Source organism: Shinella zoogloeoides (assembly GCF_030733845.1).
In the GTDB taxonomy this organism is placed as follows: domain Bacteria; phylum Pseudomonadota; class Alphaproteobacteria; order Rhizobiales; family Rhizobiaceae; genus Shinella; species Shinella zoogloeoides_C.
Map to the genome: position 1 here is coordinate 1,945,696 of NZ_CP132311.1, position 111,190 is coordinate 2,056,885.

At 65.1% G+C, this 111,190-nt stretch carries 108 protein-coding genes, 1 tRNA gene, 1 other RNA gene and 1 riboswitch (2 of these 111 running past the window's edge); of the genes, 46 read left to right on the plus strand and 64 right to left on the minus strand.

The genetic code is table 11. The features are described 5' to 3' along the window. From cobN to Q9316_RS10770, 7 genes are all read right to left on the minus strand, one after another. Nucleotides 1-2,840: the 5' portion of a cobaltochelatase subunit CobN gene (cobN, locus tag Q9316_RS10740; RefSeq protein ID WP_306035150.1), read on the minus strand. It extends 1,237 nt beyond the left edge of the window; only the first 2,840 of its 4,077 coding nucleotides appear in the window; its start codon is at nt 2,838-2,840; the stop codon falls past the left edge of the window. Nucleotides 2,841-3,077: 237 nt separating this feature from the next. Further along, the gene (cobW, locus tag Q9316_RS10745; RefSeq protein ID WP_306035151.1) at nt 3,078-4,127 is read right to left on the minus strand and encodes a cobalamin biosynthesis protein CobW; all 1,050 of its coding nucleotides are present in this window, start codon (nt 4,125-4,127) and stop codon (nt 3,078-3,080) included. Nucleotides 4,128-4,131: 4 nt separating this feature from the next. Then, on the minus strand, nt 4,132-4,656 hold the full coding sequence (cobU, locus tag Q9316_RS10750; RefSeq protein ID WP_306035152.1) for a bifunctional adenosylcobinamide kinase/adenosylcobinamide-phosphate guanylyltransferase: 525 nt from the start codon (nt 4,654-4,656) through the stop codon (nt 4,132-4,134). Nucleotide 4,657: 1 nt separating this feature from the next. Beyond that, on the minus strand, nt 4,658-5,443 hold the full coding sequence (locus Q9316_RS10755; protein ID WP_306035153.1) for a CbtA family protein: 786 nt from the start codon (nt 5,441-5,443) through the stop codon (nt 4,658-4,660). Nucleotides 5,444-5,454: 11 nt separating this feature from the next. Beyond that, the gene (locus Q9316_RS10760) at nt 5,455-5,631 is read right to left on the minus strand and encodes a CbtB domain-containing protein (protein WP_050743285.1); all 177 of its coding nucleotides are present in this window, start codon (nt 5,629-5,631) and stop codon (nt 5,455-5,457) included. 47 nt (nt 5,632-5,678) lie between these two features. Then, nucleotides 5,679-6,044: riboswitch (cobalamin riboswitch) on the minus strand. A 78-nt stretch (nt 6,045-6,122) separates the two neighbouring features. After that, complete coding sequence (locus tag Q9316_RS10765; protein WP_306035154.1) at nt 6,123-7,874, minus strand: peptidoglycan-binding domain-containing protein; 1,752 nt, start codon at nt 7,872-7,874, stop codon at nt 6,123-6,125. 146 nt (nt 7,875-8,020) lie between these two features. Beyond that, nucleotides 8,021-9,484 carry a cobyric acid synthase gene (locus tag Q9316_RS10770; RefSeq protein WP_306035155.1) on the minus strand — a complete coding sequence of 488 codons (1,464 nt, stop codon included), beginning with the start codon at nt 9,482-9,484 and terminating at the stop codon, nt 8,021-8,023. A 244-nt stretch (nt 9,485-9,728) separates the two neighbouring features. On the opposite strand from Q9316_RS10770, the gene Q9316_RS10775 reads away from it, so the two are divergent. The 6 genes from Q9316_RS10775 (at nt 9,729) to Q9316_RS10800 (ending at nt 15,831) form a co-directional block, all read left to right on the plus strand. Continuing rightward, nucleotides 9,729-9,872 (plus strand): hypothetical protein, encoded by a 144-nt coding sequence (locus Q9316_RS10775; protein WP_226918706.1) that lies wholly within the window; start codon nt 9,729-9,731, stop codon nt 9,870-9,872. Nucleotides 9,873-10,640: 768 nt separating this feature from the next. After that, on the plus strand, nt 10,641-11,639 hold the full coding sequence (locus tag Q9316_RS10780) for an ABC transporter substrate-binding protein (protein ID WP_306035156.1): 999 nt from the start codon (nt 10,641-10,643) through the stop codon (nt 11,637-11,639). A gap of 261 nt (nt 11,640-11,900) precedes the next feature. Next, nucleotides 11,901-12,812 carry an ABC transporter permease gene (locus Q9316_RS10785; protein ID WP_306035157.1) on the plus strand — a complete coding sequence of 304 codons (912 nt, stop codon included), beginning with the start codon at nt 11,901-11,903 and terminating at the stop codon, nt 12,810-12,812. Continuing rightward, the gene (locus Q9316_RS10790) at nt 12,805-13,848 is read left to right on the plus strand and encodes a quaternary amine ABC transporter ATP-binding protein (protein WP_306035158.1); all 1,044 of its coding nucleotides are present in this window, start codon (nt 12,805-12,807) and stop codon (nt 13,846-13,848) included. Before Q9316_RS10785 ends, Q9316_RS10790 begins: the two co-directional genes overlap by 8 nt. 289 nt (nt 13,849-14,137) lie before the next feature. Continuing rightward, nucleotides 14,138-15,154, plus strand: coding sequence for a betaine--homocysteine S-methyltransferase (gene bmt / locus Q9316_RS10795; RefSeq protein ID WP_306035159.1), 1,017 nt, complete (start codon nt 14,138-14,140; stop codon nt 15,152-15,154). 32 nt (nt 15,155-15,186) lie between these two features. After that, on the plus strand, nt 15,187-15,831 hold the full coding sequence (locus Q9316_RS10800; RefSeq protein ID WP_306035160.1) for an HAD family hydrolase: 645 nt from the start codon (nt 15,187-15,189) through the stop codon (nt 15,829-15,831). A gap of 4 nt (nt 15,832-15,835) precedes the next feature. Here the strand turns inward: Q9316_RS10800 and Q9316_RS10805 are convergent, their stop codons facing one another. Next, nucleotides 15,836-16,975 (minus strand): aminotransferase class I/II-fold pyridoxal phosphate-dependent enzyme, encoded by a 1,140-nt coding sequence (locus tag Q9316_RS10805; protein WP_306035161.1) that lies wholly within the window; start codon nt 16,973-16,975, stop codon nt 15,836-15,838. Next, nucleotides 16,972-17,619, minus strand: a complete 648-nt coding sequence (locus Q9316_RS10810) for a helix-turn-helix transcriptional regulator (protein ID WP_306035162.1) — start codon at nt 17,617-17,619, stop codon at nt 16,972-16,974. Before Q9316_RS10810 ends, Q9316_RS10805 begins: the two co-directional genes overlap by 4 nt. A 126-nt stretch (nt 17,620-17,745) precedes the next feature. On the opposite strand from Q9316_RS10810, the gene Q9316_RS10815 reads away from it, so the two are divergent. Then, nucleotides 17,746-18,093 carry a hypothetical protein gene (locus Q9316_RS10815; RefSeq protein WP_306035163.1) on the plus strand — a complete coding sequence of 116 codons (348 nt, stop codon included), beginning with the start codon at nt 17,746-17,748 and terminating at the stop codon, nt 18,091-18,093. Here Q9316_RS10815 and Q9316_RS10820 read toward each other — a convergent pair. Further along, nucleotides 18,078-18,962, minus strand: a complete 885-nt coding sequence (locus tag Q9316_RS10820; RefSeq protein WP_306035164.1) for a LysR family transcriptional regulator — start codon at nt 18,960-18,962, stop codon at nt 18,078-18,080. The genes Q9316_RS10815 and Q9316_RS10820 overlap by 16 nt on opposite strands. A gap of 93 nt (nt 18,963-19,055) precedes the next feature. Between Q9316_RS10820 and Q9316_RS10825 the strand changes: the two genes are divergently transcribed. Continuing rightward, entirely contained in the window at nt 19,056-19,415 is a 360-nt protein-coding gene (locus tag Q9316_RS10825) for a hypothetical protein (RefSeq protein WP_306035165.1), read from the plus strand. A 13-nt stretch (nt 19,416-19,428) separates the two neighbouring features. Here the strand turns inward: Q9316_RS10825 and Q9316_RS10830 are convergent, their stop codons facing one another. From Q9316_RS10830 to Q9316_RS10860, 7 genes are all read right to left on the minus strand, one after another. Further along, nucleotides 19,429-21,528, minus strand: a complete 2,100-nt coding sequence (locus Q9316_RS10830) for a vWA domain-containing protein (protein WP_306035166.1) — start codon at nt 21,526-21,528, stop codon at nt 19,429-19,431. Nucleotides 21,529-21,543: 15 nt separating this feature from the next. Then, a complete protein-coding gene (locus Q9316_RS10835) occupies nt 21,544-22,065 on the minus strand; it encodes an RNA polymerase sigma factor (protein WP_306035167.1) in 522 nt (173 codons plus the stop codon). A 79-nt stretch (nt 22,066-22,144) separates the two neighbouring features. Beyond that, nucleotides 22,145-22,837 (minus strand): phosphodiester glycosidase family protein, encoded by a 693-nt coding sequence (locus tag Q9316_RS10840; protein ID WP_306035168.1) that lies wholly within the window; start codon nt 22,835-22,837, stop codon nt 22,145-22,147. A gap of 70 nt (nt 22,838-22,907) precedes the next feature. Beyond that, complete coding sequence (locus Q9316_RS10845) at nt 22,908-23,237, minus strand: type II toxin-antitoxin system PemK/MazF family toxin (protein WP_306035169.1); 330 nt, start codon at nt 23,235-23,237, stop codon at nt 22,908-22,910. Next, complete coding sequence (locus Q9316_RS10850) at nt 23,234-23,452, minus strand: antitoxin MazE-like protein (RefSeq protein ID WP_306035170.1); 219 nt, start codon at nt 23,450-23,452, stop codon at nt 23,234-23,236. The genes Q9316_RS10845 and Q9316_RS10850 overlap by 4 nt, the downstream gene beginning before the upstream one ends. A 51-nt stretch (nt 23,453-23,503) precedes the next feature. Then, nucleotides 23,504-24,196: a ferredoxin gene (locus tag Q9316_RS10855; protein ID WP_306035171.1), complete on the minus strand. Its 693-nt coding sequence runs from the start codon at nt 24,194-24,196 to the stop codon at nt 23,504-23,506. A gap of 107 nt (nt 24,197-24,303) precedes the next feature. Continuing rightward, the gene (locus tag Q9316_RS10860) at nt 24,304-25,875 is read right to left on the minus strand and encodes a trimethylamine methyltransferase family protein (protein WP_306035172.1); all 1,572 of its coding nucleotides are present in this window, start codon (nt 25,873-25,875) and stop codon (nt 24,304-24,306) included. 367 nt (nt 25,876-26,242) lie between these two features. Between Q9316_RS10860 and Q9316_RS10865 the strand changes: the two genes are divergently transcribed. Next, nucleotides 26,243-26,938, plus strand: coding sequence for a corrinoid protein (locus tag Q9316_RS10865; RefSeq protein WP_023514481.1), 696 nt, complete (start codon nt 26,243-26,245; stop codon nt 26,936-26,938). A gap of 53 nt (nt 26,939-26,991) precedes the next feature. Here Q9316_RS10865 and Q9316_RS10870 read toward each other — a convergent pair whose 3' ends face one another. Then, on the minus strand, nt 26,992-27,150 hold the full coding sequence (locus tag Q9316_RS10870) for an entericidin (protein WP_306035173.1): 159 nt from the start codon (nt 27,148-27,150) through the stop codon (nt 26,992-26,994). A gap of 17 nt (nt 27,151-27,167) precedes the next feature. Between Q9316_RS10870 and Q9316_RS10875 the strand changes: the two genes are divergently transcribed. The 8 genes from Q9316_RS10875 (at nt 27,168) to Q9316_RS10910 (ending at nt 34,355) form a co-directional block, all read left to right on the plus strand. Beyond that, on the plus strand, nt 27,168-27,809 hold the full coding sequence (locus tag Q9316_RS10875; protein WP_306035174.1) for a DUF1638 domain-containing protein: 642 nt from the start codon (nt 27,168-27,170) through the stop codon (nt 27,807-27,809). Between the two features lie 100 nt (nt 27,810-27,909). Further along, on the plus strand, nt 27,910-28,692 hold the full coding sequence (locus Q9316_RS10880) for a formyl transferase (protein WP_371877985.1): 783 nt from the start codon (nt 27,910-27,912) through the stop codon (nt 28,690-28,692). A 198-nt stretch (nt 28,693-28,890) separates the two neighbouring features. Further along, nucleotides 28,891-29,193: a virulence factor gene (locus tag Q9316_RS10885; RefSeq protein WP_306035175.1), complete on the plus strand. Its 303-nt coding sequence runs from the start codon at nt 28,891-28,893 to the stop codon at nt 29,191-29,193. Next, nucleotides 29,186-29,767 carry a methylenetetrahydrofolate reductase C-terminal domain-containing protein gene (locus Q9316_RS10890; protein ID WP_306035176.1) on the plus strand — a complete coding sequence of 194 codons (582 nt, stop codon included), beginning with the start codon at nt 29,186-29,188 and terminating at the stop codon, nt 29,765-29,767. Before Q9316_RS10885 ends, Q9316_RS10890 begins: the two co-directional genes overlap by 8 nt. Nucleotides 29,768-29,770: 3 nt before the next feature. Next, nucleotides 29,771-30,865, plus strand: a complete 1,095-nt coding sequence (locus tag Q9316_RS10895) for a methylenetetrahydrofolate reductase (protein WP_306035177.1) — start codon at nt 29,771-29,773, stop codon at nt 30,863-30,865. A 92-nt stretch (nt 30,866-30,957) separates the two neighbouring features. Beyond that, the gene (locus tag Q9316_RS10900) at nt 30,958-31,923 is read left to right on the plus strand and encodes a methyltetrahydrofolate cobalamin methyltransferase (RefSeq protein WP_306035178.1); all 966 of its coding nucleotides are present in this window, start codon (nt 30,958-30,960) and stop codon (nt 31,921-31,923) included. Between the two features lies 1 nt (nt 31,924). Continuing rightward, nucleotides 31,925-32,248, plus strand: a complete 324-nt coding sequence (locus Q9316_RS10905) for a hypothetical protein (protein WP_306035179.1) — start codon at nt 31,925-31,927, stop codon at nt 32,246-32,248. Nucleotides 32,249-32,282: 34 nt separating this feature from the next. Continuing rightward, nucleotides 32,283-34,355 (plus strand): ASKHA domain-containing protein, encoded by a 2,073-nt coding sequence (locus Q9316_RS10910; RefSeq protein ID WP_306035180.1) that lies wholly within the window; start codon nt 32,283-32,285, stop codon nt 34,353-34,355. A 31-nt stretch (nt 34,356-34,386) separates the two neighbouring features. Here Q9316_RS10910 and Q9316_RS10915 read toward each other — a convergent pair whose 3' ends face one another. Continuing rightward, on the minus strand, nt 34,387-35,304 hold the full coding sequence (locus Q9316_RS10915; RefSeq protein ID WP_306035181.1) for a LysR family transcriptional regulator: 918 nt from the start codon (nt 35,302-35,304) through the stop codon (nt 34,387-34,389). A gap of 117 nt (nt 35,305-35,421) precedes the next feature. On the opposite strand from Q9316_RS10915, the gene Q9316_RS10920 reads away from it, so the two are divergent. Together Q9316_RS10920 and Q9316_RS10925 are read left to right on the plus strand one after the other, a co-directional pair. Beyond that, on the plus strand, nt 35,422-35,640 hold the full coding sequence (locus Q9316_RS10920; RefSeq protein ID WP_306035182.1) for a hypothetical protein: 219 nt from the start codon (nt 35,422-35,424) through the stop codon (nt 35,638-35,640). 106 nt (nt 35,641-35,746) lie between these two features. After that, a complete protein-coding gene (locus Q9316_RS10925) occupies nt 35,747-35,950 on the plus strand; it encodes a hypothetical protein (RefSeq protein WP_306035183.1) in 204 nt (67 codons plus the stop codon). 89 nt (nt 35,951-36,039) lie between these two features. On the opposite strand, the gene Q9316_RS10930 is transcribed toward Q9316_RS10925, so the two are convergent. Continuing rightward, the gene (locus Q9316_RS10930; RefSeq protein ID WP_306035184.1) at nt 36,040-36,648 is read right to left on the minus strand and encodes a GNAT family N-acetyltransferase; all 609 of its coding nucleotides are present in this window, start codon (nt 36,646-36,648) and stop codon (nt 36,040-36,042) included. A 288-nt stretch (nt 36,649-36,936) separates the two neighbouring features. Between Q9316_RS10930 and Q9316_RS10935 the strand changes: the two genes are divergently transcribed. Then, the gene (locus tag Q9316_RS10935; protein ID WP_306031647.1) at nt 36,937-37,944 is read left to right on the plus strand and encodes a GlxA family transcriptional regulator; all 1,008 of its coding nucleotides are present in this window, start codon (nt 36,937-36,939) and stop codon (nt 37,942-37,944) included. 48 nt (nt 37,945-37,992) lie between these two features. Here the strand turns inward: Q9316_RS10935 and Q9316_RS10940 are convergent, their stop codons facing one another. The 8 genes from Q9316_RS10940 to Q9316_RS10975 all read right to left on the minus strand — a co-directional run bounded on the left by Q9316_RS10940 (nt 37,993) and on the right by Q9316_RS10975 (nt 47,559). Further along, nucleotides 37,993-39,237, minus strand: a complete 1,245-nt coding sequence (locus tag Q9316_RS10940; protein ID WP_306031648.1) for a GGDEF domain-containing response regulator — start codon at nt 39,235-39,237, stop codon at nt 37,993-37,995. Nucleotides 39,238-39,457: 220 nt separating this feature from the next. Then, on the minus strand, nt 39,458-40,285 hold the full coding sequence (locus Q9316_RS10945; protein WP_306031649.1) for a response regulator: 828 nt from the start codon (nt 40,283-40,285) through the stop codon (nt 39,458-39,460). Between the two features lie 187 nt (nt 40,286-40,472). Then, nucleotides 40,473-40,736 (minus strand): hypothetical protein, encoded by a 264-nt coding sequence (locus Q9316_RS10950; protein ID WP_306031650.1) that lies wholly within the window; start codon nt 40,734-40,736, stop codon nt 40,473-40,475. A 147-nt stretch (nt 40,737-40,883) separates the two neighbouring features. Continuing rightward, complete coding sequence (locus tag Q9316_RS10955) at nt 40,884-43,355, minus strand: mechanosensitive ion channel family protein (RefSeq protein ID WP_306031651.1); 2,472 nt, start codon at nt 43,353-43,355, stop codon at nt 40,884-40,886. 103 nt (nt 43,356-43,458) lie between these two features. Further along, on the minus strand, nt 43,459-44,016 hold the full coding sequence (locus tag Q9316_RS10960) for a DUF924 family protein (RefSeq protein ID WP_306031652.1): 558 nt from the start codon (nt 44,014-44,016) through the stop codon (nt 43,459-43,461). A 74-nt stretch (nt 44,017-44,090) separates the two neighbouring features. After that, a complete protein-coding gene (locus Q9316_RS10965; protein WP_306031653.1) occupies nt 44,091-44,798 on the minus strand; it encodes a sulfite exporter TauE/SafE family protein in 708 nt (235 codons plus the stop codon). Beyond that, nucleotides 44,795-46,168, minus strand: coding sequence for an amidohydrolase (locus Q9316_RS10970; protein ID WP_371878000.1), 1,374 nt, complete (start codon nt 46,166-46,168; stop codon nt 44,795-44,797). The genes Q9316_RS10965 and Q9316_RS10970 overlap by 4 nt, the downstream gene beginning before the upstream one ends. A 23-nt stretch (nt 46,169-46,191) precedes the next feature. Beyond that, nucleotides 46,192-47,559, minus strand: a complete 1,368-nt coding sequence (locus Q9316_RS10975; protein WP_306031655.1) for a uracil-xanthine permease family protein — start codon at nt 47,557-47,559, stop codon at nt 46,192-46,194. Nucleotides 47,560-47,697: 138 nt separating this feature from the next. On the opposite strand from Q9316_RS10975, the gene Q9316_RS10980 reads away from it, so the two are divergent. Further along, the gene (locus Q9316_RS10980; RefSeq protein ID WP_306031656.1) at nt 47,698-48,720 is read left to right on the plus strand and encodes a substrate-binding domain-containing protein; all 1,023 of its coding nucleotides are present in this window, start codon (nt 47,698-47,700) and stop codon (nt 48,718-48,720) included. Nucleotides 48,721-48,861: 141 nt separating this feature from the next. Here Q9316_RS10980 and Q9316_RS10985 read toward each other — a convergent pair. From Q9316_RS10985 to Q9316_RS10995, 3 genes are all read right to left on the minus strand, one after another. Continuing rightward, nucleotides 48,862-48,937 (minus strand) — tRNA-Lys (locus tag Q9316_RS10985). A 119-nt stretch (nt 48,938-49,056) separates the two neighbouring features. Next, nucleotides 49,057-49,974 (minus strand): PhzF family phenazine biosynthesis protein, encoded by a 918-nt coding sequence (locus Q9316_RS10990; RefSeq protein ID WP_306031657.1) that lies wholly within the window; start codon nt 49,972-49,974, stop codon nt 49,057-49,059. 93 nt (nt 49,975-50,067) lie between these two features. Then, nucleotides 50,068-51,174 carry an endonuclease/exonuclease/phosphatase family protein gene (locus Q9316_RS10995; protein WP_306031658.1) on the minus strand — a complete coding sequence of 369 codons (1,107 nt, stop codon included), beginning with the start codon at nt 51,172-51,174 and terminating at the stop codon, nt 50,068-50,070. 158 nt (nt 51,175-51,332) lie between these two features. Here Q9316_RS10995 and Q9316_RS11000 point away from each other — a divergent pair, with 158 nt between their 5' ends. Then, nucleotides 51,333-52,952, plus strand: a complete 1,620-nt coding sequence (locus Q9316_RS11000) for a hypothetical protein (RefSeq protein WP_306031659.1) — start codon at nt 51,333-51,335, stop codon at nt 52,950-52,952. Between the two features lie 10 nt (nt 52,953-52,962). On the opposite strand, the gene Q9316_RS11005 is transcribed toward Q9316_RS11000, so the two are convergent. After that, entirely contained in the window at nt 52,963-53,379 is a 417-nt protein-coding gene (locus Q9316_RS11005) for an Lrp/AsnC family transcriptional regulator (protein ID WP_306031660.1), read from the minus strand. Between the two features lie 143 nt (nt 53,380-53,522). Here Q9316_RS11005 and Q9316_RS11010 point away from each other — a divergent pair, with 143 nt between their 5' ends. Beyond that, entirely contained in the window at nt 53,523-55,160 is a 1,638-nt protein-coding gene (locus tag Q9316_RS11010) for a M20/M25/M40 family metallo-hydrolase (RefSeq protein WP_306031661.1), read from the plus strand. Between the two features lie 215 nt (nt 55,161-55,375). On the opposite strand, the gene Q9316_RS11015 is transcribed toward Q9316_RS11010, so the two are convergent. The 3 genes from Q9316_RS11015 to Q9316_RS11025 form a co-directional block, all read right to left on the minus strand. Further along, nucleotides 55,376-56,599: an aminotransferase-like domain-containing protein gene (locus Q9316_RS11015; protein WP_306031662.1), complete on the minus strand. Its 1,224-nt coding sequence runs from the start codon at nt 56,597-56,599 to the stop codon at nt 55,376-55,378. Nucleotides 56,600-57,061: 462 nt separating this feature from the next. Then, on the minus strand, nt 57,062-58,081 hold the full coding sequence (gene ilvC, locus Q9316_RS11020; RefSeq protein ID WP_306031663.1) for a ketol-acid reductoisomerase: 1,020 nt from the start codon (nt 58,079-58,081) through the stop codon (nt 57,062-57,064). Nucleotides 58,082-58,141: 60 nt separating this feature from the next. Further along, complete coding sequence (locus Q9316_RS11025; RefSeq protein WP_306035275.1) at nt 58,142-58,780, minus strand: TetR/AcrR family transcriptional regulator C-terminal domain-containing protein; 639 nt, start codon at nt 58,778-58,780, stop codon at nt 58,142-58,144. Nucleotides 58,781-59,190: 410 nt separating this feature from the next. Here Q9316_RS11025 and Q9316_RS11030 point away from each other — a divergent pair, with 410 nt between their 5' ends. The 4 genes from Q9316_RS11030 to Q9316_RS11045 all read left to right on the plus strand — a co-directional run bounded on the left by Q9316_RS11030 (nt 59,191) and on the right by Q9316_RS11045 (nt 60,869). Continuing rightward, nucleotides 59,191-59,571, plus strand: coding sequence for a hypothetical protein (locus Q9316_RS11030; protein WP_306031664.1), 381 nt, complete (start codon nt 59,191-59,193; stop codon nt 59,569-59,571). A 134-nt stretch (nt 59,572-59,705) separates the two neighbouring features. Next, complete coding sequence (locus tag Q9316_RS11035) at nt 59,706-60,002, plus strand: hypothetical protein (protein ID WP_306031665.1); 297 nt, start codon at nt 59,706-59,708, stop codon at nt 60,000-60,002. Nucleotides 60,003-60,121: 119 nt separating this feature from the next. Further along, on the plus strand, nt 60,122-60,418 hold the full coding sequence (locus tag Q9316_RS11040) for a hypothetical protein (RefSeq protein WP_306031666.1): 297 nt from the start codon (nt 60,122-60,124) through the stop codon (nt 60,416-60,418). Nucleotides 60,419-60,659: 241 nt separating this feature from the next. Next, on the plus strand, nt 60,660-60,869 hold the full coding sequence (locus Q9316_RS11045) for a cold-shock protein (RefSeq protein WP_306031667.1): 210 nt from the start codon (nt 60,660-60,662) through the stop codon (nt 60,867-60,869). A 93-nt stretch (nt 60,870-60,962) separates the two neighbouring features. Here the strand turns inward: Q9316_RS11045 and Q9316_RS11050 are convergent, their stop codons facing one another. Both Q9316_RS11050 and Q9316_RS11055 read right to left on the minus strand, forming a co-directional pair. Continuing rightward, nucleotides 60,963-62,207, minus strand: a complete 1,245-nt coding sequence (locus Q9316_RS11050) for an FAD-dependent oxidoreductase (protein ID WP_306031668.1) — start codon at nt 62,205-62,207, stop codon at nt 60,963-60,965. A gap of 33 nt (nt 62,208-62,240) precedes the next feature. Beyond that, entirely contained in the window at nt 62,241-62,648 is a 408-nt protein-coding gene (locus tag Q9316_RS11055; protein WP_306031669.1) for a winged helix-turn-helix transcriptional regulator, read from the minus strand. 149 nt (nt 62,649-62,797) lie between these two features. Here Q9316_RS11055 and Q9316_RS11060 point away from each other — a divergent pair, with 149 nt between their 5' ends. Then, a complete protein-coding gene (locus tag Q9316_RS11060) occupies nt 62,798-63,685 on the plus strand; it encodes an SDR family oxidoreductase (RefSeq protein ID WP_306031670.1) in 888 nt (295 codons plus the stop codon). 47 nt (nt 63,686-63,732) lie between these two features. Here the strand turns inward: Q9316_RS11060 and Q9316_RS11065 are convergent, their stop codons facing one another. Beyond that, nucleotides 63,733-64,485, minus strand: a complete 753-nt coding sequence (locus Q9316_RS11065) for a pyridoxine 5'-phosphate synthase (protein WP_306031671.1) — start codon at nt 64,483-64,485, stop codon at nt 63,733-63,735. A gap of 243 nt (nt 64,486-64,728) precedes the next feature. Here Q9316_RS11065 and Q9316_RS11070 point away from each other — a divergent pair, with 243 nt between their 5' ends. Next, a complete protein-coding gene (locus tag Q9316_RS11070) occupies nt 64,729-65,811 on the plus strand; it encodes a hypothetical protein (RefSeq protein WP_306031672.1) in 1,083 nt (360 codons plus the stop codon). 339 nt (nt 65,812-66,150) lie between these two features. Further along, entirely contained in the window at nt 66,151-66,828 is a 678-nt protein-coding gene (locus Q9316_RS11075; protein ID WP_371878001.1) for a MerR family transcriptional regulator, read from the plus strand. Nucleotides 66,829-66,901: 73 nt separating this feature from the next. Here Q9316_RS11075 and Q9316_RS11080 read toward each other — a convergent pair whose 3' ends face one another. Further along, entirely contained in the window at nt 66,902-68,029 is a 1,128-nt protein-coding gene (locus Q9316_RS11080) for an ATP-dependent DNA helicase (protein ID WP_306031674.1), read from the minus strand. A 144-nt stretch (nt 68,030-68,173) separates the two neighbouring features. Between Q9316_RS11080 and Q9316_RS11085 the strand changes: the two genes are divergently transcribed. Continuing rightward, on the plus strand, nt 68,174-69,265 hold the full coding sequence (locus Q9316_RS11085) for an AbrB family transcriptional regulator (RefSeq protein WP_306031675.1): 1,092 nt from the start codon (nt 68,174-68,176) through the stop codon (nt 69,263-69,265). On the opposite strand, the gene Q9316_RS11090 is transcribed toward Q9316_RS11085, so the two are convergent. The 4 genes from Q9316_RS11090 to Q9316_RS11105 all read right to left on the minus strand — a co-directional run bounded on the left by Q9316_RS11090 (nt 69,262) and on the right by Q9316_RS11105 (nt 71,528). Then, entirely contained in the window at nt 69,262-69,621 is a 360-nt protein-coding gene (locus Q9316_RS11090; RefSeq protein WP_306031676.1) for a nitrile hydratase accessory protein, read from the minus strand. The two genes, Q9316_RS11085 and Q9316_RS11090, sit on opposite strands and share 4 nt — an antisense overlap. Beyond that, complete coding sequence (gene nthB / locus Q9316_RS11095) at nt 69,608-70,267, minus strand: nitrile hydratase subunit beta (RefSeq protein ID WP_306031677.1); 660 nt, start codon at nt 70,265-70,267, stop codon at nt 69,608-69,610. Before nthB ends, Q9316_RS11090 begins: the two co-directional genes overlap by 14 nt. Further along, entirely contained in the window at nt 70,264-70,839 is a 576-nt protein-coding gene (gene nthA, locus Q9316_RS11100; RefSeq protein WP_306035276.1) for a nitrile hydratase subunit alpha, read from the minus strand. Before nthA ends, nthB begins: the two co-directional genes overlap by 4 nt. Nucleotides 70,840-70,934: 95 nt before the next feature. Further along, the gene (locus tag Q9316_RS11105) at nt 70,935-71,528 is read right to left on the minus strand and encodes a LysE family translocator (RefSeq protein ID WP_306031678.1); all 594 of its coding nucleotides are present in this window, start codon (nt 71,526-71,528) and stop codon (nt 70,935-70,937) included. A 124-nt stretch (nt 71,529-71,652) separates the two neighbouring features. On the opposite strand from Q9316_RS11105, the gene Q9316_RS11110 reads away from it, so the two are divergent. Then, nucleotides 71,653-72,498 carry an aldo/keto reductase gene (locus Q9316_RS11110; RefSeq protein WP_306031679.1) on the plus strand — a complete coding sequence of 282 codons (846 nt, stop codon included), beginning with the start codon at nt 71,653-71,655 and terminating at the stop codon, nt 72,496-72,498. A 65-nt stretch (nt 72,499-72,563) separates the two neighbouring features. Here the strand turns inward: Q9316_RS11110 and ilvN are convergent, their stop codons facing one another. Together ilvN and Q9316_RS11120 are read right to left on the minus strand one after the other, a co-directional pair. After that, complete coding sequence (gene ilvN, locus Q9316_RS11115; protein WP_306031680.1) at nt 72,564-73,136, minus strand: acetolactate synthase small subunit; 573 nt, start codon at nt 73,134-73,136, stop codon at nt 72,564-72,566. Nucleotides 73,137-73,153: 17 nt separating this feature from the next. Further along, on the minus strand, nt 73,154-74,932 hold the full coding sequence (locus tag Q9316_RS11120; protein WP_306031681.1) for an acetolactate synthase 3 large subunit: 1,779 nt from the start codon (nt 74,930-74,932) through the stop codon (nt 73,154-73,156). A 370-nt stretch (nt 74,933-75,302) separates the two neighbouring features. Between Q9316_RS11120 and Q9316_RS11125 the strand changes: the two genes are divergently transcribed. Further along, nucleotides 75,303-77,327, plus strand: coding sequence for an ATP-binding protein (locus Q9316_RS11125; protein WP_371878002.1), 2,025 nt, complete (start codon nt 75,303-75,305; stop codon nt 77,325-77,327). 43 nt (nt 77,328-77,370) lie between these two features. On the opposite strand, the gene miaA is transcribed toward Q9316_RS11125, so the two are convergent. Then, the gene (miaA, locus tag Q9316_RS11130; RefSeq protein WP_306031683.1) at nt 77,371-78,279 is read right to left on the minus strand and encodes a tRNA (adenosine(37)-N6)-dimethylallyltransferase MiaA; all 909 of its coding nucleotides are present in this window, start codon (nt 78,277-78,279) and stop codon (nt 77,371-77,373) included. Between miaA and serB the strand changes: the two genes are divergently transcribed. Then, the gene (gene serB / locus Q9316_RS11135) at nt 78,278-79,171 is read left to right on the plus strand and encodes a phosphoserine phosphatase SerB (RefSeq protein ID WP_306031684.1); all 894 of its coding nucleotides are present in this window, start codon (nt 78,278-78,280) and stop codon (nt 79,169-79,171) included. The two genes, miaA and serB, sit on opposite strands and share 2 nt — an antisense overlap. Further along, complete coding sequence (locus Q9316_RS11140) at nt 79,168-79,731, plus strand: GNAT family N-acetyltransferase (RefSeq protein ID WP_306031685.1); 564 nt, start codon at nt 79,168-79,170, stop codon at nt 79,729-79,731. Before serB ends, Q9316_RS11140 begins: the two co-directional genes overlap by 4 nt. A 72-nt stretch (nt 79,732-79,803) precedes the next feature. On the opposite strand, the gene Q9316_RS11145 is transcribed toward Q9316_RS11140, so the two are convergent. The 7 genes from Q9316_RS11145 to Q9316_RS11175 form a co-directional block, all read right to left on the minus strand. Beyond that, the gene (locus tag Q9316_RS11145) at nt 79,804-81,345 is read right to left on the minus strand and encodes a DegQ family serine endoprotease (protein WP_371877904.1); all 1,542 of its coding nucleotides are present in this window, start codon (nt 81,343-81,345) and stop codon (nt 79,804-79,806) included. Nucleotides 81,346-81,460: 115 nt separating this feature from the next. Further along, nucleotides 81,461-81,649: a DUF2065 domain-containing protein gene (locus tag Q9316_RS11150; RefSeq protein WP_306031686.1), complete on the minus strand. Its 189-nt coding sequence runs from the start codon at nt 81,647-81,649 to the stop codon at nt 81,461-81,463. Between the two features lie 7 nt (nt 81,650-81,656). Beyond that, entirely contained in the window at nt 81,657-82,598 is a 942-nt protein-coding gene (gene hflC, locus Q9316_RS11155) for a protease modulator HflC (RefSeq protein WP_306031687.1), read from the minus strand. Further along, a complete protein-coding gene (hflK, locus tag Q9316_RS11160; RefSeq protein ID WP_306031688.1) occupies nt 82,598-83,731 on the minus strand; it encodes an FtsH protease activity modulator HflK in 1,134 nt (377 codons plus the stop codon). Before hflK ends, hflC begins: the two co-directional genes overlap by 1 nt. 165 nt (nt 83,732-83,896) lie before the next feature. Further along, the gene (locus Q9316_RS11165; RefSeq protein WP_306031689.1) at nt 83,897-84,418 is read right to left on the minus strand and encodes a dihydrofolate reductase; all 522 of its coding nucleotides are present in this window, start codon (nt 84,416-84,418) and stop codon (nt 83,897-83,899) included. 15 nt (nt 84,419-84,433) lie between these two features. After that, complete coding sequence (locus Q9316_RS11170; RefSeq protein ID WP_306035278.1) at nt 84,434-85,228, minus strand: thymidylate synthase; 795 nt, start codon at nt 85,226-85,228, stop codon at nt 84,434-84,436. Between the two features lie 87 nt (nt 85,229-85,315). Further along, the gene (locus Q9316_RS11175) at nt 85,316-85,627 is read right to left on the minus strand and encodes a DUF2853 family protein (RefSeq protein WP_306031690.1); all 312 of its coding nucleotides are present in this window, start codon (nt 85,625-85,627) and stop codon (nt 85,316-85,318) included. 275 nt (nt 85,628-85,902) lie between these two features. Between Q9316_RS11175 and ssrA the strand changes: the two genes are divergently transcribed. The 4 genes from ssrA (at nt 85,903) to Q9316_RS11195 (ending at nt 87,400) form a co-directional block, all read left to right on the plus strand. Next, nucleotides 85,903-86,263: a transfer-messenger RNA gene (gene ssrA / locus Q9316_RS11180) on the plus strand. A gap of 110 nt (nt 86,264-86,373) precedes the next feature. After that, entirely contained in the window at nt 86,374-86,892 is a 519-nt protein-coding gene (locus Q9316_RS11185; protein ID WP_306031691.1) for an SspB family protein, read from the plus strand. Between the two features lie 9 nt (nt 86,893-86,901). Further along, nucleotides 86,902-87,099: a DUF4169 family protein gene (locus Q9316_RS11190; protein WP_306031692.1), complete on the plus strand. Its 198-nt coding sequence runs from the start codon at nt 86,902-86,904 to the stop codon at nt 87,097-87,099. A 70-nt stretch (nt 87,100-87,169) separates the two neighbouring features. Then, the gene (locus Q9316_RS11195) at nt 87,170-87,400 is read left to right on the plus strand and encodes a ribbon-helix-helix domain-containing protein (protein WP_306031693.1); all 231 of its coding nucleotides are present in this window, start codon (nt 87,170-87,172) and stop codon (nt 87,398-87,400) included. Here Q9316_RS11195 and Q9316_RS11200 read toward each other — a convergent pair. The 4 genes from Q9316_RS11200 to Q9316_RS11215 form a co-directional block, all read right to left on the minus strand. Next, a complete protein-coding gene (locus Q9316_RS11200) occupies nt 87,393-91,190 on the minus strand; it encodes an AsmA family protein (protein WP_306031694.1) in 3,798 nt (1,265 codons plus the stop codon). The genes Q9316_RS11195 and Q9316_RS11200 overlap by 8 nt on opposite strands. 43 nt (nt 91,191-91,233) lie before the next feature. After that, nucleotides 91,234-92,655 carry an FAD-binding oxidoreductase gene (locus Q9316_RS11205; protein WP_306031695.1) on the minus strand — a complete coding sequence of 474 codons (1,422 nt, stop codon included), beginning with the start codon at nt 92,653-92,655 and terminating at the stop codon, nt 91,234-91,236. Between the two features lie 106 nt (nt 92,656-92,761). After that, a complete protein-coding gene (locus Q9316_RS11210; RefSeq protein WP_306031696.1) occupies nt 92,762-95,923 on the minus strand; it encodes an efflux RND transporter permease subunit in 3,162 nt (1,053 codons plus the stop codon). After that, entirely contained in the window at nt 95,923-97,083 is a 1,161-nt protein-coding gene (locus Q9316_RS11215; RefSeq protein ID WP_306031697.1) for an efflux RND transporter periplasmic adaptor subunit, read from the minus strand. Before Q9316_RS11215 ends, Q9316_RS11210 begins: the two co-directional genes overlap by 1 nt. Before the next feature lie 300 nt (nt 97,084-97,383). Between Q9316_RS11215 and Q9316_RS11220 the strand changes: the two genes are divergently transcribed. The 3 genes from Q9316_RS11220 (at nt 97,384) to Q9316_RS11230 (ending at nt 101,242) form a co-directional block, all read left to right on the plus strand. After that, complete coding sequence (locus tag Q9316_RS11220) at nt 97,384-98,205, plus strand: cyclase family protein (protein ID WP_306031698.1); 822 nt, start codon at nt 97,384-97,386, stop codon at nt 98,203-98,205. Nucleotides 98,206-98,254: 49 nt separating this feature from the next. After that, the gene (locus Q9316_RS11225; RefSeq protein WP_306031699.1) at nt 98,255-98,668 is read left to right on the plus strand and encodes a carboxymuconolactone decarboxylase family protein; all 414 of its coding nucleotides are present in this window, start codon (nt 98,255-98,257) and stop codon (nt 98,666-98,668) included. Between the two features lie 102 nt (nt 98,669-98,770). Next, nucleotides 98,771-101,242 (plus strand): ATP-dependent helicase, encoded by a 2,472-nt coding sequence (locus tag Q9316_RS11230; protein WP_306035279.1) that lies wholly within the window; start codon nt 98,771-98,773, stop codon nt 101,240-101,242. A gap of 19 nt (nt 101,243-101,261) precedes the next feature. Here Q9316_RS11230 and Q9316_RS11235 read toward each other — a convergent pair whose 3' ends face one another. The 5 genes from Q9316_RS11235 to Q9316_RS11255 all read right to left on the minus strand — a co-directional run bounded on the left by Q9316_RS11235 (nt 101,262) and on the right by Q9316_RS11255 (nt 106,215). Beyond that, on the minus strand, nt 101,262-101,744 hold the full coding sequence (locus Q9316_RS11235) for a GNAT family N-acetyltransferase (protein ID WP_306031700.1): 483 nt from the start codon (nt 101,742-101,744) through the stop codon (nt 101,262-101,264). 72 nt (nt 101,745-101,816) lie between these two features. Then, the gene (locus Q9316_RS11240) at nt 101,817-103,016 is read right to left on the minus strand and encodes a DUF2778 domain-containing protein (protein WP_306031701.1); all 1,200 of its coding nucleotides are present in this window, start codon (nt 103,014-103,016) and stop codon (nt 101,817-101,819) included. Nucleotides 103,017-103,268: 252 nt separating this feature from the next. Beyond that, the gene (locus Q9316_RS11245) at nt 103,269-104,687 is read right to left on the minus strand and encodes an amidase (RefSeq protein WP_306031702.1); all 1,419 of its coding nucleotides are present in this window, start codon (nt 104,685-104,687) and stop codon (nt 103,269-103,271) included. Nucleotides 104,688-104,896: 209 nt separating this feature from the next. After that, a complete protein-coding gene (locus Q9316_RS11250) occupies nt 104,897-105,388 on the minus strand; it encodes an anthrone oxygenase family protein (protein WP_306031703.1) in 492 nt (163 codons plus the stop codon). Between the two features lie 2 nt (nt 105,389-105,390). Continuing rightward, nucleotides 105,391-106,215 carry an SDR family oxidoreductase gene (locus tag Q9316_RS11255; protein ID WP_306031704.1) on the minus strand — a complete coding sequence of 275 codons (825 nt, stop codon included), beginning with the start codon at nt 106,213-106,215 and terminating at the stop codon, nt 105,391-105,393. Between the two features lie 109 nt (nt 106,216-106,324). Here Q9316_RS11255 and Q9316_RS11260 point away from each other — a divergent pair, with 109 nt between their 5' ends. Then, a complete protein-coding gene (locus Q9316_RS11260; RefSeq protein ID WP_306031705.1) occupies nt 106,325-106,933 on the plus strand; it encodes a TetR/AcrR family transcriptional regulator in 609 nt (202 codons plus the stop codon). A gap of 7 nt (nt 106,934-106,940) precedes the next feature. Here Q9316_RS11260 and Q9316_RS11265 read toward each other — a convergent pair whose 3' ends face one another. Beyond that, nucleotides 106,941-108,038: a hypothetical protein gene (locus Q9316_RS11265; RefSeq protein ID WP_306031706.1), complete on the minus strand. Its 1,098-nt coding sequence runs from the start codon at nt 108,036-108,038 to the stop codon at nt 106,941-106,943. A 177-nt stretch (nt 108,039-108,215) separates the two neighbouring features. On the opposite strand from Q9316_RS11265, the gene Q9316_RS11270 reads away from it, so the two are divergent. From Q9316_RS11270 to Q9316_RS11280, 3 genes are all read left to right on the plus strand, one after another. Continuing rightward, nucleotides 108,216-109,007, plus strand: a complete 792-nt coding sequence (locus tag Q9316_RS11270) for a DUF1194 domain-containing protein (protein WP_306031707.1) — start codon at nt 108,216-108,218, stop codon at nt 109,005-109,007. A 101-nt stretch (nt 109,008-109,108) separates the two neighbouring features. Continuing rightward, nucleotides 109,109-109,345, plus strand: coding sequence for a hypothetical protein (locus Q9316_RS11275; RefSeq protein ID WP_306031708.1), 237 nt, complete (start codon nt 109,109-109,111; stop codon nt 109,343-109,345). A gap of 163 nt (nt 109,346-109,508) precedes the next feature. After that, complete coding sequence (locus Q9316_RS11280; RefSeq protein WP_306031709.1) at nt 109,509-110,702, plus strand: aromatic ring-hydroxylating oxygenase subunit alpha; 1,194 nt, start codon at nt 109,509-109,511, stop codon at nt 110,700-110,702. A 96-nt stretch (nt 110,703-110,798) separates the two neighbouring features. Here Q9316_RS11280 and Q9316_RS11285 read toward each other — a convergent pair whose 3' ends face one another. Beyond that, nucleotides 110,799-111,190 carry the end of an aminotransferase gene (locus Q9316_RS11285; protein ID WP_306031710.1) on the minus strand. It continues 1,030 nt past the right edge of the window, so only the last 392 of its 1,422 coding nucleotides appear in the window; its start codon lies off the right edge, out of view — the gene reads right to left on this strand; it ends in the stop codon at nt 110,799-110,801.

The window sequence follows — 111,190 nt, forward strand, 5'->3', positions numbered from 1 at the left end:
CCGGGCTCGATGAAGCGCCCGTCGAGACCGCGTATCAGCGCGGCGATCTCTGCCGGACCGCAGGCGGCGATGGCGGGGCGGATCGTCGTGTCGATCGTATCGAGCACGGCGCGGGTGGCGTGCCAGTCGTCCGGGCAGGCCAGCGTTCCATCCACCAGTCCGGCCGCCAGCAATTCGATGCGCTCCACCGTGTCGCCGTTGCTGCGCCAGGGGGCATCGGACTGGTTCGCGAGGATGTGCGGGCGCGGGCCGGACCATGGATCGGAGGCGACGCAGTCGAGGGGGTCAAAGGCGTGCCAGAGGTTACCCCCCTCTGGCCTGCCGGCCATCTCCCCCTCAAGGGGGGAGATCGATGCGGATGCGGTTTCCCGCCCAAGCGCAGGTTCCGAGGGTATGGAAAGCTCCGGCGTCTTGCCAATCTCCCCCCCTGAGGGGGAGATGCCCGGCAGGGCAGAGGGGGGTGCTGCCGCGAACGCATCCGCCGCAATCGCCCGCTGCAGGCTCGCTTCGCCGCCCTCGCCAAGGCCGCGCGGCACGCGGGCGAGCGCGACGGTCAGGTCGGTGAGCAGCCGTCCCTCGGGCGAGACGCCGAAGACGTGCAGGCCGTCGCGAATCTGCATTTCCTTGAGGTCGCAGAGATAGGCGTCGAGCTTTTGCAGCGCCGCCTCCTCGCCATCGGTTTTCGCGATGCCGGCGTCGCTGTCGAGGCCGATGTCGCGCACGAGGTCGAGGATCTGCTTCGAAAGCAGCTTGATCCGGCGCGGGTCGCCGCCGGAGGCCTCGTAATATTCGTCGACCAGCGCTTCGAGGTCCTTCAGCGGCCCGTAGGTTTCCGCGCGCGTCAGCGGCGGCGTCAGGTGGTCGATGATGACGGCGGCGGAGCGGCGCTTGGCCTGCGTGCCCTCGCCCGGATCGTTGACGATGAACGGGTAGAGATGTGGCACCGGTCCGAGCACGGCTTCCGGATAACAGGCTTCAGACAGCGCCAGCGCCTTGCCGGGCAGCCATTCGAGATTGCCGTGCTTGCCCATGTGCACGATGGCATGCGCGCCGTAGCGCTGCCGCAGGAAGGCGTAGAAGGCGAGGTAGCCGTGCGGCGGCACGAGATCGGGCGAGTGATAGCTATCCTTCGGATCGATATTATAGCCGCGCGCCGGCTGGATGCCGACCAGCGTCTCGCCGAAGCGGGCGAGCGGCAGGGCGAAAACCTCGCCGGCAACGAAGGGATCGTCTTCCGGCGCCCCCCAGCGGGCAACCATCTCCTCCTGAATCGACATGGGAAGCGCGGCGAAGAAGGCCTTGTATTCGCTCAGCGAAAGCGTCTCGCGGATTTCCCGTCCGTCGCTCGCCGCATTGGTCGGCCCGGCCATCAGGTGGGCGATCAGTTCGTCGCCGTCCGCCGGCAGGTCGGAGACCGCATAGCCTTCCGCCGCCATGGCGCGCAGCACTTCCATCGTGCCGGCCGGCGTATCGAGCCCGACGCCGTTGCCGAGCCGGCCGTCGCGGTTGGGATAGTTGGCCATGACGAGGGCGATGCGGCGCTCCCGCGGTGTCGCGCGCCGCAGCCGCGCCCAGCCGGCGGCGAGCTTCGCGACGAAGCGGATGCGATCCTCGACCGGATCGAGGCTGACGATGTTGGTCTCGACGCGCTCGTCGTAGCGCGCGGCGGCCTTGAAGGAGACGGCGCGGGAGAGCACGCGGCCATCGACCTCGGGGAGCGAAACGTTCATGCCTAGGTCGCGCGCCGTCAACCCCTGTCCGGACGCCTCCCAGGCCTCACGCGACGAGCCGGAGAAGATGACCTGCAGCACCGGCGAACCGGTCTCGTCGAGCACCGTCGGCTTGCGGCCGGCGCCGGGGGCGGACACGGCGAAGCTCGTGGCGTTCAGCACGATTTCCGGGCGGATGTCCGCGAAGGCGGTACGGACCGTCTCGATGGAAAAGGGATCCTTGAGGCTGGACACGAAGAGCGGCAAGGCTCGAATGCCCTCGGCGGCAAGCGCCTCGATCAGCATTTCGACAGGACGTGTTTCGCCGCTCTGGACATAAGCGCGGTAGAAGCAGATGGCGGCCGTGGGGATACCCCCCTCTGCCCTGCCGGGCATCTCCCCCTCAAGGGGGGAGATCGCTGAGGATATGGTTTCCTTCCCATCTTCGGCGAATACAGACGGTTCGAAGCTGGAAGACGATGGAGACTTGCCAATCTCCCCCCCTGAGGGGGAGATGTCCGGCAGGACAGAGGAGGGTGTCCCGGCACGCGCCAGCCTCTTCCATTCGCCGGCGTCCACGACACCGTGCCCCGGCCACCAGATGCCGGCCTTGTCGAGCGGCGTCGCGGGCTCCGGCTTGTCGCTCGCGAAGACCACGGCATCCACATAGGCGAGGAAGCGGTCCGCATTGTCCGCCCCGCCCTCGTTCAGATAGGCCCAGAGGCGCTGGCGATCCTCGTCGCCGATGCGGTTGAAGGGGATCAGTCCCTCGTCCGGCCGGTCATCGCCGGGCAGCGCGACGAGCTTGATGCCGTGGGCGACGGCCGTCGCCAGCAGCGCCTCCAGCACGTAGCGGAAATAGCTGGCGCCGCCGAGGGCGCGGATGACGATGAGTTTGGCGTGACGGGCCGTGCGCTCGATATAGGTATCGACCGACATCGGATGAGACAGCGTCGCGAGGCTGGCGAGGCGCAGGCGCGTCCCTCCGCCGCGCGCGCGATGGGCGGCGGCGATGGCGGCAAGCTCCGTGTCGGCAGCGGACAGGAAGAGGATGTCACCCGGCGTCTGGCCGAGATCGATCGCCTCCTTGCCGTCGGCGATCGTACCTTTCTGGGCTAGCAGGAGGTGCATGGGGCGCCTCCCCACTGCGGGCGACAACACGCCATCGTGATGCTCGGCAAGGCCGGCATACCCCCCTCTGGCCTGCCGGCCATCTCCCCCTCAAGGGGGGAGATTGGATGGAGCATCGTTTCGCCCCGCCTTGACGCTACCTTTTGAATGAAGCTTTTGCCTCTTGCCGATCTCCCCCCTTGAGGGGGAGATGGCCGGCAGGCCAGAGGGGGGTGCCACGATACATTCATGCCGAAATCACACCGCCGCGGCGATGGCGGCGCGGACGGCGGCTTCGTCCATGTCGTGCAGGCCGATGACGACGAGGCGGGTGCCGCGCGCTTCGCCCGGCGCCCAGGCGCGCTCGAAATAGTTGTCGATGCGGCTGCCGACGGCCTGGATGAGCAGGCGCAGCGGCTTGCCGGGCACGTCGGCAAAGCCCTTGAGGCGCAGCACGTCATGCTCGGCGATCACGCCCTTGAGTCGCTCGATGAAGGCGGCCGGATCGGCGATGGCGCCGAGCTCGACGACGAAGCTGTCGAATTCGTCGTGGTCGTGTTCCTCGCCGTTCTCGTGCTCCAGTTCGTGGTGCGACTTGCGGTTGGCGATATCGTCTTCCGAGCCGACGCCAAGACCGAGCAGAACGGCGGCGGCGACTTCACCGTTCCGCGCCTCGATCATCGACGGCTTGCGGGCGGTGCGGGAGGCGACTTCGGCACGCACGGCCTGAAGGCCGGCCGCGTCGATGAGATCCGTCTTGTTGAGCACGATGAGGTCGGCGGCGGTGAGCTGGTCCTCGAAAAGCTCTTCCAGCGGGCTTTCGTGATCGAGGTTCTCGTCTTCGACGCGCAGCGCATCGACCTTGTCGTGGTCGTCGGCAAAGCGGCCGGCGGCGACGGCGGCACTGTCGACCACAGTGATGACACCGTCGACCGTCACCTGGGTCTTGATCTCCGGCCAGTTGAAGGCGGCGACGAGCGGCTGCGGCAGGGCAAGGCCGGAGGTCTCGATGACGATATGGTCCGGACGGTTCTCGCGTTCCAGCAGCTTCGCCATGGTCGGGATGAAGTCGTCGGCGACGGTGCAGCAGATGCAGCCGTTGGTGAGCTCGATGATATCGTCCTCAGTGCAGGCTTCCGCGCCGCAGCCCTTCAGCACGTCGCCGTCGACGCCGAGATCGCCGAACTCGTTGATGATGAGCGCGATGCGCTTTCCACCGGCATTCTGCAGGAGGTTGCGGATCATCGTCGTCTTGCCCGCGCCGAGGAAGCCGGTGATGACGGTGGCGGGGATCTTCTGTTGCAGCATTGGCTCAACCCTTCATTTTCAGCGGCAGTCCGGCCGCGACGAAATAGACTTCTGGCACGAGGGCGGCCACCTGCTGGTGGAGCCGCCCGGCATGGTCGCGGAATTCGCGTGCCATGCGGTTTTCCGGCACGATGCCGAGGCCGACCTCGTTCGACACGAAGACCAGCCGGCCGGGCGCGGTTCTTATGGCCTCGAGGAGACCGGCGAATTCGGCAGCGATGTCCCGCTCCTCCAGCATCAGGTTGGTGAGCCAGAGCGTCAGGCAATCGATGAGGACCGCACGGTCCTTGCGCGTCACATCGGCAATGCGCGCGGCGAGCGCAAGCGGCTCCTCGTGCGTTTCCCAGCCTTTTCCGCGGTCTTCCCGATGCTTTGCGATGCGCGCGCGCATCTCGTCATCCCACGCGCGGCCGGTGGCGATATAATGACGCGAGAGGCCGGTCTCGGCGACCAGCCTCTCGGCAAAAGCGGATTTTCCGGAACGCGCACCGCCCAGAACCAGGACGGCTCCGGGCGATGTCACTGTCATATCAGGCCGCCTTGGCGATCTTCTCGTTGGCAAAACCCAGCGAAAGGCCGAGCACGATCCAGAAGAACAGCGTCGTTGCTAGCGCGGCGACGGCGAATTCCGCACCGAGAACGGCCGGAACGTTGCTGGAAATGTCGCCCGGCTGCGGCGCGCCGTAGACCTGCGGCGCCGCAATCAGCACGAGGCCGGCGATCTTGGCGACGATGTTCTGCTTGAGGAACAGCAGGTAGAGACCCGCCGCCGAGAGAATGACGGTCGCGATCCACCAGACCTGGCGGTCGCCGAGATCGGCTGCCGGGAAACCCGGAAGTTCCGGCGGCAGGCCGATGGCCGGCAGCATGTGCACGGCAAGCCAGCCGGCAGCGCCCCAGAGCGCACCGTTCGCGACCGTGATCGGATGGCCGGAGACGAGGCTGAAGCCTGCGAGCAGCAGCGCAAAGCCGGTACCCGTCACGAGGTTTGCCAGCAGCGTGCCGGAGAACCGGCTCATGCCGAACATGATGCCGCCCTCCTCGTGCTCCTCGCCCTCATGGGCATAGGCGACGGAAACGGGCGACAGGTAGGAGGCGACATCGAGAATGGCCGCGCCGAGCGAGGAATGCTCCTGTGTCTGGGCGGCGCCCTCGGTCGTCGGCGTGGTGCCGTCGGCGGCCGGCGCGGCTTCCTCGCCCTCGAACTCTTCGGCGTGCAGGATGAGCGGCACGACTCGCGCCTCCTGGGCGGCCGTCATGAGGACGCCGGAGAACAGCCCGGCCACCAGGGCGGCCAGGAGATAACGAACGATCATGTCAAAGCTCCTTAGTGGCAGGGAAAGCCGTAGGAGTGACGGGTATCGTGCGCCGTATCGTGCAGCACGGCCGAATTCGCAAGGCCGGCGCCGAACACGAGGAAGGCGCCGAGCAGCAGCGCGAAAACGCCGGCAACGAGGCGGTCGTTTGCGGAAAGGGTAACAGAAGACGTGGTAGAAACAGCCATGACAACCTCCGTGCAGGCGTTGGGGAAGCCCCTCCCCAGGTCGGGCGATATGCCCTCATTGTCTGGCAGGTCTCCTGGCTCGCGGCGTCCGGCGTTGTTCAACGCCTGCGGGTCACCCTCGCCTTCCCGGGCCCTAGCATCGCGAAAGACGGACGATTCGTAGAAAAAGAGGCGTCCAGCCTTGGCTTATCGCGATGCCACCCAGTGGCTTTTCCGGCCGGTCTTCGAGGCGCGGTCGCGGGCACCATTGCCTCGCTTGCACGCATGTCCTTCCGCCGGATAGGCGTCCCTCGCCACTCTACAGTCGCGGGGTCGGCCGTGATTGCAGCGCCCTGGTTGGGTCCGCCGCGTCACATTCCCATTTACTCCCCGATCCGTTTCCGGATCCGGGAACCATCCAATATCCCGATGATTATGCTTCCGGCCCTGACAAGTCAATTGACCGGCAGCGGCATCACCTGTGCTGAAACCGCCGTCCGGCCGTCGCAATTTCAATAGCCGGGAATGATCACCACGCCGCCGCGGTCGTTGTAATAGCCGTCGTCGCCGTAATACGGCTCGTCGTAATAACCGTCGACCGGCCCCTCCAGCACGTCGTAGTCCCGCTGCTGGTAGCGGCGCTGGCGCGGTTGCCGGGCTTCGGCATATCGCGCGGCCTGCCGCAGCGAGCGGAACTGCTGGCGCGACAGGTAGCCGTCGGCGCGGTAGCCGGAAGCCCCCTGCCAGGCAGAAATCGCCGCGCGGGTGCGCGGGCCGAAGACGCCGTCGGCGCCGTAGGTGTTGTAGCCGAGCACGCTCAGCCAGCGCTGTGCCTGGGCGCGGGTCGAACGGCCCAGATAGGCTTCGCGCGGATCGACGACGGGCTCTTCGACGACATTGCGCTCGGTCTCCACGGTCTCCTGCTTCGGCTGGACCTCCTGGCGGGCGGTGTTCGCCAATGCGGCAAGACGTTCGCGGGCATCCGCAACGAAGCGGCCGTCAGGATATTCGAAGATATAGGCGCGGAAAGCCTTTTCCGACCCTTCGAGCACGGCCTTCTGGAAGGCCTCTTCCTCGCGCTTGGCCGCATCCGCCTTCCCGGCGGCAAGGCCGCTCTCGTCCTTCTCGGCCTCGCGGGTCGCAGCCTGCCCGCCTTCGGCCGCCTTCTTCGCCGCCGCGGCTTCTGCCGCGCGCTTTTCCGCTTCCTTGGCAAGGCGGGCGGCTTCCGCGGCCTTGGCCTCGGCATCCGCGGCGGCCTTCGCCGCTTCGGCCTTCAGCCGCTCCACTTCGGCCGCCTTCTCCTCGGCAAGCTTGCGCGCGGCGGCGGCCTCCTGTTCGATCCGCGCCTTTTCGGCAGCGGCCGCCTTTTCCGTTTCTGCGCGCTTGGCCTCGGCTTCGCGGCGCGCGGTGGCTTCCTGCTCGGCGCGGGCCTTTTCAGCGGCGGCGGCTTCTTCCGCCTTCTTGCGGTCCGCCTCGGCTTTCAGGCGCGCGGCCTCTTCCGTCTTCGCCTTGTCGGCAGCCGCCTGGGCTTCGGCCTTCAGGCGCTCGGCCTCGGAGGCCTGCTCCTCGGCAAGCTTGCGGGCCTCAGCCTCTTTCTTCTCCGTTTCGGCCTTGAGCCGGGCGGCCTCTTCGGCACGCGCCTTTTCCGCTGCTGCGGCCTCGGCCTTCGCCTTTTCTTGGGCAGCCGCCTTTTCCTCGGCGAGCTTGCGGGCGGCAGCGGCTTCCTCCGCCTTCTTTGCCTCCGCTTCCGCCTTCACGCGCGCCGCTTCCGCCTCGGCCTTCGCCTTCTCTGCTTCGGCAGCCTTCTGTGCCTCTTCCGCCTTCCGGGCTTCCGCGGCCTTGCGGGCCGCTTCCTCGCTCCTGGTTTTTTCCGCCTCGGCAGCCTTCCTTGCGTCTTCCGCCTTCCTCGCCTCCTCCTCGGCCTTGGCCTTGGCCTTTTCGGCGGCGGCCGCCGCCTCGGCCTTGGCGGCCGTGTCGTCGGTGGAGGCTGGCCTGGTCTTCGCCGCGGCCTGGAGTTCGGCGATGCGCAGGCGCGCCATGGAGGCGAAGGTGCCGTTCGGATAGGCCTTCAGGTAGCCTTCATATTGCGCAAGGTCGCTGCCCGAGGAGACCTTCTGCCAGAGTGCGAACTCCTCTTCCCAGCGTTTTCCGGCACTGGTGGCTTCCTTGGCCGTCTGGGCGAAGGCCGCGGCCGGAAGGCCGGCGACGAGCGACAGCCCGACGAGGCTTGCCAGAACGAAACGTGCGAGAGGACCAGAACCCATATATTTCACCCTTTTGATCGCGCGCGGCGTCGGCGCCCGATGACCGGGCGCATTTTCGTCACTCCTTGCACCGAATTCTGGCGCAACTTTGGTGCGGCAGGCCGGCAGCGGAGGAACCCGAAGGCTCTACGTTTCAGGAGGCCGGTTTAATCAGCGGAACCTAAAAGGCCATCGAGCCAGCGGCGGTCGAGAACCGCCTCCAGTTCCGCCGCGACACCATCAAGCGCGGCATCGACGCTGGCGCGATAATCGAACCCGCCGCCCTCGATGCCGAAATCCGCCAGCAGCCTCGCCCGGTAGGCATCGCTCGAGAGCAGGCCGTGCAGATAGGTGCCCATCACGCGGCCATCGGGCGAGACGGCACCGTCCGGCCGGCCGTCGATGCTGACGGCGGGGCGCCCGGCATCCGGGCCGGAGGTGCGACCGAGATGAATTTCATATCCCTCCAGCGGCACATCGTATTGCAGGGAGCGGGCCCGGCTGTTGCGCACGGTCTTTTCCGGCGCCATTTCGGTCTCTACTGCGAGCAGGCCGAGACCTTCGACCTCCCGCTCGCTGCCCTCGATGCCGAGCGGATCGGTGACGCGCGACCCGAGCATCTGGTAGCCGCCGCAGATGCCGATGACACGGCCGCCGCGGCGCATGTGCATGGAAAGATCCCTGTCCCAGCCGGCGGCGCGAAAATCGCGAAGGTCCGCAATGGTGGATTTCGAGCCGGGAAGCACGACGAGGCCGGCATCGGCAGGAAGGCGCTCGCCCGGCCGCACGAAGACGAGGTCCACCTGCGGCTCGGCCTTCAGGGGGTCGAGATCGTCGAAATTGGCGATGCGCGGCAATACCGGCACGGCGACCTTCAATGCCCCCTCGCCGCCCTTCGCGAGCCGCTCCAGCACGACGGAATCCTCCGCCGGCAGCCGTGCGGCATCCCTCAGCCACGGCACGACGCCGAAACAGGGCCATCCGGTAAAGCGGCCGATCTCGGCGATCCCGCTGTCGAACAGCGTGACGTCGCCGCGGAACTTGTTGATGAGATAGCCGGTGACCATGCGCCGGTCCTCCTCCGGCAGGATGGCATGGGTGCCGACCAGCGAGGCGATGACGCCGCCGCGGTCGATATCGCCGACGAGCACGACCGGTACGCCGGCGCGCGTCGCAAAGCCCATATTGGCGATGTCGCCTGAGCGCAGGTTGATTTCGGCCGGCGAGCCCGCGCCCTCGACCACGACGAGATCGGCGCCCTCGGAGATCGCCGCGAAGCTCTCCATGACCGCGCCCATCAGCTTCGGCTTGAGCGCCTGGTAGTCACGCCCTTTGGCCTGCCCGAATACCCTGCCCTGCACGATGATCTGGCTGCCCACATCCGATTGCGGCTTGAGCAGCACCGGGTTCATGTGCACGGAGGACGGCACGCGGGCGGCGAGCGATTGCAGCCACTGGGCCCGGCCGATCTCGCCGCCATCGGCGGAAACGGCGGCGTTGTTCGACATGTTCTGCGGCTTGAAGGGGCGCACCTTCAGCCCGCGATTGGCGGCGATGCGGCAGAGGCCCGCCACCAGTACCGTTTTTCCGACATCCGAGCCGGTGCCCTGGAGCATGATCGTTCTTGACATGGGTTCTCGTAACATCCTCACCGGCCGCCGAAAAGTCCTTATTTACCGCAATCTTGCCGCAATTTCGCAGCGCAGGAAGATGCATTTCCGCAACAGGTCGGCATGCATTGCGGGCATGGCTGCCTTGCTGTCTCTTTTGCGACATTTCGCGCCGTGAACGACCATGATTTTTCGCAGCGGCACGCCTATATCCATCCCATCACACAGCCGAGGCATGTGGCTTCGGGTTTCAAGGACAAAGACAATGCTGTTCATCTTCAGCAAGCCGAATTTCGTTCAGATCGCCTGGAACGGCGAAGCCCCCAAGAGCCAGTCCCGCGTGCGCAACGTCGTCATGGACGCGCCGCTCGGCCCGCTCGGCTTCATCCGCACGCGCAACGTCGGCTGATCCTTCGAGCGCGACGTCAGGTCCCGCTCGCATGCAGCGTCGCCTCTCTCCGGGAGGCGACGTTTTTTATTGCCGTTTTTCGAGGGCCCTGAACGGCGAAAGCCGTGCATCCCTTTCGGAGATGCACGGCTTGCCAAAATACGCATGGCGGCATCGACAAAAACGCATCGAAGCCCAGGCACCCCGGTACGCAATACCTTTTCCGGAGCGGGCGGCGGTGTCCCCCGCCGTGACAAAACCAATAGCGACACATCCTTACCGGACCGTTATCGGGACCTTAAGCAAAGATGAATCGCGACTTTTTTTGAAAATTTCCGAATTATTTTTTGAAGGCCCAAATCGGCGCATTCGGAACAGGATATGTCCACCATCGGCGACCATCGTTCGATCCCCGGCAAACCGGGCGGCGGACATTTGCCCTGATGCGAGCAAACGCCCAAAATTTCCACCGCATGGTTGCTGAAAATCCGGCATTTCACCCGCCGGACGAAGGCGCGCGGACGCGCCCAGGCCATGCAGGAGGTTGATTTCTCTATAGGAACCCGTAGGCTTGCATATGTGACGCACGAAGATACGTCGCCGGTGACAGGGTTCCGCCGGCGAACGATAAAAAGCTCGGCGTCCGTTGCAGCAGGGGGATTGGCTCGCCTCACCTGGCATCGAACCTCCGTGGCTGTCGTAAAACTTTCGGGCAGTCGGGATAACGCAGTAACCTGCGCTGCCTTCCGGGTTGAACGCTGCATCTCAAGACTGGGAGGTCTTAACCTTATGAAGAAGCTCCTTGCTTCCACCGTCCTCGCCGCCGGCCTCTATGGCTTTGCCGGTTCTGCCCAGGCGGCAGACTGCGGCGAGGTCTCGATCGCCGAAATGAACTGGGCCTCGGCGGGCGTCGCTGCACATGTCGACAAGCTCATCCTCGAAAACGGCTATGGCTGCACCGTCACGCTGGTGACCGGCGACACCATGCCGACCTTCACCTCCATGAACGAGAAGGGCGAGCCGGACGTGGCGCCCGAAATGTGGGTGAACGCCGTGCGCACGCCGCTCGACGCGGCCATTGCCGAAGGCCGCCTCATCCAGCTCGCTCCCCTCCTCTTGGAAGGCGGCGTCGAAGGCTGGTGGATCCCGAAATTCCTGTCCGACGCGCATCCCGACATCAAGACCGTTCAGGACGCGCTGAAGCATCCCGAACTCTTCCCGGCGCCGGAAGACCCGTCCAAGGGCGCGGTGCACAACTGCCCGTCGGGCTGGAACTGCCAGGTCTCGACCGACAACCTCTACCGCGCGCTCGATGCGGACAAGGACGGCTTCACGCTGGTCGACACGGGCTCGGCGGCCGGCCTCGACGGCTCGATCGCCAACGCCTTCGAGAAGAAGACCGGCTGGCTCGGCTACTACTGGGCGCCGACCGCCATCCTCGGCAAGTACGAGATGACGAAGCTGTCCTTCGGCGTCGAGCACGACAAGGCCGACTGGGATGCCTGCACGGCCGTGCCGGACTGCCCCACCCCCAAGGTCAACTCCTATCCGACCTCCGACGTCTTCACCGTCGTGACCAAGTCCTTCTCCGAAAAGGCCGGCGTCGCCATGGATTATATGAAGACGCGCCAGTGGGACAACGGCACGGTCGGCAAGGTCCTCGCCTGGATGGGTGAGAACCAGGGCACGAACGAGGATGCGGCGAAGCACTTCCTCGAAACCTACCCCGACATGTGGACCAAATGGGTCGCGCCCGATGTCGCGGAGAAGGTCAAGGCCGCGCTCTGACACGCCTTGCGCCGGCAGCCTTCCCCGGCCGCCGGCCTGTCCCGCGACCTGAATCCGGGCTCAAGGCTTTCCGCCCGCCGCCCGTCCAGGAAACTGCAGAGGTCGCAAACAGCACAGTATCGGGCAGCGGTTCGTGCAATGACGAACTGCAAGCCGGGAACCAAAACAAGAATATCCCTGTGCGCGCCGCTTCGCCCGCAATGCAACGCCGTTTCGTTGCGACGCGAAGCAATAACTTCCGGTAGATAAGAGGGGAAAAGGATGGCAGGCATATGCGAATTGTTGCCCGGCTTTCTTTGTAAGTTTCCGGCCTTCAGCGACGCCAGCGTCCGCGCGGCGCGAAAGACCATCGACGACGGGTTCAAGGGCCTCGTCAGAAGTTATGTGAATGCCATCGATGCAATGGTCCAGCCGTTGCAGTGGTTCTTGAACTATCTCGAGCGGCTGTTCGTCACGTCACCCTGGCCGATCATCCTGCTCATCATGCTTGCGATCGTCTATTTCGGCAGCCGCAACATCAAGATAACCATCGGCACCGCCATTTCCATGTTCGCCATCGGCCTGATGGGCCTGTGGAACGATACGATGGTCACGCTCGCCATGGTGACGGTCTGTACGCTGATCGCCATCATCGTCGGCATTCCGATCGGCATCGCCATGGCGCGTTCCGACCGGGTTCAGGGCTTCATCAATCCGATCCTCGACGTGATGCAGACGATGCCGAGCTTCGTCTACCTCATCCCCGTCGTCATGATCTTCGGCATCGGCAAGGTGCCCGGCCTCATCGCGGTCGTCATCTATGCCGTGCCGCCGATGATCCGCCTGACCAATCTCGGCATCCGGCTCGTCGACAAGGAGGTTCTGGAAGCGGCCGACGCCTTCGGCTCCTCCGGCTGGCAAAAGCTGAAGAACGTGCAGATGCCGCTGGCGCTGCCCACAATCATGGCCGGCATCAACCAGACCATCATGATGTCGCTCGCCATGGTCGTCGTCGCCTCCATGGTCGGCGTCGGCGGGCTCGGCAAGAACGTGCTCCAGGCCATCAACAACCAGTTCTTCACGGTCGGGTTCCTCAACGGGTTCGCGCTCGTGGCCATCGCCATCATTTTCGACCGCACGAGCCAGGCATATGGCAGGCGGCTGCAGAAGCATTCGGAGGTAATTCATGGTTAGTCATGCAATCGAGGTCCGCAACCTCTACAAGATCTTCGGGCCCCGCGGCGGCGACCATGTCGATGCCGTCAAGAACGGCATGGGCAAGGCCGAGCTAAACCAGAAATACGGCCATGTGCTCGGCCTGCGCGACATCAACATCGCCATGCCCGCCGGCGGCATCATGGTGGTGATGGGTCTTTCCGGCTCCGGCAAGTCGACGCTGATCCGCCACATCAACCGGCTGATCGACCCGACCGCCGGCGAGGTGCTCTACGACGGCGTCGACGTGTGTCGCATGAATGAGAACGACCTTCGCGAATTCCGCCGCCACAAGACGGCGATGGTGTTCCAGAAGTTCGCGCTCCTGCCGCACCGCACGGTTCTGGAAAACACCGTCTACGGCCTCGAAATCCAGGGCGTCCCCGCCGCCGAGCGCGAAAAGCGCGCAAAGCAGTGGATCGCCCGCGTCGGCCTCGAAGGCTTCGAGAACCACTATCCGAACCAGCTTTCGGGTGGCATGCAGCAGCGCGTCGGCCTAGCCCGGGCGCTGACCAACGATGCCGACATCCTGCTGATGGACGAAGCCTATTCGGCGCTCGACCCGCTGATCCGCGTCGACATGCAGACCGTGCTCCTCGATCTCCAGAAGGAGCTCAAGAAGACCGTGGTCTTCATCACGCACGATCTCGACGAGGCGCTGCGCCTCGGCGACAAGATCGCGATCCTGCGCGACGGCATGGTCGTGCAGCAGGGCACCGGCCAGGAAATCGTGCTCAACCCTGCGGATGAGTACATCACCGCCTTCGTCAAGGAAGTGAACCGCGGCCGCGTCGTCAATGTCGAGACGATCATGGCGCCGCTATCCGGCAATCCCGAGGGCATGCCGATCGTCAAGGGCACCGTGCTCGAAATGGCCGCGCGCGCCATGACCGGCGCCAACCAGACGCTCGCCCATGTGGTCGACGAGGCGGGCCGGCCGATCGGCGCGGTCAGCCTCAGCGCGATCATCGCCAGCATGGTGACGCCGACGAGCCACGAGGTGAAGGCGGCCTGAAACAGCCCGGCAAGCAATCCAAGAGGGTGCCCCGGGCGCCCTCTCCTCGTTTGGGAATGGACCTGCTCCCTCTTCTCACCCTCTTTCCTCTCCTCGCATTCCTCCCTCTCCTTCGTCACCCTCGGGCTTGACCCGAGGGTCCACGCGGCACCCGGGGCTGTGGATGGCCGGGTCAAGCCCGACCATGACGGTGGAGAGGTTTGCGACCATCCTCAAACGAGCCGCCAATCCATCGTTGCAATCACATAAGGAAATCTTTATATGATGCGACAAACAGAAGGATGCTCCGATGACCGCGACGAACCCGCTTGCCCAGCTTCTTGCCGAAAAGCCCTTCCTGCTCGCCGACGGCGCGACCGGCACCTCGCTCTTCGCCATGGGTCTCGAGGCAGGCGAAGCGCCGGAACTGTGGAACGAGGCGAAGCCGGAAAACATCACGAAACTCCACCAGGATTTCGTCGATGCCGGCGCAGACATCATCCTTACAAATACCTTCGGCGGCACGCGCCATCGCCTGAAGCTGCACCATGCGCAGGACCGCGTCTTCGACCTCAACAAGAGAGCGGCCGAGATCGCCCGCGCCGTTGCCGACAAGGCGCAGCGCAAGGTCATCGTCGCCGGCTCCGTCGGCCCGACCGGCGAACTGCTCATTCCGCTCGGCGCCCTCACCTATGACGACGCGGTCGCCGCCTTCGCCGAACAGATCGAGGGCCTGAAGGCCGGCGGCGCGGATGTTGCCTGGATCGAGACCATGTCATCGCCGGAAGAAATCCGCGCGGCCGCGGAAGCCGCCACCAGGGTCGGCATGCCCTTCGTCTATACCGGCTCGTTCGATACGGCCGGCAAGACCATGATGGGCCTGCACCCGCGGGACATTCATGCCGTTGCCGGCGATATCGGTGCCGGTCCGCTCGCGGTCGGCGCCAATTGCGGCGTCGGGGCGTCCGACATCCTCTCCTCGCTGCTCGACATGACCGGCGCAGACCCGTCGGCTACCGTCGTCGTCAAGGGCAATTGCGGCATCCCGGAATATCGCGGCGCGGAAATCTACTATTCCGGCACGCCGCCGCTGATGGCCGAATATGCGCGCCTTGCCCGCGATGCCGGCGCGCGCATTATCGGCGGCTGCTGCGGCACGTCCTGCGAGCACCTCGCCGCCATGCGCGTGGCGCTCGACGCGCACGAACCGCGCGAGCGCCCGGCACTTGCGACGATCATCGAAAGGATCGGCCCGCTGCGCAACAAGACCGCCGACGAAAGCGCCGCCGCACCGGCACGCGAACGCAGCGGCCGTCGCCGGGGATAAGGCGGTAGCCATTCGGGCCTGCGGGTGACTTCATGAAGATCTTCTTCGACGTCGACGGCGTCCTGATCGACGGGTGGCATGCCAATCCCGCCCTGCGCAAGCCCTGGGACATCGACATCGAGACCGATCTCGGCGTGGACAGGGAGCGCTTCCGCGACCTGTTCTTCGGCGCGCTGGGCGCCCGGAACGCATCGCCCATGTTCGCCTGCGTCACCGGCCGCCGGGACCTCAAGGAGGCGCTGGCCGAGGTGCTGCCGCAGGTCGGCTACGCCGGCGATGTCGATCGTTTCGTGCGCTACTGGTTCGAGAAGGACTCCAACCGGAATGCCGAGGTGTTCAGGCTGGTGGCGGATATAAGGCAGAACACCGCGGCGAAGATCTACGTCGCGACCGGCCAGGAGCACCATCGCGCCGGCTATCTCTGGAACACGCTGGGCTTCTCACGCCATTTCGACGGCATCTTCTACAGCGCGGCGATCGGCCATCCCAAGAAGGACGTGCGGTTTTTCGAGGCGATCAACCGCACGCTCGCGATCGACGCGAGCGTGCAGCCGCTGTTTTTCGATGACCAGCCGGAAATCGCCTCCCTCGCGCAAACCGCCGGCTGGGAGGGCGTCGCCTTTTCATCGGCAGACGACATCCGCCGCCATCCACGCCTCGCCCATCTCTGGCCGTAAGGCGCTACGCTCCGGTCTCGTCCAGGAATTCGCGCCACGCCGCCAGTCCCGCATCGATGTTGCGCCGTCCGACGCCGACGCGGAAACGATCCACCGGGACCGGCAGGAGATCCGAGACGAAGAGGCTCGAGGGCAGCAGCAGCACGCCCTTCTCCTCCACAAGCCGGTGGCAGTGCGCTTCCACGCCGTCGCTGCCGAGATAGCACGTGAAGGCGACGCAGCCGCCGTCCGGCTCGGTCCATTCGTAGAGATGCGGATAGTCGGCGAAGAAGGCGCCGAGCTTTGCCATGTTTTCCGCGCAGAGCGCGCGGTTGCGGGCAAAGATCGTCGCGCGCGCCTTGATCGCGATGCCGGCCAGCACTTCGGAAGGCCGCGCGTTGCAGATGGAGAGATAGTGCTTCATCTTCTCCATGCGCGACAGGAGCGCGTGGTCGCGGCTGGCGATCCAGCCGATGCGCAGGCCCGGCAAGCCATAGGCCTTGGACATGACATTGAGCGAGATGCCCTTGTCGAACAGGTCGGCCGCCTGCGGCAGGCGCTTTGCCGCGTCGATTTCCAGTCCGCGATAGACTTCGTCGGAGAAGAGATGAATGCCGCGCTCGACGCAGAGCGCCACGAGGCCGCGGAAGATATCCTGGTCGGCGATGGCGCCGGTCGGGTTGTTCGGGAAATTGACGGCGATGAGCTTCGTCTCCGGGCGAATGGCGGCGCGCACCGCGTCGAGGTCGAGCTGCCAGCGGTTTTCCGCCCGCAGCGCGACGCCGGTGACATTCCCGGTGATGGTGACCGGCATGGTCTCCATCGACTGGTAGTTCGGCACGGTGACGATGGCATGGTCGCCCGGCCCGAGCAGGGCGAGCATGGCGCAATAAAGCCCCTCCTCCGCCCCGGCGAAGGTGAGGATGTCGGCACCCGATAGCGTGTCGTAGGTCGAGGCGATGGTCTCGCGCAGCGCCGGCGCGCCCCAGGTCTCGGTATAGCCGAACGCGACGCGCTCCCACGCCTCGCGATCCTCGGGGCCGGCAAGCGCCAGCAGATCCGACATGGTCATCGTCTGGGCGTCGCTGGCTGTCATGTGGTGGCGCGCTTCGAACTCCCAGCGCGAGAAATGGGTTTCGAGGCGGAAATCCGGCAATGTGGTCACGGGGTCCTGTCCTTCTGGCTCTGGCGCCGGGCATCGGCGAGGTAGTTGTAAATCGAGGCGCGCGAGGCACCGATAAGGCCGGCGAGATGATCGACCGCATTGCGGGTCTGGAACAGGCCGCGCTCGTCGAGCGCGCCGACAAGCGCCACCCGGTCGGCCTTCCTGAGCGCCGTCAGCGCCAGCCCGCGGCCACGCAGCCAGTCGTGCAGGGCCGTGTTGATCGCCTCCCGCCAGTCGCCGGCGAAGAGCGAGGGCGGCCGCAAGGCCGGTGCGCCGGCGAAGGCGGCAAGCAGCTTCGCCGCCGCGTCGAAATGCGAGACGTCCATGTTGATGCAGAAGAGGCCGATTGCCTGGCCGAACTCGTCCTTCAGCACGGCCGTCACCGATTTGAGCCGCCGCCCATCCTCCCCCGTCTTCTCATAGGGACCGTAGACGCCGGCCTCCCCCGCCTCTTCCAGCTCGTTTTCGACGAGCGATTCCGTGCCCGCCTTGCGGCCGGAAAAGGCATTCCAAATGCCGGCGATCAGCCCTGTCTCGAGATCGTGCAGCACGACTTCGGCATGGGGATAGAACAGAGTGGAGACGGCGGCGGCCGTCGTGGCGTGCTGGCGGAGCAGCAGGTCGGCGTTTGATGAATCGAACATGGCGACAAACAATCCAAAACTGGAATTTTTGTCAATATTAGATTTTTAGTCCAACACCCTTTCGCAGGCTTGCAGCTCTCTTTTCGCCGTCCTATCCAAGGACAGCACGATTCTCAGGGGGATGATATGAGCGCCGACCTTGCTGCCTTTCCGGATCGGGAAACCGTGGCCGACAAGTTCGCGGCCCTTGGCGAGGGCGATGAGGCCTATCTGCGCCTTCTCATGGAAAATCCGCTTCAGGACGAGAACCTGCTGGAAGGTCTTACGGTTCATCTCGACCGCGCCGCGAGCGCGCGCTTCCTCAATTCGCTGAAGCTGGAAAGGCTCGGCGAATGGCTGGGCGAAGCCGCGCCCGCACGCCTGCAGATACGCTTGACGGAAATCGCCCGCTCCAGCCAGCACGCCGCCCATGCCGCCTTCCGCACCGGCCTCGCGCGCTCCGGCGGCCTCGAACGCGCCTATCCGAAGGCCTGATCGGCGGGGACCGCCAGCGGCCCGAAGGATTTGCGGATCATGTCCGCCATGCCATCGATCGCCGGTCCGCCGCGCCGCGGGTTGCGCTTCAGCACGACGCGGGACGAATCGATGAGCGCAAAGCCGTCCGCGGCGGTCAGTTCCCGCGCACCGTGCGGAATATTGCTGCGCGCGAGCGGGGCGATGGCAAGCCCGCTCGCGACCGCCGAGCGCAAGCCACCGCTGGTGTCGCTGGTATAGGCGACGCGATATGGGATGGAATGACGCTCCAGCGAGCGCTGGGCAAACTCCCGGCACCAGACCGACCGCCGATAGAACGCGACGGGCACCGGCCGCTCCAGATGCAGATTGTGCGCGAGCGAGGCGGCCCAGACGGTCGGGTCGATAGCCAGAAGCTCGCCCGAGATATCTCCATCCCATTCGAAGATGACGGCAAGGTCGAGCTTGTCCGCCTCCAGCGCCTCCATCTGCTGCACCGTGTAGCCGCAGAAGACCGTCACCTCCGTCCCGGGATTGGTCTCGGCAAAAGCGGCGAGCGCGCCGGGCAGGACCGTCTGGTTGTATTCCTCGGGAATGCCGACCCGCACCGGTCCGTCCAGCGGCATGGTGCGCATCGCCGCCGTCGTTTCATCGACGAGCCCGACGATGCGCTGGGCGTAAGGCAGAAGCCGCCTGCCCTCCAACGTGAGCGCAACGCCGCGCGGGCCGCGCTCGAAAAGCGCAAGACCGACTGCATCTTCCAGCTTGCGCACCTGCATGCTGACGGCCGACTGCGTGCGACCGAGCTTTTCGCCGGCATGCGTGACATTGCCGGCCTGGGCAACGGCCACGAAGATTCTGAGCAGATCGCTTTCGAGAGGAGGATACATGGCGCCATCGCTTTTCCTGATGCCTGCCATCATCGCTATTCGTTTGTGAAATGTCTACCGGTTTGCTTGGCTCTTGCCGAGGAATGAAAGGCAATGGCCATGGGTATTTTCGGAAAAGTGCTGGAGTTTGTGAAGCGCTATTGTCAGTCACGGGCGGAACGGGAAGCCTTGCGGCTGCTTATCGCGCGGGGCGACGAGCGCCTGTTGCGCGATGTCGGGCTGAGACTGGTCGAGATGGAGAACGAGACCCTGCGCTGCGAACCCCTGCCCCAAACGAAGGAGAGGCGCTGGACGGCGCCCCTCATCCGGCTGTCGCCACCTTCTCCCCGCAAGCGGGGCGAAGGGGATGCGGCACCGCTTTCCTCAAGCACAAGACCGAACGGGAATGAAAAAGCCCTCGGCTTGTTTCCTTCTCCCCGCCTGCGGGGAGAAGGCGGCCGGCAGGCCGGATGAGGGGCAACCTGCCCTACTCGGCCTTCTCGCCCGACAGCCCGCCGGCAAGCTGAACGAGTTTCAGGAATTCGGCCCGATAGCCGAACGGGTCGTTGCCCCTTGCGGCTTCGGCAAGGCCGAGGATCGAGCCGTAGGCATAGTCCTGCAGCGCCGACACGCCCTTCAGCTTCTGCCCGAAGGCGGCCACGGCCACCGAGAAGCGGATGTCGGCGGAAGCCGCGTTCACATCGGTCACCGCATTGGCATCCGTCACGGGCATGGTGACGAGCTCGCTTTTATCGCCATCCGGCTTCTTCCAGCGCATCTTCAGGAAGGCAAGCTCGCCGCTCCCCGCCGCCGGCGTTGCGGATGCCTCGCCCTTGCCGTAGCGCAGCGGGTCGTTCAGCACGGCGGGGCTGCCCTTCGGCGTCACCTCGTAGATCGCGGTGACGCGATGGCCGGAGCCGATGTCGCCGGCATCCACCTTGTCGTTGTTGAAATCCTCGCGGTTCAGCACGCGGGTCTCATAGCCGATCAGGCGATATTCGGCGATGCGGTCCGGATTGAACTCGATCTGGAACTTCACGTCCTTGGCGATCGGGAAGAGCGAGGAGCCCGCCTCCTCGACAAGCGCCTTCTGCGCCTCGGCGAGCGTATCGATATAGGCGGCTGTGCCGTTGCCGTTCTGCGCCAGCGTCTGCATCATGCCGTCATTGTAGTTGCCGCGGCCGAAGCCGAGCACGGAGAGGAAGATGCCGCTCTTGCGGCGCTCCTCGATGATGCGCTTCAGGTCCTCATCGCTTGCCGGGCCGACATTGAAATCGCCGTCCGTCGCCAGCATGACGCGGTTGACGCCGTCCTTCTTGAAGGCTTTTTGGGCGAGCTTGTAGGCCGCCTCGATGCCCTCCGCGCCCGCCGTGGAGCCGCCGGGCTGGAGATCGTCGATAGCATCGAGGATCTTCTCGCGCTCCTTCGCCGCCGTCGGCTCCAGCACCACGCCGGCATCGCCGGCATAGGTAACGATCGAGACCGTGTCCGTATCCTTAAGTTTGCCGACGAGCAGGCGGAAGGCGCTCTTCAGAAGCGGCAGCTTGTCCGTCTCGTCCATCGAGCCGGAAACGTCGATGAGGAAGACGAGATTGGCGGCGGGCTGTTCCGTTGGCACCGTATCGAAGCCCTTGATGCCGATATGCAGCAGCTCCGTGCCCTTGTTCCACGGCGTCGGCATGACGGTGACGGTGGCGTTGAACGGTTTCTCCGCCGTCTCCGGCCCCTTCCAGTCATAGGGGAAGTAGTTGACCAGCTCCTCTACGCGCACCGCCTCGGCGTCCGGCAGGCTGCCGCCGAGCAGCGAGCGGCGCACATAGGAATAGGACGCCGTGTCGACATCGGCCGAGAAGGTCGAGACCGGGTCGGTCGCCACGCTCTTCACCGGGTTCGGGTCGGCGGAGGCAAAGCGCTCGCGATCTTCTTCCGGTATGGGCATGGCAATGGCGTCCACCGCGACGGACGGCTGCACGGCCGTCCGGCTCAGTTCCTGCGTGGCGGCCGCCCCGCCGAGCGCGAAAGATTCCGGCGCGGCGGCAAGCGCCTCCGCCTCCTCGCGGATTTCGGCAAGCGGCTCTGCCGCCAGCGTGTTCGTTGCCTGCGCGGTATCGGCCGCCGCCTTCGCCTTGGCGCTGGCGTCTGCTTGCGTGGATTGGCGCGCCTCCGCTTCCTGACCCGCCTTGTTCAGCAGAACGGCGGTCTCATCGGCGGAGGGCTCACTCTTCTTCACTTCCTGCTTGCGCATGCGAAGATCCTGGCCGACGGGCTTTTCGGCGATTTCCGTTTCGCTCGTCAGCGGCACCGTTCCGTTGCGCACCAGTTCATAGGTGACGAGGCCGGCAACGGGCACGACGAGCAGCGTGGCAAGGGCCGAGCCGGCGAGAAGTCTGCGGTTCATGATGGGGCTCCATATCCAGTTGAAGATGGAGCTTCGACGCCCGCCATCGGCCGAACCTTGGGGGGCACCTGCATTTTTTTCCGCATCGTCGAAAGCCTGCATGGCGGCGGCAAGCGTCCGCGCCCGCGCGGATGCATCAGCAGCGGGCGGTGCGCGGCGGCCTAGTTTTTCGAGGTCGAGATCGGTCATGGGTCTATCCTTCCGTCACGCGGCGGCATCGCGCAGCAGCACCTTCAGGCGCTTGCGGGCCTCGTGCACATGCCAGGAAATCGTCGTTTCGGCGCAGCCGAGCACTTCGGACGCCGCCGCGTGGCTGAGGCCTTCGCCGTAGATGAGCAGCACGGCATCGCGCTGCTTGTCGGGCAACTGGCGAACGGCCTGCCACAGTTCCTCATTGTCATCCTCAGCGCCGCCACCCTCCAGCACCGCCTGCTCGCGCAGAAAGGCCGCATCGCGCCATTCGGCCCGCCGGCGCTTGCGCATCTGGTCGCGGGCGGCGTTCAGCGTCACGGTATAGAGCCAGGTGCCGAAGCGGCTCGCCCCCTTGAAGCCGCGAATGGCGCTCGCAAGGCGTATGCACACCTCCTGCGCCACGTCCTCGGCATCCTGCCGGTCGCCGCACCATCGCCAGGCGACGGCATGGATGAAATCATAGCGGCTTTCGACCAGCGCGGCGAATGCCTGCCGGTCTCCCAAAGCCGCCTTCTCGACGAGTTCTGTTTCCACGGGTCCATCCCGATTGCGTGCACTAATCCCTACGACGTCCGTCGGGCGGCAATCCTTGGGTGGAAAATGCGATTTTTTCTCACCAGGGCAGACTTTTCACGACGGCGATGATCGTTCCCATGACGGCATCGCGGTCGTGCCGCCGGATTTCCGGGGCATAGAGGCTGGAAATGCTGCCATCGAGGAAAAGCGCGTTTTCGCATTGCAGCCGGTCGCGGAAGAGCGTCGCGAAATCATGGAAGCGGACCGGAACGTTTGAAATGGCGAAGGCGATCCGGCCGTCCGGCAGGATGCCGACGCCGTTGCGGATCTGCAGGCTGGTGGCGTCCGGCAGGAAACGCGGATGGATCTTTCCATCGATCACCAGCATCGGCCCCGATTGCGTCGCCTCACGCGGCGAAAGACCCGCTTTCGCATAGGCTTCCGTCTCCATCACGCCCGCCTTGCCGTCCTTAACCCAGAACACGCCGTTCGGCTTCATGAAGAAATTGCCGAACGCGTCGCCCCGGTTGAGCGCGCCTGTCTCCCTGCCATGCTCGACCAGCAACCCGACCGGCCCATAATCCGCATGATACATGCCGCCGTTCATGGCGAAGCTCATATGCTGCCCGTTGCGCAGGAGATGCGTATTGAGCTGGTCATAGGTCGCGCCGACCGTCTCCAGCGTCGCCGCGCCGAAAAGCCGGATCGTATCCGTCGCGGGATCGAAGGTGCAGACGGTGTAGCGGCCGGACAGATGCTCGATCTCGGCGCATTTCGGCGGCTCGGCCATGGCTGGCTCCCGGAAGACAAGGATTAGAAGCAGGATGAATGGCAGATAGCGCAAGGAACCTCCGGCGCTCTTAGCGAGCGATACCGATGAAGACGATAAGCGCCTGTCCGAGCCGGCGCATGTCCTCTTCGGAGAGAGTGCCGATCTGCGAACCAAGCTTTGCCTTGCGCACTGTGGTGATCTTGTCGGCCATAATGCGGCTTTCCATTCTCAAGCCGTTGCCCGGTTCCGGCCGGACGGCAATGCGGAAAAGCGGAAGATCGGCCGGATCGCTCGTGAAAGGGCAGATCGTGACGGAATCGAGCGCATCGAAGGCGTCGTCCTGCACGATGACGACCGGGCGAGGCTTGCCGGCATAGCCGCCGCCATCGGAGACGGTCCAGACTTCACCGCGCTTCATTCGTCCGGAAACTCGGAAACGGCATCCACAAAGGTCTGGTCGTCTTCGGCAAAACCGCTTTGCCGGGCGGCCTCCGCCTGTCGGCGCGCCTCCGCCGCGAAGGCCTCCGATCGGGTATCCGGCACCCAAAGCTGAAGCGGCCGCAGTCCTTGCCGGCGCAGGCGCGCACGATGCTCTTCCACCCGACGACGATTTTCTGCTGCCGAACGTGCCATGGGCCGACCTCCGATTACATGTAACCTAACATGGGCGCTACCGGCGGGCAATCAAAGCGACAGGGCCGCCATGTGGAAGCGGACCTGGGCGTCGTCGTAGCAATAGGCAGCGCCGATCGGACAGGCGGCGCGGGCGAGACAGCCGGCGCGCATGCAGCCGCCCTGCCCTTCCGGCGTGCGAAGATGCGCGCGGCAGGCGGACACGTCGAAGGCCGCCGGGCGGACGGCACCGGCGGGACAGTTGGTGAGGCAGGGTTTGTCCGGACAGGCATCGCAAGGATGCGGGGCCGCCGGCGGTGGCTCGTCCGCAATCGGCTCGGCAAAGCCGAGCGCGCCGCGATAGCCGTGCCACAGGCCGTAGACGGGGTGGATGAGGATGCCGAGCGGCGAGGCCTTCAGGCCCTCCGCGCGCATGGCCCATTGCTGGAAGGGCTGCCAGGGCGGATCGGAGGGAAACCAGGCGGTGGCGCCCACCGGTCCGGCGACCTTGAGGATGGTCTCCTTCGACCAGGCGTCGAGCGGGTCGCTGCCGCCATGGTCCGCCAGCCCTTCCCGCCACCGCGAAAATGCCGGCCAGAGCGAGCTGCCCACATTGCCGATCAGCAGGACGCTGGCGGCGGGGCGGCCGTCGGAAAGTTCCGGTGCGCTTTCGCCTTCCGCAAAATTGACGAAACCGCGCAAAAAAAGACCGTGCGGCTCAAGAGCCGCACGGATGCTGTTGGTATCGGGTCGATGCGCCCTCACCGGGTCACGTCTCCCTTGATTTCATAGTGCGGGCGCCAGACTTCCTTCTGGATCATGTCTGCCACCCTCACTGCTCCGCCTTGCTCCCTGGCGCGATCGGGACCCTTTCAGGTGAAGGCGTCGGGCATCGAGTCCTTGCGCGCCTTGATGAAGGCAAGCAGGGCGTCATCGATGGCGGGGTCGAGATAGGGCGCCTCGTAGCTTTCGAGCCAGGTGCGGCAGAGCGCGTTGGCACGGTCTTCGATGCGCTTCTCTCCTTCGATTTCCCACTGCTCGAACGAGTTGTTGTCGGCGAGCGGCGAGCGGTAGAACGCGGTCTGGAAGTTGGCCTGGGTGTGCGCACAGCCAAGATAATGGCTACCCGGACCGACTTCGCGGATGGCGTCGAGCGCCTGCGCATTCTCCGAAAGATCGATGCCTTCGGCAAATTTCTGCTGCATGCCGAGCTGGTCCTGGTCGATCATGAACTTCTCGTAGGAGGCGACGAGGCCGCCTTCGAGCCAGCCAGCGGCATGCAGTACGAAATTCGTGCCGGCCAGGAGCGTCATGTTCAGCGTGTTGGCCGATTCATGGGCGGCCTGCGCATCCGGGACCTTGGAGCCGCAGAGCGAACCGCCGGTACGGAACGGAATGCCGAGGCGGCGGGCGAGCTGCGCCGCACCGTAGGAAACCAGCGACGGCTCCGGCGAACCGAAGGTCGGCGCACCCGACTGCATGGAGATCGAGGCGGCGAAGGTGCCGAACAGCACCGGCGCACCCTTGCGGATGAGCTGGGTGAAGGCGGCGCCGGCGAGAACCTCGGCGAGGATCTGCGTCAGTGTGCCGGCGACCGTGACCGGGCTCATGGCGCCCGACAGGATGAACGGCGAGACGACGCAGGCCTGGTTATGGCGGGCATAGACCTTCAGCGCCCCCACCATGGTCTCGTCGAAGACCATCGGCGAGTTCGCGTTGATGAGGTTCATCATGACCGTGTTGTTTTCGACGAACTCGTCGCCGAAGACGAGCTTGGCCATGGCGATGGAGTCTTCCGCGCGTTCCGGCGCGGTGACGGAGCCCATGAACGGCTTGTCGGAATATTTGAGGTGGCTGTAGACCATGTCGAGGTGGCGCTTGTTCACGGGAACGTCGACCGGCTCGCAGACCGTGCCGCCGGACGAGTGCATGGACGGCGCCATATAGGCGAGCTTCACGAAATTACGGAAGTCCTCGATGGTCGCATAACGCCGGACGCCTTCGAGGTCGCGCACGAAGGGCGGGCCATAGACCGGCACGAAAACGGTGGCCTTGCCGCCGATCTGGACGCTGCGCTCGGGATTGCGGGCATGCCAGGTGAACTGCGAGGGGGCGGTCTTCAGGAGTTCGCGGCACAGGCCCTTGGGGAAATGCACGCGTTCGCCGCGCACGTCGGCGCCGGCTTCACGCCAGAGCTGAAGGGCTTCGGGATCTTCACGGAATTCGATGCCGATCTCTTCCAGAATGCGGTCGGCATTGGCTTCGATGAGCTGAAGGCCCTCTTCGTCGAGAACCTCGTATTCCTTGATCCTGCGGGTGATGTAGGGCAGCGACGGGCCCGGACCGCCGCCCGTGCGCGATGCGCGCCGCGCGGCAGCGCCGCGCCCCTCACGCGAGCGACGACCGCCGCCCTCGCCTGCCACCTGCTGAATGTCCTCGCTCATGATCCGTCTTTCCTTGTATTACGGTGCCGGAAGCACCTCTGGCCTTGTTCTTCCAGCGCCCGAATGCGCCTCTTTTTCTATGCTAGCAAGCCGCCGGGGCGGGGCGGTTCTCAATGCGCCAAGCGGTGGCGCACGCTGGATACCGATGCTGCGGCGACTATAGCGGGATTGCGACCGGCATCGTAGCGCCATTGTCCTGTTTGCACTGTCAATTCACGGCTTTACAGAGTATTCAGGGAACAAGCCTTCGGCGGGTCGCTTTTCGCTGTATGCGACGTCGCTTTCAAAATCAGGTTCGCGCAAGAGGAAGGATATTCCTTGTACCACGACCCTGCGACCGCAGCGCCAATGGAGACGAGGAACAAACATGTCTGACGACGAAATCATTCTCGCCGATCTCTCCGACGAAGAGCTTGTGCAGCAGATGCACGACGACCTCTACGACGGCCTCAAGGAAGAGATCGAAGAGGGCACGAACATCCTGCTGGAGCGCGGCTGGGCCCCTTATGACGTCCTCACCCAGGCGCTCGTCGAAGGCATGCGCATCGTCGGCGTCGATTTCCGCGACGGCATCCTCTTCGTTCCGGAAGTTCTGCTTTCGGCCAATGCGATGAAGGCCGGCATGTCGATCCTGCGTCCGCTGCTCGCCGCCACCGGCGCGCCGAAGCAGGGCAAGATGGTCATCGGCACCGTCAAGGGCGACATCCACGACATCGGCAAGAACCTCGTCGGCATGATGATGGAAGGTGCCGGATTCGACGTCATCGACCTCGGCATCAACAACCCGGTCGAAAACTATCTCGAAGCCATCGAGCGCGAGCAGCCGGATATCCTCGGCATGTCCGCCCTGCTGACCACCACCATGCCCTACATGAAGGTCGTCATCGACACGATGAAGGAAAAGGGCCTGCGCGACGACTACGTCGTTCTCGTGGGCGGCGCGCCGCTCAACGAGGAATTCGGCAAGGCCGTCGGTGCGGACGCCTACTGCCGCGACGCCGCCGTTGCGGTGGAAACGGCCAAGGAATTCATGAAACGCAAGCACAACATGCTTGCGGGCTGAATGTGGAATTCGGACGGCGCCGGTCTTGAACCGGCGCCGTCCGCTGACGATCTTTAGTTTGCGGCCCGCTCAACGCTTCGGCCGGCGTCCTGCGTCGCATCCACGGCGTTGGCCGTATCCCGTCCGACACCACGAATGGTGTTGCCGCAGGCGCTAAGCGCAAGAAGCGCTGCGAGAACGATGCTGATCTTGGTCAGGTTTGTCCCAGTCATGGTCGGAGTCCCTCTTCATGGATGTGGTTGACGCAGAACTTCAGCTCGGAAGTCCGAGCAATGAACGCACGAAAGCGGAAAAAGTTCGCGTGATCGCCTGTGGCGCGATCGCCCGCGAGGTCCTGGCCATCCGCCAGACCAACGGGCTGGACCACATCGACCTCCTCTGTCTTCCCGCCATCTGGCATGCGCACCCCGAGAAGATAGCACCCGGCGTCGAGCAGGCAATCGCCGAAGCACGAGCAGAAGGCTTTTCCCGCATCTTTGTCGGCTATGCCGATTGCGGCACCGGCGGCCTGCTCGATAGGGTCTGCGAGCGCGAAGGCGTGGAGCGCATCGCCGGGCCGCATTGTTATTCCTTCTTCGCCGGCAACGAAGCCTTCGCGGCGAAGGACGACGATGTCACGTCCTTCTTCCTCACCGATTTCCTCGCCCGCCAGTTCCGCGCCTTCGTCATCGAGCCGCTCGGCCTCGACCGCCATCCGCAGCTGAAGGACATGTATTTCGGCAATTACAAGAAGGTCGTCTATCTCTCGCAGGTCGAGGACGAGGCCTTGCAGCAGAAGGCGAAGGAGGCGGCGGACTATCTGGGCCTTGCCTACGAATACCGCTTCACCGGCTATGGCGACCTGACGGGCGAGCTGCTGCGCGCCCGCTAACCAATCCTTAGCCCTGCCCGCAAATCCCGCTGCACCGTTACCCCTTTTCTAAGCTCTCGTCCGGATGATGTGCGCCAAGGATATGGCGGGGCTTTGGGACATGACGGAACGCGACGCGCGGATGGAAACGGTGGCCATGCTGATCCAGCCCGGCCAGAACCCGGAAATCGTCGTCAATGCCGTGAGGGCCGCCTTCCCTCGGCTCGTCGTCATCGAGGAAGAGCCCGAATCGAAGAAGCTCTTCATCCGGCGGCGTGCAAGAAAGCTCGGCTGGGTGCAGGCGCTCGGACAGCTCGCGACCATGGTCGTCTCGAAATACGGCAAGCGCTTCACCCTGGGGCGCGCGAAGGAAATCCTTGAGGAATTCGGCGCAAACCCCGCGGTGGATTCACAAATCCGCCGTGTCGCCGTTCCCTCGGCCAACAGCCCGGAATTCCTGAAGGCGCTCGACGACATCCGGCCGGCGGCCCTGCTTCTCGTCAGCACCCGCATGCTGAAGGCAGGAACGCTCGCCGCCATCGCCTGTCCGGTGCTCAACTTTCACGCCGGCATCACCCCGCAATATCGCGGCCTGCAGGGCGGCTACTGGTCGCGCATCCTCGCAGACGAGGAGAATTTCGGCGCGACGGTGCACCTTGTCGATGCGGGCGTGGATACCGGGGGCGTGCTCTACCAGCACCGGCTCAAACCTTCCAAACGCGACACGGTGCACACCTATCCGCTGCTCCAGACGGCCGCTTCGACCGGCATCATCGTCGAGGCCCTGCACGATGCCGTCACCGGCAGTCTCAAGCCTTTGAAAATAGCGGCGCCCTCGCGGCAATGGTATCATCCGCCGATCTGGACCTGGCTCTGGAACGGCGTGACCCGCGGCATCTGGTAATTCTTCTGGACGGCAAATCCCGCGTCGTTTTTGAGCATGGGGCAGTCGTGGCGAGCGAAGCCAGCGACGCGGCCAGAACGCATTGTCAGCATGAGAGCAATTCCAGGAAAAGTGTGCGACGGTTTCCACCGGAATTGCGAGAGACAAGAGGAAGAGCGTTTCCGCGATTCACGCAAATGCTCTGGGAGAATTTTCGACATGGCAGACCGCATCATCGTCTACTGGCGCGACATCCCCGCCCAGGTCATCATCAAGAAGGGCCGCGCCAACGCCAAGCGGGAGCTGTCGCTGCGCTTCACCGAGGCCATCGACATGTGCGCCATGCGCACCGGCGCGGCCGAGACGGACGACTACCTTGCCGAATGGCGCAAGGCCGATCCGGTCCCGGTCTCCGACGATCTCGAAGCCGAGGCCGACAAGGCCGCCGCCGAACTCGAAGCCGCCTATGACCGCGAGCGCCTCGTCGCCCTCGTCAAGGCCGGAGGCCGGGACGATGGCTGACCCCAAACCCGGCAACGCCGCCGCAGGCAAGAAGGCCGCCACCGGCGCCTTCACGCCGGCCGGCGTCTCGCCGAGCCGCCGCTCGCGGCACAAATACACGATCCGTCTTTGGGCCGTGCGCAATTCCCGCTTCTTCGAGTGGTTCTACAACCGCTTCGCCGAAGGCTTCCTGCTGCTGCACCCGCTCTGGAAGCTCCTCGGCTACCAGCGCGTCGAGCGGCCGATCACCTTCGTCGAAAAGCATGTGAAGGGCTTCCTCTTCGACTGTCGCATGTGCGGCCAGTGCGCGCTGTCGTCCACGGGCATGTCCTGCCCGATGAACTGTCCCAAGCAGCTTCGCAACGGGCCCTGCGGCGGCGTTCGCGCCAACGGCAATTGCGAAGTAGAGCCGGACATGCCCTGCGTCTGGGTCCAAGCGTGGAAGGGGTCGCAGAACATGGCGAACGGAAATGCCATCATGAACGTGCAGAAGCCGGTGAACCAGTCGCTGCGCGAAACCTCGTCCTGGCTGCGCGTGACGGCAGAAGCCGCCGCGGCGCGGGAAGCCGCTGCCGCCGCCGGAAAGGACGCCTGATCCATGGCTCATTTCGACGAAAACCCGCTCGGGCCTCATCTGCCGCTCGATCCCCTGCCCGGCCACTCCTCGCTCGGCCGCCTGGAGCGCGTTCTGCGGCGCGGTGAATTCGCAGTGACGACCGAGCTCAACCCGCCGGACAGCGCCAATCCGGAGGACGTCTACGAGCGCGCCGCGATCTTCGACGGCTGGGTGGACGGCATCAACGCCGTCGATGCCTCCGGCGCCAACTGCCACATGTCCTCCGTCGGCATCTGCGCGCTGCTGACCCGCATGGGCTATGCGCCGATCATGCAGATCGCCTGCCGCGACAAGAACCGCATCGCCATCCAGGGCGACGTGCTGGGCGCGGCCGCCATGGGCGTGTGCAACATCATGTGCCTCACCGGCGACGGCGTGCAGGCCGGCGACCAGCCGGGCGCAAAGCCGGTCTTCGACCTCGACTGCATGTCGCTGCTCGAAACCGTGCGCATCATGCGCGACAACGCCAAATTCCTCTCCGGCCGCAAGCTGACGACGCCGCCGAAGGTCTTCCTCGGCGCGGCGATCAATCCCTTCGCCCCGCCCTACGACTTCCGCCCCTACCGCCTTGCCAAGAAGATCGAGGCCGGCGCACAATTCGTGCAGAGCCAGTATTGCTTCGACGTTCCCATGTTCCGGGAATACATGAAGAAGGTGCGCGACCTCGGCCTGCACGAGAAATGCTACATCCTCGTCGGCGTCGGCCCGATGGCCTCCGCCAAGACGGCCAAGTGGATCCGCTCCAACGTGCCGGGCATCCACATTCCGGATTCCATCATCGCCCGCCTCGAGGGCGCGCAGGACCAGAAGAAGGAAGGCAAGCAGCTCTGCATCGACATCATCAACGAGGTGAAGGAGATCGAGGGCGTTTCCGGCGTTCACGTCATGGCCTACCGCCAGGAAGAATATGTCGCAGAAATGGTGCATGATTCCGGCGTGCTGAAGGGTCGCCAGCCCTGGAAGCGCGAGCCGAACCCGGTCGACCAGCTCGTTGCCGAACGCATCGAGGCGGCGCGCAACGGCCAGGAACAGGACCAGCAGCAGATGGCCGAGAAAGCCGCCCACCAACCCCATTGATTCCGCCTGCCGGCTGCCGCCGGCATGCCAGCTTGTAACACCGGAAATCGCGCGCTAGACCTGAACCGGCGCCCCGCCCCAGAGGACCTTATATGACACGTACCATCGTCGCCTCGGCCACCCGCGAAATCATCATCGGTTTCGACCAGCCCTTCTGCGTCATCGGCGAACGCATCAACCCGACCGGCCGCAAGAAGCTGGCCGCGGAAATGCAGGCCGGCAACTTCGAGACCGTCATCAAGGACGCGCTGGAACAGGTCGCCGCCGGCGCCACGATGCTCGACATCAATGCGGGCGTGACCTCCGTCAATCCGAACGAGACCGAACCGGGCCTGCTCGTCCAGACGCTCGAGATCGTCCAGGGCCTCGTCGACATCCCGCTCGCCATCGACAGTTCGGTCACGGCCGCCATCGAGGCCGGCCTCAAGGTCGCCAAGGGCCGCCCGCTGGTCAACTCCGTTACCGGCGAGGAAGAAAAGCTCGAAGCCATCCTGCCGCTCGTCAAGAAGTACGACGTCCCGGTCGTCGCCATCTCCAACGATGAGACCGGCATCTCCATGGACCCGGACGTGCGCTTCGCCGTCGCCAAGAAGATCGTCGAGCGCGCCATGGACCACGGCATCAAGCCGCATGACATCGTCGTCGACCCGCTCGTCATGCCGATCGGCGCGCTGGGCGATGCCGGCCGCCAGGTGTTCCAGCTGCTCTATCGCCTGCGCAACGAGCTGAAGGTCAACACGACCTGCGGCCTGTCCAACATCTCCTTCGGCCTGCCGCACCGCCACGGCATCAATGCCGGCTTCATCCCGATGGTCATCGGCGCCGGCATGACGTCTGCCATCATGAACCCCTGCCGTCCGCAGGAAATGGAAGCCGTGCGCGCCGCCAACGTGCTCAACGGCACCGATGCGAACTGCACCAACTGGATCATGACCTACCGCGACCACAAGCCGGCCGAAGGCGGCGCGACCGCTGCCGCTTCCGCGGCGCCGGCAGCCGGCGGCGGCCGCCGTGGCGGCCGTGCAGCCCGCGCCGGCGCCGGCGCGGCGAGGGAATAACATGTCGGGCGGGCGTCAGTTTCGCCGCGACGCCTTCAGCCTCTGGCTGGAGGCACCCCTCGTGATCGCCATGCGCTGCCACGAGATGGGAATGGCGGCGATGACGGGTTCGACGCAGAACACCGCTGAGATGACCCGCATGGTCACCGAAAAGATGGCTGCCACGGCGGAAAGCATCGTGGCGGCCAATTTTGCTGCTGCAAAGGCCATGATGACGGCGGCTTCGCCGAGTGCCACGGCGCGCGCCGTGTCGGAAGCCGCGTTGAAACCCTACGGCAAGCGTGTGCGCCGCAACGTCAAGCGCCTCGCGGGCCGGAAGGGCTGAATTGCGGTTCCACCGCCAGGAAAGAGTACGAGCGATGCGCATCGAAGGTGAGAAAGAGACCAACATGACCGAAGCCTCGGCAAAGGAACCGCTGGTCCTCTTCATGCCCTCGGGCAAGCGCGGCCGCTTCCCGGTCGGCACACCGGTCCTCGAAGCCGCGCGGAAACTCGGCGTCTATGTCGAGAGCGTGTGCGGCGGGCGCGCGACCTGCGGGCGCTGTCAGATCGAGGTGCAGGAAGGCAACTTCGCCAAGCACAAGATCGTCTCCTCGCTCGATCACATCTCGGAGAAGGGCCCGAAGGAAGAGCGCTACGAGAAGATCCGCGGCCTGCCCGAGGGACGCCGTCTCTCCTGTTCCGCCCTCGTCCTCGGCGACCTCGTCGTCGACGTGCCGCAGGATACCGTCATCAACGCGCAGGTCGTGCGCAAGGCCGCGACCGACCGCGTCATCGAGCGCAACGCCGCGGTCCAGCTCTGCTATGTCGAGGTGGACGAACCCGACATGCACAAGCCGCTCGGCGATCTCGACCGCCTCAAGGTGATGCTGGAGAAGGACTGGGGCTGGAAGGACCTGCTCATCGCCCCGCACCTCATTCCGCAGATCCAGTCGATCCTGCGCAAGGGCCAATGGGGCGTCACCGCCGCCATCCACCGCGACATGGATTCCTCCCGCCCCTTCATCGTCGCCCTCTATCCGGGCCTCAAGAACGAGGCCTACGGCATTGCCTGCGATATCGGCTCGACGACGATCGCCATGCATCTCGTCTCGCTGCTCTCCGGCCGCATCGTCGCCTCTTCGGGCACGTCGAACCCGCAGATCCGCTTTGGCGAGGACCTGATGAGCCGCGTCTCCTACGTCATGATGAACCCGGACGGCCGGGAAGCCATGACCAAGGCGGTGCGCGAGGCGGTCAACGGCCTGATCGGCAAGGTCTGCGCGGAAGGCGAAGTCGACCGGCACGACATCCTCGACATGGTGTTCGTCGCCAATCCCATCATGCATCACCTCTTCCTCGGCATCGATCCGACGGAACTCGGCCAGGCGCCCTTCGCGCTCGCCGTCTCCGGAGCCCTGCAATACTGGGCGCACGAACTCGATATCGACGTGAACCGCGGCGCGCGGCTCTACACGCTGCCCTGCATTGCCGGCCATGTCGGCGCGGATGCGGCGGGCGCCACGCTGGCGGAAGGCCCCTACCGGCAGGACCGCATGATGCTGCTGGTCGACGTCGGCACCAATGCGGAGATCGTGCTCGGCAATCGCGAGCGCGTCGTCGCCGCGTCGTCACCGACCGGCCCGGCCTTCGAGGGCGCGGAAATCTCCTCTGGCCAGCGCGCCGCCCCCGGCGCCATCGAGCGCGTGCGCATCGATCCCGCCACGCTGGAGCCGAAGTTCCGCGTCATCGGCGTGGACAAGTGGTCGGACGAGGAAGGCTTTGCGGAAGCCGCCGCCGGCGTCGGCGTCACCGGTATCTGCGGCTCGGCGATCATCGAGGTTGTCGCTGAAATGTACCTCGCCGGCGTCATTTCCGAAGACGGCGTGGTCGATGGCTCCATGGCGGAGAAGAGCCCGCGCATCCTGCAGAACGGCCGCACCTTCTCCTATCTGCTGCATGACGGCGAGCCGCGCATCACGGTCACCCAGAACGACATCCGCGCCATCCAGCTGGCCAAGTCCGCGCTCTATGCCGGCATCAAGCTTCTGATGGAGAAGCAGGGCGTCGACCATGTCGACACGATCCGCTTTGCCGGCGCCTTCGGCTCGTTCATCGATCCGAAATACGCCATGGTGCTCGGCCTCATCCCGGACTGCAACCTCGACGAGGTGAAGGCCGTCGGCAACGCCGCCGGCACCGGCGCCCTGATGGCCCTGCTCAACCGCGACCATCGCCGCGAGATCGAGCAGACCGTCGCCCGCATCGAGAAGATCGAGACGGCGCTGGAGCCGAATTTCCAGCAGCTCTTCGTCAACGCCATGGCGATGCCGAACAAGGTGGACCCGTTCCCGGAACTCGCCAAGGTCGTGGCTTTGCCCGAGCGCAAGGTGCTGTCCGACGACGGCGGCGGCGAAGGTGGCGGGCGGCGCAGGCGCCGCAGCCGCGAATAGCGCGGCCGGGCGCGCCCGGCCGGCCTAAAAGTCAGCAGGCGACCTGCAGCATGTCCATCGGCCGGCGCTCGATGCGCGCGAAGGCCGCACGGATATAGTCGGCGACCGCCAGTGCGGGCGTCTCCGCCTCGTCGTTGACCACGAGGCCGATCAGGTAGTGGCCAAGGTCCGGCAGGCCGTCCTTTTCACCAAGCGCCACCATGTCCTCGCCGACAAGAAAGCGGGCGAGCGGCGCGACGGCAAGGTCGGCGCGGATCGCGGCGCGCTGGCCCATGTGATGGGCGCAGAAATAGGCGACGCGGAAATCACGGCCCGAACGGCTCAACTCCTCCAGCGCGCGTGCACGCCAGATGCACCCCTCCTCCCAGACGGACACCGGCAGCGGGTTCTTCAGATGCGCGTTGCCGCAGTTCTTGCCGGCCCAGACGAGCTGTTCCTTCAGGAGGACCTCGCCCGGCACCGGCATCGTGCCGTCGGCGGAGTTGAAGATGGCAAGGTCGAGGCGGCGCTCGGCAACGGCGCGGCGCAGGCTGCTGCTCGTCTCGATCGAGACGTTGACGGCGATCGACGGATAGGTTTCGGCAAAACGGCGAAGGACTTCCGGCAGGATCAACTCGCCGACATCATCGGGCGCGCCGAGCCGCACGACACCGTTCATCTCGGGCATCATGAAGCGGGAGACCGCCTCGTTGCTGAGGGCGATGAGGCGCCGTGCATAGGACAGAAGCACCTCGCCGTGATGGGTCAGCACCACCGAGCGCGCGTCGCGGCGAAACAGCGTGCAGCCGAGCAGCTCTTCCAGCTTCTTGATCTGCATCGACACCGCGGAGGGCGTGCGATGCACGGTCTCGGCAGCCGTGGTGAAGTTGCCCGTCTCGGCAATCGCCACGAAGGTTTTCAGGATATCGAGCTCCAGCAAGGGGAGCGTCTGGCGCATCAGCAGATTCATTGTCCGCCTCCATGGATCAGAAATTCTGAAGCAAAGCGTCACTTCATTTCGTTTGATTGAAAACCGAGATGGGCGGATAGTCAATCTACAAGGTCACCGATTGGAAGGAAAAACGCCATGAACACGCAAAAATCGTTCGCAAACGGCGCCGATCTCGCCGTTCTCGTCCGTGGCAACGGATTCTACTACGCAATAAGGCGCTTCGTGGGCGAGGCAATCGAGGCCCGGCGCAAGCGCAACGCAATCCGCCACACGACGGCGGAACTGGAGCAATTGCCGGACTATCTCAAGCAGGACATCGACTGGCCGGCTATCGGCGAACATGAAGAACGCTGATCGATCCAATCAAATATATTCGTTTGATTGATGTATGAGGTTGCGACATAGTCACGATCAAGGTCGCGACCTTTCGATACCTCCCAAGCTCGAAAGGAACCCTGAAATGGCAATAGCACTGGAACACCGCCCGATCCGGCGCGCAGCAGGCGCCCGCGATGCCGGCAGCCTGTCTCATCTCGTCCGGGAATTCTCCGCGCGGATCATCTCCGCCTGGCAGCGCCGCCGCGTCGAACGCGAACTCGAAGGCCTGTCCTACGACCAGCGCAAGGATATCGGCTATCGTTCGTTCGACAAGAACACGCGATGACGGACGACTGTAACGGCAACCCGCCGAAAGAAGACGACGCCAAACACCGCCGGAGCTGACCTTCAAAAGTCTCTCCGGCGGTTTTCTTTTCAGGGCTTGAGGATCGGCACATGGGCGGCCGCCGTTTCCGGCAGGACACCCGTCAGCCGCGGATCGTCGAAAATCTCGATCTGCCGCTTCACCGGCGTGAACCCCGAACGGATATAGAATCCCAGCGCCTGCGGCGAATCCAGCGTGCAGGTATGCACCCAGAAACCCCCGATCGGAGGATGTCCCTGCCGCGACCAGGCTCGCGCGATCGCCCGGTTCATCAGCCAGCGCCCCGTTCCATTGCCGATCGCCGCCGGTGTCAGACCGAAGAAGGCAAGTTCGCACACGCCCGCCGCGCGAAAATCGAGTTCAAGCAACCCCTCCCCGCGCCCGTCCTTCATGACCGCATGGACCTCCACGTCGCGGTGGTGGAGGATGACGGCAAGCTCGCTTTCGGCAAGGGCAAGGCGTGAAGCCCAGAGCCATTCGGTGCCGATGCGGCCATAGAGGTCGCGATACCAGGCGACGTCAGGCTTTTCGATCCGCTCGAGCGTGATGCCGGGCTGTTCCGGATCGGCGCGAGGCACGGGCGGCGCCAGCATTTCGAGGCAGGTCACCACCGCCGCGAGCTTGCCGGCCGGCACATCCGAATATCCATCTGGCAGCATCGAAATTCCCCTCGAATCCGCCCTCGTTTTGGCCGGGGCCGGTCATCTTGTCAAACCACGCCTGTCAACGGAAATCGACCTGTCGCAATCGGACAATACCAATGGCGGGGTCGCAAATGCGCAAGTAGTCAGCCATCGTCACAATTTTGCCGGAAGGCACTGACATTTCAGCGATAGACAACGCATCCCAGTCGCAACCATCCTTTTTACTGTCGCAAAAATACTAGCGCGACGGCCAATCTGCCTGCGACGATTGCGACATTCCGCCTCCCCAGCATGGACACACCGATGAACAAGCAAAACGTCAAGAAGCGTTCTCTCGTTTTCTTTCTCGTGCCCAACTTCTCCATGCTGCCCTTCTCGGCGGCGATCGAGACGCTGCGCATCGCCAACCGCATGCTCGGCTACGAGGCCTATACCTGGCGGCTCGCCTCCACGGATGGCCAGCAGGTGCTTTCCTCCAGCGGCATCGGCATCGAGGTGAACTCCTCGCTCGCCGACGAGCGCAAGCATCTCGGCGGCGAGAACCGCCCCTCCATGGTGCTGGTCTGTTCCGGCATCTATGTCGAGGACTTCTCCAACAAGTCCGTCAACGCTTGGCTGCGCGAGGTCTATAACCGCGGCATCGCCGTCGGCTCGCTCTGTACCGGCGCCCATGTGCTCGCCCAGGCGGGCCTGCTGTCGGGCAAGCGCTGCGCCATCCACTGGGAGAACCTGCCGGGCTTTGCCGAGGCCTTCCCCCAGGCGGACGTCTATGCCGACCTCTACGAGATCGACGGCAATATCTACACCTGCGCCGGCGGCACCGCCTCGCTGGACATGATGCTGAACCTGATCGACCAGGATTTCGGCGAAAACCTCGTCAACCGCGTCTGCGAGCAGGCGCTGACCGACCGCGTGCGAGGGCCCCACGACCGCCAGCGCCTGCCGCTGCGCGCCCGCCTCGGCGTGCAGAACGCAAAGGTCCTGTCGATCATCGAACTCATGGAAAAGAACCTCTCCGAGCCGCTGTCGCTGCTGGAGATCGCCGACGGCGCGGACCTGTCGCGCCGCCAGATCGAGCGGCTGTTCCGCCAGGAGATGGGCCGCTCGCCGGCCCGCTACTATCTCGAAATCCGCCTCGACCGCGCGCGGCACCTCCTCGTGCAGTCGTCCATGCCCGTCGTGGAAGTGGCGGTCGCCTGCGGCTTCGTCTCCGCCTCGCATTTCTCCAAGTGTTATCGCGAGCTCTACAACCGTTCGCCCCAGCAGGAGCGCGCCGACCGGAAGCTGACGCTGTCCGCCATCGCCCGCTGAACGATCGATAATCGAGGAACGAAGAGCCCTGCCCGACCGGCGGGGCTTTCAGCTTGCCAGCGCGCTGACCAGCGAAAGCTCGGAGAAGACGCGGTTCCGGCCGGCATGCTTGGCCATGTAGAGGAACTGGTCGGCGGCATTGAGGTAGTTGTCGAAGGTTTCCCGTTCGGAAATGGCGGCAAGGCCGGCAGAGACGGTGATCGTCAGCGCCTCGCCATCCGCATCGATCGGCTGGCTGGCGAGCTCCATGCGCAGATGCTCGCAATGGTCCAGCGCCTCCACCAGCCCGAGGCCGTTGAAGATGATGCCGAACTCCTCGCCGCCGAGGCGCGCCAGGAGGTGCCGCGCGCCCACCCGCTGCTTGAGGCGGCTGGACACGACCTTCAGCACGACGTCGCCGACCTCGTGGCCATAGGTGTCGTTGAGGCGCTTGAAATGGTCGATGTCGAGGATGGCGATGGACATGGCCTCGCCGCGGCGCAGGGCCTGATCGACAAGCCGCGGCCCCGCCTCGAAGAAGTAGCGGCGATTGTAGATGTCCGTCAGGTAGTCCCGCGCGGCGATGCGATGCAGCGACTGCACGCGCTTCTGGATCGCCGCGACATGGAAGATGCGGCTGTTGAATTCCTCGACGAGAAACGGCTTCTGGATATATTCGTCGCCGCCGGCCCTCAGGAAGCGCGCGGCGACCATGCGGTCGTCCGATTTCGAAAGCCCCACCACGCGCACCGCGTCGTCGCCATGCCGCTGGCGGATTTCGCTCAGCAATGTGAAGCCGTCCATGTCTGCAAGATCGATATCGCAGACCACCATGTCGATCCCGGTCCGGGAATCGAGCGCCTCGAGCGCCGCCGCCCCGCTCTCCACGGCCACGATCTGGAAACGCTGCTTGGCGATGAGGTTCACCTGCTGCCGCAGGCTTTCGGAATCGGAATCGACGACCAGAACCTGCGTCTTGCCGCTCGTCAGGATGCGGTCGACGGCAAGCACGAGCTGCTGGATCGCCGCCGGGCTGTCCTTGACGACATAGTCGAGCACGTTCTTGGCGAGGATCTGCTCGCGCGTCGCATCGCTGAACGAACCGGTGAACACCAGCGGCGCGATGCCCTTGGAGATCACATAGTCGAGCGCCTCGCAGTTCGGCGCGTCGGGCAGGTTGAGGTCGAGAACGGCAAGCACGAATTCCGGGGCTTCGGACTGGAAGATCGCCCGCACCGCGGCCATGCTCGGGCAGTGGGTGACGGAGAGGCCGAGCTCCTTCTCCAGCCTGTACTTGAGCGCCGTGGAGAACATGCGCGAATCCTCCACGAGCAATACCTGCTGGCCTGAATGGCGCAGAAATGCAGGGTCTCGCTGCGGATTTGTATCCACTCCCACGTCGTCCAGTACCTTAGATGATGTTCCCGTCTCGACGCATTACAAACCACCGGTTTTACCAAGTGGTTAATTCGCCGGGAAATATCTCACGTAACGTAAGGGACAGAACTGGGTGGTTCGCGCCGGCAGCCCCTGCCTATGCACTCAAGCGCAGTTGGGCGGTCCTGATCTGCGTCAGCGTATCGAGATTCTGGTTCACGCGGCAGTAGAATTCCTCGTCGATGAAGGGCCGCATGATGAAGTCATTGCCGCCGGCCTTGAGGAAGCGGGCCGACAGCAGGCGGTCCGTCGAGGAGGACACGCCGATGATACGCAACTGATGCGAGCCCCGCGTGCCGCGGACGCGCCGCGTCAACTCGAAGCCGTCGATGTCGGGCATGTTGTAGTCGGTGATCATCAGGCTGATATCGGGGTTCGCCTTCAGCAGTGCCAGGGCGCTCGCTCCGCTCTCCGCCACGCTGACGCGGAAGTTGTAGCGCTTGAGGCGGGTCGTCAACAGCGCCCGGGCTGTCGCGCTGTCGTCGACGATCAGCACATGGTGCTCGTGGTTGGTGAGGAACCGGCAGACCGATTCCGCCAGCATATCGACCGCGAAGATGTTGTCCTTGATGATGTAGTCGACGATTTCCTTGGAGAGAAGCTGGTCGCGCGTCGCCTGCTGGAACGTGCCGGTGAAGACGATCGTCGGAATGGAAAGGTCGACCAGGTAGTTCAACGCCTCGCCGTTCTCGGCGCCCGGCAGGTTGATGTTCGATATCGCCAGGGTGATCTTCTCGCTGGACTTGTCGTAGGCCAGTTCCAGCTCCTCGAAGCTGCGGCAGATCTCGACATCGATGTCGAAAAGCTCCTTCAGCCGCTTCGAAATCATGGACGTGAAGACATTCGAGTCCTCGGCAACAAGAATACGGTGATGCGAGAGAGACTTGCCGGAATACTGCATTCCGGAAATGCCGATGAACGTCATGATATGCCTTCTTAGCAAGGATTTTCCCCAGCTTAAGGCGTAGCTGCAACCCTTTGCGAAAGCGTTAAATTTAGAGAGCATGAAAACGCGGTGGCACAACCGCCATGGCATGCGGAACCACCATGCCCGCAAAGTAAAAACGGCGCGTTGTTCTTCCGCGCCGTTTCAGGAAACATGGTTCCGGGGCTTACTTGACCGAAGCCTCGCCGCCTTCGATTTCGACGTTCTCGGCGCCGTTGAGCGCGATGCGGTCGCCGTTCGGCAGGGTGACGAAACAGCCCGACGGGCAGATCGTCTCGGTCGCGCCGGGTTCCAGCGCCACTTCCACGCGGCTGCCGTCCTCGACAATGACGAGGACCTGCGTGTCCGCGTCCTTGTTGGTGACGGAGGCAGCCATGGCCGGAGCGGACATTGCGGCCGACACCAGCAGCATCATGATCATTCGCTTCATCTTCACCCCGGCGCTTGCGCGCCGCCCTCTTCAAAGCCCTGCGAAGAACACTAACGTTCCCCGCTCGGATTTGCATGTGTTTTATGAGGGGACGGCTGAATGCAGCGTGAATGCGGCGTTCATGTGCCGGAAATCAGGCCGCGCCTGTCAGGTCTCGGGCTCCTCCTTCGCCGGCCGGCGGCTCTTACGGGTCGCGGGCGGACGCAGCTTCTCCGTCGCCTGGTCGAGAAGCGTCGAGATGAGTTCGGCCCCTTCCGGAGAGATCTTGACCGGCACTTCCGATGCAGCCGGCGCGCCGATGGCGATCTCCTCTTCACGGAAACGCTCGAGGATGGCAGTGCGCAACTCCGATTTGACGCCGGTGCCGTTGAGGATGTCAGCCAGGAAGGCGCGGATCTCGAAATCGAGCGTCGCCGAGGAGAAGGCCTGGAACACGACCGTAGGCTCCGGATTGCGCAGCAGCCCCTGCTGCCCGCGCACCACTTCGGTCAGGATTTCCTGCACCTGTCGCGGATCGTTGCCGCCATGCACGCTGATGGGGATCTCCACGCGGCCGAGCTTGTTGCGGTGCGTCCAGTTGCCGACCTGCCCGTTGATCAGCACCGAGTTCGGCACGATCACCGTCTGGCGCTGGAAGGTCTCGATCTCGGTGGCGCGCACGGAGATGCGCCGCACGAAGCCTTCCGTCGTGCCCGCCACCACCCAGTCGCCCACCTTGAACGGGCGTTCGGCGAGCAGGATGAGGCCCGAGACGAAATTCGAGACGATGTTCTGGAGACCGAAACCGATACCGAGCGAGAGGGCACCGGCGACGAGCGCGAGACTGGAAAGATTGATGCCCGCGGCCGATATGCCGACGAGGCCGGCCAGCGCCACGCCCGCATAGCCGACGGCGGTGCGCACGGAGTTGCGCACGCCCGCATCGACCTGGCTGCGCGCCAGCACGTTGCCGTCCACCCACTTCTGGAACCAGCGCGTGACGACGAGGCCGACGACGAAGAGCAGGATGCCGACGATGATGCCGACCAGCGAGATCGTGATGCTGCCGATGCGGATCTCGGTGAAGATGCGGTAGGCCCAGGATTCGATGTCGGCGAACTGGAAGCCCCATTGCAGCAGGATCAGCGGCACGAAGCAGACGAAGATCAGCAGATAGATCGCCAGCCCCGCCGCAAGCCCCACCTGGTCGAGCGCCACCGGGCCAAGGCCGAAACGCTCTTCCAGCTTCTTGCCCACCGCCGTTTCGGCGAAGGCGCCCGTCGCGGAGACGGCGCGGCCGGAGAGGAAGCCGATATACATCGTCACCACCGCCGCTCCCGTCACGACGATCTGCGTGGCGACGAACCGCGCCATGCCGACATAGCCGAGCAGCGACGCGAAGATGAGGCCAAGCCCCGTCAGCGTCAGCAGGACGAAGATCGACCGCGGCCAGGGGCGCCCCGGCGTATCCGGCTTTTCGCCCTGATGCAGCACCGGCTTGATGAAGGCGGTGACGACGAGCAGGAGGCCGATGATGATCGAGGCGAAGAAGCTCTTGACCACGGTCAGCACGACCGGCGAGCCGAGCACTTCGCTGATCGTGCCGAGGAAGTAGTCGGCGCCGTTGACGATCGCCATGCTGAGGATCAGCAGCCAGAGGAGCTGGGCCCCGCGATCGGAAACGCGTACCAGCCGCCAATGCCCGTCTCCCGGCGAGAGCACCGCATTGGCAAGCTGCCCCACGAAGTAGACCGCCACGACCACGCCGAGCGCGATCGCGATGATGGGCGCAATGTCGGTTCGCAACACTTTGAAGGCGTCGAGGAAGAAGTAGCTGGCCCCCGCGAAGGCCGCCGCCGCCATGGTCGGCAGGACTGTCGACCAGAAGGCGACGGAAAGACGGGTGATGTAATGCGGTTTTTCCTGCCGCGCGGCGCGGGTGATGTAGGGCGAGAACAGCCGGTAGCTGCCGGAGAGCAGCACGAGGGCCGCCATCAGCGAGAGACCGACCGCGCCGAGAAGCTGCATCCGCTTGAATTTCCAGACGAACTGCAGCCACGCCGTCACGGTGCGGCCGAGCGTCTGCGCTTCCTCGGCAATCGCGCCGGAAGCCTCGGCAAACAGGTCGGAGCTGACTTCCGTGCGCTTCAGGATGGCATCGGTGAAGAGCAGCCGGCGGATCTCGGTAATGCGGTTCGACAGCTTGATCGCTTCGATCGAGAGATTTTCCGCCTCCCCCGTCAAGGCATTGATTTCGTTGCGCTCGGCGGTGAGTTTCTTGCGCTCCTCGACGACGACGTCCGCCTCTGCCGGCGCGCCCTCCGCCGGTGGGTCGCCGAGTTCCGTCTGGCGCGCCTTGATCGCATCCAGCCGCGGCCGGGTGGCGACGGAGGTGGCGAGGATCGAGCGGTTCAGCGTCTCCGCTTCCATCTTCAGGTCGACAAGGCGCGCGTCGTCGTCCTTGTATTTCTCGACCCGTTCGCGAATGGAATTGAGCTGCGCGCCCGCGCGATCGAGATCCGTGTTCGCCTGTTGGAGCTGCGTCGTCGTATCGGGGGCCGCCGCCGTCTGCGCAAGGACCGGTGAGGCCGCAAGCGCGAGGACCGCGAGAAGGACGGAAAGAAGGCGGGAGATCGGCAACAGGCCATCCTCGTTGGACAGAAACAGACGACGCATCGCGTTCACGCGATTCTGCCCTTTCTAGCCATGATTGCGGCCATTTTAAACCGGAACGGCGGGCCGATCAGAATCCGGCGCCCGGTTCGGCGAGATAGGCTTCCTCCTCCGGCGTCGAAACCCGGCCGAGGAAGGCATTGCGATGCGGAAAACGACCGTATTCGGCGATGACGTCGCGGTGCCGCATCGCATAGTCCAGGTACATCTCGTCGCCATGCGCCTCGAAGAGCGAGACGGAAAGGTCCTGATCGGCAAGCGTCTCCGAATGCTCGAAGGGCATGTAGAAGAAGTGGCGCCGGCCGTAGTCCACCAGCCTGTCCGCCCCTGCCTCCAACGCAAGCCGCGCCTCCCGCCGGGCGATCCAGTCCGTGGAAAACGCCATCGGCGAGGCGCGGTACATGTTGCGGGGAAACTGGTCGAGCACGATGATCGCCGCCAGCCGCGCCTCGGGGCTTGCCCGCCATTCCGGCGCGACATCGCGCGACAGGGCGAGATGCGTTTCGGCGAACTGGTCGCGCACGCGCTGATCGAGCTCCGGCGTCGATTGCCACCAGTCCTTCGCCGTCAGCGTCTCGCACCAATAGCCGACGACCTCTTCCGGTCGCTTGATTCCACCATCGCCCATGCCAAACCTCCATTCGTCTCTGCCGCCCAATATGGCGTCTCGAAAGGGTGTGGCAAGGGCCTCCCGTTCGTCGGTCAGCGAACGATGAGAAACAGTCCGCTGACGATGGCGAAGCTGAGGACGCCGATTCGAAGGCCGCGTCCGCCGATGCGGTGGTGTGCGAGCCTCGAGACGGCGCTTCCGAGGAGAACCGGCGGCGTAAGATAGAGCGCCGCGAGAAGCTGCTCGGAGCCGATGCGCCCGGAAAATGCCAGCACGACCAGCGACATGATCTCGCCGACGAAGAAACAGAGCGCGACCGTGGCCCGCAGCACCGGCGCCTTGGCGTGCTGGTAGAGCAAGGCAAGCGGCGGGCCGCCGATGCCGGTGGCGGTTTCCGTGACGCCGGTGAACAGGCCGACCCCCAGCGCGCTCGGCTTGTTCGGGGTGAAGGGCGGAGCAACCAGCGCGGCGCCGGCGGCAACCACGGTGAAGATGCCGACCGCAAGATCGAGCTGGTCCAGTGACAGCGCGGCCAGAAGCCAGAGGCCGGCGAACGTGCCGGCAAAACGGCCGATGGTGATCCATGTCGCGCCCGACCAGTCGACATGCTCGCGCTCGCGCGCCGCGACATGCAGGTTGAGCGGCAGCATCAGCAACAGCAGGGTGACGGGCAGCAGTTCCGGCTTCAGCATCCCGACGACCGGCGCGACGATCAGCGCAAAGCCGATGCCGAGCGCGCCCTGGATGAAGGCCGAGACGAAGGTCACGGCGGCCAGAATGGCGATAAGGCTGATGCTCATTGATAGTGTCCGAGATCACGATGCGCTTGCGAAAGCGGGTGAATGCGCTGGATCGGCGCCTTCGCGATGGCCGCGGCCGTATCGCCGCGCACCTCGGCCAGCAGCGCCCGCGCATCCCAGTCGACGGGCCAGCCCTGCCACAGCCGAAGCTGCCCGCCGGTGAAGACGGCGTCGATCTGGTCGCGGTTGCCGTAGCGCACAAGCTCCCACATCAGGTCGTGCGAGGGCGTGAATTCCGGCCGGTCGAGATCGACGAGCAGGAAATCGGCGGCAAGGCCTTCGGCGATCGCGCCGGTCACGCCCGACAGGCCAGCCGCGTCCGCGGCGCCCGATGTCGCGCGGTCGAGCCAGAGCCAGCCGCCGCCGCAGGACGAATCGCCCGTGGCAAGGCCGAAGCCCGCGCGCTGCAGGCCCTCGCCCGCCTCCATCAGCCGGAAACCATCCGCGCGCGTTCCGTCCGTGCCCAGCCCGAAGCGGATGCCGAGCGCCGCCATCTGCAGCGCCGGCGCCACGGCATTGCCCTTCCACAGGCTGGCCACCGGATTGTAGGCGACCGCCGTTCCGGTGTCCCGCAGGAGGTTGAGTTCATGCGGCGTGACAAGCGTCGAATGCGCCAGCAGGACCTGGGGGCCGAGAGCCCCCAGATGCGCCAGATGCTCGATCGGCCGGCGCCCGCGCGCCACGAGCGAGCGCTCGACGGCGACGAGATGTTCGTTGACATGGGTCTGGAACACCACCCCGTTCGCCGCCGCCATGTCGGACACTGCCTTCAGCATCCCGTCGCTCGCCGCTTCCGGAATGGAAATCGCCAGCGACGGGTGGATCAGCGGGTCGTTCCGGTAGACCGAAAGGTGCTCCTCGGCCTGCCGCAGGATGGCGGCGGGCTCCGGGATATGCGCGGTGCCGCCGAGATCGTTGCAGATGAAGCCGACGACGCTGCGAAGCCCGACCTCTCTTGCGGCACGCACGAGGGCGCCGACATGGCCCTCCGAGCGTGTGCCGGCATCGACGGCGGTCGTGAAACCGCCGCGCAGGCATTCGAGCGCCGCGAGCTTCGCCGAGAGATAGACCATGCGCTCGTCGAGGCTGCCCTCCAGCGGCACCCAGATCCGTCGGAAGATTTCCGACGGTTCCCCGAAGACCAGCGCCTTGCCGAGCGACTGGGTCAGGTGCGTATGGGTATCGACGAAGCCCGGCATCAGCAGATGGTCCGGCAGATCGACCGGTTTCAGCTCCGGAAAGTCCCGGGCAACGGCTTCTGCCGTATCGATCCGGTGAAAGGCCCCGGCGCGCACGACGACGGCCATGCCGGCACGCGGCCCTTCCGGCAGAAGGACGAGACCAGGACGAAGCAGCAGGTCGCCTGACATCGACAGTTTTTCGCGGATCGCGCTCACTCGTTTGCTCCTTGGGCGGTGGATTGCAGGCACGGCGCCGTTTCCGCAGGCTGACTGCCGGCGCCATGGTGGGAGAAGACGGCATTGACCAGGACGGCCGTGATGGTGCCGGCGGCAAGCCCGTTGCCGAGGATCATCTGCGTCCATTGCGGGAACTGGCTGTAGACGCCGGGCACCAGGATCGGCAGCAGGCCGATCGACAGGGCCGAGGCCAGCGTGAACATCGCGCCGTGCTCACGCAGGTCGACACGACGCAAGAGGTCGATCCCGATGACGCCGATGATCGAGAAGACGATGACCGCCGTGCCGCCGACGACGGCTTCCGGCAGGGCCGTTGCCATCCGCCCGATCGGCGCGACAAGCGCGATCAGGACGAGGATGGCGCCCGCCATGGCGGTGACGTAGCGCGACTTCACATTGGTCGCGCGCACGATGCCGACATTCTCGCCGCTCGTGATGATCAGCGACGTGCCGAACAGGCCGCCGACCAGCGACATCACGGCATCGCCGCGGATGGTCGCGGGGACGATCGCATGCGCATCGCCCCTGCGGCCTACGATCTCGGCCGTCGCGATGGTCTGGCCCGTCGCCTCCGCCATCGAGATGATCGAGAAGACGATGAGCGGGATGGCGGCGATGGGATCGAATTTCGGCATGCCGAAGGGAAAGAGCTGCGGAACGGCGATGACCGGGCCCGACAGAACGCCGGAGAAGTCCATATGCCCGAGGGCGAGCGCGACGAGCGAGCCGCCGACGAGGCCGAGCATGACGGCAAGCCGCTGGAGCGTTCCGGAAAGGACGCGCGCGGCGACCACCGTGAGAACGATGGTGATCAGCGCCAGCCCGACCTCGATCGGGGCGGCAAAACCTTCGCTGCCGGGCTTGCCGGTGATCGTCACGCCGTAGATGCGCACCAGGTTGACGGAGACCAGCAGCAGCATCGTTCCGACCACGATGGGCGGAAAGTAGCGCAGCAGCCTGCGAAAGACCGGCAGCGCGAGAAAATAGAACAGGGCCGTCATGATGACGGCGCCGACCGCCGTCTGGACGTCCGTCTGCTGCGCGATCGCCAGGAAGATGGCGATCGGCGCGCCGCCCGGCACCATGACGAAGGGCAGGCGCGCGCCGAAACCCTTCGGCCCGAAACTCTGCAGCATCGAGCCGAGGCCACAGACGAAGAAGGTGGCGCTGATGAGCGATACCGTCACGGCATCGGAAAAGCCGAGCGCCTTGCTCACAAGAAAGACGGCGGTGATGGGAGACGCCGCCATCACCAGGACATGCTGCATGCCGAACAGGACCAGGCTGCGCAACGGCAGCCTCTCATCGGCCGGATCGACGACTCCATTCAATTCATTCTTCATGATTCTCTCCTCCCGGCCTCCTCAAGCCGCTTATGCAAATCGTTTTGCGTGCCGCATTTCGTACCACAGATTTCGCCATTTGCAAATCGTTTTGCGAACAGCCCCTCGGCATGCTAGAGAAGATTGACTGGAGGCATCATGGGAAAACCTACAATTGCCGACCTTGCGAGGGTGGCGGGCGTGTCCGTCACCACGGTGTCGCACGCCTTCAGCGGCCGCCGCCACGTCGAGCCGGAAACCCGCAAGCGCATCGAGGCGCTTGCCCGGGAGATCGGCTATCGGCCCAACCACCGCGCGCAGCGCCTGCGCACCGGGCGGGCCGGATCGATCGCTCTCGTCTCGTCGATGCCCTTCGCCGTCGCCGCCGGCCCTTCCCGGCTCGGCTTCCTGATGGAGATCGCCGCCGCCGCCGCAGTAACGGCCTTTTCGCGCGGCATCTCGCTTTGCCTCGTCCCGCCGCTCGGGCCGCGCGACAGCCTGGACGCGCTAGAAGTGGACGGCGCCATCGTCGTCGAGCCCGAGCGTGACGATCCGGTGCTGGATTTCTTTTCCGACCGCGGCGTGGAGGTCGTCTCCATCGGGCGTGCGCCGGGGCGCGACGCCCCCCCCTTTGTGGACCTGCAGAGCGGTGCCACCGCGCATCTGCTGCTCGACCATCTTTTTTCGGAGGGCGGCCGCGTCGGCCTGATAACCGGCCAGCAAAGACGCAATTCCTATATCGAGATGGAAGCCGCCTATGCGGCACTCACCGCGCGAACCGGCTCGCCGCCGCTCGCCATCCGCGTCGACGAGCAGGGCGGCGAACAGGCCGCAGCCGCGGCCGCCGAAAGCCTTTTTCGCGCCGACCCTGCCCTTTCTGCCCTCTGCGTGCCGGTGGACGCCTTCGCTACCGGCGTGCTGGAGGCGGCCCGCGCCGCCGGGCGCAGGGTCCCGCAGGACCTTCGGCTGGCAACCCGTTATGACGGCATGCGCGCCAAGCTGGCGACGCCCGCCCTCACCGCCGTCGACCTCCATCTCGACCAGGTGGCGGCAGCGGCGGTCGACCTGCTCATCGCCCGGCTGGAACAGGCCGAGCCGGCGCCGCACGTCATATCGCCGCCCGCATTGGTTCTGCGCGCCTCGTCTGCGGCATCGCCGGAGGCATTCAAGTCGAAGGACTGACGCCGATTCTTCGGGCACCGGACGTGAACAGGAACGGAACGTGAATTGGAAACCGTTTCCAAACCGGCGGGAAGCCGGGAGTTCATCGATTTTCGCCCTCGCGGGCAACTATCTGTTTAATCAGCGGAATTTGGGAAGGATTGGTGGGTGATCACGGGCTCGAACCGTGGACCCGCTGATTAAGAGTCAGCTGCTCTACCAACTGAGCTAATCACCCACACACGACCGCTCCAGCGGTCTGATGGGGCGTATAATGGGCGTGGCCGGGCTTGTCCATACCGCAGTCGGAAAAAAACGCATTCATGCCGAAAATTCTTCTGCAGCGCAAAACGACCGTCACAAATCCAGCGTTCCCGACGCGATGCGCACGGCCTCTCCGCCGATGCGCGCGCCGGCGATCGCGCCGCCGGTCACGTCGAGATGCAGGTGGATATGGGAAGGACGGCGCATTTCGACGCCCTGCTCGATCAGGAACGGATGGTGCCCGTCCACCAGCTTGTCGAAGAAATGGATCGCGCCGGACATGGCGGCGACGGCCGAGCCTGTCGCCGGATCCTCGCTGATGCCCATATCGGGCGCGAACATGCGGGCGTGGAATTTCGCATTGTGGTTCACGCCGCCGCGGCAATAGAGATAGGCCGAGGCAAGCCGGCCCTCGGCGAAGGGCGTGCAGCGCTCCCAGAGCGCGGGATCGAAGTCCACGGCGGCGGCCGCCGCAAGGTCGTGCACCGGGATCATCACGAAGGCGACGCCGGCGCTCCAGAGCGACGGTACGTGATTCTCGAAGCCGATCTGGCCCGGCTTCAGGCTGAAGGCGTCGGCGAGCGCCTGCCGGTCGAAGGTCGCCTCCAGGCGCGCGGACTTGCGCGGCAGGTCGAACTCGGCGAAGGCGGCCTTGCCGACGCCGAATTTCACCGCACAGCGCACCGGGCCGACATTCTCTTCCAGCACGCATACCTGATCGCGCGGCCCTGCCCCGTTGCCTTCGCCGGCCTCTGCAATCGCGATCGCCGCGCCCACCGTCGGATGGCCGGCAAAGGGCAGTTCGACGCCGGGCGTGAAGATGCGCAGGCGCGCGGTATGCGTCGGGCTCTCCGCCGCCTTCACGAAGACCGTTTCGGAGAGGTTGAACTCACCTGCGATGCGCTGCATCGTGTCATCGTTAAGACCGTCGGCATCGAAGACAACGGCCAGCGGATTGCCGGCAAGCCGTGTATCGGTGAAGACGTCGTAGATGGCGTAGCGGCGGGGCAAGACATTCTCCCTGTTCGATTTTCACCCGGAAGCGTCGCCTAAACCTGCCCGAGCCCTCCGCTGTGGGCAAGCAAAAATGACGCCGTCATCGGCTCACAGATCGAGCGTCATGACGACCGGGCAATGATCGGACGCCTTCGGCCGGTCCCAGCCGACACGCGGATAGCGCTCCACCTCCTGCCCCGGCGGAAAGGGCGTGCGGAACGGCTGGCCGGCGCGGATGATCTCCGGCATGTGATGCGCATTGCGCTCGGCAAGCGAGGGTGAGAGCCAGATATAGTCGAGCTGGCAAAGATGGCGCTCCTCCGGCCCGCGGCTGTGGAAGAGCGTCCAGCGGTCATCCACCGGCCGGCGCAGCATCGGGTTCACCGCAAAGCCGTCCGCGCTGAAGACATCGAGCGCGCTCACCGCCTCCTGTTGCGGCACGAAACGGTAGCCGGTGCGCTTGTCGCCCTCGATCGCCAGCTTCTCCTGATAGTCGTTCATGTCGCCGCAGATCGCGAAGGCCTTGCCGGCCGTGTGACCGGCGCCGAAGCGGTTTTCGATGATGCGGCGCACCGCGCGCGCCTCGGCGGTGCGCACCGGCATGGTGGACTGGCGGCCGTCCATGCCCTCCCGGCCCGGCCCCATCGACTTGAAGTGCACGACATAGAGCGTCAGCGGCCGCCCGCCGATGCGCAGGTCCATTTCCAGGCAATCGCGCTTGAAGATCTTGTCGTCGGGGTTCGCCCCCTGGCCGAGATCCGGCGTGTGGAGGTTGAAATCGCGATAGGTGACGGATGCGTGGCTGCGGATGTCGATGCATTCGATGCGCTGGCCGTCGCGCGTCTCCTCGCGCATCAGCACGGAAACGTCGATGCCGCGGCTGTCATTGCCCTCGATCAGGTATTTCTGCCGGTAGCCGTTGCCGACCATGCGAAAGAGATAGCCGTATTCGAAGGCCTGCAGCGCCGCCATGTTGTCGGTTTCCTGCAGGCAGAGGATGTCGGCATCCGCATCGGCGATGGCGAGCGCCGAGTGCTGGCGGGCGTCGTCCGTGTGGGCGATGGTGCGCGCCTCCTCCAGCCGCTGGTATTCCGCCTCGTTGCGGATATCGAACAGGCGCAGCACGCGATCCTGGCGAACCTGGTTGCGAAAACCCGTGAAATCGAAGCGGGTCATGAGGTTTTCGATATTGAAGGTGGCGAGGCGTAGCGACATGGGGTCCTTCCGGGTATGCCGGCGGAGTGTATCCGCCTGACCGGCGATGGAAAGCGCAATTTCACGCCCTCGTTGCCAGCGCCGGAATAAAGCACCCGCCCTTCCCGTCTTCTCCTCACGAATGATGCGCATTCCGGTGACGGGTGGAGGGATCGGTCATGGCAACGGCATCCAGCATGAGGCGGGCGTTCCTGGCGGCATGGCTTGCCCTCGTCCTGCTCGCGAGCCTGCCGGCGTATGCCGCTGAAGGCTATATCGGCACGCCGGGCGATGCCGCGCGGGCCGCGGGCCTCATCGCCGAGGCGCTCGGCCGCAAGGCGCAGGTTCATACGATCCGAATCACCGAGAAGGACGTCACCGTGCTCGTGCGCGGCGATGCGCGGCCGGGCGACGTGGAGGAATGGAAGGTGCGGACGGCGAACCGCTTTTTCTTCTTCCCGTCGGAGGGGGTGAGCGGACCTTCGGCAAAACCGGCCCCGGCCATCGTGGCCGATCCCGCCGCCGGCTTCTTTTCCTTTGATGACATCGCGCTCAACAAGGTCAGCGAGGTGGTGGGACGCGCCATCGCCTATGCCAGATTGCAAGACACGGCGACCATCCAGACGATCGAGATCGCCCGGCGGGTGAACCTGCTGCCGACGCCCGCCTATGGCGACATCCGCTGGACGCTCTATGTCTCCTCGCCGCGCGAAACCGCGACGGTCTACACGGATGCCGCAGGCACCATCATCGGCGGCGACCTCTCCAACACGGTGCGCGCCCGCAACATGGATTTCTACAAGGACGACGACTGGCCGAAGGAGGCGGCGCTCGAAAGCCTGATCTCCGTCATCGGCACCAGGCCGATCGTGCGCGATATCACGATCTATCCGAAGTCCGTGCAGGTGAAGGCGGATCACCCGACACTGCCGGAAACCACCGTCGGCTATTCCTGGGATCTTTCCGGTGTCACCCGGTCGGCGATCACATCACCGATGTTCCCCGGCACGGCGCAAGAACCGGCCTTGTCGCTGGCCGACATCGATCTCGCGCCGCTAGCCAAGGTCCGCGACAATGCGATCAAGGCATGGGGCAACGAAAAATCCAGCCTGAACTACTTGATGCTGCGGCTCTTTTCGGAAGGGCCCGGCAAGCCGGAGCAGCGCTGGACCGTGCATTTCACCGATTGGGGGCAGCCGGGTGAACTCACGCTGTTTTCCAACGGTGGCTCGATCGAGCTGACGGCCGATGGCACGGTGCGCGTCGCCAATCTTCCCGCCGCGCGCCAGCCGAAACGCAACTGGCTCGATCCCAAGACGACACGCGAGACGCTGGCGGCCGTCAGCGAGCAGTTTGGCAAGAACGCGCGCTTCTCCGAAATCAGTGTCAACAACGATTCGATGCGCATCCTCGCCGAAGTGCCGGATACGCCCGGCAAGATGCGCGACTACAATGCCAACGACCGCGGTATCACCGCGTCCAGCATGATTATGCCGTGGGATGCGGAATTCCGGCCCGAACGGCTCTACCGGATGGACGACCTCGCCTTCTTCTCGGCGGAGAAGCTGAACGAACTGACCGCGCGCACCTTCACCCGGTTGAAGGTCGGCTCGGACATGGCGCTTTCGCGCTATACATTCTCGATCGGCCAGTTGCCGACGCCCGACGGCAGTTTCATGGTGCCCTCGCCGGACGGTAAGGTGACGCTGGAAATCCGCCTCGAAGGCCCGGACGGCTGGAAGGGCGGGCGCGTCACCTATTCCTCGACGGGCGAGGAGATCGACGTGGTGATGCCGTAGCCCGCTGCCTTCAAAGGGTCGTCAGCAGCAGGCTCGTCTCGGATTTCGACACGCCGTCCATGGCGCGGATACCGCGCAGCACTCGCTCGAACTCGACGAGATTTTCGGCGTGGAGTTCCGCCACGAGGTCCCAGGCGCCGTTCGTCGTGTGCAGGGCGCGCACTTCCGGAATGCCGCGCAGCGCCTTGATGGCGGCAAGCGTCTTCTGGCCGGTGATCTCGATCATCATGACGGCGCGCACCGCATGGGGATCGTCGGCCTCCGTCACCCGCACACAAAAGCCCGCGATGATGCCGTCCCGCGTCAGCCGCTCGATGCGGTTCTGCACAGTGCCGCGCGACACCTTGAGTTCCGCCGCAAGCGCCGAGAGCGAGGCGCGGCCATCCTTGCGCAACAGGGCGAGAAGTTTGCGATCGATCGTGTCCATGCTGCCGAAATGCCAATAAGAGGTGACGAAACGGCAGGAAGAACAGCAATTTTCACAGAAGATTGCCGTTTCGCCTGCCGTCGTCCTTGGCTAGCCTTGTGCTCTCTTCAACGCAACAGCTTTCGGCAGGCCCCATGTCCCCAATGAGCGAAACCGCCCTCCGCACCGCCGCCGCGCGCACCCGCGAACTCTCCCTGCTGATGACCCGCTGGCCGAGCGTGACCGGCTCGCCGGACGAGGCGGCCTTTTCGGAAAGGCTTGCGGCGCATCTTGCGGCGACGCCCTATTTCCAGCGCCATCCGGACCAGCTCCTCACCGTCGACAGCCACGGCGAGCCGCTGACGCGCAACGTCGTGGCGCTGGTGCGCGGCAAGGGCCGGCGAACGGTGGTGCTGGCAGGCCATTTCGATACCGTCTCCATCGCCAATTACGGGACGCTCGCGCCGCTCGCCTGCGATCCGGAGCCGCTGACGCAAGCCCTCCTTGCAGAGCTTCGCAGCCGCCCGCTGAACGGCGCGGAGGCGAAGGCGCTCGAGGATTTCGAGAGCGGCGACTTCATCGCCGGACGAGGACTGCTCGACATGAAGAGCGGGCTTGCCGCCGGCATTGCGGTGCTGGAGCGCTTCGCCGGGCGGGACGCCCCCGAAGGCAACCTCCTCTTCGTCGCGACGCCTGACGAGGAGAACCGCTCGCGCGGCATGCGCAGCCTGCGCGACGCCCTGCCGGAGATCGCCCGCCGCTTCGACCTCGACATTGTCGGCGGCATCAATCTCGATGCATCGAGCTGCGAGCGCAACGGCGAGGAAGGCCGCGCGGTCTATCTCGGCTCCATCGGCAAGTTCGCGCCGTTCGCCTTCGTCATCGGCCGCCCGACCCATGCCGGCTATCCGTTCAACGGGACGAGCGCCCACCGCATCAGCGCGGAAATCGTCCGCGCCATGGATACGGTGCCGGAGCTCAGCGACGAAGCCTTCGGCGAACGTTCGCCGCCACCGGTCTGCCTTGAAGCCCGCGACATCCGCGACGGTTACGACGTGACGACACCAGACCGCGTCTGGCTCTCCTTCAACTGGCTGACGCACCGGCGCAGCGCCAGCGACATAATCGGCGAATTCCGCGCCATCGTCTCCGGCGCCCTGCAAGCCGCGCTCGAAACGCAGGACGCCCACGCCGCCCGCTACCGGGGCGCGGCAGCGGCAAGCACCGATGGCCTCGTGCTGACCTATGCCGAGCTTCTGGAGCGGGTGGAGGCGCGCGGCGGCGCGGCGGCGCTGGCGCGGCTCGACGCCCTCGACCGCTCGCTTTCCGGCGGCACCGATCCGTTGAAGGTGAGCCGGGAGATCGTCTCGGCGGCTGCGACCGAGGCCGGCATCGAAGGCCCGGCCGTCATCGTCGGCTTCGGCAGCCTGCACTATCCGCTGGTGCATCTGGAGCATTCCGACGCCGGCAACATGCAGGCAAAGCTTCAGCGCGTGATGGAAGACGCCGCAGGCCGGCACGGCACGTCGATCAAATTCAAGCAGATCTTCGCCGGCATTTCCGACATGAGCTTCTTCGGCCATCGGCCGGAGGCGCGCGAAGCCGGCCTGCTCGCCGCCAACACGCCATCGGCCGCCGTCACCGACAATGCGCCCGAAGGGCTGCTTGCCTTTCCGACGGTCAATATCGGCCCCTGGGGGCGTGACTATCATCAGAAATGGGAGCGCGTGCACGCGCCCTATACGTTCGAAGTCCTGCCGGACCTCGTCTTCGAAGCGGCGCGGGCGTGGCTTGGCGAATAGCCGTCCTCATCCGGCTGACGCCATTTTCGGATGCAAGCGGCTCGCAAACCCTCTCTGCCTGCCGGCATCTCCCCCACAAGGGGGGAGAAGGCTGGCCGCCTGCTCTTCCTTCCATTTTTCACGCCGAGCGTGCCGCGCGTTAAGTCCCTCCCCCTTGTGGGGAGGGGTTTGGGGAGGGGTCTTCACAGAGGCAATGCCCTGCTGCCGTCCTGCGCCTACGCAGCAACCCGCTCGCTGCCGAGCAGCCGGCCGAGGCGGGAAATGCCTTCCTCGATGGTCGCGGCATCTGCACAGGAGAAGCTGAGGCGCAGCGTGTTGGCGCCGCTGCCGTCGGCGTGGAAGGCCTGGCCTGGAACGAAGGCGACCTTTTCCGTCTCGATGGACCGGGCGAGCAGCTTCGCGCCGTCCATGCCGGCCGGCAGCGTGACCCAGACGAACATGCCGCCTTCCGGCTTCGTCCAGGTGACGCCATCGGGCATGTATTTCTGCAGCGCGGCCAGCATGGCATTGCGGCGCGCACTATAGGCGGCACGGATTTTCGCGACCTGCGCGTCGAAACCACGCTCGGCGACATGGGCGATCGCCATCTGGTTGATGGTCGAGGAATGCAGGTCCGCCGCCTGCTTCATCAGCACGAGCTTGCGGATGACGGGCGCGGCCGCGACGATGTAGCCGACGCGCAGGCCCGGCGCGAGCGTTTTGGAGAAGCTGCCGCAATAGATGGTGCGCGTGGCATCGATATTGCCCTTGCGGGCGATTTCCAGCGCCAGGATTGGCGGAACCGCCTCGCCGTCATAACGCAGCGACTGATAGGCGGCATCCTCTATGACAGGGATTTCCAGCTCTTCGGCAAGGTCGAGCAGCTTTTCGCGGCCGGCGCGGTCGACCGTTTCGCCGGTCGGGTTGGCGAAATCGGCGGAGAGATAGGCGAACTTCACGCGGCCGCCCGCCTCCGCCGCCGTGGCGCGATAGGCGTCCGGCGTGCGGTTGCCGGAAAGGTTCAGCCGGTCGTAAGTCGGTTCATAGGCATTGAAGGCCTGCAACGCGCCGAGATAGGTCGGCCAGGTGACGAGCGCCGTGTCCTTCGGCGACAGGAAGAGCTTGCCGAGATAGTCGAGGCCCTGCTGCGAGCCGGAAACGATGAAGACATTGTCCGCGCTGCAGGCGATGCCGAGCTTGCCCATCTCGCCGGCAAGCCAGTCGCGCAGCGGCTTGTAGCCTTCGCTGACCGAATATTGCAGACCCGCGGCCGCGCCCTCGCCCGCAAGCACATCCGTATAGGCGGCGGAAAAGGCTTCCTTCGGGAACAGGGCCGGGTCCGGAATACCGCCGGCGAACGAGATGATGTCAGGCCGCTCCAGCAGTTTCAGCAATTCACGGATTTCGGACGCCTTCATGCGCGACGCACGCGTCGCGAAGGCCTGTTCCCATTTGAACATAGGGTTTCCTCGGGCTTGTTGTTTGAACGCACCTCATCACGGCGCCGTTATTATGTCAATAATACTGACCTAAATATTCGCGCCAGAAAAGACACGCACACCCAAGGTTTCGTGCGGAATTAAATGCGCCGGAGCGAATGCGCGCCACCGGCGATTTCAGCCACCGGCCGGACTCAGGTCGTCCGGTCGCCGTAAAGGCTCAGCAGCACCAGCATGGCTATACTGCCAAGGATGAAAAGATCGAACCAGGCGAAGTATTGGATAATCGTGGTCATCGCACTATCCTCCTGACAGCGGAACGAAACACTGTTGTATTTTGTTCCCATTCGGCGAATTACGCAAGTTCAATACTTGCTGCGCCGCAATGACAGAAATGGATGCGCTGCATTATTTCAGTATGCCTGAAATAGAAGGCCGGGCGGAAAACCGCCCGGCCCGTCGTTCCGAACAGGTCGGAAGCGATTAGTTGACGGCCTTGTCGACCAGCTTGTTCTTGCCGATCCAGGGCATCATGCCGCGCAGCTTGGCGCCGACTTCCTCGATCTGGTGCGAGTCGTTGTTGCGGCGGATGCCCTTGAAGCGAGCGCCGCCGGCCTTCCATTCCTGCATCCACTCGGAGGTGAACTTGCCGGTCTGGATGTCCTTCAGGACGCGCTTCATCTCGGCCTTCGTCTCGTCGGTGATGATGCGCGGACCGGTGACGTATTCGCCCCACTCGGCCGTGTTGGAGATCGAGTAGTTCATGTTGGCGATGCCGCCTTCATAGATCAGGTCGACGATCAGCTTCACTTCGTGCAGGCACTCGAAATAGGCCATTTCCGGCGCATAGCCGCCTTCGACCAGCGTCTCGAAACCGGCGCGGATCAGTTCGACGAGACCGCCGCACAGAACGACCTGTTCGCCGAAGAGGTCGGTTTCGCACTCTTCCTTGAAGTTGGTTTCGATGATGCCCGAACGGCCGCCGCCGACGCCGCAGGCGTAGGAGAGCGCGAGGTCGAGGGCATTGCCCGAGGCGTTCTGGTGAACGGCGACGAGGCAGGGAACGCCGCCGCCCTTCTGGTATTCGCCGCGAACCGTGTGGCCCGGGCCCTTCGGCGCGATCATGACGACGTCGACCGAGGACTTCGGCTCGATGAGGCCGAAATGAACGTTGAGGCCGTGCGCGAAGGCGATGGCCGCGCCGTCGCGGATGTTGCCGGCGATCTCGCCCTTGTAGATGTCGGCCTGGAGTTCGTCCGGCGTCGCCATCATCAGGAGGTCGGCCCACTTGGCGGCTTCCGCGACGGTCATGACCTTGAAGCCGTCGGCTTCGGCCTTCTTGACGGTCGGCGAGCCGGCCTTGAGGGCGATCACGACGTTCTTGGCGCCGGAATCCTTGAGGTTGAGTGCGTGGGCACGGCCCTGCGAGCCGTAGCCGACGATGGCGACGTTCTTCGCCTTGATGAGGTTGAGATCGGCATCACGATCGTAATAGACGCGCATCGATGGTTCCTTCCCTTAGCTTGTCTGTTTTAATCCTAGCCGGCGGTCCGTCCTGCCGGCTTATCCTTTCGCACCGTGGAGGGTCAGGAAGGCGTCCACCGCCTTCTCCGCCCGCGGCGAGAATTCCTTTTTGAGCGCTGCGGCATCTTCGCCGAGAAGCATGCGCAGATGCATGTCCGAGACGATCAGGCCGTAGAGCGTGCCGTATGCCTCGTCCGCGCTGTCGAATGCAAGCAGCTTCGCCTTTCGGCCGGCTTCGAGCAGGGCCGCCGCCCGCTTGCCGATCTGCCGACGGCCGCGCTCCTGCAGCAGGCGGCCGAGCCCGGCGCCCTCGCGGCTCGCCTGGCCGATGGCAAGGCGGTTGAGCGCCAGCGAGACGTCGCCCGAGAGAACGTCGATGAGGTCGCGCGCGAAAGCGAGAAGATGCGTGCGCAGCGTTTCGGCCGTCAGCTTGCCCGCCTCGGCCTCGACCGTGCGCACCTTGCCGGCCTGGTAGGTGATCATCGCCGAGATCAGCCCGTCGCGATCGCCGAACCACTTGTAGAGGCTTTCCTTCGAGCAGTTCGCCGCCCGCGCCACGCCGGCCGTCGTCAGCGCCCGCTCGCCGCCCCCGACGAGCAGGCCGAGCGCATGCTCCAGCACCACGCCCTGACGTTCCGTCAGTCCCGCGGCCGCTGCGCCTGCCCTGCCCTGCTCCATCGTCTGCACGATCTTCACCCATCAAACTTTAAGTACCGTACCGTACGGTTCGCCATCTTCTAGCGCTCCGCGGCCCGCCGGTCAACAGCTTCTTTCGGAAGCGAATCTCAAGGTGATTTGCCCACGAAGACCAGTTGTGAGCGGCATGTCGCGGCACGCAATAATTGTTGCAGCGCACAACCGGAAGGAAATTTTCTTCCGGCTATCCTTCTGATTTGAAACAGAACTCCAAGAAAGGAACAGTTCCTTGACGGATTGCACAAAATTTTTCGCTTCCCAATCCGTTTCCGCTTGTTAAGATTTGTGAGACCTGCAGTGCGGCAGGCCACGCTTCGTGCGTCGGCACGCCGGCATTCCGGGCCTCAGTCAGGAGTACGAAGCCAATCGCCCTTACGCCAAGGAGACAGAAAATGTTGAATTTCCTGCCAGACCTTCACGAAGGACATGCTCCCATCACGCTCCAGCAACTGTTCGGTGATGCCCTCGAGGCTTTCGATGCCTGGGAAGACGAACGTGCCGAACCGATGGTGATCTTCGAGGATCGCATCATTCCCATCGGCATTGTGTTTGAAAGCATGCGGGACTGCACCGATATCCTGCCGCGCACGATGGCGGATATCGTTTCCGATACGCTCGCCCGCAATCCGGCGGCCGTGGACATCGAGATCGTCACGTTCGGCGATGCCGCCCGCCTTGCGACGGCTCTTACCGAGCAGCGCCGCCTTTGCGGCGAGGCGGCCATCGCCGCTTTCCTCGACCATCATCGCGTCGACAAGCGACGCCCCGCCTGACAAGAACAAACGGCAAGGCCCCGGAAACGGGGCCTTTTCTTGCCCTGTTACCCAGGCAACAGCCAGCCCCCGCCGAGCATGGAATGATCCGGGACAAGAGCGGCGTGACCGCTCTTTCAACAAAGGAGAAGTCCATGCGTAAAATCGTTCTCGTCACCCTCGCCGTCACCACCGTGCTCGGCTCCCTTGCCTCGCCGTCCTTCGCCCAGCAGTCCTCGCGTGACCGGGGCAATGGTTCCAGCAACGGCGGCGACTATTACGCCGGCGCAACGAAGCGCAAGCCGGTCCTCATTGCCCGCTTCCAGCGCAAGCTGCTGCGCGAAAAGGGCGGCGCCTATTGCTCGACCAACTGGTACGTGCTGTTCGACGAGCGCGGACGCCGCACGGATGTGCGCCACTGCGACGACCGGCGCGACATCGAGATCAACTGATCACGCCGGTATTCCAGGGGTCCGGCCGAACGGCCGGGCCTCTTCCATCGGTGCCGAATAGGACGCTGGCCTCATCCGTTTCCCGCACATCCATTCCCCTGCGCTCAACGGATCTGCCGATGCTTCGCCTCGCCGCCGCCCTCCTCGTCGCCGTCCTGCCCGCCAATGCCGCCGATGAGCCGCCCTATGTCGGCACCTGGGACTGCGAGGTCTCGACCTTCACCTTCACCGCCGACACCTATGATTCCGGCGAAGGCCCCATGCAGGTCCTCAAGAGCGAGAAGGACGGCGACGCCTACACGCTGACCTTTGCCGACGATTACCAGATCGGCCTTGCCAACATCACCGCCACCGAGATGGACTGGGCGTCCGGGGCCAGCGGCGACACGTTCCACTGCAAGAGAATAGAGAATTAGGCGTCAGGTTTCCCCGCGTTCGAACGATCCGGCGCCGTTGGCGGACGAATGATACCTGTCCCGCAAACTCTTGACCGGCCGCAGCGAAGCAACTATTTCTCCCGCATCGAGATTTGAACGTTGTCTTCTGCATTTGCGGGTCACCAGCCTGCAGCTCACGAACTTCCCCTTCAAATTCGACCACCCATGGCCGCCTCACGGCGGCCGACGATTGATTTGACGGCTCAGGAAAGGTTTCGTCATGGCAACTGGTACCGTAAAGTGGTTCAACACGACCAAGGGCTACGGCTTCATTCAGCAGGACAGCGGTGAACCGGACGTTTTCGTCCACATCTCCGCCGTACAGCGCGCAGGCCTCGTCGGCCTCGACGAAGGTCAGAAGGTCAGCTTCGAGCTGATCCGTGACCGCAAGTCCGGCAAGATGTCGGCCGATCAGCTCGCTGCAGCTTGATCCGCCCCACGGAAAAATGAAAAAGGCCGGTTTCGACCGGCCTTTTTTGTGCCTGCCGTTCCGGCGAGGCGCACGCTCGAATCGCGCGGTGCGTCACGCTTCCAGAAGCGTTCTTTCCAGCCAGCGGCATTCCTCCAGGCCGGCCCGCGTGAATGGGTCCGCAAGCGTGCCCGAGACGATGGCAGCCAGGATCTGCGGCGCCGGCGGGATTTTCGCGACGGTCGCGACGAGCCGGTCGCGCAGCCAGGCGATCGACCGCGAATCCGACTGGTAGAACGGCGTGAAGACATAGGAAAGAAGCTGGAACAGGCGCACATGATTGCGCCGGGCGCTCGCATAGGCGGCAAGCCCCTCTTCCACCGACCGCGCCGAGGAAAGGGCATGCGCCAGCGCCGCCGCATCGAGCAGCGCCATGTTGGCCCCCTGTCCGAGCTGCGGGCTGGTGGAATGCGCGCTGTCGCCGATGAAGACGATGCCGTCGGCATGCGGCGGCAGCGTGGTGCGGTGGGCGTAGCGGGCGAGCGTCAGCTGCTCCCAGTCCGTGACCTGATCGAGGAAGGGTGCGACCTCGGGCCAGTAGCCAAGAATGCCGCCCTTCCAGCGCTCAAGCCCGGCCTGCTTCACCGCTTCCGCATCCGCCGTCTTGAGGCTCCAGAAGAAGGCGGCCTTGCGCCCTTCGCCCGGATGCGCCCGGCCGACCGGCAGCACGCCGATCATGACCTTCGCCGCGTCATAGCGCTGGGAGAGCGCCCGCGCATCATGCGCGATCCCGTCGCAATCGAGCGTCGCCCAGAAGGCGCCCCAGGGCAGTTCCTTGATCTTGGGAGCAACGACCGAGGCCGAAACGAGCTGCGAGCGTGCGCCCGTCGCATCGATCACCAGGTCGTAGTCCCCGACGATCTCGCCATCCGGATCGTGCAGCGCCGTGCGCGCCTGCCGGGTCTCGGCCTTGGCGAGCGTGATGCCGGTGCGGACGGGAATCCGCTCCACCACGACGGCGTCATGCAGGGTCGAAAACAGCGCGGCGCGATGCACGGCAAGTCCATAACGGCCGCCGGCCAGCGCGTCGTAGCGCACGTCCAGCACGGTGCGGCCGCTGCGCGCGTCCGCGCCGTGCAGCCGGTCGATGCGGTTGCCGAGCGCATGGATGGTGGGGGAAAGGCCGAGCGCGTCGAGGACCGTCAGGCCGGTCGGCTGCATCAACAGGCCGGAGCCGACCGGCGATGGATGCGCGAAGCGCTCGATGAGTTCGACCCTGTGGCCGGCGCGCGACAGAAACAGTGCCGCGGCAAGCCCCGCGGGCCCCGCGCCGGCAATGCCGATATCCAGTGGCTTCATGCCCTTCCCCGATGCGGCCCGCTGGCCGAAGCGTCAATCCTGCTCCGCGTCATAGGCCGTCCGTGCGGCCCGGATCGCGGTATGGTTCTCGGTAGACCACTGCACGAGCGAGCGCAGGAGTGCAAGGAAGGATTGGCCGAGCGGCGTCAGCGCGTATTCGACGCTCGGCGGCTGGGTCGGGTAGACGGTGCGTGTGAGATAGCCGTCGCGCTGCAGGTCGCGCAGCGTCTGGGTCAGCATGCGCTGCGAAATGTCCGGGATGAAACGGCGCAGTTGCGAGAAGCGGCGCGGACCATCGGCAAGGCCGAGGATCATCAGCGAGGTCCACTTGCCGCCGACGCTGTCCAGCACATCTCGCACGGGACAATCGTCCATCGACATGGGCACCCCGTCGATCAGGATGACGCGCTCGCCTTCGGCACGGTCGACGACCTTGTTCATAGCCGGTTCCCTCCAGGTAACCACCGCAGAAAAAACTGCCTTCTTTACATCTCCTAGCAGATTACCAGATAAGAGCAAGTCTCAATAAGAGACCAACATGCAGCAGGACCCGAGGCACCCGCCGCCGCGCCTGCCTGAAAGGGAAAGACATGACCGACACGCTTCTCGTCACCGGCGCCTCCGGCCAGCTCGGCCGCCTCGTCCTCGATACGCTCCTAGCCTCCGGCAAGATCGCCCCCGGCAGCATCATCGCCACCAGCCGCGATACCGCCAAGCTCTCCGACTATGCGGCGAAGGGCGTCACCGTGCGCGCCGCCGATTTCGACGACCCGGCCTCGCTCGACGCGGCCTTTGCCGGCGCGGCCAAGGTCCTGATCATCTCCACCGACGCGCTCGACACGCCCGGCAAGCGCCTCGCCCAGCACAAGGCCGCCGTCGCCGCCGCGAAGAAGGCCGGCGCCAGGCACATCCTCTACACTTCCATGCCGCAGCCGGACGATTCGCTCGTCACCTTCGCGCCCGACCATCTCGGCACCGAGGAAGCTATCAAGGCGACTGGCATCCCCTATACGATCCTGCGCGACGGCTGGTATGCGGAAAACCTCTTCATGTCGTTGCCGCATGCGCTTGAGACCGGCTCCTGGTACACCTCGACCGGCGAGGGCAAGATCGCCCACATCACCCGCGCCGATACGGCCGCCGCCATTGCCGGCGCCGCCCTGAAGGCCGGCAGCGAAAGCAGGACCTACACGCTGACGGGCACGAAGAGCCGCACGGCCGAAGAGATCGCCGCCATCGTCTCCGCCGCAACCGGCAAGCCGCTGAACGTGGTGCATGTGACGGATGCTCAGCTTGCCGAAGGCCTCAAGGCCGCCGGCCTGCCGGAAGGCTTCATCCCGACCATCGTCTCCTTCGACGCCAATACGCGCGAGGGCAAGATCGCGATGGTGACGGGCGACGCCGAAGCGCTGTCGGGCCGCGCGCCGACCTCCTTCGAGGATTTCGTCGCCGCCAGCAAGGCAGCCTTCCTCGGCTGATGCGAAGATGATGCGGCGCTCCCTCTCGGGGGCGCGCCGCGCGTCCCTCAGACGTCCTGACCGCAGGCGCGGCAGAAGCGGCGCACGCTTTCCGCCATGCCGTATTCCAGCGCGTCGGCCGTCAGGCCATGGCCGATCGACACTTCCGCAAGGCGCGGAATGCGGGCGACGAGCGCCGGCAGGTTGGCGACGGTCAGGTCGTGGCCGGCATTGACGTCGAGGCCGAGTTCGAAGGCGATGTCCGCCGTCTCGCCGAGCAGTTCGACGATGCGCGCCGCCTCCGCCGGATCGTCGTAGCAGCCGCCATAGGGGCCGGTATAGAGCTCGATCCGGTCCGCGCCGAGCTCGCGCGCGATGGTCAGCGCCTCGCGGTCCGGCTCGCCGTCGGCGAAGACGGAAACGCGCAGGCCCAGCTTCTTCAGCCGGCCGACGATGTTGCCGAGCAGGTTGTGGTTCTTGCGGAAATCCCAGCCATGGTCGGACGTCGCCTGCGCCGGATCGTCCGGCACCAGCGTCACCTGTTCGGGACGGTGCTCCTCGACGAGGCGCATGAAGCTCTCCTCGGGAAAGCCCTCGATGTTGAATTCCGTGTCGGAAAACTCGGTATCGATCAACGCGCGGATAGGCGCGAGATCGCTGAAGCGCACATGCCGCTGGTCCGGCCGGGGGTGGACGGTCAGCCCGCTGGCGCCTGCCTCGAGCGCAATCCGGCCGAGGCCGGTGACGCTCGGCCAGGGCAGATCCCGGCGGTTGCGCAGCATGGCGATGGCGTTGAGATTGACCGACAGTTTCGCAGGCATGACGACGCGGGCTCCTATTGCTGCTTCAACGTCTAGCCTGTTGTTTCCACAAGGGCAATCACGGCAAATGTCACGGCGACAAGCCCTTCGGGAGAATTGGCGGCCCCACGCCCACTTGACCCTTGCCGATCATCAAGAATCACCGGTAAACTCCCCGTGATTTTTGGGGATGGCGCGCGTTCGCGCCAGCGGGGGAACGGAAGGGCATCAGGCAAAGGCGATGGTCTCCTCAGTGGCGTCACCATGAGCAGGACCGACAGGCCGGCGTGCGAGCACGTCCGGCACGCTTTGGCTGAAATCATCGCCAGTGAGGCCTTTGCCCGCTCGGAACGCTTGCGCTCGTTTCTCTCCTACATCGTCGACAAGGAACTCTCCGGCAAGGCCGCCCATCTCAAGGGCTACAGCATCGGCATCGACGTGTTCGGACGGTCGCACGGCTTCGATGCCGGCAACGATCCGCTGGTGCGCGTACAGGCCGGCAAGCTGCGAAAGCTGCTGGAACACTACTACGAGACCGAGGGCGCCGCGGCATGCCTGCGCATTCGCGTTCCCCTCGGCAGCTACGTTCCTGAGTACAGCCTCGTCGGCGGGACGCAGGACGCCAAGGGGGCGATGCCCCCTTGCGATCCCGCAGCGGCTCCCCGCAGCATACGGCAGAAGCCGGCGGCACGCCGGTCATGGCTCCCCGCCCCCGCCTCTTCGCCGATCGCGCTGTTTTCGCTGCTGCCGCTGCTGTTCCTCGCCCCTTCCGTCTACCCTGACACCACCAATGCCGCGATCGCCAGCGCCCAGCGGGTGCTGTCGGTGCAGACGGTGCTGTCCGGCCGGGCCGTGCCGCAACTGCACATCCAGCAATGCTGGCCGACCGGAGGCGATTGCAATGCGCTCGCCCAGGCGATCGCGAATTCCGCCGGCTACCACCGGACCGTGGATCTCGTCGAACAGCAGGAGACGCGGGAGACCCGGTCGCTCTCCTATACGATCCGCATCGAGAACAGGGCAGATGGCGGCGGGATCTACGCGCGGTTGATCCACGAACAGTCCGGCGTGACGGTCTATGCGCGGCACTTCTCCCGCGCACAGTTGCGCAGCGAGGCCGGCCTTGCCTACGAGGCGGTGACCTTTGCGGCGCGCGCGCTTTCCGCGAGCGGCCCGCTCTACCGTCATGCCATGCAGGCCGGCATCGCCAGCGACATGATGCGATGCCTTGCGCTGGAAGAGCAGAAGCCACCGCGCGGACTGCCCTATCGGCAGGCCGCCGGATGCTCGACGGGCGCACCCGCCGCGCTGGCCGATGCCGCCGCCGGAACGCCGCCGGTGCGATAGTCCGGTGGAACCGCACACGGCTCTACAACCGACCACAGGAAATACATCCCTAGATATAGCGATATGCATACCTATGCCGAGTGCCTATTTTAGCAGGATGGGCGGACTGGTAGTGTTTACCGCTCGGGTTGACGATCCGGCGCAATACATTTGCAAACAGGATCGGAAACCGCGGCACAATCGTATACACTCTGCCGGAATTGCACAGGCCGGCAGACATGTTGCGATGCAGGGTACTATCCGCCGTTTCGACATCCATCCTTCGCGGGGAAGATGGTCTCGCGCCGGCGTCGGGGGTAATGACATGACCAGACTTCTTTTTCGCGGGTGGCTTTCATGATGACCAATGAGTCGAAGAAAGCCGAGGCCCGCGCGGGCGCGCGCAAATCCATCCGTTTCCTGCCGGTTGCGCCGCTGCCGGAAAACCTGCCGGACGGCCGCCTTGCCATCGCCGACATGGCGAACGCCTTCGGCGTGACCCACCGCACGCTGCATTTCTACGAGGAAAAGGGGCTCCTGACTGCAGCGCGCGTCGGGCCCATGCGGGTCTACGGCCCGACGGAAATCCAGCAGATGGCCGTGGTCAACACCTGCCGCGAGACGGGCATGCCGGTCGCCGTGATCCAGGAACTGCTGGAGCGCCTTTCGGCCGCTGAAAGCCAGGAAGAGGCCGACGGCATCTTTCGCACGGCGATGACCGCGCGCAAGCGCGAGCTCGCCGCCCAGCAATCGACGATCCGCCGGCAGATGCAGCAGATCAACGAACTCCTGGATTTCAGCGCCGCGCACGAGGCCGAAACAAACGACAATATCCAGCAGGCCAACCTTTCCCCGGTGGAGCTGCGCTGTCTCGCCCTGATGGCCGAAGGCTACCCCACGAGCCGAATCGCCCGCGCGCTCGAGATCGAGCCCGGCGAAGTGCAGGTGATGGAAAAGAACATCATCGCCAAATTCAGCAGCAACAACCGTTTCCAGGCCGTCGCAAAGGCGGTCATGCTCGGGATCGTCGGCCACTGAGGCCGACGGTATGAGCCGGACATGATGACCGGCTCCGTTCATCCGCTTGCCTGCAAGCGGCCCGCCGTGCGGATTACCGTACGACGGTAAGCGTTTCCGCGGCGCGCGTAATGGCAGTGTAGAGCCAGCGTTCGCGCGTGTCGCGGAAGGCGAAACTCTCGTCGAACAGCACGACATTGTTCCACTGCGAGCCCTGCGCCTTGTGCACGGTCAGCGCATAGCCGAAATCGAACTCGTCGTAGCGCTTGCGCGTCGACCACGGAATTTCTTCCTCGATATTCTCGAAGGCGGCTTTCAGCAGCTTGATCTTGGCCGCGCCGCGATCCATGTCGTCGTCTTCCGGACGGATCATCAGGTTGATGCCGGGCTTCACCGTTTCCTTGGACGAACTCATCACCTGCCAGAGCGAGCCGTTGAGCAGGCCCTTGGCGGGATCGTTGCGCAGGCATACCAGTTTGTCGCCGGATTGCGGATAGTCGGTGGTAAAGCCCTTCAACTCGCGCAGACGCTGGTTGTAGCGCCGCCGGGTCCGGTTGGTGCCGACGAGCACCTGGTCGGCATCGAGCACGAGCGACTGGTCCACTTCGTTGCGGCCGATGACGCGCGCCGCGCCGTACTCGCCATAGCCGATATCCTTGCCCTCGCGCACCTGCATGGCGAGGTCGATGATCGGATTGTCGCGCGCCTGCCGATGGATCTCCGTCAACAGGTAGTCCGGTTCTTGGTTGGTGAAATAGCCGCCGCCGGAAACGGGCGGAAGCTGGCCGGGATCGCCGAGCACGAGGATCGGCGTACCGAAGCTCATCAGGTCCCGTCCGAGCGCTTCATCCACCATGGAGCATTCGTCGACGACGACGAGCGCGGCTTTCGCGACCGGGCTCTGGCGGTTGATGGAAAACATCGGCGAGATCGAGGTCTTGCCCGTCTCCTCGTCCGACACTTCCTCCTCGCCGCGCGGGCGATAGATCAGCGAGTGGATGGTCTTGGCGTTGGTCGCGCCCTTGGAGCGCAGCACCTGCGCCGCCTTGCCGGTGAAAGCGGCGAACAGCACCTCGCCGTCGACATTCTCGGCGAAATGGCGCGCAAGCGTCGTCTTGCCGGTGCCAGCATAGCCGAACAGCCGGAACAGCGGCTCCCGCCCTTCCTTCAGCCATCGCGCGACGGCCTTGAGGGCTTCATCCTGTTGGGGTGCGAATTCCATCCCCGGACTTGGCAGGATTCGCCGCCGCGAAGCAAGAGGGCATCGCCGCTTCGCCCTTTGCCGGGCAAATGCCTCCCCCCTTATTTGGCCCTGTTCGCCAATGCCTCGTCACGCTATGGAGAGCGCAACCTCCGGAGCGATGACTTGCCCCCAGCCTCTCGACCCCCGAATGACGGAACGAACGCGCCGACCGGTTTCGGCCGGTTGCCGGCGCCGCTGCAATGGGGTCTCGTCGCCTGTCTTTCCGTCCTCACCACCGTTCCCTTGGAAGCGGCAGGCTTTCCCGCCGCCCTCCTCATGGGGCCGATGCTGGCGGGCATCTTCGTGGCGCTCGGCGGCGGCTCGATCCGCCTGCCGCGCATCTTCTTCTTCGCCGTGCAGGTCGTGCTGGCGCTGATCATCGCGACCATGGTCTCGCAGGATTTCGTCGGCACCTTCCTGGAAAACTGGCCGCTGATGCTGCTCGTCGTCGTGTCGGTGATCAGCGTCAGCACGCTTTCCGGCTGGCTGATCGCTCGCACCGGTATCCTGCCCGGCACCACGGCGATCTGGGGCTCGTCCGCCGGCGCCGCCTCCACCATGATGATCATGGCCGAAGCCTACGGCGCGGACGCCCGCCTCGTCGCCTTCATGCAATATCTGCGCGTCGTCTTCGTCGCGAGCTTTGCAACGCTCGTCGCCCATTTCGGTGGCCATGACGGCGCGGCGATGCCGCCGCATGCATGGTTCGAGCCGGTGCCGATGCTGCCGCTCGCCGCCATGCTGGCGGTCGGCATTCTCGCCGGCCTTGCCGGGCAGAAGCTGCGCATTCCGGCCGGCGCCTTCCTCGTGCCCTTCGCCCTCGCCTCGGTGCTGAATTCCTCGGGCACGGTGACGATCGTGCTGCCGCAATGGCTGCTCGTCATCGCCTTCACCCTGCTCGGCTGGAACATCGGTCTCGGCTTCACGCGCGCCATCCTGCTTCATGCACGCCGCGCCCTTCTGCCGACCGTCGCCTCCATCATCGCGCTGATCAGCTTTTCCGGCCTGCTCGCCGGCCTGCTGATCCTCGTCCTCGGCATCGATCCACTGACCGCCTATCTCGCGACAAGCCCCGGCGGCCTCGACTCCATCGCCGTCATCGCCGCCTCCAGCAAGGTCGACGTTGCCTTCGTCATGACATTGCAGACGGCGCGGCTGATCCTCGTGACACTCATCGGGCCCTGGCTCGCCCGCTTCCTCGCGGATCGGTCTTAACCCGGCGCGTTTTCGAGAAGAATGGGGCTGCCATGCGGCGTCGCTTCGGCCGCGCGGGCCCAGCGCTCCGAAAGCGCCGCCTGTTCCGCCTCGCTCGCGACGCCCCGCTCTGAGAGCAGCCCGGCAAGCGCCGCGACCCAGCAATCGAAATAATCGGCGCCATCCTCGGCCCGCCCCGGCCGGTGCACCTCGCGCGACAATGCCTCCGCCCAGTCCGCCCAGGTGAAGACGCCCTGCTCGTGCAGGCGCACGGTCATGGCAAAGGCCTGCGCCTGCCAAGGTTCGGCAAAGACCGGATCGCCCTCGGCGGATTTCGGCAGGCCAGGCGAGTCAGCGAGCGTTTCACACCGGCTCAAGATAGCTCTCCCAGGCATCGATCGAGACCGTCAGTCCCGGTTCCGCCCCCTCGCCCCAGATCTCCGCGCCGTCGAAGACTACGGTATAGACCCATTGCGGGTTTTCGCCCTTGCCGTGCGCATTCTCATCGGGAAAGACGAACGAACCTTGAACCGCCTCGATCACCCCTACCTTTTCGCGCGCATAGCGCGGCAGGCGGGTATGGGTCGCCGGGTTGAAATTGCGGGTACGCACGCGCTCGCCGGCGTCAAAGCGCGGTGTCGTGTCGAGCGGCCGGTCGCAAGGCCCGCCCTTGGCGAGCACCGCCGGCACCATGTCCGCCTTGAGCACGCGTTTGGGCTCGGCGCCCTTCTCCATCTTCCGTCCCTCGGCCAGTTCCCCGGCGCTGACGAAGCCGTGGCGCTGAAGCAGCGTTTCCAGCGCGCGGATCCAGATCTCGTAATAACTGGCGGAAAGATAGGTTGCAGGCGGGATGTTCTCGCGGGCGTGGCGGCTTTCGTCGATGTTCCAGGCCCCGAAGGCGCCGCAGGAGAGCGTCACGCCGAGCGCCCGCTTCTCCCAATCGGCGTGGAAGATCGGTTCGTTCCGCTCCGGCGCGACCGGGCCGAAACCGTGCAGGCCGCCGAGGTCGTGCGGCCCGTTCATGGCTGTGCCTCCGGCGGGAGCGCAAGGCCGGTGCCGATCATCGCATCGCGCGTCACGAGGTCCGCCAGCGCCTCCTGGTCCAGTCCTTCCGTGCCGGCCGGGCGCTCGGGAACCACGAGATAGCGCAGTTCCGCCGTCGAATCCCATACGCGGATTTTCGTGTCAGAGGGCAGCGTCACGCCGAATTCCGCCAGCACGCCGCGTGGATCCATGACCGCCCGCGACCGGTAGGCCGGCGCCTTGTACCAGACGGGCGGCAGGCCAAGCACGGACCAGGGATAACAGGAGCAGAGCGTGCAGACGACGAGATTGTGGGTTTCCGCGTCGTTGAAGACGGCGCGCATATGCTCGCCCTGCCGGCCGGTATAGCCGAGGCTGGCAATCGCCGCGGTCGCATCCCGCTTCAACCAGTCGGCGAAATCCGGCTCCGCCCAGGCCTTGGCAACGACGCGCGCGCCGTTGCGCGGGCCGATCTTCGTCTCGTAGGTATCGACGATGACGTCGATCGCCTTCGGATCGATCAACCCCTTCTCCGTCAGGATGGTTTCGAGCGCGCGCACCCGCGCTTCCATCGGCGAGAAATGGTTGTCGTGGTGATGATGGTCGTCGTGATCGTGATCGTGCGGCGGCAAGGCGCTTTCCTCCGGCTTTGCCTATTCATAGTCCGCTAGCGCAGCATCGGCCAGAGGCTCGCGACGAGCAGGAGCGCCATGGTGATGTTGAACCATTTGAGCCGCACGGGAACGGAAAGCCATTCGCGCAGCGCCGAGCCGAAACCGGCCCAGGTGGAGACGCTCGGGAAATTGACGATGGCGAAGGCGACGCCGACGATGAGCACGCTCATCGTGTAGTTCGCCGCATTCGTATAGGTCGCCATGGCGGAAACGGCCATGACCCAGGCCTTCGGATTGACCCACTGGAAGGCGGCCGCCTCCAGGAAGCTCATGGGACGGGCGCCCGTCTTGCCCTCGCCGATGCTGCGGGACGTGCCGATCTTCCAGGCGATCCAGACGAGATAGGCCCCGCCGGCGAACTTCAGCAGCGTATAGACCAGCGGCACGGCCTCCAGCAGCGCGCCAAGCCCGAAACCGACGGCGAGCAGCAGCACGAGGAAGCCGACACCGATGCCGCACATATGCGGGATCGTGCGCACGAAGCCGAAGTTCACGCCCGAGGCGAAGAGCATCATGTTGTTCGGGCCGGGCGTGATGGACGTGGTGAAGGCGAAGACCAGCAGCGTCAGAAAGATTTCGATCTGCATGGCAGCTCTTGTTATCCGGATTGTTTTTTCCGATTGATAATCCATCTCTAGGCAACGGCCAGCCAATTCTTGTCATGCAGACAATTCGAAAAGGATGCATGGCGCATGCAGACGGGAGCATAGCATGAAAGCGGAACTACCGGCAGTGACCCTTCCCGGCGGACGGCAGGTGCCGGCGCTCGGCCTCGGCACCTGGCACATGGGCGAAGGCGAGGCTTCCCCCGCCGAGGAAGCCGCAAGCCTCAGGGCGGGGCTCGACCTCGGCATGACGGTCGTCGACACGGCGGAAATGTATGCCGACGGTGGGGCGGAGGAGGTCGTGGGAGAAGCGATCCGGGGCCGGCGCGACGAGGTCTTCCTCGTCAGCAAGGTGCTGCCCTACAATGCCAGCCGCGCCGGCACGATCGCCGCCTGCGAGGCTAGCCTGAAACGGCTCGGTACCGACCACGTCGAGCTCTATCTCCTGCACTGGCGCGGCCGCCATCCGCTCGCCGAGACCGTCGAGGCCTTCGAGACATTGAAGGCTCAGGGTAAGATCGGCGCCTGGGGCGTTTCCAACTTCGATGAAAGCGACATGAAGGAACTGCTCGGCGCGGCCGAACCCGCCCGGCCTTCTGCCAACCAGGTGCTCTACAACCTCGCCCGACGCGGCATCGAATACGACCTCCTGCGCTGGAGCCAAGTGCAGGGCATTCCCATCATGGCCTATTCGCCGCTCGATGAGGGACGCCTGATCGGCCATCCGGCGCTGGAGGAGATCGGCCGCATCCACAATGCCAGCTCCGCCCAGGTCGCCCTCGCCTTCCTGCTCACCAAGGCCGGCGTCATCGCCATCCCGAAATCCGGCTCGCCGGAGCGCGTGCGCGAGAATTTCCGTGCCGCCGAGATCCGCCTCACCTCGGAAGACCTGCGCCTTCTCGACGAAGCCTTCCCGCCGCCGACCCGCAAGCGGCCGCTGGAGATGATCTGAAATGAAAAAGGGGCTTTCCGCTGAAACGGAAAGCCCCTTTTCAGACAAAAATGAGGGGATCGTGCTCACATCCCCTGCGGGCCGCGGTTCATCGCGGCGATGCCGGTGCGGCATACTTCCACGAGGCCGAGCGGCTTCATGATCGCGACGAACTGGTCGATCTTGGAGGACTTTCCGGTGATCTCCAGGATGAAGTGCTCGGTGGTCGCATCGACGACCTTGGCATGGAAGGCATCGGCAAGGCGCAGCGTTTCCTGCCGCATCTCGCCGGAGCCGACGATCTTTACCAGCGCTACTTCCCGCTCGATCGGTCGTTCCTGGCCAAGCACCTTGGCGCGCACGGTAAGATCGACCACCCGGTGGACCGGCACGATGCGCTCGAGCTGCGACTTGATCTGTTCCAGAACGCTCGGCGTGCCACGCGTCACGATGGTGATGCGCGACAGGTGCGCCTCGTGCTCGGTCTCGGAGACCGTGAGGCTTTCGATATTGTAGCCGCGGCCGGAGAACAGGCCGATGACGCGGGCAAGGACGCCCGGCTCGTTGTCGACGAGCACGGAGAGCGTGTGGCTCTCCGCGACCTGCGTTTCTTTGGCGATGAAATAGGCGGAGCCCGTGGGCTGAAGGTGTGCGTTCATGGGTTCTCTACCTTATATCAAACGAGCTGGCGGCCCTTGGCGTCGATCGCGTTGGCGACCGCTTCGTCCGTGGCCTCGTCGGGCAGCAGCATTTCGTTATGCGCCTTGCCCGACGGGATCATGGGGAAGCAGTTCGTCAGGTTCGCGACGCGGCAGTCGAAGATGACCGGACGGTTGACGTCGATCATCTCCTGGATGGCGCCGTCGAGATCGCCCGGCTTGTCGCAGGCGATGCCGACGCCGCCATAGGCTTCCGCCAGCTTGACGAAATCCGGCATCGCTTCCGTATAGGAGTTCGAAAGGCGGTTGCCGTGCAGCAGCTGCTGCCACTGGCGCACCATGCCCATGTACTGGTTGTTCAGGATGAAGATCTTGACCGGCAGGTTATACTGCACGGCACAGCTCATTTCCTGGATGCACATCTGGATCGACGCGTCGCCGGCAATATCGATGACGAGGCTGTCGCGATGCGCGACCTGCACGCCGATCGCCGCCGGGAAGCCGTAGCCCATCGTGCCGAGGCCGCCCGAGGTCATCCAGCGGTTCGGATGCTCGAAGCCGTAGAACTGCGCGGCCCACATCTGGTGCTGGCCGACTTCCGTCGTGATGTAGGTGTCGCGGTCCTTGGTCAGCTCGTAGAGGCGCTGGATCGCGTATTGCGGCATGATGACGTCGTCGCTCGGCTTGTAGGCGAACGAATTGCGCGCACGCCACCGGGCGATCGAGGTCCACCAGTCGGCATGGATCGCCTTGTCGTAGTCCTTCGCGCCGGCCCGCCACAGGCGGACCATGTCCTCCAGGACATTGCCGACATCGCCCAGGATCGGAACGTCGGCGCGGACGTTCTTGTTGATCGAGGACGGGTCGATGTCGATGTGGATCTTCTTCGAGTTCGGCGAGAAGGCGTTGAGGCGGCCAGTGATGCGGTCGTCGAAGCGCGCGCCGACGCAGATCATGACGTCGCAGTCGTGCATCGCCATGTTCGCCTCGTAGGAGCCGTGCATGCCGAGCATGCCCAGCCAGTTCTTGCCGGAGGCCGGATAGGCGCCGAGGCCCATGAGCGTGGAGGTGATCGGGAAGCCGGTGATCTCGACCAGCTCGCGCAGCAGCCGGGAGGCCTCCGGGCCGGAATTGACGACGCCGCCGCCCGAATAGATGACCGGCCGGCGGGCTGTCTTCATCAGGCTGACAGCGGCCTCTATCATGCGGGCATCGCCGGAAATCTTCGGCTGGTAGCTCTTCTGGATCGGTGCGGCGGACGGCGGCGTATAGGTGCCGGTCGCGAACTGCACGTCCTTCGGGATATCGACGACGACCGGGCCGGGACGGCCGGACTGGGCGACGCGGAAAGCCTCATGGATGATGCGGGCAAGGTCGTTGACGTCCTTGACCAGCCAGTTGTGCTTGGTGCAGGGGCGCGTGATGCCGACCGTATCGCATTCCTGGAAGGCATCCGAACCGATGAGCGTGGTCGGAACCTGACCGGTGAGGCAGACGAGCGGGATGGAATCCATCAGGGCATCCTGCAGCGGCGTGACGGCATTCGTCGCGCCCGGGCCGGAGGTGACGAGCATGACGCCGACCTTGCCGGTGGAGCGGGCGTAGCCTTCGGCCATGTGGCCGGCGCCCTGCTCGTGACGCACGAGGATGTGCTCGATGTCGTCCTGCTGGAAGATCTCGTCATAGATCGGCAGGACGGCACCGCCCGGATAGCCGAAGATATGTTCGACGCCATTGTCTTTCAGGGCCTGCAAGACAATTTCGGCGCCCGTCATCTGATTTTCTGTTCCGCTCATCGGATTTCCGTCCGTCTCTTTTTGCATTTCGGGTGATTATCGAATTTCTGGGCATAAAAAAAGGCCCCCTGGAGGAGCCTGCTTACCGCGCATGGGTGCTTTCGCCGGATGGTTACACCACCCTGCCCATGCGCGTTCCCACCACAAGAATAATAGAAGTCAGATTTTTCATGGGGCGGATTGTTAGCCACAAAGGCGCGGCGCGTCAACGCTTTTCCGGTTGTTTCGAAACGGCACGGTTTCGGCCCGCGTCGGCAAGCGGCGGCCGGAAGCTGGCTCAACCCGAAACGTCTTATTAAGCGGCTCCCGGTAAGGTTGAGGTTGATGGCAAGGAGTGCCGTGATTGCTCAACAATGACCTTCAGAGTTCCATGGCGGCCGGCGAACAGGAGCGCCGGGACGGCGTGGCGGCCGGGAACCGGCTGCTCGGCCGCGTCGTCGCGTGCAGCGGCTCGCGCGCCACCATCAGCGCGATCGCCGAAGGCGGGCAGACGGCACTCACCGAACTCTGGGCCGTCGGCCGGCTCATTTCCATTTCCGTCGGCCGCAACCGCGTCGTCGCCCTCGTCTACGCCATGTCCACCGACCAGCAGAACTGGTCGGAAAACCGCGACACGATCTTTCGCGTCGAGGTCGAACTCCTGGGCGAGGTTCATGTCGGCGCCGACGGACGCGAGGAGTTTTCCGCAGGGATCACCGACTATCCGCATCTCGGCGCCATCGCCCACCGCATCCGCGCGTCCGATCTCGCCAAGGTCTACGACAGCGGCAAGAACGACGTCTGCACCATCGGCAAGCTGACGCAGGACGAAAGCCTCGACGCCACGATTCACGTCCCGTCCATGCTGGAGAAGCATTTCGCCATCGTCGGCACGACGGGCGTCGGCAAGTCCACCGCCGTGACCCTCCTGCTGCACAAGGCGATCCAGTCCGATCCCAAGCTGCGCGTGCTCATCCTCGATCCGCACAACGAATTCGCGGCCGCCTTTGGTGATCTGGCGGTCGTCATCGACACCGATACGCTGGACCTGCCGTTCTGGCTGTTCAGGCTGGAGGAGTTCGCCGAAGTCGTCTTCCGCGGTCGCCCACCCGTCGCCGAGGAAATGGACATCCTGCGCGACCTCATTCCCGAAGCCAAACGCGCCTTCCGAGGGTCGACGGAAAACGGGCTGATGCGGCGGACGAGCGAGAAAAGCTCGATCACCGCCGACACGCCTGTCCCGTTCCGTATCGCGGACCTGCTGGCCCTGGTCGACGAGCGCATCGGACGCCTGGAAGGCCGGGCGGAGAAGCCGCATTTGCGCTCGCTCAAGGTCAAGATCATGTCGGCGATCAACGACCCGCGCTACCACTTCATGTTCTCCTCCAACACGATCACCGACACGATCCTCGACACGATCGCCCGCATCTTCCGCATTCCGGGCGACGGCCGGCCGGTGACGACCTTCCAGCTCGCCGGCATTCCCTCGGAGGTCGTCAATTCGGTCGCCTCCGTGCTCTGCCGCATGGCCTTCGAGATCGGTCTGTGGAGCAATGGCGGCGTGCATATGCTGGTCGTCTGCGAAGAGGCGCACCGCTACGTGCCGGCCGATCCGAAGCTCGGCTTCACGCCGACGCGTCAGGCCATCGCCCGCATCGCCAAGGAAGGCCGCAAATACGGCGTCTCGCTCGGCATCATCACCCAGCGCCCCGGCGAACTCGATCCGACGATCCTGTCGCAATGCTCGACGATCTTCGCCATGCGCCTTGCCAACGACCACGACCAGGAGATCATCCGCTCGGCGATCCCGAACTCCTCCTCCTCGACGACGAGCTTCATATCCTCGATCGGCAACGGCGAGGCGATCGCCTTCGGCGAGGCCGTCGCCGTGCCGATGCGCATGCGCTTCTCCCGCGTCGAGGAGAACCGCCTGCCGAAGGCAAACGGGACGGCCGTCGTTGCAATGAGCGAGGACACGCCGCAAAGCGTGGACCTGCGCTCCATCGTCTCGCGCATGCGGGCGGTCTCGGGCCCGGACATTTCCGGCTTCCAGAATTCCTACATCGCCGCGCAGAGCACCCCGTTGTCGACCGGCTACGAGGATGCGCCCTACGAGGACGCGGAAGACTATATCGAGACGCTGCGCAATGCGTCCGACACGCGGCCGGCGTCCGTGCACGAGCCCTACCGCCCGGACATGCTGCCCGGCGCGCAGGGAGCCTACCAGCCCTCGACGCAGGAACGTTTCGAGACGATCCGCCGCGAGCTCGCCGAGCCGCAGCGCCCCGCTCCCGATCCCTACCACCAGCCGTCGCGCCCCGCGCCCGCCTTCGGCGAGCAGCAGGAGCCGCGCCGCGAAGGCTCCATCCGCGAGCAGCTTCTCAAGAAGCCCCTCAGCAGCCTGATCCGGCGCTAAAGCGCGTCGCGATCTTTCAGATTCGCTCTTCGGGAGACATGCTTTAAACCTCAACCAGCGGATCGATCCGCCGCCAGGTCTCGTCGAGCTGGTTGCGGAACCAGGTCATCTGCCGCTTGGCATATTGCCTCGTCGCCGCGGCCCCGCGTTCGATGACCTGCGCTTCGCTCATCTCCCCGGCCAGCATGGCCGTGATCTGCGGCACGCCGATCGCCTTCATCACCGGCATGGCGGGCGGAAGATCGAGGGCCAGCAGGGCCTTCACTTCCTCCACCGCGCCGGCTTGCATCATCATGCCGAAACGGCGGTCGATGCGGGCGGCCAGAACGGCGCGGTCTGGCAGGACGACGATCTTTTCCGCCCGGTCAGGATCGATGACCGCCGGCCCCAATGCTGCCTGGAAGGCGGAGATCGACTTCCCGGTCGCCTCCAGCACTTCGAGCGCCCGCACGATGCGCTGGCCGTCGCCCGGCATGAGCCGCGCCGCCGTTTGCGGATCCCGTTCGGCAAGCGCCCGATGCAGCGCCTCGGCACCCTCTGCGGCAAGCCGGCTGCGCATGCGCGCGCGCACCGCGTCGGGAATGGCGGGCATATCCGACAGGCCGCCCGTCAGCGCGCGAAAATAAAGCCCGGTGCCGCCGACGAAGACCGGAAGCTTTTCCCGCGCACGCAGTTCGGCAACAACGGCCGTCGCCTCGCGCAGCCAGTCGCCGGTGGAATAGGCGGCGCCGGCCGGCACATGGCCGTAGAGGCGATGCTCGATTCCGCCCATATCGGCCGGCTGTGGACGCGCCGTCAGGATATCGAGCGTGTCGTAGACCTGCATGCTGTCCGCATTGACCACCACGCCGTCGTGCGCGCGCGCCAGCCGCACCGCCAGTGCGGACTTGCCGCTCGCCGTCGGGCCCGTTATCAGGATCGCGTCCCGCTTTCGATCAAGGTTTCTCATCATGGCTTTCGTTGCCACGCTTGTCGCCAATCCGTCAAATCCTGTTCTGACCGCCGACATCGCCGAAAAGGCCGCCGACGCGGTCAGGGCCTCCGGCCTCTATTGGCTTGCCGACGGCATCGCCTGCGACATCGCGCTGCGCGACGACACCGACCTTGCGGCCGCGCGCGACACGATCCTTGCCGCCATCGGCAACGCACCGATCGATCTCGCCATTCAGGAGGCAGAGACGCGGCGCAAGAAGCTGCTGATCGCCGACATGGATTCGACGATGATCGGCCAGGAATGCATCGACGAGCTTGCCGCCGAAGTCGGGCTCAAGGACAAGGTCGCGACGATCACCGCGCGCGCCATGAACGGCGAGATCGCCTTCGAGCCAGCGCTCCGCGAGCGTGTCGCCTTGCTGAAGGGCCTGCCGGTCTCCGTCATCGACGAGGTCATCGCCAAGCGCATCACGCTGACGGCAGGCGGCAAGGAACTGGTCGCGACGATGAAGGCGAAAGGCTACTACACCGCCCTCGTCTCCGGCGGCTTCACCGTCTTCACCAGCCGCATCGCCGCGACGCTCGGCTTCGACGAGAACCGCGCCAACCTGCTGCTCGACGCCGACGGCAGGCTCACCGGCGAGGTCGCCGAGCCGATCCTCGGCAAGCAGGCCAAGGTGGATGCGCTGGTCGAGATTTCCGAACGGCTCGGCATCACGCCGGAAGAGGCCATGGCGGTCGGCGACGGCGCCAACGATCTCGGCATGCTGCACCTTTCGGGCGCCGGCGTCGCGCTGCACGCCAAGCCCGCCGTCGCGGCGGAGGCAAAGATCCGCATCGACCACGGCGACCTCACCGCCCTGCTCTACCTGCAAGGCTACCGCAAATCGGATTTCGTGACGCCCGAATGATCGTCGCCACGACCCCACGCCTCATCCTGCGCAATTGGGAAGAAAAGGACCGGGACCTTTTCCACGAAATCAATTCCGATCCTGTTGTCATGGAATTCTTCCCGTTCCTGCGGACGCGTGCCCAGTCGGACGAATTGTTCGATCGCATCCGCGGCGTCATCAAGCAGACCGGCCTCGGCTTCTTCGCCCTCGCTGACCGCGAGACGGACACAGCTATGGGCTTCTGCGGTCTCTCGCGCACGACCAGGCAGGAGCCTTACGTTGCTGACGGCAGCGTCGAGATCGGCTGGCGGCTGGCCCGCCGGTACTGGGGCCACGGCTACATAACCGAGGCGGCAGAAAAGCTGCTGGAATTCGGCTTCGACGAAAAAGGGCTCGACGAAATCGTCTCCTTCGCCGTCGCCGGCAACACGCGCTCCGTCGCCGTCATGCGACGCATCGGCATGCTCGATACTGGACGCGACTTCGACATGCCCGGCATCGACGATGCCCGCGCCGAGCTTCGCCGGCACGTGCTCTACACGATCGACCGCGCCGCCTGGCAGCAAAAAGGCCGCTGAAGCAAAGCTCCAGCGGCCCGATTCATTTTCTCGAAAACCACCGGCAAGCCCCTGAAGGGACTCGGCTTTCCGTCAGTCGATGCGCACGGTGATGTAGCGCAGCGCGCCGGTGTGGTTGGCGATCATCATCAGCGCGTTGCGCCGATCCTCCGACTTGAGCTTGGCGACGCGGGTCTTCACCTCATCCGCCGTCGTCACCGCCTCCTGGCCGATCTCGACGATGACGTCGCCCGGCACGATGCCGCGTTCGGCGGCGGCCGAATCCGGCGCGACCTCGGTGATCACCACGCCCTTGATGCTTTCGGCGATCTCGAAGGTCTTGCGCGCTTCCTCGTCGAGGTCGCCGATGCCCATGCCGAGCACCAGATCGGCCTTGGTCGGTTCGGCCTCGCCGCCGGTCTCGGGCGCGGTCCCCTCGTCCGTCGTGCCTTCGTCCTGCGTCACCTCTTCCTCGGCATCCGCCTCCTTCTCGCCGTCCTCGAGCCGGCCGAGTGTGACCTTGACGGTCATCTCCTTGCCGTTGCGCAGGAGCACGACATCGACGGCCTTGCCAACCGGGCTTTCGGCGACGACGCGCGGCAGATCGCGCATCTCGTCGACATCCTTGCCGTCGAAACGGATGATCACGTCGCCGGTCTCGATCGAGCCGTTGTCGACCGGCCCGCCCTTGATGATGCCAGCGACGAGCGCACCCTTGGCCTCGCTCATGCCGAGGCTTTCGGCAATGTCATCGCTGACCGGCTGGATGCGCACGCCGAGCCAGCCGCGCCGCGTCTCGCCGAAATCGCGAAGCTGCAGGAAGATGTTCTGCGCCAGTTCCGTCGGCACGGAGAAGCCGATGCCGATCGAACCGCCGGAGGGCGAGATGATCGCCGTGTTGATGCCGATGACCTCGCCCTTCATGTTGAACAGCGGGCCGCCGGAATTGCCGCGGTTGATGGCGGCGTCCGTCTGGATGAAGTTGTCGTAGGGCCCGGCATTGATGTTGCGGCCGCGCGCCGAGATGATGCCGACAGTCACCGAACCGCCGAGGCCGAATGGATTGCCGATCGCCATCACCCAGTCGCCGATGCGCATGGTGCGGGAATCGCCGAACGGCACGGCCTTCAGCGGCGATTTCGGCTCCACCTTCAAGAGCGCGAGGTCAGTCTTCGGGTCAGTGCCGACGAGCTTGGCCTTCAACTTGGAGCCGTTGGCGAAATTCACCTCGATATCGTCCGCGCCCTCGATGACGTGGTTGTTCGTGGCGATGAAGCCCGTGGGGTCGATGACGAAGCCCGAGCCGAGCGAATTGACGGTCTGCGGCTGGTTCGAGCCCTCACCGCCCTCGCCCTTGAAGAATTCGTCGAAGAAATCCTGGAAGGGCGAGCCTTCCGGCACCTGCGGAATGGGCGCCTTGTCGTCGCTCTTGACGTTCTGCGAGGTGGAAATGTTCACCACGGCATCCAGCAGGCCTTCCGCAAGGTCGGCGACCGACTCCGGGCCCGCGCCGGGCTTGCCCTGCGCGGCGGCCGGAACGGCGAACGGTCCTCCCGCGACCAGCGAAAAACTCATCGCGAGCGCGAGTGCCGCATGGGCAACGCTGGACCTCATCTTCAAAGCCATGTTCGGCATCCTCTTGTGCTGGCTGTCTTGGCGAGTGTTTGCCGCGGATACGGCAAAAATCAGTCCGCCACGCGAATTGTTGTGAAGTCTTGCCCGTCTTCGCGGCCGCTCGCAAGGGCCGGGCTCACATGCCGCGGATGAACCAGACCATGAGCACGCCGAGCGCGACGGCAACGAGGCCGGAGGTGCGCAGTTGCGTTTCCGGAATCTGCGGCAGCATTTCCGCCATGCGCTTCAAAACCGAAGGGGCCAGTGCGTACACCAGCCCCTCGATGATCAGGAAGAACGCGATCCCCGTCAGGAAATCGGACATGGCGTTCTCAGTTTGCGGTCGACGGCGTCGTAGCCGTGCCGTTCGTCGCGCCCGAGGTCGCGGGGGCAGCGCCGGCCGCATCCTCGAAGAAGCGGAAGAACTCCGACTGCGGCGAGAGGACCAGCGTGGTATCGGACGTCCCGGACATCGCATCCCGGTAGGCGCTCATCGACCGGTAGAAGTCGAAGAAGGCCGGGTCCTGCGAGAAGGCTTCGCCGAAGACGCGGTTGCGCTCGCCTTCACCCTCGCCTCGCAGGATTTCCGAGTCGCGCTGCGCGGCCGCCAGGAATTCGACGACCTGGCGGTCGGCGATGGCGCGGCGGCGCTGGCCCGCCTCGTTACCGCGGGCGCGGATGAGTTCGGCTTCGGCAAGACGCTCGGCCTTCATGCGCTCGAAGGTCTGCTGCGAGACTTCCTGCGTGAGGTCCGTGCGGCGGATGCGCACGTCCGAGATCGTCAGGCCGAGGTTCGACGCATCGTTGGTCAGCTCACCGCGCACTTCGCGCATCATCGAGGCGCGCTCTTCAGAAAGAGCGGATTCGAAGCCGCGCAGACCGTAGACACGGCGCAGCGCCGCGTCGAGACGGGTGCGCAGGCGCGATTCCGCCGATTCCCGGTCACCCGAGACGGCTTCGCGGAAGCGGCGCGCATCGGTGATCTTGTAGACCACGAACGCATCCACTTCGTAGAACTTGCCGCCCGAGACCTGGACGCGGATGTCGTCGAGGTCGAAGCGCAGCGCCTGGTCCTGGATGTACTGGACGCTGTCGGCATCCATGAAGCCGAAGGGCAGCTTGAAGTAGAGGCCCGGTTCGGTCTTGACGTCCTGGATCTGGCCGAAGCGGATGACAATCGCCTGCTGGCGCTCGTTGACGACGAACACCGAAGAATAGGCGATGAAGAGGAGAACGCCGACGGCGATCAGAATGGCTGGTATACGGTTGCCCATTACTGAGTGCCTCCCGTGCTCTGCTGCTGCTGGGTCGTGGCACGGCCGAGTTCGTTGAGCGGCAGGAAGGGAACGACGCCCTGTCCGCCCTGCTTCTCGTCGATGATGACCTTCTTCGAGTTCTTCATCACGCCTTCCATCGTTTCGAGGAAGAGACGCTTGCGGGTGACGTCGGGCGCGAGCTTGTACTGTTCGTAGACCGACAGGAAGCGCGCGGCCTCACCTTCGGCTTCCTTCACGACGCGATCCTTGTAGGCGGCTGCCTCTTCGCGGACCTGCGCGGCCTGACCGCGGGCAAGGCCGAGCTTCTGGTTGGCATACTGGTTGGCTTCCTCGAGGAAGCGGTCTTCGTCCTGCTCGGCGCGCTGCACTTCGTCGAACGCATCGGCCACTTCACGCGGCGGCGCCGCGTCCTCGATGGCGACCGTGTTGATCGAGATACCGGCGCCATAGGCATCCATGGTGGCCTGGATCGTCGTCTTCACGCCTTCGGCGATCGCCTGGCGGTTGTCGCGGAAGATGTCCTGCGCCGGACGGCGGCCGACGACTTCGCGCATGGCGCTCTCGGAGACCTGCTGCAGCGTCTCGGCCGGATATTCGAGATTGAAGAGGTAGGCCTGCGGGTCGCTGACCGAGTAGAGCACCGAGAACTGCACGTTGACGATGTTCTGGTCGCCCGTCAGCATCAGGCCGGAGCTGTCGGAGGTCGAGGCTGCGGTGCGGCGGCCGATATTCTGCTGCTGCTCGGTGATCTTGACGAGTTCGACGGTCTCCAGCGGCCAAAAGTGGAAATGCAGGCCGGGCATGGAGACTTCCTGCTTCGGCTTGCCGAAGCGCAGTTCGACGCCGCGCTCGTCCGGCTGGACGGTATAGATGGAATTCATCAGCCAGAAGACGCCGATGAGCAGCAGCGCGATGACCACCACGCCGCCGTTGATGCCGCCGGGCATGACGTTCTTGAGCTGGTTCTGGCCGCGCCGGATGATTTCCTCAAGATCCGGTGGGCCGCCATTGCTGCCGCCACCGCCGCGCGGGCGGTTCGGTCCCTGCCCCCACGGTCCTTGATTGTTTCCACCGCCGCCGCCACCGCCGCCCCAAGGGCCGCCGCCGCCGTTCTGATTGCTCCAGGGCATCAATACCTCTTTCTTTCAAATCCCCGTGGGTCGCGCTCGCAGCTTATTTAGCCGAGATACACGAAGTGAACCCGTTATAGGTATCCCTCCGGCACCTTTCAACAAATCCGCGAGAGGTTGCACGCCCGTGCGGCAAAATAGTTCGTGATCGATACGATTTGACGGTCAGCCGGCCGTCTTTCGCTGCCAGGTGACGAAGCGCATGGCATGGCTGTCCTTCTCGCCCCGGGGAATGGGCTCCTCAAGCACCTTATCGAAAAGCGCCGGATCGATCGCCGGGAAGCGCGTGTCGCCCTCGACCTCCGCGGCGACATGGGTGACGTGCAGCACGTCGGCGCGGTCGAAGACCTGGGCGTAGATCTGCCCGCCGCCGATGACGCAGATCTCGTCCACGCCGAGTTCTTCCGCCGCGCGCCGGGCCGCTTCCAATCCCGCATCCAGCGAGGAGACGACCTCCGCGCCGGGCGCGGAGAAGGTTATGTCGCGGGTGATGACGATGTTCGGGCGGCCGGGCAGCGGCCTGCCGATCGAATCCCAGGTCTTGCGCCCCATCAGCACCGGCTTGCCGAGCGTCAGTTGCTTGAAGCGCTTCAGGTCGGACGGCAGGCGCCACGGCAGGTCGCCGTCACGGCCGATGACGCCGTTGTTGGCAACGGCCACGACGAGGACGATCTTGGCTTTGGTCATGGGATGTCCCCGATATCAGACGGCGATCGGCGCCTTGATGTTTGAATCGGCTTCATAGCCGACCAGGGTGAAGTCCTCGAATTTGAAGGAGAAAAGATCCTTTACATCCGGATTGAGCTTCATGAAGGGCAAGGGCTTCGGCTTGCGCGTCAGTTGCAGGCGCGCCTGCTCGAAATGGTTGGAATAGATGTGCGCATCGCCGAGCGTATGCACGAAATCGCCGGGCTGAAGGCCGGTCGCCTGCGCCACCATCATGGTCAGCAGCGCATAGGAGGCGATGTTAAACGGCACGCCGAGGAAGATGTCGGCCGAGCGCTGGTAGAGCTGGCAGGAGAGCTTGCCGTTCGCCACGTAGAACTGGAACAGGCAGTGGCACGGCGGCAGCGCCATCTCGTCGACCAGCGCCGGGTTCCAGGCCGAAACGATATGGCGGCGCGAATTCGGATTGTTCCTGATGCTGTCGAGGACGGCGACGATCTGGTCGAGATGGCGCCCGTCATGGGTCGGCCAGGAGCGCCACTGGTAGCCGTAGACCGGGCCGAGCTCGCCGTTTTCGTCGGCCCATTCGTCCCAGATGGTGACGCCGTTCTCGTGCAGGTAGGCGATGTTCGTGTCGCCCTTCAGGAACCACAGCAGTTCATGGATGATGGAGCGCAGGTGCAGCTTCTTGGTGGTCAGGACCGGAAAGCCCTCGGACAGATCGAAGCGCATCTGGTAGCCGAAAACGCCGCGCGTGCCCGTGCCCGTGCGGTCTCCTCGATCGGAGCCGTTTTCCATCACATGGGCGAGAAGGTCGAGATATTGCTGCATGGTCGCCGCCGATTCGTTGTCCAGCATGAGATACTAGAGCGAGAGCGGCGGCGGCCAAAGCATGAAATGGGATTGTCCCGGCTTTCCTCAGGCGAGCGCGCCGAGCTTTCCGAGTTCCTTGGCGGTGAGATAGTAGAAGGTGACGCGCGACTTGGTGCGGTCGTCGGCCATTGCCTTGCAGACGGATTCGACGGCCTTGTCGGCGGCATCGCCCGTGATGCCGAATTTCTTGCCGCACCACTTTTCCTTCACGCGGTTCAGCTCTTCGGGATCGGAGCAGGAGACCAGCGAGGAGTCGCGGTTGCGCAGCGCGATGCCGAGATGGCTCACGATCTTCTTGACGATGGCCTCGTCGGCACCGCTGTCATACTTGCGGACATCTGCGAGATAGTCGGTCATGGTGTCTCCTCTACGGTCAATCGGCCGTCACCGTCATGGAGACCTGCCGTCCCGCCATGTTTTTCATGGCGCGGCGGCAAGTCAAGCACTTAATAGATGCTCCACCCGTCGCGAACTATGTTCGGGCGCGATTTCGATCCGCACCGTGCCCCGCCCGCTCTTTTCGCCCATTACTTCGGCGATCCCGCTCTGCTTGAAAATTACGAAGCTCCGGGCAAACGCGCCACGGCGGCCGCCGGGCAAGGCGAAGCGAAATTCCGGACTGCTGTCACAAAGCCCTTTTCTTGCGACGCCGGAATGCCTATATGTGAAGTGCTGCTTCGGCAGCTATGGCAATAAACGAGCGGTGTAATAAACCCATTGGACCCGGGGGCGGTACCCGGCGCCTCCACCAAAAACCGGTCGACCTTGACGGACCGGCTTTTGATGGGGGCGAAATAGGATCGACAAGGGCGTAAAGATCGACTTTTTGCTCGGCATTGTACCACCGTTATCGGGCTAAACTTGTAGTTGCAAACGACAACTATGCGGAAGCTCGTCTCGCTGCCTAATGGCGGTGTGACACTTCACTCAAAGTCCTGACGGGTCGCACCGGCAGGCGGGGTCCGAAGGCACCTGGCAACAGAAGCCTTCACCTTCTCCAATCCCTTGAAATGGTCTATAGCTGTGCCAGATGACTCGTGCCGGAAGGTATGAGACGAACGAAGAATGCCTGACAATAAAGGCAGGAAGAAAGACAGGAACGGATGGCGCTAGACCACATTCGCTACGACATTCTCGCCCAGGACGCGCTGCGCAGCGTCATTCGCAAGGTTCTGTCCGAAATAGCGGTCACGGGCCACCTGCCCGGCGAGCACCATTTCTTCATCACCTTCCTGACCAACGCGCCCGGCGTGCGCATCTCGCAGCACCTCAAGGCGAAATATGCCGAGCAGATGACCATCGTCATCCAGCACCAGTTCTGGGACCTGAAGGTCACCGAGAGCCTGTTCGAGATCGGCCTCTCCTTCTCCGATACGCCGGAAAAGCTGGTCATCCCGTTCAACGCCATCCGCGGCTTCTACGATCCTTCCGTCAGCTTCGAGCTGGAATTCGACGTGCCGGCCGTCGAGGAAGAAGAGCATTCCGCCGAGATCACCGCCTATCCCGCCGCTGCGGAAAAGGCCGAAGAGCCCGCCGAGGAGCCGACGCCGCCGACCGGTGGCGACGACAACAACAAGGGTGGCTCGGTCGTCTCGCTCGATTCCTTCCGCAAGAAGAACTGAGCCCGGGTTATGAGCGGCGACGTCGTCAATCTCCGCCAGTTCCGCAAGCAGAAGGCGCGCTCCGACAAGGAGAAGCAGGCCGAGCAGAACCGTGTGGCCTTCGGCCGCACGAAAGCGGAAAAATCCCTGACGCGCGCCCTCAACGAGAAGGCGGAAAAGACGCTCGATCAGGGCCGCATCGAGCGGCCCGACGAGGCAAAGGACTGATCCTTCAAGGACTTGCCGGCAAAACCGGAATCGCCATGGCAATCACCGGAATCGATGGGCGAGGATCGGCGTGATCCGCAAATATTCCACGACGCTGCACGGCCATCGTACGAGCTTTTCGCTCGAACCCGCCTTCCACGACGAACTAAAAGCCATTGCCGGCGAACGCGGCCAGCCGCTCGCCGCGCTCCTGCGCGAGATCGACGACGCCCGCGGCGTCGAGGGCAATCTCTCCTCGGCCCTGCGCCTCTTCGTGCTGGACTGGCTGAAACGGAAACTCGACGCCGAACCGGTCAGTTGACGCCGGGAAGCGTGTCGAAATTCAGGTTCTGCCCGCTATCAACGGGCGGCAGTTCGCCGCCCTGCTCGACACCCTCTTCGGGCGAGGCCGGCAGGCGGCGGCGCTTCGCCTCCTCCTCCGCCTTACGGGCTTCCTCCGCCGCGCGCTGCTCCGCAAGCCGGCGCGCTTCCTCCTGCGCTTCCAAAAGCAGGCGGGCGTCATCGGCGGCCTTGCGCTTGGCGCGCTCCGCCTCTTCCGCCTCGCGCACGGTACGATCCATCTCGGCGCGTTCGCGCGCCTCCGCACGGCGGCGCTGTTCCTCCTCCATCTGCAGGCGCGTGGCCTCGGCAAGCGCCGCACGGGCTTCCGTACGCGACCGATAGAGGGCGGCCTCCCGCCGCAGGCGCTGCTTTTCCAGCACGTTCGCCTGCAATGTCTCCACACGCCGCCGTTCGGTTTCGAAACGCCGCAGCGACAGGTAGTTAGCAAGCGGCTGCACGTCGAGTTCGACACCAGGCGCCTCGACGAGGCCGCGATAGGCGAGCGCCACTTCCGGCTCCGCGCCGGCCAGCGCCTCCTCACCTGCCTTGTAGGTCACGGAAAGCCGCCCCGTCATCGTGTCGTTGGCGAGATCGACATCCGCATCGCCCGACAGCGCGGCCCTGCCGTCCTCCGCCGTCACGCTCTGGATGCGCAACTTGCCGCCGGCCAGGGCGAAAGGAATATGCGCCTTGCCCAGCACCGCCTCGCCTTTCAAAATGGCGTCCGCCGCAAAACCGGCCACGCGCTCCGGCGTGATGTCGCCTTCCAGGCGATCGGCCTCAGCCAGCAGCGTGGGCAGCGCGCCGGTATCGAGCCCGCGGATGGCGAAATCCGACACCAGCGCCTCGCCCGAACCGCTCGCTCCCTCGACCATGGCGCGCACGCTCTTGCCGGAAGCGTCGACGGCAAGCGTCACATCCGCCCTGCCCGCGGCCACCGCGCCGCCGGGGCCAGTCCAGACGACCTTCGACAGGTCGGCCCCCGCAAGTTCGGCACGCGCCTCGAACAGTCCGTTCTCGTCCGCATTGGCAACCTTGAGGCGGCCCGAAAGCCTGCCGCCGAGCCAGTCGCCGGCCATATCCGTCAAGGTCAGTTCGCCGCCCTTCCACACGAGATTGCCCTTGAAGCCCTCGACGGCGCCGTAGAGGCCGGGCCAGAAGGACGCAGCCTCCAGCGCGACGGAAATATCGGCGGCTTCCTGAAGCGGCTGCGTGAGCGGCGCGGCGTTCAAGCCGCCGTCGACGACATCGGTCACCGGGCCTGCCACCGCCTCCGCAAGAAAGCCGAAATCGACCGTGTCGAAACGCAGCGCGCCGGTGCCCTTGAGCGTCGGCGCCGTCCGGTCCAGCGTCAGGTTCCCCGAAAAGGCATTACGATCCGCTTCGCCCACGATGCCGGTGATCGCGATCGCCTCGGCGCTCGTCGCGAGCGAGGCCTGCAGGACGACCGGAAGGCCGGCGCCGGCCTGCGGCACGGCAATGCCGTTCATCATCAGGTAGGGTTCGATATCGTCGCTTCTCGCCTTCAGGGCGAGCAAGCCCGAGAGGAAATTCTCGGCCGAGAGAACTGCCGTGCCCTTCGCGGTGATCGACGTGCTGCCGGCGGCAAAGGACGCGGAGACATCGGCAAGGCCACGCCGCGGCTGGCTGACATGGAACGTGACGCTGCCGTCCGGATCGGCATCGAAGGGCAGCGGATCGAGCCCGATCTGCCCCGCGAGCACCACGGACTGCGGATTGGCGATGGTGCCTTCGAGGTCGAAATTGCCGCCTTGCAGGAGTTTTGCAAGCGTCGGCGCCGACAGTTTCAGATCTATCCGCCCGTCGTTGACGGGACCTTCTAGCGTGAAGGTCGCCGGGCTTTCCTCCTCGCCGGAGAAGGCGGCCCGCACGGTAAGGTCGGCATTGTCGTAGTAGCCGGCATTGGCGACGAAACGGGACAGCAGCGGATGGGCGGGCAGATGCCGCGCCATGAGGTCGGCGACCGGCCGCATCTCCGCAGCCTTGAGCGTCATGTCGAGCCCGGCGCTCGGCTCGACAATCGAGCCGCCGATCGTGCCGCTGGCCGACAACGCCGCGCCCTCCAGCGAAGCGATGTTGAGACGGCTCAGCGTCAGGATGCCGTCCTTCATCGAAAGCGCGGCGGTGACGCCCTCGGCGCTTTCGCCGAAAGCCAGAAGGCGATCCGCCTTCATGTCCAGCGCGATCGAATGGCTGAGCACGGTGGAAAGCGACGTATCGCCCGCCACGAGGCCGGTGAGGGCCTGAAGCGATTCCAGCTCCACCTCGTTGCCGCGCAATTGCAGTGAAAGCGTAGGGGCGGTGCCGACGCGGGATTCTCGCTCCAGCCGGCCGTTCAGCGAGGCGCCGCCGATGGCGATCTCGAGGTTCTCGAAACGCTGCAACTCGTCCGTCAGGTTCACCTCGGCGGAAAAGCCCGCCGTCTTTAACTTGCGTATCTGCGGATCGACGGAACCGGCAAGCCAGGTCGCAAGGCCCGATGGCTGGTTGGAGGCGACCAGGAGATTGCCGACGAAACCGCGGTTTTCCCGCAACGTCAGCCGACCCTTCGCCTCCAGCGCCGTGCGGCCGGGCAGCAGGGCATCGGCCCGGTCGATGCGCCAGCTGTCGCCGTCCGGCTTCACGTCGAGGCGGATTTCCCGAACGGTCGTATCGCCAACCACCACGGCCGGCAGGAAGAGGCTGGCGCGCCCCGGCACCTGCGGGATCGGAATGTCGGCGGCGATCGCCAGCAATGCCTGAAGCCGCTGCCGGGCGGAAACCTGCGGGTTACGGCCCGTCTTGCCGGTCTCTCCGTTGTTGCCGATACGGCTGACGTCGATCTGCTGGCCATCGGCGATCAGCAGGAATTCCGGCGCGCGGCCGGTATCCAGAGTCGCCTCGCCCGTCACCACATAGGGATCGTCCAAGGGGCCTGCCTCGAGGCGATATTCGGGAACGCGGATACGCTCGTTGGAAAGCTCGAACTTGCCGGCGACCCGCAGCGGGTCGGCCGCCCCTTCCTCCTTCGGGCGCGGCTTTTCGGAAAGCGTGAAGCCGCCCTGGTATTGCGGACGGAAATCCACGACCTTCAACGCGCCTTCGAGATCCGCGGTAAAGCTCAGCCGGTCGGGAACGATGCGAGCGCGCAGCGAGAGCGTATCGTTTTCCACCTGCCCGCTTGCAAGCTGGAAGGCCCCGCTTTCCCCGTCGAGCGCCGCGCGCCCGTCGATGCGCCACGGCCCGCCGAGCGATTTTGCCGAGACTTGTGCGTCGAGGCCGGTGACATGGCGCGTGCGGCCGGTCTGTTCGTCGACGAATTCGATCTCGCCGCCGGTGATGGCGACGTTTTCGAGGATGACGGTGCGGGCGGGAATGGCGGACTTGCGGCCGCGCGCCCAGTCCAGCGTGCCGTCCCGCAACAGCTTGATGCGGGCCTTGGGCTCCTCGATGCGCATGTCGAAGATCAGCGCCTCGCCGGAAAGGAAGGGCGCCAGTTCCGCATCCATGGAGAAGCGCGCCACCTCGACCAGCGGCTTGCCGTCCTCAGGCGCGCCGACTCGAACGTCGTTCAGCGTCACGGAGGGGAACGGGATCAGGCGGGCATCGACGCTGCCGTGCACGACGACGGTGCGGCCCATGATGCGGCTCGCCTCGCGCTCGAAATCCTGCCGGAAGCTGGTCCAGTCGACGAAGAGCGGGGCGAGCAGCGCCACGAAGAGCGCCACGACCACAAGGCCGCCGACAAAGAGCATTATCCTAGAAAGCACGCCGCATGCCTCGAATTTCGTTCAATTGCCGTAAGGATAACGTCTAATTCCCCGGCAGGGTCGAAAAAATCTTGCCGGGGTTCAGAATGTTGTCCGGGTCGAGCGCCCGCTTGATCTGCTGCATGAGCGTGACTGAGCCGCCGAGTTCGCCCGGCAGGAAGGCCTGCTTGCCCTGCCCGATGCCATGCTCCCCGGTGCAGGTGCCGTCCATGGCGAGCGCGCGGGCGTTCAGCCGCAGGACGAAGGCCTCCACCTGCTCGACATGCAGCGGATCCTTGTCGTCGAAGACGATGCTGACATGGAAATTGCCGTCGCCGGCATGCCCGACGATGGGCGCCAGCAGGCCGTGCTCGTCGATATCGGCCTCCGTTTCCGCCACGCAGTCCGCAAGCCGCGAGATGGGCACGCAGACATCCGTGGCGATGACCGCGTAGCCGGGCCTCAGCCCCTTGGCCGCCCAATAGACATTGTGCCGCGCCTTCCAGAGCTTTGCGCGCTCCTCCGCATCGGCCGTCCACTGGAACTCGCCGCCGCCGCATTCGGCGGCGATCGCCCCGAACTCGAGCGATTGCAGGCGAACGCTCTCCTCGTTGCCGTGGAACTCCACGAAGAGCGTCGGCTGTTCAGGCAGGGTCAACCCGGAATAGGCGTTGCACGCCTTGATCTGAAGCGTATTGACCAGCTCGATGCGCGCGACGGGGATGCCAAGCTGGATCGTCATGATGACGGCGTTGCAGGCGTCCGCCAGCGTCGGGAAACCGCAGATGCCGCCGGCGATGACCGCGGGAATGCCCTGGAGGCGCAGCGTGATCGAGGTCAGAACGCCGAGCGTGCCCTCCGCTCCGACGAAAAGGCGCGTGAGATCGTAGCCGGCTGAGGATTTGCGCGCCCGGCGGGCGGTGCGGATTTCCTCGCCGGTCGCCGTCACGGCGGTCACGGCCAGCACATTGTCCTTCATCGTGCCGTAGCGCACGGCATTAGTGCCGGACGCCCGCGTGGACGCCATGCCGCCGATCGAGGCGTTGGCGCCGGGATCGATCGGGAAGAAGAGGCCGGTGTCGCGCAGGTAGGTGTTCAATTCCTCGCGGGTGATGCCCGGCTCGACGGTGCAATCGAGGTCCTCGGCATTCACCTCCAGCACGCGCTTCATACCGCTGAAATCGATGGAGATTCCGCCCTGCGGCGCATTCACCTGCCCCTCCAGTGACGAGCCCGTTCCGAAGGGGATGACCGGCACCTTCAGCTCCGCGCAGAGCCCGACCACCGCCTGCACCTCCGCGGCATTTTCCACGAAGACGACGCCATCGGGAAGCTGGGCGGGGATATAGGTCGTGGTGTGCGCGTGCTGGGCGCGGATAGCCTCGCCCGTCTGGAAGCGCGACCCGAAGCGCTCGGCAAGGCGCGGCAGCGCCTCCGCGATGCCTTTTTCGTTGCGCGCGCCGCTCCTGATATCCGCCAATGCCATGGTTCAAACCTCACTATCCGTGAGGCGCTACTGTGCAAATTGGCGCCCGGCTGTCCAGAAGCAATATCGGGTCGTCATCAGCATTTCCGGCCGGAAGCGGCGAAGGTCACTCCGCCGCCTGCGGCAGGGCCTCGTCCTCCCGCCGGGCAAGGGCAAGGGTCTCGGCATGCTGCAATTCGGCGGCGAGGCGCCGTTCCTCGTCTGCATGCGGGCTGGTGAAGCGGGCGATCACCAGATAGGCGACCGGCGTCAGGTAGAGCGTCACGACCGTCGCAAGGCCGAGGCCCCCGACCAGCACCCAGCCGAGCGAGACGCGCGCCTCGGCGCCCGCGCCGCTCGCCAGCACCAGCGGCACCGCGCCGACGACGGTGGCGATCATCGTCATGAGGACGGGACGCAGGCGGATGTTCGAGGCGTTCTCGATGGCGCTGCGGATATCCTGCCCGCGGTCGCGGAGCTGGTTGGCGAATTCGACGATGAGGATGCCGTTCTTGGCCATGATGCCGACGAGCAGCACGAGGCCGATCTGGCTGTAGATGTTGAGCGTCGTCCCCGTCAGGATCATCGCGAACACGGCGCAGGCAAGGCCGAGCGGCACCGTCACCATGATGATGACAGCACTGACGAAGCTCTCGAACTGCGCCGCCAGCACCAGGAAGATGATGGCGATGGCGAAGCCGAAGGTGACGATGAGGCCGCTCGAATTCTCCTGCAGGGTCGCAGCCTCTGCCATCGGCATCAGGCGCGATCCCTCCGGCAGCAGCGGCTCGGCCATCTCCTGCACCATGGCGAGCGCATCGCCCAGCGCAAGGCCGTCCTTGAGGCCGGCGGAGAGCGAGACAGCGCGAAGCTGCTGCTCGCGCGAGAGCTGCGGCGCGACGGCCTTCTCCTCGAGCGTCGCGATGGAGGACATCGGCACGATCTTGCCGTCGCCGGTCTTCAGGAAGATGTTCTCCAGGTCCATCGGGTCGTTGATCGGCGCGGTGGTGGAGGACAGCTTGACCGGATAGGACTGCCCCTCGACATAGACGTCGACGACGCTGGTGCCCTCCAGCATGGCCTGCAAGGCCGCCGAAAGGCCGGTGATGTCGATGCCGAGATCGGCGGCTCGCTCCCGGTCCACGGTCACGGAAAGCTGCGCCTGGTTGGCCTCGTAGTTGAGGCGAACGTTCTGGAAGCGGCCGCTGTCCTCGATCTTGCGCACCAGTTCGGCCGCCGCATTGCCGAGCTTGGTATAGTCGTTGCCGACGAGCGCGACCTGCAAGCCGTTTCCGGCGCCGCGAATGCCGAGGCTGTTCGGCTGCATGGCGAAGGCGCGCACGGAGGGCACGGTCGCCACCGCCGCGTTGATATCCTGCACGATCTCCTGCTGCGTGCGGTCGCGCTCGGCCCATGGCGCAAGCGTCAGCACCATGAAGCCGCTGTTCGTCGAACCGCCCTGCCCCGAAATGGAGAAGACGTTGACGATCTCGCCGTCGTCATAGAGCGGGCGAAGCTTGTTCTCGATCAGCTTCATCTGGTCCTGTGCATATTCCAGCGACACGCCCTGCGGGGCGTTGACGCGCAGCATCACCATCGACCGGTCCTCGCTCGGCGTCAGCTCCGACTTGATGGTGAAGAAGGAGGTCGCGCCGGCGGCGGTAAACAGCAGCGCCACCATGAAGACGATCAGCGGCGCGCCGAGGCAGGCGCTCAGCGTGGAGCGGTAGAAGCGCGAGGCGACCGCGCCGATACGGGCGAGAATACCGGTGTGCTCGTGTTTCACCTCCTTGGTCAGGAGGCGCGAGGCCAGCATCGGACAGAGCGTCAACGCCACGAAGGAGGAGAGCAGCACGGCGAAGGCCAGCACGAAGCCGAATTCGCGGAACAGCCGGCCGGCCTGCCCCGGCAGGAAGGAGAGCGGCACGAAGACGGCGGCCAGCGTCGCGGTCGTCGCGATGACGGCGAAGAACACTTCGAGCGTGCCGAGGATCGCCGCGGCGCGCGGCTTCAGGCCCTCGGCACGGCGGCGCACGATGTTCTCCAGCACCACGATGGCGTCGTCCACCACAAGGCCCGTCGCAAGAACGATGGCGAGCAGCGTGAGGATGTTGACGGAAAAGCCCGCCATGTAGATGGCCGCGATCGTGCCGATCAGCGCGATCGGCATGCTGATCGTCGGGATCAGCGTCGCCCGCCAGTCGAGCAGGAAAAGGTAGATGACGAGCGTCACGATCAGCACGGCGACGACGAGCGCGATCTCCACCTCATGGATGGCGCCGTCGATGAAGACGGCGTCGTCGCTGGTGATCTTAAGCTCGGTACCCTCCGGCAGGACGCTGCCGAGCCGCGCCACCATCTGCTTCACGCCCTCGGAAATGTCGAGCGTGTTGGACTGCGCCTGGCGCACGACGCCAAGCCCGATGCCCTGCCGCCCGTTGGAGCGCAGCGCGGTCGAGCCCTCGTCCGGCCCCATGGTCACCATGGCGACGTCGCCGAGGCGCACGCGGTTCTTCAGGATGAGGTTCTCGAAATCGGCGGGCGTGGCAAGGTCCGCCGTCGCGCGCACGGTAATGTCCTGGCTCTGGCTTTTCAGCGAGCCGGCCGGCACGTCGAAGGCGGCGGTCGCCAGCGTGTTGCGCAGGTCCGCGACCGTCAGGCCGCGCGCGGCGAGCTTCGCCTGGTCCACGTCGACGCGGAAGATCTTCTCCTGGTCGCCGTAGACGGCGACGTCGGCAACCCCCTCGACGGAGGCGAGACGGTCGGTGATCTCGTTTTCGGCGAGCAGCGTCAGGTCTTCGAGCGACTGCGTGTCGGAGGTCAGCGCAAGCCGCATGATCGGCTGGCTGTCGGCATCGGCTTTTACGACGCGCGGCTCGTCGGCGCCGTCGGGGATCTGGTTCGACACGCGGCCGAGCGCATCGCGCACGTCGTTCGCGGCCTGGTTCACGTCCGTCGTGTCGGAGAACTGCAGCGTGACGCGGCTGCGGCCGAAGGAGGACTGCGAGGAGATGTCCTTGATGCCCTGGACGCGCGAGACCGCGCCCTCGATGACATCGGTCAACTCACGGTCGACCGTCTCCGGCGAGGCGCCGTCGAAATCGGTCGTCACGCTTATTACGGGCTGGTCGACGGAGGGAAGCTCGCGGATTTCCACGCCGTTGAAGGCGGCAAGGCCCGCGACGACGATGAGCGTGTTGAGGACGAGCGCGAAGATCGGCCGGCGGATGAAGAGCGCGGTAAAGCCCGCCTTGCCGCCGTCGTTGAGCCCGTTCGCCTCCCCCGACATTACGAGCCCTCCGTCACGGCGGGCGTTTGCTGCTCGGCGACGGTGCGCACCGCACCGCCCGGCCGAAGCGTCTGGAGGCCTTCGGTGACGACCTGATCACCCTCGGCAAGCGCCGCCTTGATGAGAACCCGGTCGGGATTGCGCTGCACGATATGGATCGGCACGCGCTCGACCTTTTCGCCCTTCACGCGCCAGACATAGGACCCGTCCGCACTCCACTGCACCGAGAGCGGATCGACGCTCGGATAGAGGTCGCCGGCAAAGCGCATGGTGACCTGGAAGGACATGCCGGCGCGCAGGAGGTCTTCCGGGTTGTCGATGCGGGCGCGCACGCGCAGGGTGCGGCTTTCCTGGTCGATGCGGTTGTCGATCGCCTGCACCGCGCCGGGGAAGGTCTCGCCCGGCCGCGCGACGGCCGTCGCCGTCACCTCGCCGCCGACGCGCACGCTCGTCGCAAAGCGCTCCGGCACCCAGTAGTCGACCAGGATTTCCGAACGGTCGTCGATGCGGGCGATCGCCGTGGAGGTCGTGACGTAGTCGCCCGGATTGACCGAGATGATGCCGACGACGCCGCCATAGGGCGCGGTGATATCACGGCGGCTGAGCGCAAGCTCGGCATTCTGCAGCGCCAGTTCGGCCGCCTTCAGCGCCGTCTGGGCGTCCTGCAGGTCGGCGATGCTCATCGAGGAGCGCAGGTTCTCGATGCGCTTCAGCTTCTGCTCGGCGCTTTCACGCCCCACGCGCGCCTGGTCGGCCGCGATCTTCTGCTCGTCGCTGTCGAGCCGGGCGATCACCTGCCCCTGCTCCACCCGGCTGCCGGATTCGACGAGGACTTCGGTGAGATTGCCCGTCGCATAGGGCGTCACCGTCACGGTGCGGATCGCCTCGCCGTCGCCGATGGCGTTCAGCCGGTCGTTGACGACGGTCATGGCGACCGGCTTGGTGGAGACCAGCACCGGACCGCCGCCGAAACCGCTGCGGCGCGCGCCGCCCTCGCCTTTCGTTTCGTCTTCACCGGCCGGCGCAATCGCGGCGACGAGCGTGCCGGGCAGGCCCGCGGCCTCCAGCATGTCGTTCGCCCCAGGCACGAAGCGGCCCAGGAGCAAGACCCCGGCCGAAATGACGCCGAGGCTTATGAGGACCTGTTTCCAAACCCGCATGCACACTTTCTCCAATGGAGGCGAACCGTCGCCTGTTGCGGCGCGACATAGAGCAAGTATCCCGCTTTGGAAATGAACCGGCAATGAAAGAATTGGATCATTACGGAAATGTAAGATTGGCGGGCCGCTCTGTTACCGAAATGTAAGAAAACGTGGAGAAATCTTCCCTCGTTGCCCCTCCCGCGAGCATGGACGGGACTGGACCGCCTTCAAGCTTGTGCTAGCTTTTCCCACGGCCTCCTGGCCGCAGATCATTTGAGTATTCTTTCATCAACGCATTGACGAAGAGAGGGGAAGACCATGTGTGACGCCTGCATTATCGATACCGTGAAGAACCGCATGCTTTCGAGAAGAAGCTTCTTCCGCGCCGCCGCCGCGGGAGCCGCCACCGTTGCCGCCGCAAGCTCCGGGTCCTTGAGCCCAGCCCTCGCCCAGGCGCCGACCAAGGTGACGGACCTGACCCACGAACTCCACGAGGAGTTTCCCACCTTCTTCGGGCAGCAGCAGTTCTGGCGCGAGCAGAAGTTCAATTACAAGGAACACAAGTTCAACCTGTTCGAACTGCGCGTGAATGAGCACACCGGCACCCATCTCGACGCGCCGCTGCATTTTTCCGAGGACGGCAAGTCCGTCGCCGAAATCCCGGTCTCCGACCTCGTCGTGCCGCTCGCCGTCATCGATATCCGCGAGAAAGCGGACGCGAACCCGGATGCGCAGCTCACGCCGGATGACATCAAGGCCTGGATCTCGGCCAATGGCGACCTGCCGGAAAAGGCTTGCGTGGCGCTGAATTCCGGCTGGGGCAGGCATCTCGGCACCGACAAGTTCCGCAATGCCGACGCCGAGGGCAAGATGCACTTCCCCGGCTTCCATGTCGAAGCCGTGCAGTATCTCGCCGAGAATTCCAGTGCCGTCGGCATCGCCGTCGATACGCTGTCGCTCGACCACGGCCTCTCGCCGGATTTCGCGACGCATTATGCCTGGCTCGCCTCCGGCCATTGGGGGCTTGAAGGCGCGGCCAATCTGGACCAGCTTCCGGCAAAGGGCGCAACACTCATCGTCGGCGCGCCCAAGGTGCGCGGCGGAACGGGCGGCCCGTCCCGCGTCCTGGCGCTGGTTTGACCACTATCGGCCGGCGGTTGACCGCCGGCCCTTCCTTCAGGAGAGATGCATGAGCACCGTCAAGCCCGCCGAAGACCTCGAAGCCGATCCGCGCGTCAAGGCGGTGTTCGACGATATCCGCGCCACCCGCAAATCGGATTTTGTCAACAATTTGTGGCGCTACCTCGCCTTCGATCCCGCGCTGCTGGAACGCACCTGGGCCGAGGTGAAGGCGGTTATGGCGACACCCTCGACGCTCGACCCGCTCGTCAAGGAAATGCTCTACATCGCCGTCTCGGTAACGAACGGATGCAGCTACTGCGTCCATTCCCATACGGCGGCGGCGAAGGCCAAGGGCATGACGGACGCGCAATATGGCGAACTGCTCGCCATTATCTCGCTCGCCGGCAAGACCAACCAGCTCGCCACCGCCCTGCAGGTGCCCGTGGACGGCGTCTTCGATGCGGATCGCTGGAAGGCCTGAACGGCACGACTTTCCACAATCTTATGGCTGCAAATTTTCCCCGCGGAATAAAAGCAGAACGGAAAACTGGCCTTTCGGAACCGAATCACTACATTGAGCCGCATGATCAGCGGTTACGACGACATTCCCTTCTTCGACGAGGACCCGCAGCTTGCCGGCAAGCCGGCGGCACCGGCCAAGCCGGCCGGCGGCAGTTCGGGTATCGGCATCGCCGCGCGCGCCATGGCGGCCCGCGACGCCCACCGTGCGCCGGACTATCTCTCCGGCCTCAATCCCGAGCAGCGCGAGGCGGTCGAAACGCTCGACGGCCCCGTTCTCGTGCTCGCCGGCGCGGGCACCGGCAAGACGCGCGTGCTGACCACCCGCATCGCCCATATCCTCGCCACCGGCCGCGCCTTCCCCAGCCAGCTTCTCGCCGTGACCTTCACCAACAAGGCGGCGCGCGAGATGAAGGAGCGCATCGGCCTCCTCGTCGGCGGCGCGGTCGAGGGCATGCCCTGGCTCGGCACTTTCCACTCGATCGGCGTAAAACTCCTGCGCCGCCATGCCGAGCTCGTCGGCCTGCGTTCGGACTTTTCCATCCTCGACACTGACGACGTCGTGCGCCTGATCAAGCAGATCCTCCAGGCCGAAGGCATCGACGACAAGCGCTGGCCGGCAAAGCAGTTCGCCGGCATGATCGACACCTGGAAGAACAAGGGCCTCGACCCGGCGCAGATCCCGGAGGGGGACGCCCGCGCCTTCGCCAACGGCAAGGGCCGCGAACTCTACGTCGCCTACCAGAACCGCCTGAAGACGCTGAACGCCTGCGATTTCGGCGACCTTTTGCTCCACCCGATCCGCATGTTCCGCGCCAATCCCGACGTGCTCGCCGAGTATCACCAGCGCTTCCGCTATATCCTCGTCGACGAGTATCAGGACACCAACACGGCGCAGTACATGTGGCTGCGCCTGCTCGCCCAGCGGCCGAAGGGCACGCCGCAGAACGTCTGCTGCGTCGGCGACGACGACCAGTCGATCTACGGCTGGCGCGGCGCGGAAGTGGACAACATCCTGCGTTTCGAGAAGGATTTTCCCGGCGCGAAAGTCATCAAGCTGGAGCGCAACTATCGCTCGACGGCCCATATCCTCGGCGCCGCCGGCCACCTGATCGCCCACAACGAGGACCGTCTCGGCAAGACGCTCTTCACCGACCGGCACGATCCTGATGACGACAAGGTCGTCGTCCATGCGGCCTGGGACTCGGAGGAAGAGGCCCGCGCCGTCGGCGAGGAGATCGAGCAGCTCCAGCGCAAGGAACACAAGCTCAACGACATGGCGATCCTCGTGCGCGCCTCCTTCCAGATGCGCGAATTCGAAGACCGGTTCGTCACACTCGGCCTGAACTATCGCGTCATTGGCGGCCCGCGCTTCTACGAGCGCCTCGAAATCCGCGACGCGCTCGCCTATTTCCGCCTCGTCAGCCAGCCCGCCGACGACCTCGCCTTCGAGCGCATCGTCAACACGCCCAAGCGCGGCCTCGGCGATACGACGATCCGCAACCTGCATGACTATGCCCGCGCCCGCGACATTCCTATGCTCGCGGCGGCGGCCGATATCATCGAGACGGACGAGCTGAAGCCGAAGGCGCGCAAGGCGCTCTTCGACGTCGTCACCGATTTCCGTCGCTGGCAGACACTGCTGGAAACCATGCCGCACACCGAGCTTGCCGAGCAGATCCTCGACGAGAGCGGCTATACCGCCATGTGGCAGGCCGACAAGTCGGCCGAAGCGCCGGGACGCCTCGATAACCTCAAGGAACTCATCCGCTCGATGGAGGCCTTCGAATCGATGCGCGGCTTCCTGGAGCACGTCTCGCTGGTCATGGATGCCGAGCAGAACGAGAATCTCGACGCCGTCTCGATCATGACGCTGCACTCGGCCAAGGGCCTCGAATTCGAGACGGTCTTCCTGCCCGGCTGGGAGGAAGGCCTGTTCCCGCACCAGCGCGCGCTCGACGAGGGCGGCCGGTCGGGGCTGGAAGAGGAACGCCGCCTCGCCTATGTCGGCATCACGCGGGCGAAACGGCGCTGCCACATCTGGTTCGTCTCCAACCGCCGCATCCACGGCCTCTGGCAATCCACCCTGCCCTCGCGCTTCCTCGACGAGCTGCCGGAAGGCCATGTGGAAGTGGCCGAAGTGGAACAGTCCTATGGCGGCTATGGCCGCGGCGGTTATGGCCAGTCGCGCTTTGACAAGCAGGAGCCGTTCCAGAACGCCTATTCGACGCCCGGCTGGCGGCGCGCGCAGGCAAACCGCACGGATGCCACGCGCGACAACTGGGGCTCACGCTCCGGCCATGCCGTCGAGCGCATCGGCTACGGCGAGAGCGGCCCGCGCGCCCGCACCATCGAGGGCGAGCTGATCGCCAAGTCGGCCACGGCCGAACCGTCGAAATTCGCGATCGGCGACCGGGTGTTCCACCTGAAATTCGGCAATGGCAACGTGGCGGCGATCGAGGGCAACAAGCTGACGATCAACTTCGACCGCGCCGGCCAGAAACGCGTGCTCGACGGTTTCGTCGAGCGGGTGTGACGGGAGCTGACGGCGACCGCTAGCGCTCGGCTTTGTAGAGGCGCTCCCATTCCCGGCGCAGGATTGCCATGAACGCACAATCCACCAGCTCGCCGTCCGCCCTGCGCCAGCAATCCCGAAACACGCCTTCACGCACAAACCCGGCTTTTTCGTAGAGGCGGATGGCAGCGGCGTTGTCGACGGTGGCGTCCAATGCCACACGATGGGTCAGGGGATCGGCGAAAAGCCGCGCCAGTACCGTGGACAGCAACGCAAGGCCCTGCCCCTTGCCGGGAGCCTCCACCGCCATTTCCGCGATCGCGTAGCTTCCGGGCAGCCAGTTGATGAGGCTTGCAAAACCGGCCGCGCGCCCCTCGGGCTTCCATACGAGCAGTGTGCCTTCGGCGGTTCCGCGCTCGAGTTCGCCATCTTCGAGCGGTGTCAGGAAGCGGGCATTTTCCGGTCGGTCCCATATCGTTCTGATGAACGCGTAATCCGCCGGCCTTGCGATATCCAGTTCCATCAACTCACGTCCCGCTGCATTCACAAGTCTGGAGGCCGCGCCCGACGGCCCGACCTGTTTCCTGCCGAGCCCTCAAGCGCCGGCCTTGCGATAAAGCGCGGCGAGGCGTGTGCGGGAGGACGGCAGTTCCGGCACCACGACCAGCATGGTGACACGGCCCCGCTTGAAGGCGTTCAGGAACGGCTCGTAGTTCTGGAAGGCGACGCAGCCGTGCGAGCCCTTCTGGCCGCGCAGGAGATTGGTATGGGTCAAGAGGCCCGTGCGGTTCTTCGGGTCACGGCCGTCGATCGAGAGCATGCGGATCGCCTCGACGCCATGGAAGCGGCGCTCGCGCATCTTTAGGCGATAGATGCCGGCCGGTGTCGGGCCGTTCATCTTGATGTGCTCGTAGTCAGGATTGTCGCGCATCTTGCCGATGCCGGAATGGGCGCGCAGCTTCGTGCCGTCAGGCATGTGGACCGTCGCGTTGGAGACATCGTAGATCGCGACCTTCGTGCCCCTGCCCGGCCAGCCGGTGCTGCCGCCCTTGCTCTTGAAGAGATCGCCGAACAGCGAGCGCTCGGGCTTGGCGAAGGCGACGTCTTCCTTGTCCTTGTCCTTCGTTTTCTCACGCCTGGCGCGTTCGACGGGCTTTTCCTCCGCCGGCTTGCGCTCGATCGTGACGGTCTCCAGCGCGGGGCGCGCCTCGGGCAGCGGGATATCGCTGAGGATGTCGTCGTCCTCTTCCGTCTCCGGCTTTGCCATGACGAGGCCGAAAGGCTGGATGTCCTTGCGGGCGGAATTTTCGGGAAGGAGCGCGGTGACCAGCGCGGGTTCGCCGCTGATCGCCTTCTCTTGATCCACGGAGCGTTCGGCGCGGGCGAACGCGGCCTCCAGCATCAGGGCCTTGGCCTTCTCGCGCTTGACGGCGGAGGCGAGCTGGACGGAGATCCGGCGCTGGTGCGCGATCTTGATCGCCTCGGCGGTGAGCTGCTTCTGGCGCAGGTCGCTTTCCGACGGCGGCGAAAGGCGCGAGAACTTCGCGACCTTCACCATGCGTTCGGCGTGCTGCCGCGCGGTTTCGAGCGGCTTTACATGCAAGGCGGCGGCGATGTTCTTCTTGCCTTCCGACAGGGAGGATGCCGCCTCCTGCATGGCACCCAGCGTCGAGACGACCGCCCAGGCGGACCCGGCGATGACGCCGCAGGCAAGCAATGCGCTGAAAAGGACACCCCCGGAACGGCCCCGACGGGATTTCGACGCGGAACGCGCGGAACTGTATACAGACGCCATGATACTCGTTACCCGATACTCGTTACTCGACGCGGCCGCGGAAGTGACGCTCCGAAAGCCGTTACGCTGGCGGCGGGCGGGAGCACGCGCCCCCGATCCCTGCCGAACGAGCAAAGAATGACGAAATATGGTAAGCAATTCCTAAACGGCGCCTCGTGTTTTTGAAGGAATCCGCCGGGCGGTCCTCGGCACCCGGCAAGGCGTGCCTTTCACGAAATTGCGGCGCTGGCGTGTCCGGAAAGCCACGCCTCCCTAGAATTGGGGATGCCGGCCGAGCCAGTCGGTTGCCTTTTCATAGGCGGCGGCCGCCGAAAGCACGTCGCGATCCCGCCGCGAACGGCCGATGATCTGAATGCCGGCGGGCAATCCGTTCGCGCCGAAACCGGCCGGCATGGCGGCGACCGGAAGGCCGGCAAGCGTCGGCCCGATCACCACTTCCATCCAGCGGTGGTAGGTGTCCATGGCCTGCCCGTCGATCGCTTTCGGCCAGTCGAGTTCCGCATCGAACGGGAAGACCTGGGCGGAAGGCAGGATGAGGAAATCGTAACGCGTGAAGAGGTCCGCGACATGGCGGTGCCAGTCGCTGCGCGCCAGCGAGGCGGCATAGATGTCGGCGGCCGAAAGGCCGTGGCCGTGTTCGATCTCCCAGATCATTTCCGGCTTCATGCGCGCCCGGCGCGCCGGGTCGGCATAATCCGCCGCCTGCGCGCCGGCGACGAGGAAATGGCGCAGCGTGCGCCAGGTCTGCCACAGCCGGTCCATGTCGAAACCGGGGGGAACCTCCTCCACCACGCAGCCCAGCCGGCGGAAGACCTCGAGCGACGCACGGCAGAGGTCCAGCACGCCCCGCTCGAACGGCAGGTAGCCGCCGAAATCGCCGAGCCAGCCGATGCGGGCGCCCGAGAGGTCGCGGTCGGGATCCAGCGAAAGGCTCTCGTCGGTCAGGGACAGCGGATCGCGCGGATCGTGCCCCGCCTGCGTCGCCAGGAGCGCCGCGACATCCGCCACGCTGCGGCCCATCGGGCCGTTGACGGCAAGCTGGCCGAGGAAGAGCTCGTTGCCGAGCGAGGGCACGCGGCCGAAGGACGGGCGGAAGCCGACGACATTGTTGAAGCCGGCAGGATTGCGCAGCGAGCCCATCATGTCGCTGCCGTCGGCGACCGGCAGCAGCCGCGCAGCCAGCGCCGCCGCCGCCCCGCCGGACGAGCCGCCGGCGCTCTTCGCCGTGTCGTATGGATTGCGCGTCACGCCGAAGACCGGATTGTAGCTGTGCGAACCGAGGCCCATTTCCGGCGCATTGGTCTTGCCGATGACGATGGCGCCGGCGGCGCGGATGCGCTCGACATGGATATCGTCGTAGTCGGGCACGAAGTCCGCATAGTTCGCCGAGCCGAAGGAGCAGAGGATGCCCTTGGCCTCGGAGAGGTCCTTCACCGCGAAGGGCATGCCGTGCAGCCAGCCGCGATAGTCCCCCGCCGCAAGCGCCCTGTCCGCCGCCTCCGCTTCGGCCAGAAGCTCTTCGGCGGGCCGCAGGCTGACGATGGCGTTGATGCGCGGATTGATCGCCTCGATCCGCGTAAGATGGGCCGCCATGACGCTCCGGCAGTCGAGCCAGCCTTCGGCTATGGCGGCGGAAAGGGCAAGGGCGGAAAGATCGGTGATGTCCTGCAAGGTCGGCTCCGGCAATCGTCTGATGCTAGGATCGATCGACATTCAGCCCAGGCCGAGCCGAAAATGGTGCTTTTCCGCGACCCGGAGCGCAGCGTACTTTCGGTACGTGAGCACCGGAAGCGCGGAAAAGCGCGGTTTGCAGGCCGGCATGAGCTGAATGTCGATCGATCCTAGAGCTAGCAGGCCGGACGGGCGAGCGCCAGCCCGCCTCAGCCGAGCGGGACGCCCTGTCGGAACGCGAAGGCGAAGAGCGCGACCGCCGCAAGCGAGCCTGCGGTGCGCACATGGTTCCACATCGTCCAGACGTCGAGATAGCGCTGCCAGAGCGCGGCCTGTTCCGCGCTGCCGGCGGGAGCGGCAGCCAGCGCGTCGTTGAGCGGCACGTTGAAGACGATCGTCACGCCGATGACCGCGACGAGGAAGACGATGCCGCCTGCCGCCGCCGTGAGCCCACCGGCCCCACCCTGCAGGAAGCCGAGCACCGCCAGCACCAGCGACAGCAGCGCCGCGCCGAAGAAGGCCGAAAAGAACCAGGGGTTCTGGATGACGACGTTGATGGCGTTCATCGCCGCCGCGCCCTCTGCCGGCGAAAGGCGCGCGAAGGCGGCCATGATGCAGACGGAGAAGATGAAGAAGAGTCCCGCATTCAAGGCCGCCGCGAGGATGGCGAGGAAGGTCAGGATGGGAAACGCGCTTGCCATGGTCAGGTCCTCCAGAAGCCGGTTTCGGCCGTTTCGCGGGCAAAATCTGCAAAGTCGCGCGGCGGGCGCCCGAGCACCTGCGCGATATCGCCGCTCAACCGTTCATTCCGCCCGTCGAGCACCGAGCCGAAAAGATAGGTGACGAGCCAGATGACATCTTCGGGCATGTGCGCTTCGCGCAGCATGCCCGCATAAGCCTCGACGGTAACGGACGTATAGACGACGTCGCGCCCGCCAGCGGCGGAAAATTCCGCCACAGCCTCGCGGAACGTCATCAGCCGTGGACCGGTGAGCTCGTAGGTCTTGCCCGCATGCCCGTCCTGCGTCAACGCGGCGACGGCCACATCGGCAATGTCGCGCGTATCGACGAAGGGCTCGCGCACCGTCGCCGACGGCAGGACCAGTTCGCCGCCAAGGAACGGCTCGGCAAACAGGCCCTCGCTGAAATTCTGGAAGAACCAGCTGCCGCGCAGCACCGTCCAGGCGATGCCGGCCTCCTTCATCGCCGCCTCGCTTACCTCGGCCGCATCCTCGCCTCGGCCGGAAAGCAGCACGAGCCGCCATACGCCCGCCTCGGCGGCAAGACGAGAAAGCCGGCGGATGTCATCGTCCGAACCCGACACGGCGAGATCCGGCTGGTAGGCGATGTAGACGGCATGCACGCCTTCCAGCGCTGCCGGCCAGCCCGAGGGATCGCGCCAGTCGAACGGGATCGCGGCCGATCGCGAGCCGATCCGCACCTCATGTCCCCTTTCACGGAGCCGTTCGGCGACCGGCCGCCCTGTCTTGCCCTCGCCGCCCAGAACCAGAAAACGCTTGTCCGTCATGTTCCATCCTCCAAAATGTGAGTAATACTCATATTTGCAAAATGTGAGAAATCCTCGTATTTGTCAAGGACGATTTGAAACGGCCCTGCATCAGCCCCTGGAGAAAGCGATGAACGACACGCAGATGCGCCGCGCGCCCAGCCAGAAGCGCAGCCGCGAACGGGTGGATGCGATCCTTTCCAATGCCACGGAGATGATTGCCGAAACGGGCAGCGACGCCCTGCGCATGAGCGAGCTTGCCCAGCGCACGGGCATTTCGATCGGTTCGCTCTACCAGTATTTTCCCGACAAGAGTGCCGTCGTGCACGCGCTGGCCGAACGCTGCAACGAGGAAAGCCGCGCCTGCATCGCCGAGGGCCTGTCGGCGGTCGGGTCGATGGAGGACCTAGCCGCCGCCTTCGGCGCGCTGATCGATACCTACTATGCGATCTTCCTCGCCGAACCGGTGATCCGCGACATCTGGTCGGCCGTGCAGGCCGACGGCGCCCTGCGCGCCATGGAGGTGGAAGAAAGCCGGCGCAACGGCGCGTTGCTCGCCGCGCGGCTGAAGGCGCTGCGCCCGGCGGCGGATGCCGCCCGGATCGATGCCAGCGCCCTCCTCGTCATGCATCTCGGCGAAGCCACCATGCGCCTCGCCATCTCGGTGGCGCGGGCGGAAGGCGATGCGCTGGTCGAGGCCTACAAGCGCATGGCAATCCGCGAGCTGACGGCGCTGTAGCGTCGCCCTATCGTGCCGCGCGGCGCTGCTCCAGCACTTCCGCCGCTTCGAGCAGCGTGGCGAAGAGGTAGGAGATCCGGTCGCTGCGCGTCTCGCCATACCAGATCTGCGGCACCATCACGCGGAAGCGGGTTTCCAGCAGATCGGCCAGCGCCTCCGTATCGCCCATCCATTCCAGCGCGTCGGCATAGAGGTTCATCACGCTCGGCGCCGGGAAACGCGCAAGCAGATCCTCGAAGCCCTGCTTCACCAGATCGGGATCGCAAAGCGTATCGGCAAGCTCATGATTGCCGACCTCGGTGTTCGCCTGCTGGATCAGCGCATAGAAGCCCAACCCGAAACGGTCCTCGGTCAGCTTAGCTGCCCGGCGGGCGAAATCCTCGAGGTCGTGCTCGTCCCGCCCGAGCCAGCGCGGCATGATCATGCGGGCATGGGAGCGGCAAAGATCGATATTGTAGCGGTCGAGCAGCCAGGCGCGCTCGAAGCGTGCCTTGAACGTCTCGAAATTGCCCTCGTTGGCCGAACGGCGGTAATCGCTCATGCGCCAGCTGAAATCGTTCGGATCGGCATGGCCGTCGAGCACCGCGTCCGCCTCCTTCAGCAGCGCTTCGTAGCCCTGCCACTGGTCTGCCCGCACGTCGCGTCCCCAGCCGGTGCCGCGCCGCACGAAGCCCGTCACGCGCAGGGCGTCGGCATAGGTGGCGGCGGAAAAGGGCGACGGGCTGCGCTGGAAGAATGCCCGGAAAGGGGCGAGCCCGTCCTCATGCGCCTGCACCGCCTCCTCGTCGTCGGGCAGCTCCAGGAAGGGTTCCAGGAACCAGCCCTGCACCAGTGAATAGAGCGGCCTGCCGTTTTCCGCGATGACGCCGCCCGCCCGCGCCGCTTCGAAAGCCCGCTGATAGGTCTCGAAATCGCCATTCCGCCAGGCCGCACGCATGGCGTCGCGCTGGGGAATCAGGGCCGTAATCTCATCATGGAGCTCGACGAGGGAGAGGTCGTAGTCGCGAACCAATTGCTCCTCCTCGGAAAGCGGCTCCGCCGACCCGGCAGGCGCACGAGCGAAAAAGCGGCCGCGAAGACCGGCAAGAACATCCTTGAAACCCATGTCGCTCCACTTTCCCGGGCATCGCCCGCTTGTCCGGCAATCCCAAGACACACAAGCAGACGGATGCCGCCGGGCCGCTATTCGCCGTCCATCACCGATTTTTGAAGATGGCCTGCTCTTTCCCCGCGCCGCTCGTGCTACATTTGGCGATGGGATATGCACGGATGGGTGACGGTCATGCTGACGACGCTTGCCTTGCTGATGAGCCTGACGGCCGGCGCCGAAATCGCCGCCACCTCCGGCGGGGAGGTTGATGTCGAACTGGTGCTGGCGGTCGACGTCTCCGGCTCCATGGACCTGGAAGAGGCGCAGGTACAGCGCGCCGGCTATGTGGACGCGCTCCGCCATCCCGATTTCATCAATGCCGTGCGCGACGGGCTGAACGGCCGCATCGCCATCAGCTATTTCGAATGGGCCGGCACGATCCGCGACAATTCCCACATCCCCTGGCAGGTCATCTCCGGCCCCGAGGAGGCCGAAGCCTTCGCCGCCCTGCTGGAGGCACGCCCGATCGCCACGCGACGCGGCACCTCGATTTCCGGCGCCATCGCTTACGGCGCGAAGCTCTTCGACAGCAATCCCTATTCCGGCATGCGCCGCGTCATCGACGTTTCCGGCGACGGGCCCAACAATTTCGGCGCTCCGGTGACGCCGGCGCGCGATGCGGCGACCGCCCTCGGCATCATCATCAACGGCCTTGCCATCATGATCCGCCCCTCCGTCGCCTTCGATTCGCTCGACGACTACTATTCCAACTGCGTGATCGGCGGGCCCGGCGCCTTCGTGCTGCCGGTGCAGGAGGCGGAGGACTTCGCCATCGCCATCCGCCGCAAGCTGATCCTCGAAGTCAGCGGCGTCACGCCGCCCGCCCGCGTGATCCCCGCCCAGGGACAAGCCCAGGATTGCATGATCGGCGAGAAACTGAGGCCGAGCTACATGGACCGCATCTACCCCGAACTTGACAGATAACGGCCTGTTCCCGCCGGAACAGCGCCGGACGTCCCCTCCTGCCAGAGTGATCCTACTGGATGAAATGGTTCATCCATTTCCTGGAAGAGAGGAGACCTGAAATGCGCAAGTTCATCATGTCCGCCGTTGTCGCGACCGTCGCAGCGGTATCCTTCGCAGCGCCCTCGCAGGCCGGCGGCTTCTATTTCGGCTTCGGCGGCGGCCACGGCTGGGGCGGCCATCACGGCGGCTATGTCAGCCACTACTACGGCCATCACCGTCACTGCTTCTGGAAGAAGATCAAGCGCTACAACAAGTGGGGCCATATCGTCGTCAAGCGTGTGAAGGTCTGCCGTTAAGCCCCGGCGCCGCCGCGTTTTTTCGCCGCAAATCCACCCTGCCCCGGCCGCCCTGCGGCCGGGAATTCGCCATTATGGAAACAACGACTTTCCACAACCCATTCCTTTTGAAGGAGAAATGTGCTTATATTGAATGAACGTTCAGCAAAATAAGGGGAGCACCATGAACGAGATGATCCGCGATATCAGCGTTCCGAACGATTGGGACCGGAGCGGACTTCCGGGCTGGTGTTACCATAGCCCCGCCTTGCTGGAGCTGGAAAAGCAGCATGTCTTCCGCGAGCACTGGCAGATCGCCTGCCACGTCTCCGACATTCCCGAGCCCGGCAACTACCTTGCCATGGACGTCGTCGGCGAGCGCGCGCTCATCCTGCGCGGACAGGACGGCGACGTGCGCGCCTTCCACAACATCTGCCGTCACCGCGGCTCCCGCCTCGTCGCGGACGAGAAGGGCTCCTGCCGCAACGCGCTGGTCTGTCCCTTCCACGGCTGGGTCTACAATCTCGACGGAACCCTGCGCGGCGCCGCCCGGCCGAAGAGCTTCCCGCCGCTCGACAAGAACGAATTCGCACTGAAATCGCTCGAGTGCGAGATCTGGCAGGGTTTCGTCTTCATCCGCTTCGCGCCCGGCCCGCAGCCCTCCGTCGCCGAGCTGATGAAGCCCTTCGAGGAGGAGCTGTCGCACTATCGGTCGCAGGAGATGCTACCGACGGGCGATATCTGGACGCAGGAGACGCCGGTCAACTGGAAGTCCGTGCGCGACGTCGACAATGAGGGCTACCATGTCGCCATGGCGCATCCCGCCCTGCAGGACCTCTACGGCTCCACCTATTACGACGAACCTTTCGTCGAAGGCCTCTGCCGCTCCTTCGCAACCTACAATCCACATGCCGGCCGCCGCTGGAGCGTGCGCAACTACGTGAAGATCTCGCCGGAGAACACCCAGCTTCCCGAGCGCCTGCGCAAGGCCTGGATCTATTTCGGCCTCTTCCCGAACTGCGTCATCGCCGTGACGCCCGAGACCGTGCAGTTCTACCAGGAGTTTCCGGTCGGCGTCGGCAGGACTCTATTGCGCGGCGGCATCTACCGTCACCGCGAGGAGGACCGCGCCCACCGCCTCGCCCGCTACCTCGCCTTCCGCATCGACCGCGACACGCAGGCCGAGGACGTGCAGCTCACCGTCTGGTCGAACGAGGCGATGACCTCGAACGCCTTTGCCGGCTTCTATCTCTCCGACCTCGAATACGGCGTGCGCACGCACCACGACCACCTGCGCAAGGTGCTGCCGGTGGTGACGCTGAAGGATGCGCCGGAGGAGAAGGATATGGCCAGCGTCAATGCGGGCCTGCAAGGCTAGGCGCGACCACCGGTCCACGCAAAGGGAGGCCCGCTTTCGCGGGCCTCAATCGTCTGGATCGGGGAATGTCGCTCCAGACGGAGCATCCGGAAAGGCTTAGCCCTTCCACAGCCCCTCGCGCGTCAGGTCGTCCATCGTCAGTTCGATGCCCCGGCGCAGGATCGCCGCCATGTCGTCGATCTGGCCGGTCGTGATGGTGAGCGGCGGCGACATTACGCACATGTGGATGAGCGGACGCACCAGGAGGCCAAGTTCCTGGCAATGTTTGTCGATGCGCTTTCCCACTTCGAGGTCGAGCGTCAGCGGATTGTTGCTCGCGCGGTCGGCAACGCATTCGACGCAGGCCATCAGCCCGAGCCCGCGCACCTCCCCCACCAGCGGCAGGTCCTCCAGCGCCTTGAGGCTCGCCTGGAAATGATCCGCCACCCCGCGCGTATGCTCCAGCAACCCGCCTTCCAGGATGTCGAGGTTCTTCAGCGCCACGGCAC

Coding starts and splice junctions, on each gene's coding strand:
- cobW (WP_306035151.1), bottom strand. CDS start 4,127: ATGCTGCAACAGAAGATCCCCGCCACCGTCATCACCGGCTTCCTCGGC.
- cobU (WP_306035152.1), bottom strand. CDS start 4,656: ATGACAGTGACATCGCCCGGAGCCGTCCTGGTTCTGGGCGGTGCGCGT.
- Q9316_RS10755 (WP_306035153.1), bottom strand. CDS start 5,443: ATGATCGTTCGTTATCTCCTGGCCGCCCTGGTGGCCGGGCTGTTCTCC.
- Q9316_RS10760 (WP_050743285.1), bottom strand. CDS start 5,631: ATGGCTGTTTCTACCACGTCTTCTGTTACCCTTTCCGCAAACGACCGC.
- Q9316_RS10765 (WP_306035154.1), bottom strand. CDS start 7,874: ATGGGTTCTGGTCCTCTCGCACGTTTCGTTCTGGCAAGCCTCGTCGGG.
- Q9316_RS10770 (WP_306035155.1), bottom strand. CDS start 9,484: ATGTCAAGAACGATCATGCTCCAGGGCACCGGCTCGGATGTCGGAAAA.
- Q9316_RS10775 (WP_226918706.1), top strand. CDS start 9,729: ATGCTGTTCATCTTCAGCAAGCCGAATTTCGTTCAGATCGCCTGGAAC.
- Q9316_RS10780 (WP_306035156.1), top strand. CDS start 10,641: ATGAAGAAGCTCCTTGCTTCCACCGTCCTCGCCGCCGGCCTCTATGGC.
- Q9316_RS10785 (WP_306035157.1), top strand. CDS start 11,901: ATGGCAGGCATATGCGAATTGTTGCCCGGCTTTCTTTGTAAGTTTCCG.
- Q9316_RS10790 (WP_306035158.1), top strand. CDS start 12,805: ATGGTTAGTCATGCAATCGAGGTCCGCAACCTCTACAAGATCTTCGGG.
- bmt (WP_306035159.1), top strand. CDS start 14,138: ATGACCGCGACGAACCCGCTTGCCCAGCTTCTTGCCGAAAAGCCCTTC.
- Q9316_RS10800 (WP_306035160.1), top strand. CDS start 15,187: ATGAAGATCTTCTTCGACGTCGACGGCGTCCTGATCGACGGGTGGCAT.
- Q9316_RS10810 (WP_306035162.1), bottom strand. CDS start 17,619: ATGTTCGATTCATCAAACGCCGACCTGCTGCTCCGCCAGCACGCCACG.
- Q9316_RS10815 (WP_306035163.1), top strand. CDS start 17,746: ATGAGCGCCGACCTTGCTGCCTTTCCGGATCGGGAAACCGTGGCCGAC.
- Q9316_RS10820 (WP_306035164.1), bottom strand. CDS start 18,962: ATGTATCCTCCTCTCGAAAGCGATCTGCTCAGAATCTTCGTGGCCGTT.
- Q9316_RS10825 (WP_306035165.1), top strand. CDS start 19,056: ATGGCCATGGGTATTTTCGGAAAAGTGCTGGAGTTTGTGAAGCGCTAT.
- Q9316_RS10830 (WP_306035166.1), bottom strand. CDS start 21,528: ATGACCGATCTCGACCTCGAAAAACTAGGCCGCCGCGCACCGCCCGCT.
- Q9316_RS10840 (WP_306035168.1), bottom strand. CDS start 22,837: ATGGCCGAGCCGCCGAAATGCGCCGAGATCGAGCATCTGTCCGGCCGC.
- Q9316_RS10845 (WP_306035169.1), bottom strand. CDS start 23,237: ATGAAGCGCGGTGAAGTCTGGACCGTCTCCGATGGCGGCGGCTATGCC.
- Q9316_RS10850 (WP_306035170.1), bottom strand. CDS start 23,452: ATGGCACGTTCGGCAGCAGAAAATCGTCGTCGGGTGGAAGAGCATCGT.
- Q9316_RS10860 (WP_306035172.1), bottom strand. CDS start 25,875: ATGAGCGAGGACATTCAGCAGGTGGCAGGCGAGGGCGGCGGTCGTCGC.
- Q9316_RS10865 (WP_023514481.1), top strand. CDS start 26,243: ATGTCTGACGACGAAATCATTCTCGCCGATCTCTCCGACGAAGAGCTT.
- Q9316_RS10870 (WP_306035173.1), bottom strand. CDS start 27,150: ATGACTGGGACAAACCTGACCAAGATCAGCATCGTTCTCGCAGCGCTT.
- Q9316_RS10875 (WP_306035174.1), top strand. CDS start 27,168: ATGGATGTGGTTGACGCAGAACTTCAGCTCGGAAGTCCGAGCAATGAA.
- Q9316_RS10880 (WP_371877985.1), top strand. CDS start 27,910: ATGACGGAACGCGACGCGCGGATGGAAACGGTGGCCATGCTGATCCAG.
- Q9316_RS10885 (WP_306035175.1), top strand. CDS start 28,891: ATGGCAGACCGCATCATCGTCTACTGGCGCGACATCCCCGCCCAGGTC.
- Q9316_RS10890 (WP_306035176.1), top strand. CDS start 29,186: ATGGCTGACCCCAAACCCGGCAACGCCGCCGCAGGCAAGAAGGCCGCC.
- Q9316_RS10895 (WP_306035177.1), top strand. CDS start 29,771: ATGGCTCATTTCGACGAAAACCCGCTCGGGCCTCATCTGCCGCTCGAT.
- Q9316_RS10900 (WP_306035178.1), top strand. CDS start 30,958: ATGACACGTACCATCGTCGCCTCGGCCACCCGCGAAATCATCATCGGT.
- Q9316_RS10905 (WP_306035179.1), top strand. CDS start 31,925: ATGTCGGGCGGGCGTCAGTTTCGCCGCGACGCCTTCAGCCTCTGGCTG.
- Q9316_RS10910 (WP_306035180.1), top strand. CDS start 32,283: ATGCGCATCGAAGGTGAGAAAGAGACCAACATGACCGAAGCCTCGGCA.
- Q9316_RS10915 (WP_306035181.1), bottom strand. CDS start 35,304: ATGAATCTGCTGATGCGCCAGACGCTCCCCTTGCTGGAGCTCGATATC.
- Q9316_RS10920 (WP_306035182.1), top strand. CDS start 35,422: ATGAACACGCAAAAATCGTTCGCAAACGGCGCCGATCTCGCCGTTCTC.
- Q9316_RS10925 (WP_306035183.1), top strand. CDS start 35,747: ATGGCAATAGCACTGGAACACCGCCCGATCCGGCGCGCAGCAGGCGCC.
- Q9316_RS10930 (WP_306035184.1), bottom strand. CDS start 36,648: ATGCTGCCAGATGGATATTCGGATGTGCCGGCCGGCAAGCTCGCGGCG.
- Q9316_RS10935 (WP_306031647.1), top strand. CDS start 36,937: ATGAACAAGCAAAACGTCAAGAAGCGTTCTCTCGTTTTCTTTCTCGTG.
- Q9316_RS10940 (WP_306031648.1), bottom strand. CDS start 39,237: ATGTTCTCCACGGCGCTCAAGTACAGGCTGGAGAAGGAGCTCGGCCTC.
- Q9316_RS10945 (WP_306031649.1), bottom strand. CDS start 40,285: ATGACGTTCATCGGCATTTCCGGAATGCAGTATTCCGGCAAGTCTCTC.
- Q9316_RS10950 (WP_306031650.1), bottom strand. CDS start 40,736: ATGAAGCGAATGATCATGATGCTGCTGGTGTCGGCCGCAATGTCCGCT.
- Q9316_RS10960 (WP_306031652.1), bottom strand. CDS start 44,016: ATGGGCGATGGTGGAATCAAGCGACCGGAAGAGGTCGTCGGCTATTGG.
- Q9316_RS10965 (WP_306031653.1), bottom strand. CDS start 44,798: ATGAGCATCAGCCTTATCGCCATTCTGGCCGCCGTGACCTTCGTCTCG.
- Q9316_RS10970 (WP_371878000.1), bottom strand. CDS start 46,168: ATGTCAGGCGACCTGCTGCTTCGTCCTGGTCTCGTCCTTCTGCCGGAA.
- Q9316_RS10975 (WP_306031655.1), bottom strand. CDS start 47,559: ATGAAGAATGAATTGAATGGAGTCGTCGATCCGGCCGATGAGAGGCTG.
- Q9316_RS10980 (WP_306031656.1), top strand. CDS start 47,698: ATGGGAAAACCTACAATTGCCGACCTTGCGAGGGTGGCGGGCGTGTCC.
- Q9316_RS10995 (WP_306031658.1), bottom strand. CDS start 51,174: ATGTCGCTACGCCTCGCCACCTTCAATATCGAAAACCTCATGACCCGC.
- Q9316_RS11000 (WP_306031659.1), top strand. CDS start 51,333: ATGGCAACGGCATCCAGCATGAGGCGGGCGTTCCTGGCGGCATGGCTT.
- Q9316_RS11005 (WP_306031660.1), bottom strand. CDS start 53,379: ATGGACACGATCGATCGCAAACTTCTCGCCCTGTTGCGCAAGGATGGC.
- Q9316_RS11010 (WP_306031661.1), top strand. CDS start 53,523: ATGAGCGAAACCGCCCTCCGCACCGCCGCCGCGCGCACCCGCGAACTC.
- Q9316_RS11015 (WP_306031662.1), bottom strand. CDS start 56,599: ATGTTCAAATGGGAACAGGCCTTCGCGACGCGTGCGTCGCGCATGAAG.
- ilvC (WP_306031663.1), bottom strand. CDS start 58,081: ATGCGCGTCTATTACGATCGTGATGCCGATCTCAACCTCATCAAGGCG.
- Q9316_RS11025 (WP_306035275.1), bottom strand. CDS start 58,780: ATGGAGCAGGGCAGGGCAGGCGCAGCGGCCGCGGGACTGACGGAACGT.
- Q9316_RS11030 (WP_306031664.1), top strand. CDS start 59,191: ATGTTGAATTTCCTGCCAGACCTTCACGAAGGACATGCTCCCATCACG.
- Q9316_RS11035 (WP_306031665.1), top strand. CDS start 59,706: ATGCGTAAAATCGTTCTCGTCACCCTCGCCGTCACCACCGTGCTCGGC.
- Q9316_RS11040 (WP_306031666.1), top strand. CDS start 60,122: ATGCTTCGCCTCGCCGCCGCCCTCCTCGTCGCCGTCCTGCCCGCCAAT.
- Q9316_RS11045 (WP_306031667.1), top strand. CDS start 60,660: ATGGCAACTGGTACCGTAAAGTGGTTCAACACGACCAAGGGCTACGGC.
- Q9316_RS11050 (WP_306031668.1), bottom strand. CDS start 62,207: ATGAAGCCACTGGATATCGGCATTGCCGGCGCGGGGCCCGCGGGGCTT.
- Q9316_RS11055 (WP_306031669.1), bottom strand. CDS start 62,648: ATGAACAAGGTCGTCGACCGTGCCGAAGGCGAGCGCGTCATCCTGATC.
- Q9316_RS11060 (WP_306031670.1), top strand. CDS start 62,798: ATGACCGACACGCTTCTCGTCACCGGCGCCTCCGGCCAGCTCGGCCGC.
- Q9316_RS11065 (WP_306031671.1), bottom strand. CDS start 64,485: ATGCCTGCGAAACTGTCGGTCAATCTCAACGCCATCGCCATGCTGCGC.
- Q9316_RS11070 (WP_306031672.1), top strand. CDS start 64,729: ATGAGCAGGACCGACAGGCCGGCGTGCGAGCACGTCCGGCACGCTTTG.
- Q9316_RS11075 (WP_371878001.1), top strand. CDS start 66,151: ATGACCAATGAGTCGAAGAAAGCCGAGGCCCGCGCGGGCGCGCGCAAA.
- Q9316_RS11080 (WP_306031674.1), bottom strand. CDS start 68,029: ATGGAATTCGCACCCCAACAGGATGAAGCCCTCAAGGCCGTCGCGCGA.
- nthB (WP_306031677.1), bottom strand. CDS start 70,267: ATGAACGGGCCGCACGACCTCGGCGGCCTGCACGGTTTCGGCCCGGTC.
- nthA (WP_306035276.1), bottom strand. CDS start 70,839: ATGGAAGCGCGGGTGCGCGCGCTCGAAACCATCCTGACGGAGAAGGGG.
- Q9316_RS11105 (WP_306031678.1), bottom strand. CDS start 71,528: ATGCAGATCGAAATCTTTCTGACGCTGCTGGTCTTCGCCTTCACCACG.
- Q9316_RS11110 (WP_306031679.1), top strand. CDS start 71,653: ATGAAAGCGGAACTACCGGCAGTGACCCTTCCCGGCGGACGGCAGGTG.
- ilvN (WP_306031680.1), bottom strand. CDS start 73,136: ATGAACGCACACCTTCAGCCCACGGGCTCCGCCTATTTCATCGCCAAA.
- Q9316_RS11120 (WP_306031681.1), bottom strand. CDS start 74,932: ATGAGCGGAACAGAAAATCAGATGACGGGCGCCGAAATTGTCTTGCAG.
- Q9316_RS11125 (WP_371878002.1), top strand. CDS start 75,303: ATGGCGGCCGGCGAACAGGAGCGCCGGGACGGCGTGGCGGCCGGGAAC.
- serB (WP_306031684.1), top strand. CDS start 78,278: ATGGCTTTCGTTGCCACGCTTGTCGCCAATCCGTCAAATCCTGTTCTG.
- miaA (WP_306031683.1), bottom strand. CDS start 78,279: ATGATGAGAAACCTTGATCGAAAGCGGGACGCGATCCTGATAACGGGC.
- Q9316_RS11140 (WP_306031685.1), top strand. CDS start 79,168: ATGATCGTCGCCACGACCCCACGCCTCATCCTGCGCAATTGGGAAGAA.
- Q9316_RS11145 (WP_371877904.1), bottom strand. CDS start 81,345: ATGCCGAACATGGCTTTGAAGATGAGGTCCAGCGTTGCCCATGCGGCA.
- Q9316_RS11150 (WP_306031686.1), bottom strand. CDS start 81,649: ATGTCCGATTTCCTGACGGGGATCGCGTTCTTCCTGATCATCGAGGGG.
- hflC (WP_306031687.1), bottom strand. CDS start 82,598: ATGGGCAACCGTATACCAGCCATTCTGATCGCCGTCGGCGTTCTCCTC.
- hflK (WP_306031688.1), bottom strand. CDS start 83,731: ATGCCCTGGAGCAATCAGAACGGCGGCGGCGGCCCTTGGGGCGGCGGT.
- Q9316_RS11165 (WP_306031689.1), bottom strand. CDS start 84,418: ATGACCAAAGCCAAGATCGTCCTCGTCGTGGCCGTTGCCAACAACGGC.
- Q9316_RS11170 (WP_306035278.1), bottom strand. CDS start 85,228: ATGCAGCAATATCTCGACCTTCTCGCCCATGTGATGGAAAACGGCTCC.
- Q9316_RS11175 (WP_306031690.1), bottom strand. CDS start 85,627: ATGACCGACTATCTCGCAGATGTCCGCAAGTATGACAGCGGTGCCGAC.
- Q9316_RS11185 (WP_306031691.1), top strand. CDS start 86,374: ATGGCGCTAGACCACATTCGCTACGACATTCTCGCCCAGGACGCGCTG.
- Q9316_RS11190 (WP_306031692.1), top strand. CDS start 86,902: ATGAGCGGCGACGTCGTCAATCTCCGCCAGTTCCGCAAGCAGAAGGCG.
- Q9316_RS11205 (WP_306031695.1), bottom strand. CDS start 92,655: ATGGCATTGGCGGATATCAGGAGCGGCGCGCGCAACGAAAAAGGCATC.
- Q9316_RS11210 (WP_306031696.1), bottom strand. CDS start 95,923: ATGTCGGGGGAGGCGAACGGGCTCAACGACGGCGGCAAGGCGGGCTTT.
- Q9316_RS11215 (WP_306031697.1), bottom strand. CDS start 97,083: ATGCGGGTTTGGAAACAGGTCCTCATAAGCCTCGGCGTCATTTCGGCC.
- Q9316_RS11220 (WP_306031698.1), top strand. CDS start 97,384: ATGTGTGACGCCTGCATTATCGATACCGTGAAGAACCGCATGCTTTCG.
- Q9316_RS11225 (WP_306031699.1), top strand. CDS start 98,255: ATGAGCACCGTCAAGCCCGCCGAAGACCTCGAAGCCGATCCGCGCGTC.
- Q9316_RS11230 (WP_306035279.1), top strand. CDS start 98,771: ATGATCAGCGGTTACGACGACATTCCCTTCTTCGACGAGGACCCGCAG.
- Q9316_RS11235 (WP_306031700.1), bottom strand. CDS start 101,744: ATGGAACTGGATATCGCAAGGCCGGCGGATTACGCGTTCATCAGAACG.
- Q9316_RS11240 (WP_306031701.1), bottom strand. CDS start 103,016: ATGGCGTCTGTATACAGTTCCGCGCGTTCCGCGTCGAAATCCCGTCGG.
- Q9316_RS11250 (WP_306031703.1), bottom strand. CDS start 105,388: ATGGCAAGCGCGTTTCCCATCCTGACCTTCCTCGCCATCCTCGCGGCG.
- Q9316_RS11255 (WP_306031704.1), bottom strand. CDS start 106,215: ATGACGGACAAGCGTTTTCTGGTTCTGGGCGGCGAGGGCAAGACAGGG.
- Q9316_RS11260 (WP_306031705.1), top strand. CDS start 106,325: ATGAACGACACGCAGATGCGCCGCGCGCCCAGCCAGAAGCGCAGCCGC.
- Q9316_RS11265 (WP_306031706.1), bottom strand. CDS start 108,038: ATGGGTTTCAAGGATGTTCTTGCCGGTCTTCGCGGCCGCTTTTTCGCT.
- Q9316_RS11270 (WP_306031707.1), top strand. CDS start 108,216: ATGCTGACGACGCTTGCCTTGCTGATGAGCCTGACGGCCGGCGCCGAA.
- Q9316_RS11275 (WP_306031708.1), top strand. CDS start 109,109: ATGCGCAAGTTCATCATGTCCGCCGTTGTCGCGACCGTCGCAGCGGTA.
- Q9316_RS11280 (WP_306031709.1), top strand. CDS start 109,509: ATGAACGAGATGATCCGCGATATCAGCGTTCCGAACGATTGGGACCGG.